Origin of the sequence: Amycolatopsis sp. MJM2582, assembly GCF_000754115.1 — a bacterium.
GTDB classification, from domain to species: Bacteria; Actinomycetota; Actinomycetes; order Mycobacteriales; family Pseudonocardiaceae; genus Amycolatopsis; species Amycolatopsis japonica.
Map to the genome: position 1 here is coordinate 1 of NZ_JPLW01000008.1, position 115343 is coordinate 115343.

General features: G+C 65.3%; 86 protein-coding genes (1 of these 86 running past the window's edge). 35 read left to right on the forward strand and 51 right to left on the reverse strand.

The annotated features are described in order from the left end of the window. Positions 1 to 181 precede the first annotated feature (181 nt). Complete coding sequence (locus ED92_RS37565) at positions 182 to 979, forward strand: leucine-rich repeat domain-containing protein (protein WP_235213483.1); 798 nt, start codon at positions 182 to 184, stop codon at positions 977 to 979. Between the two features lie 516 nt (positions 980 to 1495). On the opposite strand, the gene ED92_RS37570 is transcribed toward ED92_RS37565, so the two are convergent. From ED92_RS37570 to ED92_RS43200, 3 genes are all read right to left on the reverse strand, one after another. Next, entirely contained in the window at positions 1496 to 2254 is a 759-nt protein-coding gene (locus tag ED92_RS37570; RefSeq protein WP_037347078.1) for a hypothetical protein, read from the reverse strand. Positions 2255 to 2906: 652 nt separating this feature from the next. Continuing rightward, positions 2907 to 3776, reverse strand: a complete 870-nt coding sequence (locus tag ED92_RS37575; protein WP_200882797.1) for a S9 family peptidase — start codon at positions 3774 to 3776, stop codon at positions 2907 to 2909. Next, a complete protein-coding gene (locus tag ED92_RS43200; protein ID WP_200882798.1) occupies positions 3733 to 4227 on the reverse strand; it encodes a hypothetical protein in 495 nt (164 codons plus the stop codon). Before ED92_RS43200 ends, ED92_RS37575 begins: the two co-directional genes overlap by 44 nt. Before the next feature lie 212 nt (positions 4228 to 4439). On the opposite strand from ED92_RS43200, the gene ED92_RS37580 reads away from it, so the two are divergent. Genes ED92_RS37580 through ED92_RS37590 form a run of 3 tightly spaced genes read left to right on the forward strand, consistent with a single transcriptional unit; the run spans position 4440 to position 5734 of the window. Further along, positions 4440 to 4913 carry a DNA/RNA non-specific endonuclease gene (locus ED92_RS37580; protein WP_081976028.1) on the forward strand — a complete coding sequence of 158 codons (474 nt, stop codon included), beginning with the start codon at positions 4440 to 4442 and terminating at the stop codon, positions 4911 to 4913. Positions 4914 to 4958: 45 nt separating this feature from the next. Next, entirely contained in the window at positions 4959 to 5417 is a 459-nt protein-coding gene (locus tag ED92_RS37585; RefSeq protein ID WP_037347082.1) for an SMI1/KNR4 family protein, read from the forward strand. A 38-nt stretch (positions 5418 to 5455) separates the two neighbouring features. Next, on the forward strand, positions 5456 to 5734 hold the full coding sequence (locus ED92_RS37590) for a hypothetical protein (RefSeq protein ID WP_037347084.1): 279 nt from the start codon (positions 5456 to 5458) through the stop codon (positions 5732 to 5734). A gap of 541 nt (positions 5735 to 6275) precedes the next feature. Here the strand turns inward: ED92_RS37590 and ED92_RS42205 are convergent. The 3 genes from ED92_RS42205 to ED92_RS41505 form a co-directional block, all read right to left on the reverse strand. Then, complete coding sequence (locus tag ED92_RS42205) at positions 6276 to 6824, reverse strand: YrhB domain-containing protein (RefSeq protein ID WP_152611115.1); 549 nt, start codon at positions 6822 to 6824, stop codon at positions 6276 to 6278. Continuing rightward, on the reverse strand, positions 6791 to 7036 hold the full coding sequence (locus ED92_RS37595) for a hypothetical protein (RefSeq protein WP_037347086.1): 246 nt from the start codon (positions 7034 to 7036) through the stop codon (positions 6791 to 6793). The genes ED92_RS42205 and ED92_RS37595 overlap by 34 nt, the downstream gene beginning before the upstream one ends. A gap of 589 nt (positions 7037 to 7625) precedes the next feature. Next, positions 7626 to 9485 carry a tachylectin-related carbohydrate-binding protein gene (locus ED92_RS41505; protein WP_161791136.1) on the reverse strand — a complete coding sequence of 620 codons (1860 nt, stop codon included), beginning with the start codon at positions 9483 to 9485 and terminating at the stop codon, positions 7626 to 7628. 313 nt (positions 9486 to 9798) lie between these two features. Between ED92_RS41505 and ED92_RS37605 the strand changes: the two genes are divergently transcribed. From ED92_RS37605 to ED92_RS37620, 5 genes are all read left to right on the forward strand, one after another. Beyond that, positions 9799 to 11817 (forward strand): BTAD domain-containing putative transcriptional regulator, encoded by a 2019-nt coding sequence (locus ED92_RS37605; protein WP_081976031.1) that lies wholly within the window; start codon positions 9799 to 9801, stop codon positions 11815 to 11817. A 408-nt stretch (positions 11818 to 12225) separates the two neighbouring features. Then, positions 12226 to 21153, forward strand: coding sequence for an RHS repeat-associated core domain-containing protein (locus ED92_RS37610; protein WP_152611116.1), 8928 nt, complete (start codon positions 12226 to 12228; stop codon positions 21151 to 21153). Positions 21154 to 21542: 389 nt separating this feature from the next. Then, positions 21543 to 21836: a hypothetical protein gene (locus ED92_RS37615; RefSeq protein WP_152611117.1), complete on the forward strand. Its 294-nt coding sequence runs from the start codon at positions 21543 to 21545 to the stop codon at positions 21834 to 21836. Next, entirely contained in the window at positions 21830 to 22114 is a 285-nt protein-coding gene (locus tag ED92_RS43545) for a hypothetical protein (protein WP_235213484.1), read from the forward strand. Before ED92_RS37615 ends, ED92_RS43545 begins: the two co-directional genes overlap by 7 nt. Then, positions 22111 to 22632, forward strand: a complete 522-nt coding sequence (locus ED92_RS37620; RefSeq protein ID WP_235213485.1) for a hypothetical protein — start codon at positions 22111 to 22113, stop codon at positions 22630 to 22632. Before ED92_RS43545 ends, ED92_RS37620 begins: the two co-directional genes overlap by 4 nt. Before the next feature lie 133 nt (positions 22633 to 22765). Here ED92_RS37620 and ED92_RS37625 read toward each other — a convergent pair whose 3' ends face one another. After that, positions 22766 to 23563: a hypothetical protein gene (locus ED92_RS37625; RefSeq protein ID WP_037347089.1), complete on the reverse strand. Its 798-nt coding sequence runs from the start codon at positions 23561 to 23563 to the stop codon at positions 22766 to 22768. A 2257-nt stretch (positions 23564 to 25820) separates the two neighbouring features. Here ED92_RS37625 and ED92_RS37630 point away from each other — a divergent pair. The 4 genes from ED92_RS37630 to ED92_RS42840 all read left to right on the forward strand — a co-directional run bounded on the left by ED92_RS37630 (position 25821) and on the right by ED92_RS42840 (position 30361). After that, entirely contained in the window at positions 25821 to 26036 is a 216-nt protein-coding gene (locus tag ED92_RS37630) for a hypothetical protein (RefSeq protein ID WP_200882799.1), read from the forward strand. 737 nt (positions 26037 to 26773) lie between these two features. Next, positions 26774 to 29542, forward strand: coding sequence for a CHAT domain-containing protein (locus ED92_RS37635; RefSeq protein ID WP_052121145.1), 2769 nt, complete (start codon positions 26774 to 26776; stop codon positions 29540 to 29542). A 19-nt stretch (positions 29543 to 29561) separates the two neighbouring features. After that, positions 29562 to 30188, forward strand: a complete 627-nt coding sequence (locus ED92_RS37640; protein WP_037347090.1) for a DUF6338 family protein — start codon at positions 29562 to 29564, stop codon at positions 30186 to 30188. Then, complete coding sequence (locus tag ED92_RS42840) at positions 30188 to 30361, forward strand: hypothetical protein (RefSeq protein WP_161791137.1); 174 nt, start codon at positions 30188 to 30190, stop codon at positions 30359 to 30361. Before ED92_RS37640 ends, ED92_RS42840 begins: the two co-directional genes overlap by 1 nt. Before the next feature lie 189 nt (positions 30362 to 30550). Here ED92_RS42840 and ED92_RS37645 read toward each other — a convergent pair whose 3' ends face one another. Beyond that, positions 30551 to 30931, reverse strand: a complete 381-nt coding sequence (locus tag ED92_RS37645; protein ID WP_037347092.1) for a hypothetical protein — start codon at positions 30929 to 30931, stop codon at positions 30551 to 30553. Positions 30932 to 31086: 155 nt separating this feature from the next. On the opposite strand from ED92_RS37645, the gene ED92_RS41510 reads away from it, so the two are divergent. Next, positions 31087 to 32487 carry a BTAD domain-containing putative transcriptional regulator gene (locus tag ED92_RS41510; protein WP_081976033.1) on the forward strand — a complete coding sequence of 467 codons (1401 nt, stop codon included), beginning with the start codon at positions 31087 to 31089 and terminating at the stop codon, positions 32485 to 32487. A 301-nt stretch (positions 32488 to 32788) separates the two neighbouring features. On the opposite strand, the gene ED92_RS37655 is transcribed toward ED92_RS41510, so the two are convergent. Both ED92_RS37655 and ED92_RS37660 read right to left on the reverse strand, forming a co-directional pair. After that, entirely contained in the window at positions 32789 to 34633 is a 1845-nt protein-coding gene (locus tag ED92_RS37655; protein ID WP_037347094.1) for a serine/threonine-protein kinase, read from the reverse strand. A gap of 9 nt (positions 34634 to 34642) precedes the next feature. Then, positions 34643 to 36493, reverse strand: a complete 1851-nt coding sequence (locus tag ED92_RS37660; protein ID WP_037347095.1) for a serine/threonine-protein kinase — start codon at positions 36491 to 36493, stop codon at positions 34643 to 34645. A 732-nt stretch (positions 36494 to 37225) separates the two neighbouring features. On the opposite strand from ED92_RS37660, the gene ED92_RS43710 reads away from it, so the two are divergent. Then, positions 37226 to 37360 carry a hypothetical protein gene (locus tag ED92_RS43710; protein ID WP_255355410.1) on the forward strand — a complete coding sequence of 45 codons (135 nt, stop codon included), beginning with the start codon at positions 37226 to 37228 and terminating at the stop codon, positions 37358 to 37360. Positions 37361 to 37490: 130 nt separating this feature from the next. On the opposite strand, the gene ED92_RS37665 is transcribed toward ED92_RS43710, so the two are convergent. Beyond that, complete coding sequence (locus ED92_RS37665) at positions 37491 to 38093, reverse strand: SMI1/KNR4 family protein (protein ID WP_037347426.1); 603 nt, start codon at positions 38091 to 38093, stop codon at positions 37491 to 37493. A gap of 92 nt (positions 38094 to 38185) precedes the next feature. Further along, the gene (locus tag ED92_RS37670) at positions 38186 to 39610 is read right to left on the reverse strand and encodes a hypothetical protein (RefSeq protein ID WP_161791138.1); all 1425 of its coding nucleotides are present in this window, start codon (positions 39608 to 39610) and stop codon (positions 38186 to 38188) included. A 498-nt stretch (positions 39611 to 40108) separates the two neighbouring features. Here ED92_RS37670 and ED92_RS41515 point away from each other — a divergent pair, with 498 nt between their 5' ends. Next, the gene (locus ED92_RS41515) at positions 40109 to 40465 is read left to right on the forward strand and encodes a hypothetical protein (RefSeq protein ID WP_052121149.1); all 357 of its coding nucleotides are present in this window, start codon (positions 40109 to 40111) and stop codon (positions 40463 to 40465) included. Between the two features lie 39 nt (positions 40466 to 40504). Here ED92_RS41515 and ED92_RS43860 read toward each other — a convergent pair whose 3' ends face one another. Continuing rightward, positions 40505 to 40735: a hypothetical protein gene (locus tag ED92_RS43860; protein ID WP_369797479.1), complete on the reverse strand. Its 231-nt coding sequence runs from the start codon at positions 40733 to 40735 to the stop codon at positions 40505 to 40507. Between the two features lie 369 nt (positions 40736 to 41104). Between ED92_RS43860 and ED92_RS37680 the strand changes: the two genes are divergently transcribed. From ED92_RS37680 to ED92_RS37700, 4 genes are all read left to right on the forward strand, one after another. Beyond that, positions 41105 to 42811: a P-loop NTPase fold protein gene (locus ED92_RS37680; RefSeq protein ID WP_037347429.1), complete on the forward strand. Its 1707-nt coding sequence runs from the start codon at positions 41105 to 41107 to the stop codon at positions 42809 to 42811. A 1104-nt stretch (positions 42812 to 43915) separates the two neighbouring features. Beyond that, positions 43916 to 44263 (forward strand): hypothetical protein, encoded by a 348-nt coding sequence (locus ED92_RS37690; protein WP_037347432.1) that lies wholly within the window; start codon positions 43916 to 43918, stop codon positions 44261 to 44263. A gap of 96 nt (positions 44264 to 44359) precedes the next feature. Then, positions 44360 to 46525 carry a tetratricopeptide repeat protein gene (locus ED92_RS37695; RefSeq protein WP_152611119.1) on the forward strand — a complete coding sequence of 722 codons (2166 nt, stop codon included), beginning with the start codon at positions 44360 to 44362 and terminating at the stop codon, positions 46523 to 46525. Next, positions 46522 to 47358, forward strand: a complete 837-nt coding sequence (locus ED92_RS37700; RefSeq protein WP_052121153.1) for a bifunctional 2-polyprenyl-6-hydroxyphenol methylase/3-demethylubiquinol 3-O-methyltransferase UbiG — start codon at positions 46522 to 46524, stop codon at positions 47356 to 47358. Before ED92_RS37695 ends, ED92_RS37700 begins: the two co-directional genes overlap by 4 nt. Here ED92_RS37700 and ED92_RS37705 read toward each other — a convergent pair. Together ED92_RS37705 and ED92_RS37710 are read right to left on the reverse strand one after the other, a co-directional pair. Then, on the reverse strand, positions 47340 to 49322 hold the full coding sequence (locus ED92_RS37705; RefSeq protein ID WP_081976036.1) for a radical SAM protein: 1983 nt from the start codon (positions 49320 to 49322) through the stop codon (positions 47340 to 47342). The genes ED92_RS37700 and ED92_RS37705 overlap by 19 nt on opposite strands. Positions 49323 to 49361: 39 nt before the next feature. Then, positions 49362 to 50096 (reverse strand): SDR family oxidoreductase, encoded by a 735-nt coding sequence (locus ED92_RS37710; protein ID WP_200882800.1) that lies wholly within the window; start codon positions 50094 to 50096, stop codon positions 49362 to 49364. A 436-nt stretch (positions 50097 to 50532) separates the two neighbouring features. On the opposite strand from ED92_RS37710, the gene ED92_RS37715 reads away from it, so the two are divergent. Further along, the gene (locus ED92_RS37715; protein ID WP_152611120.1) at positions 50533 to 51861 is read left to right on the forward strand and encodes a hypothetical protein; all 1329 of its coding nucleotides are present in this window, start codon (positions 50533 to 50535) and stop codon (positions 51859 to 51861) included. Positions 51862 to 52019: 158 nt separating this feature from the next. Here ED92_RS37715 and ED92_RS37720 read toward each other — a convergent pair whose 3' ends face one another. The 3 genes from ED92_RS37720 to ED92_RS37730 all read right to left on the reverse strand — a co-directional run bounded on the left by ED92_RS37720 (position 52020) and on the right by ED92_RS37730 (position 54658). Then, positions 52020 to 52652 (reverse strand): hypothetical protein, encoded by a 633-nt coding sequence (locus ED92_RS37720; protein ID WP_052121155.1) that lies wholly within the window; start codon positions 52650 to 52652, stop codon positions 52020 to 52022. A 91-nt stretch (positions 52653 to 52743) separates the two neighbouring features. Then, on the reverse strand, positions 52744 to 53136 hold the full coding sequence (locus ED92_RS37725; protein WP_037347110.1) for a hypothetical protein: 393 nt from the start codon (positions 53134 to 53136) through the stop codon (positions 52744 to 52746). 202 nt (positions 53137 to 53338) lie between these two features. Further along, entirely contained in the window at positions 53339 to 54658 is a 1320-nt protein-coding gene (locus ED92_RS37730) for a helix-turn-helix domain-containing protein (RefSeq protein WP_037347113.1), read from the reverse strand. Positions 54659 to 55775: 1117 nt separating this feature from the next. On the opposite strand from ED92_RS37730, the gene ED92_RS37735 reads away from it, so the two are divergent. Further along, a complete protein-coding gene (locus ED92_RS37735) occupies positions 55776 to 56483 on the forward strand; it encodes a hypothetical protein (protein WP_037347117.1) in 708 nt (235 codons plus the stop codon). A 21-nt stretch (positions 56484 to 56504) separates the two neighbouring features. On the opposite strand, the gene ED92_RS37740 is transcribed toward ED92_RS37735, so the two are convergent. The 3 genes from ED92_RS37740 to ED92_RS37750 form a co-directional block, all read right to left on the reverse strand. Next, complete coding sequence (locus ED92_RS37740; protein ID WP_235213486.1) at positions 56505 to 56930, reverse strand: hypothetical protein; 426 nt, start codon at positions 56928 to 56930, stop codon at positions 56505 to 56507. A gap of 350 nt (positions 56931 to 57280) precedes the next feature. Continuing rightward, complete coding sequence (locus tag ED92_RS37745; protein WP_152611121.1) at positions 57281 to 57718, reverse strand: hypothetical protein; 438 nt, start codon at positions 57716 to 57718, stop codon at positions 57281 to 57283. A 435-nt stretch (positions 57719 to 58153) separates the two neighbouring features. Then, entirely contained in the window at positions 58154 to 59278 is a 1125-nt protein-coding gene (locus ED92_RS37750; RefSeq protein WP_152611122.1) for a hypothetical protein, read from the reverse strand. A gap of 694 nt (positions 59279 to 59972) precedes the next feature. Here ED92_RS37750 and ED92_RS37755 point away from each other — a divergent pair. Beyond that, positions 59973 to 61046 carry a hypothetical protein gene (locus tag ED92_RS37755; RefSeq protein ID WP_037347125.1) on the forward strand — a complete coding sequence of 358 codons (1074 nt, stop codon included), beginning with the start codon at positions 59973 to 59975 and terminating at the stop codon, positions 61044 to 61046. 601 nt (positions 61047 to 61647) lie between these two features. Here ED92_RS37755 and ED92_RS41520 read toward each other — a convergent pair. The 3 genes from ED92_RS41520 to ED92_RS37770 all read right to left on the reverse strand — a co-directional run bounded on the left by ED92_RS41520 (position 61648) and on the right by ED92_RS37770 (position 64980). Continuing rightward, a complete protein-coding gene (locus ED92_RS41520; protein ID WP_152611123.1) occupies positions 61648 to 62973 on the reverse strand; it encodes a hypothetical protein in 1326 nt (441 codons plus the stop codon). Between the two features lie 186 nt (positions 62974 to 63159). Next, positions 63160 to 64107, reverse strand: a complete 948-nt coding sequence (locus ED92_RS37765) for a PE-PGRS family protein (protein WP_152611124.1) — start codon at positions 64105 to 64107, stop codon at positions 63160 to 63162. Positions 64108 to 64275: 168 nt separating this feature from the next. Beyond that, on the reverse strand, positions 64276 to 64980 hold the full coding sequence (locus ED92_RS37770; RefSeq protein ID WP_037347128.1) for a hypothetical protein: 705 nt from the start codon (positions 64978 to 64980) through the stop codon (positions 64276 to 64278). A 226-nt stretch (positions 64981 to 65206) separates the two neighbouring features. On the opposite strand from ED92_RS37770, the gene ED92_RS42620 reads away from it, so the two are divergent. Continuing rightward, complete coding sequence (locus ED92_RS42620) at positions 65207 to 65776, forward strand: hypothetical protein (protein ID WP_152611125.1); 570 nt, start codon at positions 65207 to 65209, stop codon at positions 65774 to 65776. Positions 65777 to 65809: 33 nt separating this feature from the next. Here ED92_RS42620 and ED92_RS41525 read toward each other — a convergent pair whose 3' ends face one another. The 5 genes from ED92_RS41525 to ED92_RS43555 form a co-directional block, all read right to left on the reverse strand. Continuing rightward, on the reverse strand, positions 65810 to 66385 hold the full coding sequence (locus ED92_RS41525; RefSeq protein WP_052121161.1) for a terminase TerL endonuclease subunit: 576 nt from the start codon (positions 66383 to 66385) through the stop codon (positions 65810 to 65812). Between the two features lie 115 nt (positions 66386 to 66500). Beyond that, positions 66501 to 66863, reverse strand: coding sequence for a terminase large subunit (locus ED92_RS43715; protein ID WP_052121163.1), 363 nt, complete (start codon positions 66861 to 66863; stop codon positions 66501 to 66503). Then, on the reverse strand, positions 66860 to 67234 hold the full coding sequence (locus ED92_RS43720; protein ID WP_255355413.1) for a terminase large subunit domain-containing protein: 375 nt from the start codon (positions 67232 to 67234) through the stop codon (positions 66860 to 66862). Before ED92_RS43720 ends, ED92_RS43715 begins: the two co-directional genes overlap by 4 nt. 211 nt (positions 67235 to 67445) lie before the next feature. Then, the gene (locus tag ED92_RS37780; protein WP_235213487.1) at positions 67446 to 67820 is read right to left on the reverse strand and encodes a P27 family phage terminase small subunit; all 375 of its coding nucleotides are present in this window, start codon (positions 67818 to 67820) and stop codon (positions 67446 to 67448) included. 961 nt (positions 67821 to 68781) lie between these two features. Further along, positions 68782 to 68970 (reverse strand): hypothetical protein, encoded by a 189-nt coding sequence (locus ED92_RS43555; protein ID WP_235213488.1) that lies wholly within the window; start codon positions 68968 to 68970, stop codon positions 68782 to 68784. A gap of 39 nt (positions 68971 to 69009) precedes the next feature. Between ED92_RS43555 and ED92_RS43560 the strand changes: the two genes are divergently transcribed. Both ED92_RS43560 and ED92_RS42625 read left to right on the forward strand, forming a co-directional pair. Next, entirely contained in the window at positions 69010 to 69255 is a 246-nt protein-coding gene (locus ED92_RS43560; protein WP_235213489.1) for a hypothetical protein, read from the forward strand. Between the two features lie 379 nt (positions 69256 to 69634). Further along, the gene (locus ED92_RS42625) at positions 69635 to 70021 is read left to right on the forward strand and encodes a hypothetical protein (RefSeq protein ID WP_152611128.1); all 387 of its coding nucleotides are present in this window, start codon (positions 69635 to 69637) and stop codon (positions 70019 to 70021) included. A gap of 77 nt (positions 70022 to 70098) precedes the next feature. Here the strand turns inward: ED92_RS42625 and ED92_RS43565 are convergent, their stop codons facing one another. From ED92_RS43565 to ED92_RS37840, 9 genes are all read right to left on the reverse strand, one after another. Then, a complete protein-coding gene (locus ED92_RS43565; protein WP_369797487.1) occupies positions 70099 to 70773 on the reverse strand; it encodes a tyrosine-type recombinase/integrase in 675 nt (224 codons plus the stop codon). 1313 nt (positions 70774 to 72086) lie between these two features. After that, positions 72087 to 73340 carry a DUF3322 and DUF2220 domain-containing protein gene (locus ED92_RS41540; RefSeq protein WP_052121169.1) on the reverse strand — a complete coding sequence of 418 codons (1254 nt, stop codon included), beginning with the start codon at positions 73338 to 73340 and terminating at the stop codon, positions 72087 to 72089. A 41-nt stretch (positions 73341 to 73381) separates the two neighbouring features. Next, on the reverse strand, positions 73382 to 76948 hold the full coding sequence (locus ED92_RS37810) for an ATP-binding protein (RefSeq protein WP_052121171.1): 3567 nt from the start codon (positions 76946 to 76948) through the stop codon (positions 73382 to 73384). After that, positions 76941 to 77723, reverse strand: coding sequence for a DUF4194 domain-containing protein (locus tag ED92_RS37815; protein WP_152611129.1), 783 nt, complete (start codon positions 77721 to 77723; stop codon positions 76941 to 76943). Before ED92_RS37815 ends, ED92_RS37810 begins: the two co-directional genes overlap by 8 nt. Beyond that, on the reverse strand, positions 77716 to 79314 hold the full coding sequence (locus ED92_RS37820; protein WP_081976059.1) for a DUF3375 family protein: 1599 nt from the start codon (positions 79312 to 79314) through the stop codon (positions 77716 to 77718). Before ED92_RS37820 ends, ED92_RS37815 begins: the two co-directional genes overlap by 8 nt. Positions 79315 to 79890: 576 nt before the next feature. Then, positions 79891 to 85368 (reverse strand): DEAD/DEAH box helicase, encoded by a 5478-nt coding sequence (locus ED92_RS37825; protein WP_063777648.1) that lies wholly within the window; start codon positions 85366 to 85368, stop codon positions 79891 to 79893. Between the two features lie 20 nt (positions 85369 to 85388). Continuing rightward, the gene (locus ED92_RS37830) at positions 85389 to 86312 is read right to left on the reverse strand and encodes a hypothetical protein (protein WP_152611131.1); all 924 of its coding nucleotides are present in this window, start codon (positions 86310 to 86312) and stop codon (positions 85389 to 85391) included. Beyond that, entirely contained in the window at positions 86302 to 88395 is a 2094-nt protein-coding gene (locus tag ED92_RS37835; protein ID WP_037347146.1) for a hypothetical protein, read from the reverse strand. Before ED92_RS37835 ends, ED92_RS37830 begins: the two co-directional genes overlap by 11 nt. 876 nt (positions 88396 to 89271) lie before the next feature. After that, positions 89272 to 89895, reverse strand: coding sequence for a NaeI family type II restriction endonuclease (locus ED92_RS37840; RefSeq protein WP_037347150.1), 624 nt, complete (start codon positions 89893 to 89895; stop codon positions 89272 to 89274). Positions 89896 to 90231: 336 nt separating this feature from the next. On the opposite strand from ED92_RS37840, the gene ED92_RS37845 reads away from it, so the two are divergent. From ED92_RS37845 to ED92_RS42230, 4 genes are all read left to right on the forward strand, one after another. Continuing rightward, complete coding sequence (locus tag ED92_RS37845; protein WP_037347152.1) at positions 90232 to 91095, forward strand: hypothetical protein; 864 nt, start codon at positions 90232 to 90234, stop codon at positions 91093 to 91095. A 125-nt stretch (positions 91096 to 91220) separates the two neighbouring features. Further along, the gene (locus ED92_RS41545) at positions 91221 to 92474 is read left to right on the forward strand and encodes a hypothetical protein (RefSeq protein ID WP_052121176.1); all 1254 of its coding nucleotides are present in this window, start codon (positions 91221 to 91223) and stop codon (positions 92472 to 92474) included. Positions 92475 to 92670: 196 nt separating this feature from the next. Further along, entirely contained in the window at positions 92671 to 93318 is a 648-nt protein-coding gene (locus tag ED92_RS37855) for a hypothetical protein (RefSeq protein WP_037347158.1), read from the forward strand. A 3-nt stretch (positions 93319 to 93321) separates the two neighbouring features. After that, positions 93322 to 93762: an AIPR family protein gene (locus ED92_RS42230; RefSeq protein WP_081976039.1), complete on the forward strand. Its 441-nt coding sequence runs from the start codon at positions 93322 to 93324 to the stop codon at positions 93760 to 93762. Positions 93763 to 94296: 534 nt separating this feature from the next. On the opposite strand, the gene ED92_RS37860 is transcribed toward ED92_RS42230, so the two are convergent. The 3 genes from ED92_RS37860 to ED92_RS37870 are packed head-to-tail and all read right to left on the reverse strand — an operon-like array spanning position 94297 to position 96152. Continuing rightward, positions 94297 to 94728: a DUF6527 family protein gene (locus tag ED92_RS37860; protein WP_037347160.1), complete on the reverse strand. Its 432-nt coding sequence runs from the start codon at positions 94726 to 94728 to the stop codon at positions 94297 to 94299. Further along, positions 94706 to 95914: a ThiF family adenylyltransferase gene (locus ED92_RS37865; RefSeq protein ID WP_037347162.1), complete on the reverse strand. Its 1209-nt coding sequence runs from the start codon at positions 95912 to 95914 to the stop codon at positions 94706 to 94708. Before ED92_RS37865 ends, ED92_RS37860 begins: the two co-directional genes overlap by 23 nt. Next, positions 95889 to 96152, reverse strand: coding sequence for a multiubiquitin domain-containing protein (locus tag ED92_RS37870; RefSeq protein WP_037347164.1), 264 nt, complete (start codon positions 96150 to 96152; stop codon positions 95889 to 95891). The genes ED92_RS37865 and ED92_RS37870 overlap by 26 nt, the downstream gene beginning before the upstream one ends. A gap of 518 nt (positions 96153 to 96670) precedes the next feature. Between ED92_RS37870 and ED92_RS42235 the strand changes: the two genes are divergently transcribed. Then, positions 96671 to 97738 carry a HigA family addiction module antitoxin gene (locus ED92_RS42235; protein ID WP_081976040.1) on the forward strand — a complete coding sequence of 356 codons (1068 nt, stop codon included), beginning with the start codon at positions 96671 to 96673 and terminating at the stop codon, positions 97736 to 97738. A gap of 54 nt (positions 97739 to 97792) precedes the next feature. Here ED92_RS42235 and ED92_RS37885 read toward each other — a convergent pair whose 3' ends face one another. The 9 genes from ED92_RS37885 to ED92_RS37925 form a co-directional block, all read right to left on the reverse strand. After that, positions 97793 to 99640, reverse strand: a complete 1848-nt coding sequence (locus ED92_RS37885) for a zinc-ribbon domain-containing protein (RefSeq protein ID WP_037347172.1) — start codon at positions 99638 to 99640, stop codon at positions 97793 to 97795. A 293-nt stretch (positions 99641 to 99933) separates the two neighbouring features. After that, positions 99934 to 100947: a site-specific integrase gene (locus ED92_RS37890; RefSeq protein ID WP_037347174.1), complete on the reverse strand. Its 1014-nt coding sequence runs from the start codon at positions 100945 to 100947 to the stop codon at positions 99934 to 99936. Further along, positions 100937 to 101380 (reverse strand): hypothetical protein, encoded by a 444-nt coding sequence (locus ED92_RS37895; RefSeq protein WP_152611133.1) that lies wholly within the window; start codon positions 101378 to 101380, stop codon positions 100937 to 100939. The genes ED92_RS37890 and ED92_RS37895 overlap by 11 nt, the downstream gene beginning before the upstream one ends. Positions 101381 to 101526: 146 nt before the next feature. Then, a complete protein-coding gene (locus tag ED92_RS37900; protein WP_235213490.1) occupies positions 101527 to 102675 on the reverse strand; it encodes a DUF3644 domain-containing protein in 1149 nt (382 codons plus the stop codon). A 199-nt stretch (positions 102676 to 102874) separates the two neighbouring features. Further along, entirely contained in the window at positions 102875 to 103666 is a 792-nt protein-coding gene (locus tag ED92_RS37905) for an N-acyl homoserine lactonase family protein (RefSeq protein WP_037347179.1), read from the reverse strand. A 22-nt stretch (positions 103667 to 103688) separates the two neighbouring features. Beyond that, a complete protein-coding gene (locus ED92_RS37910; protein WP_037347183.1) occupies positions 103689 to 104783 on the reverse strand; it encodes a zinc-binding dehydrogenase in 1095 nt (364 codons plus the stop codon). After that, positions 104776 to 106338 (reverse strand): class I adenylate-forming enzyme family protein, encoded by a 1563-nt coding sequence (locus tag ED92_RS37915; RefSeq protein WP_081976042.1) that lies wholly within the window; start codon positions 106336 to 106338, stop codon positions 104776 to 104778. The genes ED92_RS37910 and ED92_RS37915 overlap by 8 nt, the downstream gene beginning before the upstream one ends. Positions 106339 to 106364: 26 nt before the next feature. Then, on the reverse strand, positions 106365 to 107531 hold the full coding sequence (locus ED92_RS37920) for a CaiB/BaiF CoA-transferase family protein (protein WP_037347188.1): 1167 nt from the start codon (positions 107529 to 107531) through the stop codon (positions 106365 to 106367). Beyond that, positions 107528 to 108979, reverse strand: a complete 1452-nt coding sequence (locus ED92_RS37925) for an aldehyde dehydrogenase family protein (RefSeq protein WP_037347189.1) — start codon at positions 108977 to 108979, stop codon at positions 107528 to 107530. The genes ED92_RS37920 and ED92_RS37925 overlap by 4 nt, the downstream gene beginning before the upstream one ends. A gap of 80 nt (positions 108980 to 109059) precedes the next feature. On the opposite strand from ED92_RS37925, the gene ED92_RS41550 reads away from it, so the two are divergent. From ED92_RS41550 to ED92_RS37940, 3 genes are all read left to right on the forward strand, one after another. Continuing rightward, on the forward strand, positions 109060 to 109650 hold the full coding sequence (locus ED92_RS41550) for a TetR/AcrR family transcriptional regulator (protein ID WP_052121181.1): 591 nt from the start codon (positions 109060 to 109062) through the stop codon (positions 109648 to 109650). Positions 109651 to 109814: 164 nt separating this feature from the next. Then, complete coding sequence (locus tag ED92_RS37935) at positions 109815 to 111617, forward strand: DUF3556 domain-containing protein (RefSeq protein WP_052121184.1); 1803 nt, start codon at positions 109815 to 109817, stop codon at positions 111615 to 111617. Beyond that, complete coding sequence (locus ED92_RS37940; protein WP_037347190.1) at positions 111614 to 113026, forward strand: NAD(P)/FAD-dependent oxidoreductase; 1413 nt, start codon at positions 111614 to 111616, stop codon at positions 113024 to 113026. Before ED92_RS37935 ends, ED92_RS37940 begins: the two co-directional genes overlap by 4 nt. On the opposite strand, the gene ED92_RS37945 is transcribed toward ED92_RS37940, so the two are convergent. Next, positions 113019 to 114281 (reverse strand): CdaR family transcriptional regulator, encoded by a 1263-nt coding sequence (locus ED92_RS37945; protein ID WP_037347193.1) that lies wholly within the window; start codon positions 114279 to 114281, stop codon positions 113019 to 113021. The genes ED92_RS37940 and ED92_RS37945 overlap by 8 nt on opposite strands. 118 nt (positions 114282 to 114399) lie before the next feature. Here ED92_RS37945 and ED92_RS37950 point away from each other — a divergent pair, with 118 nt between their 5' ends. Then, positions 114400 to 115343: the 5' portion of a class I adenylate-forming enzyme family protein gene (locus ED92_RS37950; RefSeq protein WP_037347195.1), read on the forward strand. The gene runs 544 nt beyond the window's last position; 944 of the gene's 1488 nt are visible here — the first part of the coding sequence; the start codon lies at positions 114400 to 114402; the stop codon falls past the right edge of the window.

A 115343-nucleotide genomic window follows, 5' to 3' on the forward strand; every position in this document is an offset into this window, starting at 1 on the left:
CTACCGGACAGGTAGAGGAGGACAAGCAGCATGATCGGTAAGACAACCACCCTCCGCTGAAAATCCACATCTCGAAGAGAACGAGCTCTCCATTCGCACGCTCATGCCGATGGCAGGAGGCTGCGCACTACGGGCCGCAGCGGCGGTAACTGTTACCGGCCATCGTCGATACGCTTCACAGGTGTCGACAGACGAGAACGCGCCGCAGGTGTTCCCCAATCGGTTCGCTGGCGCCGTCGGAGCCCCGCAGAATGGACTCGACCGGGATCACTGCCGGTGCGTCGGCTATTCGAAGACGACTCGACCGGTGACCGTCTCCTTCCATAAGGACACACAAGACCAAGCGGCAGAGGGCTGGCAGCACCTCCTGGCGCTGATCGACGAGGCTGCCGAGGATGGTCGGACGGAGTTCGCCCCCTTCAGGGGGATGAGCGCCGTGGAACGGCGGCAGATCATCACGTTGCCGTCCACGATCGCGAAACTGACCGCGGTCACGCGCCTGGTCCTGTACGGAACGAACCTGGTCCGCCTGCCACCCGAGATCGGAGCGATGACCAGCCTTGAGGTGTTCGAGCCCTATACGTCGCACCGGCTGCACTGGTACCCGTATGAACTCACCAGGTGTGCAAGAGTAATCGACAGCACGGTGAGCACCCGTGTCCTCTACGGCAACGCCAAGTTCCGGCCACCGTTTCCGGCGTTGCGGCCGGTGACCCACGCCGACCAGGCGGACTTCGCCGAGCTCGATCCGGGCGTGTGGGGCACCACGGTCGTACGGACATGCAGCGTCTGCGACAGGCTGATCGATCGAGAACTGCATCAGGTGTGGGTTTCCCGCCGGGTCGGTACCGACGTGCTGCCGCTGCTGGTGAACGCGTGCTCCGCGAACTGCGTGGCGACGCTGCCGACGTCGGCGCAAAGCTACGTTCCGACACCTCATACCGGCGGCCCGGACATCGCCCAGCCCGCTGGCCGCTAAGGACAAACCAGAGGGCCCGGGGCGAACCCAACTGAACTCATGCTCGAGCCGGTCCTCCGGTTGAGTCCTCGGGCGAGGCCTTTACGGACTCCGCCCGCCGCACCCGCCGCGGCGGCACAGGACCGTCGCGTGGCCAACATCCGCTCAAGCCGCGATGAGGACACTTGGGCAGCCTGATGGACCAACCCATGTTGCCCGGCCACCGCACGGCATCTGGCTCGCCGCCGAAGAAATGCCATGAGTTTGAGACTGATAATGGTGACGTCGCCGTGAGGCAGTCGAGAAGGCCCAGGTCGCGCAAGATCGACATGTCACGAGCGGTGGGACCCTACAGCTGCCTGCTGGGCTGTTCTAGCGGGTGCTGTGACGCGCCGAGTCATTCGAAGATGCTGTGGCACAACCGAATCAGCTGCTTCGTTGATGCCGATGTGCGGATGCGCCACGTTGTCGTCAAGGGAACTCGGCCGTTGCGCGGACTGGGCTTGGGTCACGGCGGTCGTAAACGCGGCCGAGTCCTCACGACGGTGGGGTGAGATTCTGGCAGAGGTGGGTGGGAAATGCCGGTTCGGCGGCGAGGATTTCGCCGCAGCCGCCGCCCTTCGCCGAGGCGAAGCTCATCCAGCCGTTGTCAGCCCAGCGGTAGGCGACCCGGGTCGGGGCCTGGCCGCTGTGCCGCTGCAGGTCGTGGATCAGCCAGTTCTGGTCGCACGCCCGTGTTGTGCCCGGATGCTCGGCCTCCGCGCTGAACTCGACCTGCGCCACCCATGCTTCGGCGCAGTGGTCGGTGGGCGGTTCGCAACCGAGGATCTGGTCGCATTTCCTCCAGCCGGTGGAGGTCAGCCCCCAGGTGTCCCCGGCGTTGACGAGCACCGGCCGCTTCCCGATCGGTGCCGCTGTCTTCATCGGGAAGTCGGTCGGGACCTGCTTACAATCCGGGCCGTTGCCGGGCTGGAACAAGACGCTGGCGTCGATCCTGTCTGCGGCTTCGGTGATCTGGGTGCGCGGTTGGACGGCACAGGCAGGCAAGTCGACGCGCAGTACCGCACTGTGGTCGTCCGGGCCAGGACGAATGTCGGTGACCCACGCGGACATGTCCGCCGGAGGAGCCGGCATAGGCGGCGGGGCCGGCGTGGTCGCTGACATGGTGGCCGAGGTGGTGGCCGGCGTAGCGGTGCTTCGGTATGGGATGTTCAGGGCCAAAACCAGCCAGAACACGAGCCCGCCCACCGCGAGCGTCCCCAATGTCCACAGCACGGGTCTCACAAATCTCGACATCGACGTTCCCCCTCAACGTTGTCGGCGGGGAGCCTACCGGACCATTGAACTGTGGTAGGCGAATCGGCGACCGAACGGGCACCACGCTGCTGTAATCCGTCCTCGCCTCGTCATCTGGCCGTCCTCTCGCAGGTCACACGGCTAGGACACGTTGCCGAGCGGGCGTGCACCGCGCAGAGCCATGCCATGCCGATAACCTGATCGCTGCTGGGCCCCTCGTTGGCTCGTCGGCCTGACCGAAGACGAGCTCGAAGCCGTCCTCGGTGGCGCGGAGCAGATCGCGTGGCCAGAACGACAGATCAATCCGGAGCGAGGAATCCAGCAGGAATACTCGCGAGCGAACTCCCTCACGCGACACGACGACGAGAGCGTCGGCAACTCCGAATTTGTCGTCGAGCGATCGCATTCAGTCCGATCGGGCATCGGCCGCTGCGAGTGGAACATGGGTGTGGCCTTTGTGATGGAGTCGGCAGCGGGCTGTGGTCCGATGCTGAACGGACAGATCCCAGGCTGTGGCGCGGACTGCGCGACGTCAGCCGCAGCTGTCAGCCCGCTGGTTTCTATGACCACGCGGCACCACGGCAGGTCCGGACCTGCCGTGGTGCCGCAGACAGTCCGTGGGACCGCACACGATGCTCGAGTTTCTGCTGGGCTAAGCGGATTCGGGTTCGTACTGGCCACCGAGGTGCTCGGCCAGGAACCGCTCCACCCTGGCGTAGAACTTCAGCTTGTTTCCGGGTTTCACCAGTCCATGGCCTTCGTCGTCGAACAGCAGGTACTCGGGAGGTACGCCGTTGGCCCGCAGCTTGGCGACGATCTGGTCGCTCTCGGCTTGCGGGACCCGAACATCGTTGGCTCCCTGCGCGATCAACATCGGGATCGTCATGGTGTCGGCGTTGAAGTACGGCGATCGCGACCGCAGGAATTCGGGCTCGGTGTTCGGGTTGCCCACGGCCTTGTGCATCTCGGCGATCAGCGGGGTGAAGTAGGGAGGTATCGCACGCAGGAGAGTCTCGAGGTTGCTCGGCCCGCACAGGGAGATGGCGCACCGAAATACCTCGGGGGTGAACGCCGCGCCGGCCAGGGCCGCGTACCCGCCGTAGGAGGCGCCGTAGATTCCGATCCTGTCGGGGTCTGCATACCCGGACTCGACGGCGACGTTGATGGCGTCCAGGAGGTCGGTGTGCATCTTGCCACCCCATTCGCGGTTCCCGGCGGCGACGAACGCCTTGCCCTGGCCGGTCGAGCCGCGGAAGTTCACCTGAATGCAGAGGTAGCCACGGTCAGCAAGCCACTGCGCTTCCGGGTCCAGCCGCCACGTGTCCCGCGCACCCGGTCCACCGTGCACCAGGAGCACGGTCGGGAGCTTCTCGGCGGTTCCGGCCGGGAACGTCAGATAACCGTGGATCTCCAGGCCATCGCGAGCAGTGCACGAGAACGGCTTGACCTCCTTCAGCCTGGTGGCGAGACGAGGGCGGTCATGGAACAGGAACCGTGCTCGGCTGGTGGCCCGGTCGTACACGTAGCTGGCGGTCGGTCCGTCGGCATGTACGTAGGAAACGACCCAGGAAGAGGTCGAACAGGCGCTCGGTGATGACACGGACATCCCCGAGCTGACCGCGGAGGACATCGAGCTCCTGCGCGCCGAGCAGGGACAGGCCGGGGTCGACGAGTACAACCGCGCCCGCGCTGATGCGAACAAGCCGCTGCTGGACTTCATCGCCCAAGAAGGCGGGCAGATCATCCTCGACATCATCGGCTACAACGACGCCAAACGCTGCTTCACCGAAGGCGACTTCATCTCCTGTGTCATGACCGTGATCAATGCCCTGCCCATTCTCAAGATCGCCTCCGTGCTCAGCAAGATCCCCGATGCCGTCTCCGCCGTCGTCCGCATCGTCAAAGGCATCCGCACCTTCAAAGACCTCAAAGTCGCCGGCCGGGCGGATCGCCAATAACCTGCGCGACGTCATCCGTCAGCTCCGCAACTGCCGCGGCGCGACCGGCCTCACGACCGGCGCACCCGCCCACACGCAGGGAACGTGCAACGTCCTCGACCGGGAGAAACGCATCAAGGTGGAGATGGACGAGCACAACAAAGCAGCCGCAAGTTGCTCCGAACCCGGGACGTCGCCTGACGCAGGTTGCCAGCAAGACCGACCTGGATGAGTGTTTCCAGGGACGGATGCGGGCCAACGTGCCACAGAACTTCCCCATGGAACCCTTCACCTGGATGGGAGCCCCTGCACAACGAGCCACAGGCGGCACCGTGTGCGCAACACACGCCACCGTGGAATCAGGCACCCGCGCCACGCCCGTCGGGCACCCGCTGGACGGCGAACTGAACGGTGCGAAGGTTGAGAGAGGCCACCTTGTCGCTGCCCGTCTGCACGGAACCAACCTGGTCGACAACATCGTCACCCAATACCGCACCGTCAACCGGTCAGACGTCAAGATCGTCGAAAACGCGGTCGCCAAGATGTTCGACAACAACCCCGCCGGGGTGTCCGTCCTGTACAAGGTGTGGGTGCAATACCCAAGCCCTACAGCGGCGATGCCCGCGTGGATCTTCATCGACGCTGTACGCTCCATTGGATTCACCTGCTCTGCTGAAATCCAGAACACCACGACGGGAAACGCGACAAAAACTCGATGCTGACCGTCGCCAGCCGCCGTGGCCACTTCAACCAGCCAGGGAAAGTCGATGACCCACTCCGAAACCCCGTCCCGCGTCGATGAGATCGCCGCCCTGCTGGGCTGGCAGCGGCAGTTCACGCCCGAGAGGTCCTGGACGATCGTCGAGCAGGATCTGGGCATCGCGTTGCCGTCGGACTACAAGGAACTGCTGACACGGTTCCCGGGCGGGGTGTTCAGGCGGATCGAGATCGACAGCCCAGTCGCAAACGACAAGGCCTGGACGAAGTACAAGCGCGCCCTCGATGAACTCCTCGAGATCCTCGGCGACGAGGACCTCGAGTACCTCGACAAGGTCGACTACACCCTCTACCCCGAACCCGGGGGCCTCCTGCCGTGGGGAGCCGATGGTCAAGGCGGCCCGGTCACCCAGCTTCTCTACGAGATCCTCACCAACACAGGTCAGGGCAACCTACTTCGTTGGGACTTCACAGCCCTGCCCGTGGAGTACATTCCCTATTCCAGCTGAAGGAGCTCAGAATTTCTGAGACTGCCTCGCGTCGTGCGGTGGATGCTATCGCCAGCGCGCTTGATTGGGCCGGCTCGGCGGCTCCCGGAGTGGACTGGGATGTTGTCGAGAGGCATCTGAAAACGCCTCTTCCGGCCGATTACAAGGAATTCATGGCACGGTTTCCGTCGGGAATATTCCGCAATGCGGTCAGGTTCATCAACCCGGTACAGGGTAGTGAGTATCTGGATGCCTTTCAGGCTGACTTCGACCAGGACTTAGCCAATGTGAAGACAGCCTGGGAAAACGAGTACGACACTTATCTTCCGTTTCCGTAACCCGGCGGAGTCGTGCCGTTCGCCTCCGATGACACGGGCGGCACATTCTTCTGGCTTCCCTGGAAGCCCGACCCTGGCAGGTGGCACGTCGTTTACCTGAGTCGACACAGTCCTGACGCTTGGACACGGACGAAACGGTCGATGACCACAGTGATGCTCGAACTCGCGAAGAGCCAAGGCAGGCGAAATATTCTTGGCTGGAACATGGCGCGATATGAGCGTTCATTCAACCCGTTGACTTTGTAACCACCCGCAGTTGTGCGCCTCCGGAAAGGTCTTCCGTGCTTGAACCGCTGCAAGTGGGCGTCGACGACCGCAGTGCGCCAGAGCGATGGTGTAACGAGCGATGGCGTAACGACAGTCGATCCCCTGAACGCTCCGCTAGGCCGTGCTGAGCGTCTCGTGTTGTGCGCGAACCCGCGAGAGGACACATTCCTGGTCGCGGGCCGATGACCCGTTCGCCCTGCTCGGACCGTCGCGCCCGTATTCACCACTGGTGTTCCTTGGGTCTGATTATTCGTGTGCCCGACGTGAGCGTCGTCTAACCGTGCGGGGTATACGTTCCTGGCTCGGGATTTGGCCCAGATAGACGCCAACACACCCTTCGGCCGGTCCGCGTTCGAGGCAGGTGTGGGCGAATGTGCTCGGGTGCTGACATGCGGGCCGCGACAGCCTCGACGTAATCTCGGGCTTCTTGCGGGCTGAGGTCGGGGGCGGATGCTCGCGCGAGCCGGAGCGCGTCGAACCGCCGGCCGCGGTCGGTCAGCTCGATGATGCGTGTTCGCAGCGGATCGTGACGTTCGATCCCGCGGACTTGCTCGGGGTACTCCGCGATCCACTCGCCCTGCTCGAGATCAGCGGTTGCGTGCAGTCCGTGGAGACTGCCGTCCACCGCATCGACAAGGAACGGTCCGTGACCCACCACTGCGTCCGTGATCTCACCGGAGCGCAGGTAGCGCTCGCTCTGGCTATGCACCACCCAGCCAAGCCGGTGCGGGCTGACTTTTATGATCACCATGTCTGGTCCGTGCACCTCCCACCCGGACACATGCCGCTCTACGATCTCGACAGCCCATTCCTTGGACACCACGACACCAGGCTAGTGGACACTGCGCGGTGCGGGTCCCAGGGCCCGTCGGTCTCGATGGTGTCCACTGTGGACCAGCCGCCGAGCAGGGAGACGGCACCGCCCCGGACGGAGAACACCTTGCCGGTGAACGGGCAGTCCGCAGTCGCGAGTGGTGCGATGTTCGCCGGGCTGAACGCGTCGAACTCGCCTTCGCCGACCTCGGCGGCGAACATGGCCCCCAGAAGTCGGCCGTGCTGGCCGCGCAGCTCGCCGCGTTGTTCCCCGGCCGACGCCGAACGTCGTCGGTTGCGCGATCGTCCGCCAGGTATCCCTTTTGCGAACCCAGTTGAAGAAGGACTTGGCCATGCACCTCGGCGTCGACTACTACACCGATCTGCAGCCCGACGATCGCGCTCTCCTGGTCAGCTGTGGTTCGTCTCCCGGCGTCGGCTGTGGCGACCACGTCGGCCGCGCCCCGCGGACCGGCCACAGGTCAACTCATGTGTGTGCGGCGCCTGTCCGGCGAAGGCTTTGCCCGATGCGGGGCAACCTGAGTCCTGAAAACGATCGACCTTTGCGCGGACCGGGTTCTGGTCACGAGGGTCGGGGTAGTCACGATGCCGGTCGCGGTCCACGCGCAGCACTCCATCCGGTCGTAAGCGCGGGCGATCTGTACCGGCGAGGCCAAGGCTGTCATTTGATCGGCTCGGCGGGAACCGGAGACGAGGAACAAGGATTCGGTGTTTGCGGAGTTTCCTGACCTTTGACGAAGTTGGTGGCGGTCCGTTCCCTGTTGCGGGGGAACGGGCCGCCACCACCTTCTCAGCCGATCGTTAGCTTTCCGCCAGCGGCGGCGACGGCGCGGTCGGGCGGGACCACCGCGGTGGGGGTGGCCATCGTCCAGACGTAGGTCTGGTCAGCGGCGTCTCGGGCGATGAACACGAGTTGGTTGGTGGCCTGGTTGGCGTAGCTGAGCACGACAGGATCGGTGGCGATCTGAGTCGGCGCGACCGTGGTCCACGGCCTGAAGTCCGAGCTGGACGGGGCTGTCTGGCCGGTGGAGTGGATGAAGCCCATCGGTCCGCGGGCCGCGATTTCGATCCGGGAGGTGGCCGACATCGTGGCCGAGACGGGGCCAGCCGCGGTGAGGCCGGGGATCGGGTTCCATTGTCCGGTGAACACGCCGTTGGTCTGGCGTGTGGACGCGACGGAGCCGTCGACGGAACGGGCGAACACCTGAACCTGGTTGTCCAGCGCGACCACGGCTGCGGCAGGGCCGGTGGACTTCACACCACCAAGACCGCTCCACGGTCCTAGGGTGCCGTCGGCCGGATTGGCGGCCGGATGGTACGTGGCGGTCTGGTAGAAGCCGTTTTTGTCCAAGACGATCACCTGGAGGTTCACGCCGTTGCGCACGACAGTGGGCGGTGTCGCGGACAGGTTGTTGCCACCGAGCGGCCGCCACGCGGTCAGCGGACCGTTCTGACCGGCACCCGTCCGCACCCACAGTTGCCCTTGGCCGTCGATTGAGAAGGCGTAGAGGACATTGCTCGGCCCGGTGGTCAAGGTCGGGGGAGCGGCAAGGAACCCGCTGAAGGACACGAGCGGTCCCCATACCTGCCCGGCTCGCCGGTCGCCGCGGATCTCGCTGTCGGTGCCGAGCGCGAGCGCCTGGAGACTGCTGTCGGCGTTCTGCGCGGCCGCTGGCCTGCCGGTGAACGCCTGATATCCGGTGAACGTGGTTTTGTTCATCTGCAAGGTTCCGGGGTCGGGCTGATCACCATGGACGAGCCTGTGGTCATTGTCGACCCAGAAATGCTGTAGCCGCCCGTCAGGGGTCTGGAAGACCGTGCTCGCCGCGCCGGTCACGGTCGGCACGGCGGGCCGCTGCGGGGTGACGGAGGTGTCCTGCTTGCAGCTGTCCGGCTGCGCGGTGATGTCGAGCTCGGTGTTCCAGCCCGTTCCCACGATCTTGCCGCCGCCGTCGGGAGCCCCCGGAGCCCAGGTCTCGGTGTCCGGGAAGTACCGGTACCAGCGCAGGACCGGTTGAAACACCCCGGACCCCGGGTCGAGGCCGCTGCCTCCGCGACCGTAGAGGACGTCACCACCCGGAGAGAAGATCTGCTTGAACATCTCCCAGCCGCCACCCACGAACTTGTAACGCTGGGTCCAGCGCTGGGAGGCCGCGTCGTACTGGAACCGGAACAGCTGGCCGTTCGGGGTTCGGGCGTAGAGAACGCCGTCACCGGCGGCGGTGATGGAGTCGAACTTGTCCCAACCGGAATCGATGGTGCGGTGGACCCAGGTCTTCCCGACCGGGTCATAGCGATGCCAGTGCAGGTTGCCGTCGGTTTCGTCGGTGAAGAAGTCGCCGTTCTGGTCGACGGTGATCCGGTTGCGGTAAGCGGGGTCGTGCCAGCCCACCCAGGGCTGGTCCTGGACGGCACCCTGGCCTTCCCACCCGGTTCCGGTCCACCGCCAGCGCACGAGGTCGCCCTCGTTCCACGGAAGGCCATCGCCCGGTACGCGGTGGACGATGGCATAAAGGATGCCGCCAGGGGCCGCCAGGGCCCTGGCGTTCGCCCAGCCATTTCCGACGGCGGCTGACGGCTGCACCCAGTTGTATGTTCCGTTCGCTGGGTCGTTGTGCTGGTACTTCCACAGGTTTCCGTCGTCGCGCACCGACCAGAGAGTGGCAGGGGAACACTGAGCCGCCAGTGGTGCGACCTCGGCGTTCGCGGCCTGTTGCGCCAGCGGCGTGAAGGAGATCACCAACGCTGCGGCCACAAGGGCGCGGGGCACTGTTCTTCGAGCTCCGGAGCTTTGCATAGCGATCCCATTCGTGCCGTTTGCACTGAAAGACAGCGTGGTACCGGGCGGCACCAAACGAACCGAAGCGTGCCCATTACCGCTATCGCAAGGCTATCCGCGCGCTGTCCTCGGCGTTACTCTCGCGATTACTGGATGATCTCCGCGCAGTGATCTGGGGGGACTGGTGTCTGATGCTGCCCGATTCACGATTCTGGGACCGGTCGAAGTGTGGTCGGCAGGAAGGCTTGTTCCGATCCCCGCTGCCAAACAACGGATCCTGCTCGCTGTGTTGGTTCTCCGTGCGGGAAAGGTCGTGTCGGCGGAGGAACTGATCGACCTGCTCTGGGCCGAGTGTCCACCGGCCTCGCCCAGGGTGGGACTGCAGACCAACGTGCTGCGTTTGCGCCGACGCCTGGGCGGTCTCGGGCAACGGATCGTCACCAAGCCGCCGGGATACCTGATCGAGGTCGGGCCCGACGAGGTGGATGTCCATGAGGCGACGCGATTGGCGGCCGAGGCAGAGCATGCGGCCGAACAGGGTGACCTCGACAGCGAAGCACGGTTGCTCGCGCGAGCACTGGGCCTGTGGCGGGGAGAGGCGCTGGCGGATATCGACGTACCGTCCTTGCAAGCGACCGAAGGACAGCTCATCGGCGAGTGGCGGCTCCGCTTGCAACAGCGCCATCTCAGCGCACTGCTGAGCGTCGGGAAGCACGCCGAAACCATCGGTCCGCTGTCTGTCCTGGTGAGCGGTAACCCGCTGCGGGAGGAGTTCATCTCGTTGCTGATGCTGGCCCTGCACCGGACGGGTCGTTCCGCGGAGGCCCTCCAGCATTATGAGCAGACCAGGCGCACTTTGGCGGAGGAATTGGGGGCCGATCCCTCGCCCGAACTCCGGAATCTGCACGAACGGATCCTGGCCGGCGATCCGGGTTTGAACCTGGTGGGTGCGGCCGGGCAGGTCGAGGTGGCCACCACGCCGGGACCGGCGAGACACGGGGAAGTGCGGGTGCCTCGTCAGTTGCCGACCGTGCCCCGCTCGTTCGTCGGTCGCGTCCGCGAACTGAGCGCGCTCGACGCTGCTTTGGCACAGGGGAACGGTTTGGCGGCGATCAGCGGGATCGGCGGTGTCGGCAAGACCTGGCTCGCCCTGCGATGGGCACGGCAGAACGCCGCGCGTTTCCCCGATGGACAACTCTATGTCGATCTCCGTGGCTTCGATCCCTCTGGCCCGCCGCTGCCCTCCGAGTCTGCGCTGCACGGTTTGCTGGAGTCCTTGGGGGTGGAGCGGGCCCGAATCCCGTCCGGTGCCGACACCAGGGCAGCCGTTTATCGGAGCCTGGTCGCGGATCGGCGCATGGTGATCGTGCTGGACAACGCCCGGGATTCCGCCCAGGTCGCGCCCTTGTTGCCAGGCGGCGAATCCTGCGTCGTCCTGATCACCGGCCGACACCGGATGGGAGGCTTGGTCGCCAGGCACGGTGCGGTCCCTCTGGTCGTGGACACGCTGGCTGGCGACGAGGCACGGCAGTTGCTGACCGGCTGTCTCGGCGTACGCCGGGTCTCGGCAGAGCGAGAGTCCGTCGCCGAACTGGTGCGGCGATGCGCGGGGTTGCCGTTCGCCCTGAGTGTCGTCGCCGCACGAGCCACGACCAACCCGGGGTTGCCGCTGAGGTCACTGGCCGAGGAACTCAAGGAAAGATCCACGCGACTGGACGCGATCGACTCCGGTGATACCGCGACGAATCTGCGCGCGGTGTTCTCATGCTCTTATGACGCCTTGAGTGCCACGGCGGTACGGCTGCTCGGCCTACTGAGCCTGGCGCCGGGCCAGGCCAGCTCAGTGCGGGCGGCCCAATGCCTGGCCGGCACCTCCAGCATCCGCAAAGTGTTGCGGGAACTGGAAGACGGGTCTCTGCTCCACCAGGACGGCGCGGGCCGCTACCAGATGCATGGCTTGCTGCGTCTGTACGCCGCCGAGCGTGCCACCGCGGACATCGACGCGGCCGATCGGGTCTCCGCGGTGAACCGGTTGGCGGAGTTCTATCTCAGTGCCGCCTATGCCACGGACGGTCCGTCGTCAGCTGGGCCGGCGGTGGTGGCGTGGCTCGCGACCAGACCGACGGAGGGCGGCGCGGCCGGGCAAGCGCGGCACAACGGGGTGGCCGGGCTGGGAATCAGGTGCAGACCGGTGCCGCGGTGAGTCCGGAGGTCCGGACCTCGGTTTCCGGGACGGCGAGCTAGCGCGAGGACAGCGCGGCGCGAGCGGCGGGCGGCAGGCTTTCGTTCGGCCCGGCTCATCGAGCCGGGCGACGGATCCCGAGGGAAAGAGTCTGCCATGCCTGGGTCGCGTCGTGCCGGCCGTCGTGCGCCCGGCCGGATTTCCACCCCCCGATTGCTGGCGTTGCTGCTGGTGATCGTGCTGTCTTTGGCGACATTCGGGTCCGATGTCGCTCGGGTCACGCCGTACTCGGTCGATGATCAGCAGACTGAGGCGGGCGCGCCGAAACAGCGTTGGGCCAGCGCGCCACCCGGGGGCGTCGATGCAGGCGGCCACGCGCTCAACCGAGCCGAACCCCGCTCGGAGCAGTCAAAGTTCCCGCCGGTAACCATGCCGAAAGCGGAGCAGCCGAAGCAGGAAGGCAAGCGGCTTCCCGCCACACCGGCCGAAAAGCGCGGCTTCGACGCGAAGACCAGTGTGGAGGTCGTCGACCGGCGCGGGGAGCGCGAGCGCACCTATCGCAACGCCGACGGCACGCTGACCACCCAGTACTCCGGCGCCCCGGTGAACTACCGGAGGCCCGACGGGGGCTGGGCCCCGATCGACCCCACGTTCGCGCCGGCCGTCGGCGGGGGCTGGCGCAACACCGCCGACACGGTTGAAGTAACCGTGCCTTCCGCTCTCACCGCGCGGCCGGCGCGGTTGCGGTATGCCGATGGTCCCGAGGTTGCTCTGCACACCAGCGATGTCGGCGCGGTGGCGGGGCGGGCATCCGGCAGCAGGGTCACGTATCCGAACGCGCGCCCGCACGCCGACGTCGTCACCGAGGCGGTGCCGGGCGGGCTGTCCCAGTCACTGGTACTCGACTCGGCACTGGCGGCGGGCACGTGGCTGCTTCCGTTACGGCTGACGGGAATGACGGCCAAGGAGATCGACGGTGCCGCGGCCCTGGTCGACAATAGGGGCACCGAGCGGGCCCGATTGTCCTTCGCAGTCTCGGACGGCGCGGGTGCTCAGCCTGCCGGCACCTCGTTCCAGCTGGTCGAACAGGACGGTGGTCCGGCGATCAGGGTCGAACTGGACCAGAAATGGCTCAGTGATGGCGCTCGACGGTTCCCGGTCACGGCCGCGGTGGCGGTCGGTCCGACGACCAGTAACTCGAACATGGTCGTGACCGACAACCACCGGACCAGGGACACCAACGTCTTGAAGGTCGGCCGCAAGGGCGGGTACTCCTCGACCTACCTGGCCTTCGACCAGCTGACCAACCCGAACAACGCCGGCAACATCCTGGGACACAAGGTCTTCGGTGCGCAGCTGTGGATGGTGAACTACAACGCCGCCTCATGCGCGCCGAAGCCGATCACGGTGCATCCGGTCGTCGAAGCGTGGGGATCGGGTTCCACCGGCGCGCCCGCCTACGGCGACCAAGTGGGTGGCTCCTCCTTCGCACACGGCTACATCGCGCCGTTGCAGACCTCCTCGCGCTGCCCGACGGCGGGGGAGGGGATCGACCTGGGAGTCGGCGGACGGGACGCGGTACAAGGCTGGGCCAACGGTGCGGGCAACTTCGGCCTGACCGTCCGGGCCCCGGACGACCCGGGAGCATGGAAGGTCTTCACCGGCAAAGGGACGGCGAATCCACCGGCCCTGTACGTCACGCACACGCCCTACAACGCGGAGTACCGCGTCGATGACCCCACACCCCGCCCGTATGTCACCGAGGCGACCAGCGGGGTCGTGAAGATCACCGCGGTCAACCGGGGTGCGTCGGCGTGGAACCCGGCCGACTACGCGCTCGCGTACCGCGCGTATCGCACCAGTGACAACGCCTTGGTGGACCAGCGTGAGGCCGCGTCCATCCCGGACGGTGTCTCGGTTCCAGTCGGCGGATCGATCACCTTCGACGCCAAGATCTACTCCGAGCCGTCTCCCGCGTTCCATCTGCCGGCGGACAAGTATTTCTTTGACTTCACGATGATTCGCCGCAACAACGCGGGCTCCCTGGGCACGTACTTCACCGATGAGCAGATTCCGCCCGCGCGGGTAGCGCTGGAGGTCTTCAAGGTTCCGCCGACGATCACGGAACTGTATCCACCCAACGGATACACCACCGAGTTGCTCCGGCCGACGTTGTGGGCCAAGGGCACCCACCTGATTCCCGGCCAGGGCGCGCTGAGCTACAAATTCGCCATTTACGACCATCTTCCGAAGGCCGATGACCCGCCGTTGCTGAGTTCCGGTGAACAGACCGACCAACCGTGGGTGGTTCCCGCCGGGGCGCTGTCGTGGAACCGTGCCTATTGGTGGATGGCGTGGGCGAAGGACAACCAGGGATGGAGTCCCACGCTCAAGGACGGCAATGGCAACCCGATCGCGCCGACATTCCTGACCTCCGTGCCGCAGCCGGAGATCACCTCGCATCTGGGCGCCGCGACCAACAGTGGTCCCGCGCGGGAATTCGACCCGCTGGTCGGCAACTACGTGTCCAGCGCGGTCGATGTGACCGTCCCGGTGGCCGGGCCCCCGCTCACCGTGGCCCGTACCTACAACAGTCTGGATCCGCGCCGCGGCGGGCTTTTCGGCGCGGGCTGGTCCGCCCAGTTCGACATGCGGCTCACCCCGGACGCCGATGGCTCGGGCAACGTCGTCCTCACCTACCCCGACGGGCAACAGGCCCGGTTCGGGCGCAACCCCGACGGCGGCTTCGCCCCGCCGCCCGGCCGGTTCGCGACCTTGGCCACGGTGCCCGCGTCCGGGGGCGGCGGCTGGCAGCTGATCGACAAGCAATTCACCGGCTACAACTTCGACCCCAACGGCCGGCTGACCTACATCGCGGACAACGAGAAACGGCAACTCGCCTTCATCTACGACGTCGCGGGGCGCCTGGCAAGCGTCACGAACAAGGCCTCCAACCGGACCCTCACCTTCACCTGGACCGGCGATCACGTCGGCACCGTCACCACCGACAAGGTCGGTGGCAAGGCACTGACCTGGACCTACTCCTACGACGGGGACAGGCTGACCAAGGTCTGCGATCCGGACAACCACTGCACCGCCTACACCTACGAAGCAGGCTCGCACTATCGCAGCGCGGTGGTCGACTCGCGGCCCGACGGGTATTGGCGGCTGGGTGAAGCGGCGGGCGCGTCGACCGCGGTCAGCCAGGTCGGAGTGAACCTCGGCAAGGACAACGGGACCTACAAGGACGTCGCCCTCGGCGTTCCGGGACCGTTGGGCGGCGCGGCGACCGCCGCGACGTTCAACGGCACCTCGTCCAGGATCACACTGGCCGACGGGCAAGCGACCAAGAGCCGCAATCTGGCCGTGGAACTGTGGTTCCGCACCAGTTCGGGCGGCCCGCTGTTCGGCTCGCAGCGCAGCCCGCTCGACCAGGACTCCGCCGGCGCCGTGCCGAACCTCTACGTCGGAACGGACGGCAAGCTGCGGGGCGAGTTCTGGTACGGGCAGGCCGCCCCGTTGGTGGCCCCCGACTGGGCGCCCAACGGCGGCAAGGTCAATGACGGGCAGTGGCACCACGTGGTGCTGTCCGGGTCGGTGGCCAACCAGAAGCTGTACCTGGACGGACGGCTCGTCGCGTCCCAGGACGGCGAGATCGCCCCGGTCGAGGTGCCCCACACCCAGATCGGCGCCGCTGTCACCACCGGAACCTGGCCTGCTTGGGGGCCGCACCCGCGGTGGTTCTTCACCGGCGACATCGCCGAGGTGGCCTACTACACCCACCCGCTGGGCGACACGGCGGTAGCGGCGCACCACGCCGCCCGGCAGCAGGCCGACCAGCTGAACAAGATCACCATGCCGTCGGGCCGGGTCGCCTCGACGATGACCTACGACACCGGGTCCGACCGTCTGAAGACCCAGGTCGACCGAAACGGCGGGCTCTGGCAGCTGGGCACGCCCACGGTCAGTGGCACCGCCGGCGGGCCCAGCCAGCCGAGCAACCTCATCCGGTCGATCACCCTGACCGATCCGAACAACCGCTGGCACCAGTACGACTTCGACGCGGTGAAGGGCCGCGTTCTGCGCTACATCGCCCCGGTCGCCTCGGATCCCGCCCCGGCCCCGCCCTGCATCCCGGCCCCCGGCCAAATCTGCGGCGGCCCGGTCACCGGCGGCGGTGGCGTCACCACCGGTCAGGGCGTGCGCAGCTACGATTACGACGCCTCCGGCTACCAGAACACCATCACTGACGAGATCGGTGACCAGGTCAAGCTCGTCTACGACGCGCGGGGCAATGTCACCGCCAAGACCACCTGCCGAATCCAGCACACGCCGCCCCGGCCTGGTGATTGCCAGACCAGCCACACCGGCTACCACCTCAACGTCGGCAACCCGATGGATCCGGTCAACGACAAGCCGACCGAGGTCCGGGACGCGCGTTCGGCCGGCGCGACCGACACGACCTACCTGACCCGCCTCACCTATACCCCCTCCGGTGCGATAGCCACCAGCACCGCACCGGACGGCGGTAAGACCACTTACTCCTACACAGATGGATCCGAGGCCGCCTATCCGGTCGGTGGCGGCGGGAACATGCCTGCCGGTCTGCTGAAGTCGATCACCGACGAGCGGGGCAAGGTCACCTCGTACCTGTACTACCGCACCGGTGACCTCGGGCAGATCACCGGCCCGACCGGCGGCGTGGTCCAGTACGGCTACGACGAACTCGGGCGCAAGCTCACCGAGACTCAGGTCGCCGCGGCGCTGCCCGGCGGGAAGGCCACCACGACTTTCACCTACGACGCGCAGTCGCGCGTGGCCACGACGACGTCCCCGCCGACAAAGAACACGGTTACCGGGAAGGTCCACACCGCACGCACCACGACGGGCTACGACGCCGACGGCAATCGGACGAGGATCCAGACCGAGGATCTCAGTGGCGGTGACGCCGGCCGTGACGCGATCTTCGAGTACGACGACCACGGCCGCTTGGCGAAATCCGTTGACGGCGAAGGCAAGGCGACCCACTTCGGCTACGACCGTTCGGGCAACAAGACCTCGATGGTCGACCCGAACGGCAACCAGACGGTGTACGCCTACACCGTTCGCAACCAGCTCTACGAGGTTCGGCTCCGCGGCTGGACCGGCGACCCCGGTGGCGGGGGAGCGGAAGGCACGCCGAATCCCGACCTGGTGTTGCAGTCGCTGACCTACGACTACGCGGGCCGGATCGTCCGGCGCAGCGACGCCATGGGCCGCACGCTGGCCTACACCTACTACGCCGATGACCTACCGCACACCGTCACCGCCAAGGGAGTACTCGGCTCGGACGGCAGCACATGGTCGCTGAACATTCCCTTGGAGGACAACACCTACGATGCCGCCGGTCACCTGACGCGGAAGGTCACCGCCGGCGGCTTCACCACCGCCTACACCATCGACGCGGTCGGCCGGGTCAGTACCGCCACCATCGATCCAGGCGGCCTCGCACGCCAGAGCAGCCACACCTACGATCTGGCCGGAAACGTCCTGCGCACCGTCCACACCGGAAACGCGTCCAACTATCAGGGCGCGACCACCAAACCCGAGACAGTCGACTACACCTACGACGACGCCGGACGGCTGCTCACCACGACCGTCGCCAACGACGGCGGTGGCACCAACAACCTGACCACCAGCCGGGCTTATCACTCCAACGGCCTGCCCAAATCCATCACCAGCGCCCGGGGCAACGCCGCCGGCGCGGACCCCGCCGCGTTCACCACGACTTTCGCCTACGACGAACAAGGCCGGCTTACCGCCACCATTGCGCCACCCGTGCCGACCGAGTCCGGCGGCGCCCCCGCCACGATCACTCGGCCGAGCACGACCACCGGGTACAACGCCTTCGGTGATCCTGCCCAGCTGAAGGACGCCCTGGGCAACGTCAGCGCCACGAGCTACGACCGCAACGGCAGGGCGGTGCGCACCACTCTTCCGGCCTACACCCCGCCCGGCACCACCCAGGTCATCACGCCCGCCTCCAGCACGACCTATGACGACGCTGGCCTGATCACCGCCACCACCGACGGGCGCGGCAATACCACCTCCTACACCTACGACCAACTCGGCCGCCTGACCCAGCGGCAGGACCCCAGCGCTGACGGGGCGACGCCAGGCGGGGTGTGGCGCTACACCTACACCCGCACCGGCGAGCAGCTGTCGGCCACCAACCCGCTCGGCGGCGCCATTCAGTCGACCTACGACGACCTCGGCCGGAAGATCACCCGGACTCAGCTGGACCGCAAGCCGCAGCCGGCCGCTCACACCTCGAGGTTCACCTACGACGACGCCGGACGGGTGCTGACCGCGTCCGATCCCAGCGGTGCGACCACGACCAACCGCTACGACGCCGCCGGTGGACTGATCAAGACCATCAGCCCGGCCAACATCATCACGACTTACGGCTACGACAAGGCCGGCCGCCAGTTGATCACCACCGACGCCGGAGGCCGCGCCCGCAAGACCCTCTACGACTTGGCAGGCCGTCCGACCCTGGGTATCGACGTCGCACCCAACGGCGCCGAGCTGCGCTACCGGTTCACCGGCTTCGACCCCGACGGCAACGTGGTGAGCGACACCGACCCGTTGGGTCACAAGACGACCATCACCTACGACGCGCTCGGCCGTCGCACCGGCCAGGTGGAGCCGGTCGCCGACGGCCAGTCCGTCACCACGTCCTTCGGCTACGACGCCGCCGGTCACCCGACCCGCCGCACCGACGGCAGGGGCAACGCCACGATCACGACCTACAACTCCCTCGGGCTGGCCGAATCCACCATCGAGCCCGCCACCGCCGCTCACCCCGGCGACGGCGACCGGACCTGGACCACCGGCTACAGCCCCACCGGCGAACCGGCCACCCTCACCGAGCCCGGGGGCATCACCCGGCGCCGCACTTTCGACAACCTCGGCCGCCTTGTCAAAGAGACCGGCGTGGGTGCGGAGGCAACCACCGTCGACCGTGTCCATGGCTACGACCTCGTGGGCCGACTGACCACAGTGGACTCACCCGGAGGGCAGAACACCTTCACCTACGACGACCGCGGCAATCTGCTGACAACGGACGGCCCCTCGGGTCGTTCCTCCTTCACCTATAACGCCGACTCGCAGCCGTTGACCCGGACCGACGCCGCTGGTACCGCCACCTACGGTTACGCCAACGGACGGCTGACCACCGTCACGGACGGCATCACCGGTGGCGCCACGCAGATCGGCTACACCCTCGATGGCCAACCCGCGCAACTGTCCTACGCCTCCGGCCACGTCCGCGCCTTCGACTACGACGACCTGGGACGCGTCAAAAGCGACACGGTCAAGAACAACGCGGGCAAGGCGGTCGCCACCATCGGTTACGGCTACGACCTCGCCGACCGTCTCACCACCAAGACCACCACGGGCGTCGACTCCGGCCAGAACACCTACGGCTACGACCATCTCGGCAGACTCACCTCCTGGACCGACCCGACCGGCGCCGTGACCGCCTACGGTTGGGACGCCGCCGGCAACCGCGTTTCCACGGCCGGGAAAACAGCGGTTTACGACGAGCGCAACCGCCTGCAATCCGATGGCGACAACACCTACACCTATACGGCGCGCGGAACCCAAGCCTCGCGAACGCGCAACGGCGGACAGGCAGTAGGCCTGACCTTCGACGCCTTCGGCCGCATGGCCACGCAGGGCGGCGCGAGCTACGCTTACGACGGCCTCGACCGTCTCGTAACCCGTGGCCCACAACGCTTTTCCTACAGCGGGACTGACAACACACCCGCCGGCGACGGCTCCAGCACCTACTCCCGAGGACCGGACGGCTCACTGATCGCCCTCCAACAGGGCGACGACAAGCGACTCACCCTGTCCGACCGGCACGGCGACCTCATCGGCGGTCTCAACCCCGCAGACGGTGCGGGCGGCCCCACCGACTCCGCCGGTTTCACTCCCTTCGGCAAGCCGACCGCGACTACCGGCACGAAACGCGACATCGGTTTCCAAGGCGGCTGGACCGACCCGGACACGGGGCACGTCAACATGGCCGCCCGCTGGTACGACCCGGCCGCCGGTCGCTTCGCCTCCCGTGACGACATTCCGGGACCCGACGGCCCACGGTCACCCGGGCTAAACAGATACGGCTACGCCGCCGGTGACCCGCTGAACCGCACTGACCCGTCGGGACACCTTGCGCCTCCAGTGTGTCTCGTCGCCGGCCCAGCGGCGCCCGAGGCATGCGCGATCCAGTACGGTGCCGAAGCGATCGCTGCGGGGCTGGCCATTCTGGGCTCGTCGCTGGGGGTGGAGATCGCCTTCGGAGAGGGCGAAGCCAGTTTCAAGAAGGGCAACCTCTTTCCTTATTTCCCCCCAAATCCGACGACACCGTGGATAGACCCGCCCGCGAATCCGGTCGGGCCGAATCCGCCCTGGCCGCCGGGACCTACAGGGCCGACGCCAGGCCCCGGCAACCCGGCGTGCCATGCCAAGTGTGTTTCGACGCCACACTGCCTCCCAGGCATGCCCTGTACGCCGCAGAAGCCCAAATGCGATGTGATCTGCCAACTGCAGAAGGCTCATGACGCGGCTGAGAAAGCCAACAAGCGCGATGCCGAGAAGCGCTGGCGCAAGCCGTGGGACAGCTTGCTGGAGGACTTCTTCGCCAACCCCGAGGACCAAATCTCCTGCGGAGCCAGCTGCCCGGCATCTCTCCTGGGGGCCTTTGGCCAGGCCATCGCGGACGGCACCAGCGTATGGGAGGCGTTCCTCAACCTGGCCGTCGACGCTGACACTCCGGTGATCGAACAGGTCTCCGGGCTCGCCGACGCCATGTCCGACCTCGGACCGGGAGGCACTGACGAGGAGAACCGCCGACGTTGCAACTCGAACTGGCAGGACTACGGCGAGAAGGACAAGGGGCGCTCCACCTACGGGGAGGCGTGCGTGGTTTCCACCAACCCCACTAAGCGTCCCGACAAGTTGAAAGTGGAACCGGCAGGCCTCGACACGAGCAAGGGTATGGCCCGCTGCCACCTGATCGGTCACAACCTGAACGGCTCGAACACCGACGAACGTAACTTCGTGCCCTGCTACCAAGACCTGACCAACAACAAGTGGATGTGGCATCGGGTGGAAAAACCCATCAGCCAGCAGGTCGACAAGGGCAACTCGGTGTACATGATCGTCCGTCCAGTCTATCTCGACGGCGGCCCGATGCCAGCAGGCATCGCTGTAGCCGCCGTGGCAGAAAACGGCTGGACATGCAGCACATACATCCCCAACATGACCAAGCCCCAGGCCGGTGCCGCCAACTTCTCGTTCGCCGGCTGTTGAAGCAAAGGTGACGGCGTGGCCGGGCCGGCCACGCGGGCCTGAGCACCGCGTTGCGAAAGGCGTCGAACCTGAGGACCGCGCCGTCGTCGTCGACCAGGGTGATCGGGTAGTTCCCCGGCTGGTCCGACGTCACACCGCCGCGGCGGAACCCTGCGCGGAAGCCATCGCGGGACCAGGTCACCCACGACTGTCCATTGTGGGGCATCTATTCCGCTCCCTCACTGTGACGGGGGACCACGTGCAGACTGGCCGGTTCGTCCGGTACCAGCGGGGCAAGCCGGCAGGGCCGGTTCGGTGTGTTCTCGTGGCCGCACGCGCCGAAGAGCAGGCAGTGGGAGACCTCGTGCGGGGAGACCAAGCGGGCCTGGTCTTCCAGGTCGCGCACCACCGTGGTGAAGATCGGAGCGTGCACCACCCGCTACGGCTCGCCGTCGGACCAGCCCGCCACGCAACCCGGCGACATCGCCTACCTCGCGCGGCACGTGATCGACGACCGCGTGATCATTCACATCGCCGGGATCCACAGCATAGGCTCGCTCGGCGCCGCCCACCGCCTCGCCGACACCCTCGCCGCCCTGCACAAGAAAGCCGGCAAAACGCAGTTCTCCGCGATCATCCGCTGTACCTACGACGGCATGCGCATCACCAGCGCCGACCTGCACGCCGGGCCCTTCACATGGTGACGCCGATCGAGGTCGCCGCCGCCCAGTTCCCGCCACACGACGACAGCGACGACAAGGTCTTCACCACCCGCAGCGCGGTCATCGTGCTCGACGGCGCCAGCGCCTACGCACCCGTCCCGGTCAGCCCCTCCACCTACGCTGACAGCCTTGGTCGGCACCTGCGCGACCACCTCGACCATTACACCGGCGTCGACCTGGCCGACGTCCTCGCCGAGGCGATCACCGCGACCGCCACCCGACTGGAGCTGACCGCGGGTGCATCTCCGTCAGCACGGTGACCATCTTGCGCCGCCAGGACGAGCACGTCGACGTGCTCATGCTCGGCGACAACCTCCTCGTCGCCCCCGGCCGCACGATCACCGATCCCCGGCTCGGCCACCTCGATATCCCCGAACGCCACCTGTACAAGCAGCGCCTCGCGACCGGAACGGGATTCGACGACACCCACCGCGGACTGCTGGTCGCACTCCAACGGAAGCAAGCGGCGCGCCGCAACCGGCCGGGCGGCTACTGGATCGCGGAAACCGACCCGGCCGCGGCCTACCAGGGCATCCGCGCCACCATCCCCGTCGACCAGATCCCGTGGGCGATCGTGGCGACCGACGGCGCCTACACGCCCATGGAACACCTGGGCATCACCGACTGGCCCACCATCAGCTCCGCCTCCGCCGCCGACCTGGACGGGATACTGATGCAGTGCCACGCGTGGGAAAGAGACCATGACCCCGATGCCCGGCATCTCCCACGCGCCAAACGCCACGACGACGAAGCCCTCGCGATCGGCCGCTTCACGTAGCTGCCGAGGCTGCGGCGATACCCGATCTGACTGCCTATCCGGTCCGTGAGTCGCCAGCGGTCTCCTGCGGCCGCAGGAGATGGGGTTCGCCAGAGCCTCGTAGGCGGCCGATGAACGTCCCGGCTGCCCATAGTCACATCACCGCGAAGATCACGATGATGACCGCGATCGCGACCACACCGAGAATGAGCAGCGTCCTCGACAGCGGCCACCGCGGCACGATGGGTGCGACCGGGAGCGTGATTTCGGGGTCGGGCGGAGGATCGACTGCCGGAATGCCGGCAGTGACGACCTCGGGTTGCTCGTAAGACCGGGGTTGCGGCTTCCTCCCATGTCCGCGGAGCCGTCGCCATGTCTGGTAAAGGTGGTCGGCATCAGCCGCGGGGCGTCCCGCGTGCTCGCACAGCGTCTCCACCAGGTTCCGGACGTGGTCTGGTTTGTCCGGCAGGGTCTTCTTCTTGAGGTTCTCGCCTAGCTGTGTCCGTTGCCAGTAGTTCTTTCCGTCGCGGTCACGCATCTTGCGTGACAACTCCGCGACGGGGATTGGACGAGGTGTCTCGCGTAGCCGCCGGATCGTCGCCATGAATTCGCCGTCATCGGTGATAGCGGCGATGTCGCGCGGGGGAGGGGACCAGGTGGGCAGCAGCTCTGCGAGCTTGCTATGGGTGTCGTTGAACCATGTCACGGTGTCGGCGTTCTCGGTGAGGGCCCGGAGGGTGGTCGCGTAGTGGCTCCATGGCGCCACCCGGGATTCGGGGCGGAGGACGACGTTCATGGTGTCGATGTCGAGGTCGATCTCCGGCAGGCTGATCATCAGTGTCGCGAGGTACTCCTCGGTGACCGGGCCTGTGTTGGGATAGCGCTCGTGGTAAAGCGCCTCGAACCGGTGGTAGATCTCCGCGGCGAAGCGGTGGGCATCCGGTCTCGTCATTGCTGCGCCCCGCGAAGTGCAGCGAGTGCGGCGTCGAGCGCCCGACCTATTGCCGAATAGGCCGTATGGCGACGCTAATGCTGCGAGAGCGCCCGCGGCGCCGATGGCCGCGACTAACGACTGATTCAAAACGAGAAGCACGATCACGAAGACCGCCAATAAAAGAAACCACCATGGGCTGCGATCATCGGCGAACGCTCCACAGGTCCATCGCGGTCGAAGGCGAACCTGATATAGCGAGATGAGCACGGCAACTCCTAGTCATAAAGAGGGAATTGGCGCTAGCCGTCGATCTCACAAGTGAAATCGCTGGGGTGGAACGCGCCGGGATGTCTTCCATCATTGCCACAACCGCCACGGCAAGGGAAACCAAAACACACCCCCTTTCGATGTGACCTGGACCACGGTGGTGGCGCTTCGGTGATGGCTTCGCGGCGAGGGCGAGGCCGCGGCCGTGATGGGCCCGGCGGGGCGAGACGATCGGCGACCAGTGAGTCTCATTTTCGCTGGTGAGGGCAGGTTTTCGCGATCATGGGAACGTCTCAAGGCGAGGCAAACCCACGGCAGGAGGCATCCTTTGCTGCAAGTGTGAAACCTGCTCGGACCAGCGACTTTGCCAATCGGCTCAGTTTGACCGAAAACGCGGCCAAACCTCCGTTTCTGAGGCTCCCTGGTTATGGCGAAGCCCTGTCGCGTGCCGTATCTCGGGTGGTGGCTACCGTTTCTGCTGGTCTAGGCCTCTCAGGGCGAACTCGTTGTGGCCAGTTCCTTGGTGAGTCAGCAAGATTCGCCACGTCGTACGCGGAGGCGCTGTGAAACCGCTGCTCAGAAGAGGTACAGAAGCTAGCAGCCGTTTCGTGAGGGTGCGCTGTCGACGACTGAGAAGACCCCTGCCGATCATGGTCAAACACGGCTGGACCAGCGGTTATACGTGCTTGATCTCGTCCCCTGCGAGCGGTCGGGAACACGGCAGAGCCGGACCAAGGCTGCAAAATCGACCAGAGATCACCCTCCAACCGTGACAAACTGCTGCTCAGAGGGGGTGTGCGGATCCTTCGGCGCTCCGACGTGGAGGCGGCCTCGCCCGCCAGCGTTGGGCGACTGACCGTCGCCAAAGGCGTCAAGACCAGCGATTATGCGGATGTCGTCCCCGGCGGTCCGGCGTGCCAGCTGCAGGCTGTCTCACGAACGCGGCATCCCCAAATGACCAAGAAACGGGCGCACAGCGACGAGAAACCGCTGATCAGGCGAGGTTCGTTCCAGCTCTGACGCCCGCTCGCCTGGCCAGACTTCCGCGGCGGCGCCCCCAGGCGATCACGATCAAACAAGTCGCGAACAGCAGTTTTGCTCTCCTGGGTCCCAATACTTCGGTGCAGCGGCCGCTGTACCCGAATCGTTGTCATGCCCGTACAGCCGCTGGCTGCCACCTCGACGAGGGAGAAACCGCTGATCAGGCACGGTTCAGACCGCCAAATGACGCCCAGCTTAATCAACGACGGTTTGACGTTCCAGTGTGCCCGCCGCGGGATTCGAAGGTCTGCTCTTGGGCAGGTCAACGCACATCTGAGGAGGCGTTGCAGGGCTATCCAGGCAAGATCATCACCCGGGGCAGCGTCCGTGCGAGCCGCGGAGAGCGGCCGCTGACGGCGAACGCTCAGGATCTATACCCGCCGAGGTCCCGTCGCCGGGAGGAGTCGACCGCCCGTAGCGGGGCGTTATCGGTGCTCAGGACGTCTCGCGAGCCGACGAGCAGCGCCACTTCGACTACCTCCGCCGGCGTCGGATGTGAGCCGAGTACGGCAACTCGTGAGTCGCGAATCGGGTTCAGGTCAATGTCGGTGAGAATGACAGCCTTGATCGTCAACGCCGTTTTTCGTCTTGGGCTTACCTGAATAACCACGTGTCGTCGAGCGGGCAATGTTCAGGGCCCGCCCAGTTTGGGCATTCAGTCATTCTGGCATCAGGGGAGCAGTCACGAACTGCCTTCTGGTGTATTATTGAATCAAGGTTTGTTGTGGCGATCGGTGACGCTCGCATTCACGCGGGAAGTTTCGCGCCTACCTCGCTGAGGTTGTCGACAGGTACCCCTTCCTCCTGAGCGCACTGATCCCGAAGGCCGACGCTCGCGCGGCGGCAGTGTCGGCGGACGCGGCTGCTGGAGATCCTCACCGAACATAGTCCCGCAGGTCCGGTCACCCGCTGCCTGGCCTACTGCAGCCCGCTGACGCTCGGGGCCAGCGACTTCGAGAATCTCCATGTGCGCGTGGGGAAGCTCGGTGACGCCGCGATCTTGTACGACGATCCTGAGACCGACTTCAGCCCGTCCAACCTGTGGGCTGAGGATCGCTCCTGGTGCCTGTGTACCGACTATGACCTGTGGGCCACCAAGGTCGTCGGCTCGCAGGTGCTGGTCGACGCGTTGGTGAGCGACTTCGAGATCGAAGCGATACGGCTACCCTGGACAACCACCTGAACACCCGGACGCGAAGCGCGCCGTGCAACGTCGGTCACGAAAGTTGCGGCTTTCCAAGGGATGTCCGGAGAACCGGGGCAATATCAGCCTCGCCGTCACAGCGGGGCAGGCTCACAGCCTGCTCAGGTGATTGTGGCCGTGACCGGCCATGCCCCACGGCCCACAAGATCAAGGACGAGTGCGGCGATGTTCCACGCGTCGTCCTCGCCGCGGTGATGGCGTCCTCCAACGGTAGTCCGGCGATTTGCAGAGCGCGATCCATGCCGGGTTTCTTGCGCAGCCCGTAGGCCGCGGCGAACAAAAGTGGTCCTTGGACCTCTGCAGCCGGAAGTGAAGGAACCCATCCCCGCAAGTGGCAGCCCGATCTCCCAAGCGCTCCGGCGACTCGGAGTCGTCGAGGGCGACCACGTCGACGCGATCGGCCTCGGCCGTCACCGAGACACCGACGATTGGCTTCCGGACACGGACTGAACGCGACACGCTGTCGAAAACAAGGATGCTCGTGCCACTCTGTGCTGCGGCGCTGAGCGAGTGATCACCGGCTTGGCGTGGGCTACGGCGTCGCGGCCACGCGGCTACGAGCTGGCGGGATGCCGGGGTGTCCACGGGCCAATGCTCGCCGCAGACGCGACGGGTCCCGGCCACGCGATCGGGGTCTTTCCTTGAGTGCGAGAGATGCGAGAGGCTCGTGACGGAGGGCTAGGGTTCCAGTGCTGCGGAGTGGAGGGGGCGGGACAATGCGTCGAGCGTTTCGAGCAGGCTACGTCAACACCCGAACCGCAGTCGAGTACCAGAAATTCGAGAACACCGGCCGGTTGGAAGACCTGCGAAAGATGATCGCTCATGGCGAGGAAATGGTGGGTGCTTTTTCGCCGGACGACGAGGATGTCAGTGTCGCACGACATCATCTCGCCACCGCCTATTTGACGCTTTTTGAGCAGACCGGTGATTCCGCCGCCCTGGATACCGCGATCCGGTACGAAAAGTCGGCCATTGCTTCCACGGCCATCAGCTACGCCGGCCGTGGAAGCATGCTGACGAACCTGGGCATCGCCTACCTGCGCCGCTTCGAATTCGGGAGCCTGGATGTCGATCTGGCTTCCGCCGTGGAATGGAGTGAGCAGGCTGTCGCGGCCGCCCGGGAACTCAAGCCGACCCGTGCACGGTCCCGGCAACTCCTGGCCATGACCCTGTCGAACCTCACGCTGACCTACTTCGCACGGTTTGAGCGATATGGCACGGTCGCCGATGTGTGGACCGCGATCGACTGCGCCAAACAAGCCCTGGAGATCCACCCGGCCAGAAGCCCCTCTGATCTGGCGGAAATCCTGACCAATCTTTGCAACGGTCAGCTGCGACTTTACCTACTCTACGGCACATCGTCCGACCTTCAACGAGCCATCGAATGGGGTGAACAGGCAAAATGGACGACGCCATCGGAGCATCCCGATCTCGGCGGTACCCTGTCCAACCTTTCCCTCGCCTATCTCTGGCGATACGACCGTCACGGTGATCCGGCGGACCTCGAGACCTCGATCGAACACGGTGAGCGGGCAGCGAAAGCGTTCCCCGCCGAGATGCCGGCCCGGGGCGGCGCGTTGTCGAATCTCGGCTCCACTTACCTGAGCCGCTTCGAGCGAACCGGAGATCTGAGCGATCTGGACGCCAGTGTCGACCGGGGAAGGCAAGCGATCGCCATCACCGCCTCGGACGACCGTGACCTGGGTAATCGCCTGACGACCGTCGCCATTGCCTGCCAGCGACGCTTCGAACGGAATCACGAGCACGCCGACCTGCGCGTTGCCGTCGAGTCGGCGGAGCGAGCCTTGGCCGCGACCCCGACCGAGAGCCCCGAGAGCGCCCGACGGCTGGGGATCCTGGCCAGCGCCTATCTGGTCAGCGTCCGAGCAGGGTTCCAGCCGCCGGACCGGTCGGAAGTCGTGCAGCTTGTCGAGAAGTTCTCCAAGGCCCTCGATTCACCACCGACGCACCGTGCGTACGGCGCCTATTCCTTGGGTTTGCTGCTCAGTGAGCTCGATCTGCGGCAGCCGGCGAGAAAGATGCTGCGCGAGGCGATACAGGTCTTGCCCGCCGTCGCACTTCGTCAGCTGACCTGGGGTGATCAGGAATACCTCCTGGGCCGTTTCTCCGGCCTTGTCGCCGAGTGTGTCTCGGCGGAACTCGACGACGGGGATATCGTCGGAGCGGTCGAACACGCCGAACTCGGCCGCACCGTTCTCTTGTCGGCTCAGCTGGACACCCGTACCGACCTCACCGACCTCGAGGACGTGTCGCCCTCGCTCGCGTCCCGGTTCCGCGAACTCGGCGCCGAGCTCAGCCACCTCGCACCGGCGGCTCGCCGCTCGGACGTAGCTTCCGTGGGTCCGCGGCGGCGCGCGCTGAGCGCCGAATGGGACGAGGTCGTCCGGCGGATCCGCCAGGTGGACGGATTCGAACATTTCCTGGCGCGACCCTCGTTGACCGAGCTCCGGCAATCGGTGAACGACGGCACGGCGGTCCTCGTCAACGCGGGAAACCTTCGCGGCGACGCCGTTCTCGTGCGGGCAGGCACCACCGAATCGGTCCGGCTGCGCGCGCTGAAGCTCTCGGACGTGAACCACTACGCGGAGTCGCTCGCGGAGGCGACCGGGCAACGAACCCGAAGTACCGCTTCGGACCGCCGGCGGCTGCTGACCGAGATTCTCGAGTGGCTCTGGGTATCCGTGACCGAGCCGGTCCTGAACGCGCTCGGCGAGGGCGCGGCTCACCGGGTGTGGTGGATGCCGACGGGGCGCCTCGGTCTTTTGCCTCTGCACGCCGCCGGGCTACCCGGAGGACCCTCGGTGATGGATCTTGTCGTCTCCTCGTACACCCCGACCCTTCGTGCCCTCCTGCACAGCCGGCGTCAGCAACCGGCTGACCTACGAAGGCAGCTCACTGTCGCTCTCGAACACACGCCGGGCCAAAACGAACTCCCCGGTGCCGTCGCGGAGGCATCATACTTGTCCGGGGGTGCTTTCGCGTCACGCTCGCTGGTGGACAGCGTCGCGACGAAAGACGCAGTGCTCTCCGCCCTCCGAACGACCACGTGGGCACATTTCGCCTGCCATGCGTTCAACGACCCCGCCACACCCTCACAGAGTGGATTGGCCCTGCACGACGGGCTCCTCCGCGTCTCCGCCATCGGCGCCCTGCGACTCGAAAAGGCCGAACTCGCGTACCTGTCGGCCTGCTCCACGGCGAAAACGGGCTGGGACCACACCGACGAGGCCATCCACCTCGCGTCGGTGTTCCAGCTCGCCGGGTATCGGCACGTAGTGGGCGTTCTCTGGCCGTTCGAGGACGGTTCGGCTCAGGTCGCCGCTCGCCTCTTCTACGATCAGCTGGCGGATAAGCCTCGGGCGGACCAAGCTCCTTTCGCGCTGCACCAAGTCTGTCGAACCCTCCGCTCGGAGTTCCCGGACCGGCCCGATCTCTGGGCCGGTCTGGTGCACAGCGGTCCGTGACATCGAGGAGAAATTCCGCATGGGGCAGACGCCTTCCACCGTCATCCAGATAGCGTTGCTCATCGTTTTCGTCCTCCCCGGGATCGTGTACCAATTCCTCCGGGAGCGGTGGCGGGGGCCGGTTCCCGGCGAACGTGAGGTAGGGGAACGGGTCCTTCGCGCGGTCACGGCTTCCGTCGTTCTCGACGTCGTCTACGCGATCGCGCTGGGTCCGCAGCTGATCCGGCTCTACGGTACGAACGGCGACGGCCTGGCCAAGAACGCGCGGCTCGCCGGAGCGGCGGCGCTGGTCTTGTTGTTCGTGATCCCCGCGGCGGCCGCCGCGTTGACTTCCTGGCTCCGACGTCGTCGGCTGCGCAGCCGTTACCGGACCACGCCGACCGCTTGGGACCACGCATTCCGCGATCGCAAACCGTCCTTCGTCCGCGTCCGGTTGAGCGATGGAACCTGGGTCGGCGGATGGTACGGGACCCGTTCTTTCGCCAGTTCCTATCCGCATCCCCGAGAGCTCTACCTCCAGTCCTCCTGGCGCATGCGAACGGACGGTGGTTTCGTGGAACGGGTCGATCACACCGATGGCCTCTATCTTCGCGCCGACAGCGTGGAAGTGCTGGAAATACTCGAATCACCGGATCAGGAGCGCTGATGCCCGAGCTCACTCCCGCGGAGCGGGACCTGCTGGCCGGCTCGACCGGCCGACGCGGATACGCGCCGACCGGGCCGGAAGTCGAACCCGAACACGCGCCACCCGGCGCGGCGGGCCCGTCCATGCCGCCGGACGAGCCAAGTACACCGGAAACCGACGCTCACGAGAGCTGATCGGCTTCGCGGCGACGAGGGGCGTGCCGCGCGTCGGTGCCGGCGTCGGACAGGATCTCGGCGAGATCGGCGGTGCTGAGCCTCGGCGGCCTCGGTGGAGGCGGAGGTTTTAGGGCGAACGACAGCCCGAGCGGGATGTCGGCTCCGCACGGGCTGTCCTTTCGCTCGGTGGTGGTCGAGTCTGGGTGGTCAGCAGCGCACGGCCGAGCCGTTGCCCTTCAGGTTGTTGTCCCAGACCCAGCCGGCGATGTTCTCGCCGACTACTCGGACCCACGTCCAGGTGTTGCCGTGGTCGTTGGTCGTGTAGCAGTGGTAGTGCAGTCGAGTGCTGTCATCGATGTAGCCGTCGATCCGGCAGTCGGCGTACGGCCCGGCCGAACGGACGGGGACGCTGCCCTTGGACGGGTAGCCGTTGTTGAAAGGGTCCTTCGCCGAGTGCGCGTGCTGCCGGCATGCCGCGGCGGCTGGCACCTCTTTCCCGGCTGGCTCGGCGACCGCGGCCGGCGGGTTCATCCAGGTCAGGACGGCGGCGACGGTACCCAGTGCGGCGAATATCCTGCTCGATTCCATGTTTCTCCTCCTTATGGGTGGGTCGATCGACCCGTCCGCGAGCTTCTCCTGCCGCAGGCCAAGAACCCGTTGCGCGTTCGTTGAATGGCCTGGTCCGGCGCTTGTCGCCCGAACAGGCGCCTGCAGTCGTCGCCCGCACGCGGTAATCAGGTGGGGTGAGTGTCGAACGGGAGACAGTGACGCTGGGTGTCCTGGGGGACGTCGAGGTATGGGTGAACGGCGAGCGCGTCGACATAGGGCACAGCCGGCAGCGCGGCGTTCTGGGCGTCCTGCTGGTCGATGCCAACCAAGCTGTCTCTGCCGATCGCCTCATCGACCGGGTCTGGGGTGAGCAGCCGCCTCACGCTGCTCGCTCGGCGCTGCGCACCTACCTGTCACACTTGCGGCGGGCGCTCGCGCCGACCGGGGTGACGGTGACCCGCCGCGGCAACGGGTACGTCCTGGCCAGCGCGGCCGACACCGTCGACCTGCACCGCTTCCGGGAGCTGCTCAGGTCGGCACGCGGACAATCGGAGCCGCGCCGCGCTCTCGCGCTCGCCGAGGACGCTCTGGCGCTGTGGCGTGGGGAACCGCTGGCAGAGCTGGATACCCCGTGGGCGCAATCACTGCGGCGAACACTGCACCAGGAACGCTTCGTTGCCCAGCTCGACCGCGCCGACTGGGCGTTGCAGGATGGTCGGCACACGGACCTACTGGGTGAACTGACCGCGCTGGCCGCCGACCACCCGCTGGACGAACGCCTCACAGGCCTTCTCATGCTCGCCTCGTACCGCAGCGGCCGCCAGGCCGCGGCGCTACGCCACTACGACAGGCTGCGACGGCAACTGGCTGAGGAACTTGGCACCGACCCCAGCCCACCTGTCCGTGAGCTGCACGAACGGATCCTCCGCGCGGACACCGGGTTGCTTCCGCCGCCCGCAACCGCGCCGATGCCGAGCCGATACGCCACATCGACGACGAGAAGGAATGCCTCGCCGACACCGCAGAAGGGCCGTGCTCCGGCCTGCCTCGCGGTCCTGGCATGCGCAGCCGGGGCGAGCATGCTGATCGCCGCGGATTCGCCGCCCGATCGCGTGTCTACCGCACTTCACGCGGCCGTCTCGCCAGAAACCCTGCCTCCTGCCGGTGGCTACCGGATCAAGCTCGCGCACTCGACGCTGTGCCTGTCCGAGGACCCGACCGATGACAGCGGTCGGGTCTACCAGCGCGACTGTGCCCGCGCCATGCCGACGATGGCGCTGCGCCTGGTCCGCGACGATGTCTATCGGATACTCACTCACCATCCACGGTTCGGCGGCGGCTGCATGGGCGTGCCGAAGGCATCAGCCGAGGCCGGCGCGGCGGTGTACGACGGCTTCTGTGACACCGGAGCCGCCGAGGACTTCCAGCTGGTCCCTAGTGAGAGCACATCGACGGGCTTTCGACTTCGGGCGGTGCACAGCAACCTCTGTCTGGGCGTGCTCGACGTGTCGATGGCCGACTGGGCACCGGTGTTCCAACTGCCGTGCGACTCGTCCGGGGCTGGCCAGACCTTCACCTTCGAACCCCGCACCTGACAGCGCTGGCTCGCCCCGCGCACGCCGTCACAGAGGCGCACAGGAACATCTCAGCCGTGGAGTGGCCACGGCGCCAGGTCGCCTTCCACGCCGAAGCGGCCCGGCGCGCGGATGTCCTTGCCCGGCACGGGCGCGGTGCCGCTGCATGGCCCCGCGCTGTGGCCCGGTCAGCGATCCGGAAGTCCGCGACGAGGGGTGCTGGTCAGAGGTGACGTGGCCGCCGTTCTCGCGCCTCGTTATTCGAGGCGAGGAGCATCAACCGGCCCGGCACGCCACGTTTGGGCGAGGGGGTGCAAGGTCGCTAGCGCTTCGGAAGCCGGTTCAGCACGGAGGCGGCGACGGCGCGTACCCGTTCGCAGGCCCGTTCGCCGCTGTATCCCTGCAGCCACACGGAAATGTACTCGGCGTCACCGTCCGGGAGGGTGCGGTGCGGCCAGGAGAGCTGACAGGAGGACTCGGAGTCACCGGTTACGTAACCGGTGACTCCGTTGCCGAGATCGACGGGGTCACCGTTGTCGTCGTCGATGTACAGGCTCCGCTGGACTCTCAGGTCCAGCCGTTCGTCTTCCCGCTGCCAACGGCAGTTCCGCAGGCCCGCGGTGACCGCCCGGACGTCGGTCATGGTTTGGGCGACCACGGTGGCGTCGGGGAGAGCGCAAGGGTTGAGGGGGAGCACACCGGCCGCGTCGTCCTGACGATCGACTTCGTGGGTGCGCAGGCGGGCGAGCACGACGGTGAGCGCGCTGTCCGCGATCGCGCATTTGTCGCCCACGTTCGTGTCGTTGTAGAGCATCACGTAGAGCGCCGGCTCGTCGGTGATCGGAATCAGCGAGTGGCAGCCGCCGCTGAAGGAAGCGCGCAACAGCGGTAGTCCTTCGGCGGTGCGGTTCGTCGTGCCGATGCCGCCGTTGACCACGGGTTCTCCGAGCCGGAGATCGAAATAGAGGCCCTTAGGTCCCTTGTAGGTGCACCTGTCCGGTGATATCGGGTTCGAGTCCGGCTCCAGCGAGCCGAGGTCCTCGGTGTATCGGCCGTCGAGCACCTTGCACGTGTCGACACGGCGGAGCCGGTCCAGGGTCAGCGCCTCGGCCACCGGCATGGCCGGGGTGCCAGGATCCGGTGGTGAGGTGATCGCGTGGATGACGAGGATCAGGGTGCCGATCAGGGCCGCGACCACCACCAGCGCCACGGTGATGGGCAATTCCGGCCGGCGTTTCTTGACCGGCGAAGATTTCGGGGGTGGCTGCCACGCGGGAATCGGCAACGAGAGCACCGAGCGCACTTCGGCTTCTTGATACCGGATACGGGCGTGTACGGCCTCGGGCCAGGGTTCGGTGACCGACGGAACAGGCCCGAGGAAGTCCTGTAGCTGTCCGGGGGTGGGCCGCCGGGCCGGGTCCTTGGCGAGGCACGGTTCGGCGATGCGCCGGATTTCTGTTGGCACGGTGGAAAGATCGGGTTCTGTGTGGACCACGTCGTAGAGCGTCTGTGGTGCCGACGCACCGCTGAAGGGGCCACGTCCGGTGGCTGCCATGACCAGGATGGAGCCGAGGGAGAACATGTCGGTGGCGGGGGTGATCGGGCCGCCTCCGGCTTGTTCGGGTGACATGAACGCGGGCGAGCCGATGATGGCACCCGTGTGGGTGAGGTTCTGCGCTTCTTCGGCGGCGCGGGCGATGCCGAAGTCGATGACGCGGAGCCCGTCGCTGGAGAGGATGACGTTGCTGGGCTTGAGATCGCGATGGATCAGTCCGGCACGGTGAATGTCTGTGAGTGCGGCGGCGAGTCCGGAGGCGAGGCGGCGGACGGCTTCCACGGGGAGCGGGCCGGTCGCGTCCACGGCCGTGCGCAGATCGGGTCCGGTGACGAAGATCGAGGCGAGCCAAGGGGATTCGGCTTCGTGGTCGGCGTCCATGACGGCGGCGGTGTAGGCGCCGGAGACCAGGCGTGAGGCGGCGATCTCCCGGCGGAAACGTTCCCTGAAGCCGGAGTCGTGGGCGAATTCGGCGTGGATCTGTTTGACGGCCACGAGCCGGCCGTCGGGGGCGAGTCCGAGTACGACCCTGCCCATGCCCCCTTCGCCGAGTTCGGCGATGATCCGGTGGGGACCGACCTGCCGGGATTCACTGGCACGCAAGGGTTTCACAGACTGGTCCTAGGGTTTCGGCAACCAGGTGAGCAGCGCACTGACGACCTCCTCGGTCTTGGCGCACGCCTGTTGCATGGTCTTGCGGCTTCCACGCTCGTACGTCACTTTGACGTTCTCACCGAGGCGCTCGCTCATCGGCCGGTGCTGCCAGGTCAGGACACAGGCCGGAGGCCCCTGCGATGGACGCTCGTCGCGGTACACCGTCCTACCGCCGACCTCGACCGGCACGACGCCACCGGCGGCGGCCTGCTCCGGTCCGTGTGGCGGATAACCCTGCTCCACGGTCAGCCGGAACGTGTCGTCGCCGTGGTAGATGCACTGGTGCAGATCCTCGAGGACGGTGGCCCGCACGGGGCCGATCAGCCGGGCGATCCTTTCGGGCGGGAGTAGCGTGCAGGGGTCCAGCCCGATCAGCGACTGGGCGGCCATATCGCGTCCGTGACCACCCGCGCGGATCCGCCGCACCGCCTCGCCGAGTCCGGCCTTCACCACGGTGCACTTCTCGTCCGAGGAGAGAGAGCCGCGGATCTCGGTGAGGAGCACGACGCTCTGGAGGCCGGCGACCGGTACGGCGGCCGCGCACGAGTCGCCGAAGGTGCTGGTGTACATCGGCAGCCCTTCCAGTTCCCCGGCTGGAACCCCCTCGAGCAGCCTGGGGCCGATATCGAGGTTCAGGGCACCGTACAGGCAGTCCAGTCTTCGCCCCGGCGAAGACGCCGTCAGCGCACCGAGCACGGGCGCCTCCCAGCCCGCCAGCACCTTGCACAGGTCGACCCGGCGCAGGTTGTCCGGACCGAGCGGATCCGGGTTGACCGGCGTGGTCACCGCCGTTCCGGGCGCCGGCGCGGCCGTGGGTGCCGTCCCGGGCCGTTGCGGCAGGTTCACCGCCACGACGACGGAGGCAACCACCAGCACCGCGGCGGCCGCGGCCAAGGTGGTGTAGAGCCCGCGGCGGGAGCGCTTCGGTGCGGGCGGGTTCAGCAGTTCCCGCACCTCGGCCTGCTGCGTGTCGATCAGCTGGGGCACCGGCGGTGGCCACGGGGCAGCCGCCGGCGCGATGGGGCCGAGCTGACGCAGGACCCAGGCCGGGTCCGGCCGGTCACCGGGACTCTTCGCCAGACAGGGTTCGACGATCCGGCGCAGGTCCTCCGGCACCCGGCTCAGATCGGGCCGGGTGTGCACGACGTTGTAGAGGGTGTGCGGAGTGGACGATCCGGTGAACGGGCCCTGCCCGGTCGCGGCCATCACCAGCAGGGACCCGAAGGAGAAAAGGTCGCTCGCGGGGCCGATCTCCTGTCCGCGTGCCTGCTCCGGCGACATGAACCCGGGCGAGCCGATGATCGCTCCGGTATGGGTGAGTTCGGAGTCGCCCTCGATGGCACGGGCGATGCCGAAGTCGATCACCCGCGGACCGTCTCCGGTGAGAATGACGTTACCGGGCTTGAGATCGCGGTGGACCAGCCCGGCACGGTGGATCTCCCCTAGCGCCAGCGCCAGCCCCGCGGCCAGGTACCGCAGCGAAGACGGCGGCAACGGCCCACCAGCGGCCACCGCCTCCGCGAGCGAGGGACCGGGTACGAACATCGACGCCAGCCAGGGTGTCGGCGCGTCGGGATCGGCGTCCATCACCGCGGCGGTGAAGGCGCCGGACACCATTCTCGAAGCAGCGACCTCCCGGCGGAACCGCTCACGGAAACCGGGATCGTGGGCGAAGCCCGGATGTATCTGTTTGACGGCGACCAGCCGCCCGTCGGGCGAACGGCCCAGCAGCACCCGGCCCATTCCGCCCTGGCCGAGCACGGCGAACACCCGGTGCCGACCCACTTCGGTGGGTTCCCCGGCGTTCAGAGATCTCACGACGCCCCCTCGATAGAGGGCGATGATACAAAAGTCGACGTGCTCATCGATGGCAACCATGGAAAGGCACGGCGCGTTCGTCTCGGTATTCACCTCAACGGGTTTGAACTGAATCGCGGCGTTTTGCGGAGCCTGGCCAGGGAGGCAGGTTCGAGGATCAAAGTGGTAACGCCTCGAGCGACCCGGCTGGTGGCGACGCCGCCGAGTGTCACGGATTCAGCCGGTGTCGATTCAGTTGGCATGCATCGCCGATGCCCCGCCTGTCCTGGCTCGAACTGTTGAAGGTGCTAGGGGGCACGGGGTTGTTGCAACACCGTCTGCGGGAAGGGGCGGTGTTGTGGTGGGTTGGGTTTGTCGGTGGTTGCCGCGGGCGGTGCGGGTGGGGTTTTGGGATCAGGTTCGTGCGGAGGTGGCGAAGCCGGCGGCCCGGGCGGTGGGGTTGTCCCCGACGACGGGGGTGCGGTTGTTCCGGCAGGCTGGCGGGGTGATCGGTAACGCACCTTGTCGGCCTGGGCCGGTCCGGTTGAGCCTTGCCGAGCGGCGTGGTGATGTCACACGGTGCGCGGTCGGGGACAATCGATGGCAACTGCCAGGGAGGTAAAGGCGAGATCGTCGACGCTTACAGCTACTGGGGATGCGAGAAAAACAGCACCAAAGAATTGATGTGCTCGTGGGACGAGCACTTTGTCGTGGCCCCGGCCGTTCCATCTGGCACGTCTGGCCGGATAGCGGATGCCGAACCACGGCGCGGCGGACAACACGTCCGAGTGCTACCGCAACGGCAACGGCCAGCGCCAGGTAGAGGTCAGCGTCGGGTTCCGCATCTACTACGACGGTGCCTGGCGTGGCTGGTACCAACACCCCTGACACTGACGTCCATGAACAGGGCTTGCTGCGATACGGCGGGATGTCCCTGAAACTGGACGGCTGAGCGACCAGGCGCCGATGGTGACCGGTCCGCTGCAGCGTGCGGGGCGCCCGTGTCCGCGCGCGGCGTTTACGCCCAGGCCAGTGCTCCGTCGTCGCGTACGGTCGGGTCGCCCGGCCGCGGCGGGGTTTCGGTTGTGGTGTGGCTGTCGAGTCGTTGGGCGGTGTCGGTGAGCAGGGCGCTGACGCTGGTCCAGGTGGTGCGGTGGGCGCCTGCTTGCGCCATCCAGTCCATCACACAACCGTGTTGGCTGCCGGGGCGCAGGTCGATGGCGAGGACAGCGCCGTCGAGGGCGCGGCAGACGGGCAACAGTGCAGTGCAGTATCCGAAGGTGGCGTCGCCGGCCGCGCGCTGGTGTAGTCCATCGGTTTGGCAGCAGTCCTGGTCGGGGTAGGCGCTGAGGCTGGTCCACTCCTCCCGCACGCGCGCTACCGATAGCGGCATGTACCCGCCGGGGACGGTGAAGGCGGTGCGGTAGTCGGCATCGTCGTCGACCCCGTCCATCAGCCGCCACCACGCCAGCAGGTCGTCCGGGAACGGCAGTCCCACGGCGTCCTGTACCGCGCGAATGTCGTCGGCGGGTGCTGGAGGCCGGAGCGTGGCCGCGGTGATCGGCGTGTGTCTGTGCAGCCAGGCCATGATCCGTTGCCAGGCTGCGTCGACGTCGTTCACCGTCACAGGCTCCACCTGCCATCCTTGCCAGCAGTGGTCTGCCGGAGACGGACGTCTCCGGCAGACCACATGGTTATCGCTGCCGGTCCTCGTCAGGGGTTGATCTGGATGAAGAACCGTTCCTGATCGTGCGGGTCAAGTTCGGGGTCTTTGCCCAGATCCAGGATGCGGTCGTTCTCGTACCAGCCGAACAGCCGGCGGCCTGCCTCCTGGTTCTGGGACCGGTTGACCCACCGTACCGTGTAGTCCAGCGCGTACTGGGCGCCCTCGTACTCGTTGCGCGCGGAGCCTTCGTAGGTGGAGGCGAAGGCGTACTCGTCGCAGTCGAACGGCCCACCGGTCGGTGGCCGCGGCGGCATCCCCACGGTGGCGCAGAAGTTCGTCGACACGGTGCGGTTGCGAGCCGCGCGAGTGCTCGAGGCCTCGCTGCGGCCGGACGCCAGCCGGTGCAGCGTGTCCCCGGGTGCCGGCGAGCCACCGAGGAGCCGTTTGCCCTGCTTCGGCGGCACGGTCGCATCGGGATTGGCGCGGGCCTCCTCGACGTGCATGGCATGTCCTGCCACGGCCGGGTCGCTCTTGCCGTAGGACATGCCCGGCACGGCGCGGTCGAAGATACTGCCCTGCTTGTCGCGCAGGTAGAACGCGCTGTCGAACCGCAGCCCGCCCTCGGGGCTGACCGATTTCAGGTCGATGTCGCGTTTCGGGGTGAACTCGTACTCGAACTTGAACACACCCTGGGCGAGCTGTTCACCGAACTCCGCGCCAGGCTGGTATCCGTCGGACAGCAGGTCGAGGTAGGAGTTCGGATCGAGGCGCCATTGCGGGATGGTCGCCTTGCGGGTGGAGAACTTGCCCGGGTGGCACGCGCGGTCGTTGGGGATCCCGAAATCGACCCGGTACTCGCCCGCGCACTGGATGGTCACCTGCATCGTGGCGTTGGGCTGGCTGAACGCGCCTTGTGTGTAGAGGATCGTGGTTTCCAGCCGGAAGTCGGCGAAGCGCTGCGTGGCGTTCTCCGGGTGCGGCCCGATCTTCCCATAGCCGACCACGACACTCGTCGCGCCGATCGCGCCGATGACCTGGCAGCCCCGCGGCCCGCACTTGAGGTCCACCGCCCAGACCAGATCGATCTGGCAGTAGGAGAACCGGTTCTTGATCCACCCCGCGTCCTGCCCCGCGGTGCCGGCCTTGGCCAGGCAGTCCGCGTGGGTCATGTATTCATACGGATCGGCTGGTTTGCTGCTACCCGGGAATCGGGAGCTGTCCACGACATACGGCGGGTCGGCCGCCGCGATCCGCGGTTTCCGCTGCGGCGGTGCTTGTCCCGCCGCGGCGCTCGGCTGGATGCCGAGCGCGTCCAGGTTTCCGTCACGCTCCAGCGTTTTCCTGACGATATCCGGATTCCGTACCAGCGCCGGATCGCGGATGACATACATTTCCGAACGGTAGGTCACCGCCTCGATCGCCTGCGCGGGCACCGCCCCCATCATCAGCGCGACCACAGCCCCTAAGGGCAAGAGCACATGTCTGAGACGTATCACAATCGTTGATCCTCCCCTGGAATCACCGTTTGGCAGCCACCTATGGACTGCCGGGATAGAGGCTGCCGAACCGTCCATGTGTTCGACGACCGCCAATCGAGTGACAACAATTTCAGAAAATTCGTAGATCGCGGGTTTCGGATTCGGCGCACTGCGACGCTGTCGTGAAACCGGCGGGCGATCGCGGGTGCGGAATTCGGTGCAGCATGGCGTTTGGTGTCCGAAACGGCAGGATGAGGAGATATCTTCAGGGAGCCTGTTTTCCGGTGAAAAACCCGGAAGTTGCGGAAAACTTCCCAGTCTGCCGTCGCGCGGGAAACGAATTCAGCTGGTATCCCAGTCGAAGGAACGTAACTGTGTGGCGAAGGAATTTTTACGCACACTACGAGTGATTACCACGATATCCGTGACCCAACCCGCTTCCGCTCTCACTAACGATTCGTCAGCGAGATCGATGGCTGAGCTGCTGCAACCATGACCGAGCAGGCCCTCGACGACCACCTCACCCGCTACCTCGGCCACGGCAGGCGGGAGACCCAGGTCGACGGTATCGAGATCTGGCGGCACGAACGCCCAGAGTTCGTCTCCTTCGTCAGCCACGGCTTCTCCAGCCAGCCCGTCACCGCGGTGTACTCGCCGGAAATCGTGTGCTACGTCGAGCACGGGCAGGATGGCGCGGCCGCTCCACTTGAGCTCGGCGGCCCTGTGTCCGAGCACCACTGCGACCTCGCCGATGGCGCGGCAGTTGCGGTACTTCTTGACGAGCAGGACGCCGGACAGGAGTTCATCACGGATCTCAAGACACCATGGCAATCGACCGTCGCCGCGTGACGCCCGATGCAGGTCGCCTTGGCCAGGCGAAAACTCTACTCAGCGTGCACGGAACGACTTTGCTGCGGCTCTGACCGGGACCTGTGCGAGTAGGTCGAGTGCCGTGCGCATCAGCTGGTACTCCAGAATGTCCTCGTCGTGTGATTGGTAGGTCACCGCGGTCGGGAGGTCACGTCCCGGGGACACTCGCAGTTGTTCGGCGAAGTCGATGCGACCGCGACGGTGTGGAGTCGCTCTCGATGGTCGCGGTATCTGCGGAGAAAGCCGCACCGGCGTCGGTCATGCCCAAGTGGCTGACCGCCGAGTACACGTCCATGGCCCCGCAGGCTCGCGTCGATACTTCGGCCCAGGCCAGCCGGCCGCGCAGCGTCGACGCCGCGACAATGGCGGGCCGGGGAGTGCAGCCGAAGGGGGGCAATAGGTGGTGTCGTCAGGCGGCATATGCCAGCGGCCGCCGCCGACGGAGGGATTGTCGGCGCTTTCGGACACGGTAGTGCCGGTCAGGTCGGGTTCGTCCACAGCACCTCTCGGAAGGTGGCTCTCCGGATTCACTAATCGGTTGCCGGCGGGTGTAGCGCTCCGGCCTTCGCGAGCGACTATGGCGGGTACGCGAACCAGCCGAAGCAACCCGGGGTGTTCATGAAGATCAGCCTTATCGCCGACCAGGCGATCGGCGAAACGCAAGGGCGAGATGTCGACGGGCTGGGTTTCGACACCTATGCCCGCATCCTGGCCGGGGCGGCGACCGATACCCGTGGGCCGTTCACGATTGGGGTCTTCGGCGAATGGGGGACCGGTAAGACGAGTCTCATGCGTCTGATCGAGAAGCGGCTCGGCGACGAAGGGAACGTCGTCACCGTCTGGTTCAACGCGTGGCGCTATGAGCAGGAGGACCATCCGATCGTTCCGCTCGTCGGCACGATCGTCCAAGCCTTGGAGAAACACAAGACTTTCCGGAACCGCTTCGGGACGGGCGCCGAGAGGCTCATCCGGTCGCTCCGGGCCGTCGCGTACGGGTTCTCCGCGAAGTCGAAGGTGAAGATACCCGGTTTCGCCGAGGTCGAGGCTTCCTTCGTGGCGAAGGACATGATCGAACGAAACGCCGCTCTGACTCCGGACCCCTTGTTGGATCGGAGCCTGTACTTCAACGCCTTCACTGCCCTCGACGAGGTGAAGCTGAGCGAAGACGTGCGGGTCGTCGTGTTGATCGACGACCTCGACAGGTGCTTCCCCGATCAAGCCATCAGACTGCTGGAGAGCATCAAGCTGGTGCTCGCCCAGCAGGGCTTCATCTTCGTCCTCGGTGTGGCCCGCAAAGTCATCGAGGGGTATCTCCAGCACCGCTATGCCTCCGACTTCGGGATCGCGGACTTCAAGGGGGAGCTGTACCTGGACAAGATCGTGCAGTTGCCGTTCCACATCCCGCCGTCGACCGATCGCATGGACGGGTTCTGCCGCGAAATCCTCGCCGGGCAACCAAAGGAGCTGGTGGCCGAGCTGCAGCCCGTGCTGCCGACGGTGGCCGACGCCCTCGGTGGAAACCCGCGTGCGGTGATCCGGTTCATCAACAACATCCTGATCGACCACGCGATCGGCAGGGGGCTGTCCGATGGGCGTGAGGGCGGGATACCGATTCGTTTCTTCGCCGTCTCACGGTGTCTGGAGCACCGCTGGCCAGAGGTTTTCGGTGCGCTGACCACTTCTGACGGGCTGGCGGAGGACGTCGCGACCTGGACTCCGGACACCTATGCCTCCAGGGCGAGTGGCACCGGGGGCGAGAGCCTAATCGCCACGAGGCTGCTCTCGGAGCCCGAGCTGCGGCAGCTTCTCGCCGGCCCGCAGGGTCAGGACTGGCTGACCGATCACACGCTCAGGCGCGCGAGCGTGAGCTTCCTGATCACTCGTCAGCGCCTATCCCGGCTGGACACTTCCGAGGTCACGGTCCGCTACGACGCGTTCGTCTCGTTCGCGAACGAGGATCGCCCAATAGTCATCGATCTCGTCGAAGCACTTTCCCATGCCGGTGTCCGGGTGTTCTTCGACGGGCACATCGCGCCCGGTGAACGGTGGCAGGAGGTGCTCGACGACCGGCTCGGCGTCGCGGACTGCCTGCTCTACTGCGTGGGCGAGACGACCCCGAGAGCGACCGGACAGCTCAGAGAGTACGAGATGGTGTCACGACGCTCGGAGGTCACGGTGATCCCCATTCTCCTGCCCGGTGCGGACGCCTCGCTCTTGCCGGAGTTCATCCTGGCCCGCCAATGGCTCGACTTTCGGGCCGGCGTGTCCGCCGAGGGCATTGCTGATCTGGTGTCGACGTTGAGATCGAAGAGCCGGCGCGCTTGACGGCAAAGGTCTAGGGTCGTGAGAGCCACAGCCGCAGCAGCTCCGATGGTGGTGAGAAGCACCAGCGCGATGAGGGTGATCAACGGGGCCCGCATGCGGGGTGTTCTGTTCTCCGAGGTTGGGAGCCCGGCCTGCCGAAAGTTCCCTGTGTTCCTGATCAGCCCCAGCACCTGGGCAGGGCCCGGCGCCGTGTCCGGATGGGCCCGGACAACGCGCGCACAGACGGGCATAGTTGGGCTAACCGGTAACGGCCTGGTGTCGTCGGAGACTGAGCGGCGTCCGGTGGCCCCTGTCGGACAGACCACCGCCGTGGCGAAGGAAGGTCGTCAGCATGGAGCTGGAAGAGATCGTCACTCTGGACCAGCTCGTCGCGGCGCTTGATCAGCTACGCCTCGACCGTGGTTTCTCGTTGAGAGACCTCGCTGCCGCGGCGAGGAAGCTTCCGCCGCAGGGCGGACGGCAGCGAACTCTTCCCAGTTCGACGGCCAGCGATGTGATCCACGCCAGGTCGGTACCCAAGCACGAGACTGTGGTGACGTGGAGAGGATCTCGATGGTAAGCCATGTACCGAGCCCAGGAAGAGCGAGCATGATGCCGCCGTAGCCGAGAGTCAATCCGAGATCGCGTAGCGCCGTGCGTGGCCGCAGGTCCCGCAGAATAGGCGAAACCGGACCACGGCGGTCGGCGGTAGCCTGCAGCACGAGGCCGACGACCGCGAAGAAAATCCCCAGCAAGACCGCGGGCTCAAGGTTGCTGAACGGATAGCTCATGTGCCACCCACAAGGGCAGCGGACTGCAGTTTCCTTTGACTCCCCATGGCTGGACCCTATCGTCGGCTGAAGGATGACCAGCAGAACTCTTTGAAATTCGAGCAGTCGCCCCCAGGCGTGCCGAGTTTCGAAAGAATCGGAAAGTCACAGTAACCGCAGTTCATTCATCCTTACGTGCTTTCCTCTCGCGGTGGCGAGTATGTAACAGGAGCGGAGAGCGCTGGTCCGGACGGGTCGCCTTGCGCCGGATGTAACGCAGGCCCCGTCGAAGCCGTCTTCAGGCTGATAGCGTGGCGAGCTGGCCGCGAACGCCGATAGGACGGGAGTGCCGTCGATGCCCGAGCCGGTTCTCATTTCCCTTGCCGCCGCGCTTGCCGGCCGGACGGTGGTCGGCTTGTACGAGCTGGTGAAGAAGAAGTTCTCGGAGGATCCGGAGGCGACAGCGGCACTCGAGGCCGCGGAGGGGGCGGCGGAGGACTCGGCCGAAGTCGAAAATCTGCGGGATCGGCTCGCCGTGGCCGAAGCCGATGATCCTGACTTCGCGCAGCGCTTACGGTCTGAATGGGAGAAGATCGGCAACGTGCACCAGGCCGAAACAGGTGGCGTTGTCAACACCGTGACGGGCGATGTCTCCGGCAAGGTCGTCCAAGCGCGTGACGTCCAGGGCGGTATTTCCTTCTGAGGTGCAGCTTCGCGTGTTTCCACCAGTTGCGTGATGCGGTGCTTGTCCGCGTGAAGGCGACCGTATCCCGCCGAGTCGGAAGAAGGACCACGAGCGGTGAGTGCCGATCAACCAGCAGACATCCTCGACGGAGACCGTGACGGAGCGCGGAACGTGGTCGTCGGCGACGTCGACGGGGTTCTTGTGCAAGCGAGGGTCATCGAGGGCGATGTCACCATCAAAGTGCCCGAGCGCAAGGCCGTCGTTCCGCGCCAGCTACCGGTCGCGGTGCGGGATTTCATCGGCAGGCAAGCCGAACTGGACGCGCTGACCGCGATGCTGGACGAGGCGGCCGTCACTGGCATGGTGGTGGTGTCGGCCGTGGAGGGCTCCGCGGGAATCGGGAAGACCACCTTGGCGATCTATTGGGCGCATCGAGCGAGGGACCGCTTTCCGGACGGTCAGCTCTATGCGAACCTGTTCGGTTTCGACCCCGCGGGCGAGCCGCTGGATCCAGCGGTCGTGGTGCGTGGATTTCTCGACGCCTTCGAGGTGCCGCCCTCGCGCATTCCCGCGAACCTCGACGCACAGGCGGCGCTCTACCGCAGCCTGGTGGCCGGACGGCGAATGCTGGTCGTGCTGGACAACTGCCGCGACAGTGGCCAGGTGCGGCCGCTCTTGCCCGGCGGCACGTCCTGCATGGTGATCGTGACCAGCCGGAGCCGGCTGGACGGTCTCGTCGCACGGGAGGGGGCACGGAGGCTGGTTTTGGGACTGCTCACTCTCGAGGAGGCGCGGGCTCTGCTCGCGGCGAGGATCGGCGAGGAACGAGTGGCGGCGGAACCCGAAGAGACCGACGCGCTGATCGAGCTGTGCGCGCGCCTGCCACTGGCGTTGAGCATCGCGGCGGCGCGGGCCGCTGCGAACGCCCCGGTCACGCTCGCCGGTCTGGTCGCCGAGCTGCGTGATCGGCGGGCCCGACTAGAGGAATTCGATCTCGGCGAGGTCGAGGTGAATCTGCAGGCCGTGTTCTCCTGGTCCTACCTGGCGCTCACACCGGAGGCGTCGAGGCTCTTCCGGCTGATCGGCCTGCATCCTGGGCCGGACATCGGCGTGCCGGCGGCCGCCGCCCTGGGCGGGGCGTCCCTCCGCGAAACCCGCGCGCTGCTCAAGCAATTGGTCAACGCTCACCTACTGGAAGAGTTCGAGCCGGGCCGCTACCAGTTTCATGACCTGCTGCGGGTGTATGCGCGCGATCGGGTTTCGGCGGAGGGGAGCCGACCGGACAGCGAGCGGGCTGTCGCACGAGTGCTGGACTTCTATCTGCATTCCGCGGTCGCCGCCGACCGGCAGTTGTATCCGCACCGCGAGCCCATCGTGCTGTCACCGCACGACGAGCGGGTAGATCCGCGACAGTTCCGGGACTACGACGAAGCGATGGCGTGGCTCACCACCGAATACCCTTGTCTTCTCGCGGCTGCCGACCACGCCGCCGAGGAGAAGCTGGACCGCTACACGTGGCAGTTGTCGTGGTCGCTCGCCACTTTCATGGACCGGCAAGTGCACTGGCACGACTGGATCGCGATCACCGAGAAGGCGATCGTGGCGGCTCGGCGACTGAACGATCGTGCCGGAGAGGCCCGGATGAGGTACAACCTCGGGCACGCCTACGCCCAACGTGAGCGAAACGCCGAAGCCTACGACCAGATCGAGCGGGCACTCGCGGTGTTCCAAGAACTCGGGGACCAGGTATGTGAAGCCCATGCCTTCCACTCGATGAGCTGGATGCTGGCCAGGCAAGGACGGTACGCCGAGGGGCTGGTGAAAGGCAGGCAAGCGCTGGAGATCCATCAAAGCTGTCGTAATCGCTTCGGCGAGGCTGAGGCTCTCAACACCGTGGGATGGCTACATGGCCTCGTCGGCGACCACGAACAGAACCTCACCTGCTGCAAGGCCGCCCTCACCGTGCTCGAGGGGCTGGGCCAGCGGCATAGTGTGGCCTTCACTCTCGACCATATCGGCGACGCGTACCGCAACCTCGGCAAGGCCGCCGAAGCGATGAAGTACCACCGCGGGGCGGTCGAGCTGTTCCACGAAGTCGGCATGGCCTTCGAAGAAGCCACCGCGGTAGCCCACCTCGGTGACGCCGCCTTCGCCGCCGACGATCATGCCGCGGCGCTCGCCGCATGGCAGCGCGGTCGCACCATCTTCGTGCAGCTGGAAAGATCTGAGGCCACGACGCTGGCGGAGAAGATCAGCGCGATCCAGGGAACGGACTCATGATCGACCGGCAGCCCATGGTGGCGTCGAGTGCCTACGCGTATCCGGACGACGAGGATCGCATTACTCGTCGTTTCATCGAGCAGGCGGAGCCGCACCCCGGCTACTGGGACCATAGTGACGAACGTGCCATGGCGCGCGCGGCGGAGAAGCTGAAAGAGCTGCTCGGCCCGAAAGACAGCGTGCGGGCCCTGGACGTGGGCTGCGGGCCGGGCAGGATGTTGCCGTGGCTCTCCGAGCTGGCCGGACGGGTCACCGCGATCGACCCGGATCCGGGCCGGCTGGCCAAGGCGGCCCAAGTGGCACGCGAGCTGGGTGATTCAGCCGAGATCGTCACCCAGGTGGGAAACCTTCACGAGCTGCGGGCAGGCCCTTTCGATCTGGTGTTGTGCAGTCACGTCATCCAACACATCCCGACCGCCGACCTGGTGCCGCTGCTGAACTCGATCCGCGAGCTCATCACACCGGACGGTGTGCTGATGCTGTCCTGCACCCGAGCCCCTGTCGGCGACGAAAAGTTCAGCCTGGACCGCATGACCGAGCACGGCGTCGAGTCGCATCGGGTCGATCGGGCCCGGTTCGACGAGGTCGCGCGCGCCGCCACGGGGAAGGAAGGGCTGCCGATCCACCACCGCGACCCGATCAGGCTGGCCGAGCTGGGACGTTCGCTGGGCTGGGCGCAAGTCTGGACCTGGTCGTTCCACGTCCTCGAGCCCTTGCCGGAGTTCGACATATCCGGCGACCGGGACGAGTGGGTGAACGGCTCACCGGAACTACTCCGGCGGTTCGGCCGTGATGCTGTCGTGCTGTGGCGGCTTCAGACCTCGACCGGCTGATCGAGCAGCGCTCTGAGCTCGTGCACGTAGGCCGCGTGCACGGCTCGCGCCGCCGCGGCTCCACCCGTCCGGATGTCGAACGAGCACAACCGCCCGGGGTCACGAACTGCGGAGGAGACCTGGTAAGCCGACAGAGGACGGCCGTGATGAAGCCCTGCCGCGGCGGCGACGATGTCGCCGCTGCAGGCGCAGAAGTCGGCAGGGCCGCCGCCCTCGGTCAGTTCACGTACCTTCTGCAGACGGCAGAAGCAGCCGGATTCGGTCAGTTCGACCGTGCTGCCCACCACTCGTCCCGGCGCGGCGAGGAGTTCGAACCGATCCGCTCTGCTGGACTGCTTCGAGTGCCAAGCCGACAGTCCGCTCAGCGTGGTCTCGATCGACGCCTCAGCCTCATGTTCCGGACGGCCGACGCCTTCGAGGACATAGCCCGGCCAAAACGACAGCGCTTGGGCGTACACCCACGCCCAATAGACGTCTTCAGGTGAGAGCAGGTCGCTGCCGACCGCGAAGTTGAAGCCCTCGAACAAGCCCAGTTCCGTGTCGTGCGCGATGATCCCGTGCCGGAGGCAGTTCTCGTAATCGGTCGAACCCGGAATCGGGTAGAACGGATTCGAGCCGAACCCGAGCCCCGCCGTCGCCAGGCGGGCGGCGTCCTGCGCGGCACGGGTGAGGTCTTGTCCGAGCAGGCCGACGATCAGTGACGCGCTGACTTCCACACCCTGATCGAGGAACCATCCTGCTCCGGCTCGAACCTTCTCCACCGAGGTGAATCCTTTGCGCAGCTTGCGTAACCTCGCCGGCTCGGTGGTCTCCAGGCCAAGGAACAAACTCCTGAAACCGGCATCGACCATATCCCGGACCAGTTCGGGCGAGAGCTTCACGACGGTCATGCCATTGGGCAGGTGCAGGTCGATGTCCAGACCGGCGGCCTTGATCGCCCGGCACAACCCCCGCACTCGGTCCGTGTCGAACGTGAAGTTGTCGTCCTCGATGCGGAATTCACGGATACCGTGGTCGAAGACGTAGTGCCGGATCTCCGCGACCACGCATTCCGGTGACCGGTACCGGAACGCCTTGCCCACCGTGGCGTGCACGGTGCAGAAAGTGCAGGAGAACGGGCAGCCGCGGCTGGTGATGAGCGTCGTCGCGCGCTCGTAGCGATCGAAGTCGAGCAGGTCGGTCGCCGGCAGTGGTAACGCGTCGAGGTCGGGGACCTGTGGCGCGGCGGGCGTGACGTGCACGCCGGGACCGGCGAGGTCGCAACCGCAGAACCGTGGCTGACAGCGGAATACCAGGCCACGAATGCCGGTCAACGGCGCTCCGGTGCCAACGGCGTCAAGGACGCTGGGCAAGGTGAACTCGGCTTCGCCGCGTACGAATACGTCGAAAGACGGCTCCTGCAACGCGTGGTGGTGTGCCACGGTCGGATGTTGGCCGCCGAAGATCACCAACGCGTCCGGAGCCATTTTCCGTACCAGCCTCGCGGTCTCGTAAGCCGACTCGTAGTACGGAGTGAACATGCAGGAGATGCCCACGACGTCCGGCTCGGCGTCTTGGATCGCTCGTCCGACGCGTTCCCAGCTCGCGCCCCAATGCACCAGATGTCGCCACCGTGGGTGCCGGGCGATCTTCAGCCGGTCGACCTCGGTGTAGGCCTCGGGATCGACGATGTGATTGTCCTCGGTGAACGACAGCGCGTCGAACAGAACGACCTCGTGTCCGCGATCGCGCAGGCACGACGCCAGATAGGCGGGCCCGATCGGAATATGCCTGCCGATTTCGACCCGGCATCCACGAACGGAAGGTTTTACCAGAAGAACGCGCACCGCTCGACCTCCTGCGAAGAATGAAAACCCAGTACCCCACGAGGCCCACCCCGAGTCAATCGACTGTTCGGCGTCTTCGCATACACCGGCATCGAGTATGTCAATGAAGGATTCGGTCCGAACTTGCAGGCGGTTCAAAGGCGGGTGTGCTTGTCGAGTGGTCCGCTCAGTCGGAAGTCAGCGCCGCCTTGCTGTTACGTCGGTATCGCGCAGGGCAGGAATTTTGTCGTCTGTTCGGAGCCTTCCGGGCAGACTCCAGGCCGCCGACACGGAATTCGCCGGGGACTTCCAGATTGCCGTCAAATACCGCACTTCCTTGCCTCGTCGGCTGCCCAGTCTCAAACCCGATGGATTTCTTCGTGCAATTTCCGCCGCCTGACAGCGCCAGGGCCGGCCTAGCTCGCCGGTCCGCAGACGAGGACGGACCAGCCGCCGTCGACGCGGAGCACTGTCACGGTGGCCGGGCGGAGCGCTGGATCGGCGGCCAGCACCACCGCGGCGGCGACGTCCTCGGGTTCGAGGATTCCTGCCGAGCACCGATTCCCTGGCGAGGACCTCGCCACGGACGCCTGCGAGAATTCCCGCTGTCGCCGGGGTTCGGACCGCCCCGGGCACGACTACCAGGACACTGACACCGTCGCGTCCGCTCTCCGCGGCCACGTGACGGGCGAACGTCGTCAGTGCGGATTCCGCGGTGCCGTGGGCGAGGAGGCCTTCTCCGACGTAGTCCGGCGCGGTACTGCCGATATACACGATCCAGCCACGCAGGGACAGAATTCCGGTCACGAGAGCGTCGGCCGCCTCGGGGTCGGTGACGTCGGCGCGGGCGCTCGACGCCGTGCCGCCCGCGGCCTCGATGTCGTCGACGACGCCAATGGCGCCGTCGGAGTCGGTGCGGTAGTTGACGATCACGTGGTGCCCGCGGCACCCAGCTGCCGGGCGATCGCGGCGCCCCGCCCGAAGTCACGCAAAATGCCTAGATCGGGCGCCGTAATCTCGAAATGTGACCTTTATCGATAGTGCAGTGGTGTCAGGCTCTGTAGCGAGCCCGCTCATGCCGCCAGCTCCAGCACGCCACCTTTATCTTACCTCACAGCAACCCTCTCTATCACTCACAACCCCCTGGTATATGCCACTTGCCCCGGTGAAGTCTGAAGCTTGACGCCCAATCGCTGAGATTGTCAGTGACCGGCGTCCCTTATTCAATCGGCAATGGGGCAAGCTGTCATCGCGGGCCTCAACAGGCGAATTCGACTGCCCTCTTGGGCAGGCTCCGAGCGTGCTGATTGCCTTGCCCCTCGGCGCTGTGGTGAACTGGAGAGCAGTCCTGTCGGCGATGGGAGGATCCATGTCACGGCAGCAGCACGACACGCCCGTCCTGTCTCCAAACCCAAAGGGTGACGTGACGCGGCGCGGCAGGTCACCCGAAAGCGTTGCCGGTGTCGCTGGGGCACATCTGAATCCGTCGGCCATCAGCAGGCTGCAAAGTTCAGCCGGGAACCAAGCCGCGTGCCAATTGCTGGCGGTACAACGAGAGCCGCTTGTCGCGGGACCGTCACTCGACGAGCGTTATCGTGCCGCTCTCCGGACCGCGACGGAGACTGGGGATTTCAGAAACACTGCCGAGCTGCTCAACGGATTCAACAGGCAGGACATCCTGCGCAAGCTCGCCGAACTGACCGACGAACAGGTCAACTACATGCACGTCGGCGCGACAAGCAATCCGGCGGTCGGGCCCGGGTCTCAGATCGCCGAGCTGACAAGGCCCGGCGCCCCTCGCGCGTCCACGGCCGGTCCGAACAGCAGTCAAGCGCCGAGGCCGCGGGCGCCCGTCGCGCAAGGGCCGGATCTGTCCGGCGAACAGATTGCTGCCATGACGCCGACCGAACGACTGGTGGAAGCGTTCCACCGGGCTGACATCAACGCGGCGGTCCGGGAGAAGATCCTCACCGTCCTGACGCCGGAGGCCTTGGTCGCCGCGGTCATCACGTTCGCTGCGGTATTCATCGCCTCGCAGTTCACCCCAGTCGGCTGGGCGGCCGATATCGCGCTCGGGTTGACCGCCGTCTTCATCGGGACAGGTCTGTTCCGGGCGGCAAACCATCTGATCAATTTCGCGGATGCACGCAACGCGACCACACAGGCCGAGATCAACGCCGCAGGCAACGAGTTCGCCCGCGCGGTGGCGGAAGTCGAAGTCGACGCCATCCTGTTCTTGATCATGCGAACCGCCGGTGGCGGTCCGCGTGGCGGCAGTCCGTTACCAGGCCCACCTCCGCCTGGGGCGGGCGTGGTGCTGGCGACATCGCGAGGGCAATTGGTGATCGTGGCGGTCGACACGATTCCAGCCGCGGTCGCCAGCGACCCTGGGATCACTGCGGGCGCGTCCGCGATGGCCATGTCCGGGGGGCCTCGTGACAAGGACTACTACGAGGAGAAGTACGGCGAGGGCGACGAGAACGACATGCTCCGTCGGCAGCGAATCAGCGACGGGAACAAGCAGGAACTCGAGAACTCAGGATGGCTGAGGCGGCGGATGCCAAGCGAGGAACGCCGTCGCGAGTTCATGGAGTGGTTGCAGAGGGGTCATGAGCAGGGGGAGGCGCACACACATCTGCGACCGGGCTCAAGGGAGGCCGAGGCCGCGGTCCGCGAGTTCGAAGCGGAAAACCCCTGACCCCTGAGACCTAGTGAGCGTCGTCGAACCGAGCGGAACCGATACGGCGCCCTCGCAGGTCCAGGTCGATGAGCACAGCCCGCGGAGGTCCAGTGGGTAGCACCACCACGAGGTCGGGTCGTCGCCATCTGGTGCGACCAGTTCCAGGTAATCGATGATTATGCGTTGCGCGCTGAGTCGGACCTCGGTGCGGCGTCGCCGCGCCGCCAGATGGCGTTGTCAAGCTCCCATCGGCTGCAGCCGAATGCGGCAGCGGCGTCGGTGAGCAGTTGTCGTGCGCTGGGGACGCCGACCTCATGGTCGAGGGTACGACGCAGCCAGCGAAGTACCTTCCGGTCCGGTTTCACCTGTTCGTCGGCGCCGAAGAGCATCCAGAGGTAGCCGATCCGGATGTCGTGATGGCCGTTCCCTGGGACCTTGCGGAGTCGGCTTTCGACGGCGTTAAGTATGGGCAGGTCGGCTAGGAGCAGGGTGACGTCGTCGAGTGTGTGCACGTCGGAGGTGGCGAGGATTTCGGCGTAGCGCACGGCGGCGGCTGCCTTGTGCACGCCGCCGCGTGCGCTGGTGCGGCCGCGGTTGTGCAGGATGTCGGTGGCGAGCCGGGCTGGCCCGAGCAGGTTCCCCAGATCCGCCAGCGCGTCGACGGGCTGCTCGGCGGCAGTACCGGCGGCTGTTGCGAGGTCGGCTACGTCGACGAGGTGGGGCAGGAGGCCTTGGTGTTTCGCGTAGCGGTCGCAGACCGCGATGGTGCTGGTGTAGCGGGCGTTGATTGAGAAGACTGCGTCGAGCACGCAGAGCGGCAGGTGCGCCCACCGGCGGGCGGGGGCTGGATGTCGAGCCCGGTGGCGGTGTCGACCAGTTTCTGCACGGCCGGTGCGGTGGTCATGGCTGGCGGTCGTGGGGGCGGATACGGAACATCGTCAGCGGGAAGCCACTGTCGATGAGGCTGCTGGCATGCTGACCGCCGCGGGCATCGACGAATTCCATGGCTGTCACGTGGTCACAGGACAGGAAGGCGCCTTCGACCGCGCTCGTGTCGCCGTCGCGAGCGATATGCGACGACAGCTGCTGAGCCAGGTACTGCGCGAGGCTGTTGCGCCGCCCGGTTTCGGCGCCACCGATCTCGAAGCCCAGCCCACGGGCGACCTCGGGATACTTCGTGTCGAGCGCGATGGCCAGCTGGTAGGCCGTCGCGTAAGGGCGGCCGAGGTGGTGGCCCGGCGGCTCAGGGGTCACCTGCTGGAGAACGTCGACGACCTTCTCCAGCACCGACATTCGATCCCAGACACTCGTCACAGCCGTCCCTTTCGTGCGCCGATCGGACGTCGGCAAGTCGCCCATCGCGGCTGCAGCGTTACTCACGCGGCGTCGTCCACGTCGGCGCTCCCCGCGAGGCAGTGCGCGGGCATCGTTACGCGAGTGCACTCCGACCCCGCCACTCACCAACTGCTCGGAAACGGCGTTTCCTGGGCCCGGCCTAGCCGGGAATGGTGGAGGCGCGTATGCCGAACTGTTGGTCAATATCGTCGGCGAGCTGGCAGGCTACGGCGCGCAGGGCGGCGACATCATCGTCTGCCGAGAATTCGGCTTCTACGGCGACGGGTTTGCGTAACGATCGCGACCCTTCTACGCGTTGGAAGTACGAGGTCGTCCACCCGCCTGAACGACCGTCGATCGCAATCAGGGGCGCCTGGTCGCTTTCCGCTCTCAGCAAAGCTGCCCGTGTCAAGATCGTACCGACTCCACCGAGGCCGCGGACGTGTGTCGATGCGAGCGCGATCGCCTCGACGATCACAGCGTCGACGATCCTCACAGGTACGTGCCAGACCCCGGTGTCCTCGTCCAACATGTTGTCACTGGGCAAGAATGCCCGCAGCTCGATCGCTAGGGCGATGGAGCCGTCGTGGTGAAGTTCCACCCAGGCCCAGTCGCTCAGTTCGTGAGGATCCGGCGCGTAGGGAGTTGACCGGATGACCCAGCGTCGCAGGCCGGTCCGCGGATTGTTCACCGATTCAGCAGAGAGTTGGTTGAGCGTCGCGACCCGGCCCTGCTCGGTCCCGAACAGCTCGGACGCAAGGTGCAGCGTCCTCTTCATGGTGGCGGTGGCCTGCGCGCGGTCTGGAGAACCGCTCAGCAGCGGCAAGGGGGCAACGGGCCGGGCCGCCAGCGCTATCCAGGCTCCCGTGGTCAAGTCGATCTCGGGAAGCACGCCATCGATCAAGGCGCCCAACGTTGTCCGGTCGTCAGCGCGACGCGAGAAGCGCTCACGATAGGCTCGTTCGAGCTGACCCTCCGACATCCAGTTGGTGTCAGTTCCATAGCGGTACGGAACGCCCATTTCGTTCTTCTCACCGACCAGATGAGGAGCATCCGGGCTGGGAGGCACATACACGGCGATCAGCCCCTCCTGCCCCTCGTCTGCACCGAGTGCTTCGATGAGCAGGCCTTCGATCAACGGTCTCACCTGCCAGGCCAGGGCCCGCAGAGACTGACGAGTACGTTCGCCGTTTTCCACACCCGTCAGTTCGGCGGCTTCCTCGTTCTCGTCTCGGACGCCGAAAACGATCAGCCCGCCTCGCGTGTTGGCCATTGCGGCAACGTCCTTGGCAAACTCAGCCTTCTTCTTCGCCTTGACGTCAGGCGGAAGGTCCTTCTTCCATGCGAGGTCCTGCTTCCAGTCCAGGTCCTCATTCTCACGAAGCCGATGGGTGACAGCCTGCGCCACCATGTCGTAGGTCAAGGGTGTCGGAGCTGTCAGCCCGAGCTCGACATGGATTCGTGACCACATGATCGCCATCGCGTGAGACTATCCATACTGCACTCTGCGGTCTTCTGCCACACAGAAGGCCGCTTGGGAACTGCACGCGTTAGCAGAACGTTCGGTGGCTTGTCGGCCGAGGACGCCAGAAGTCACGGCAAACACACTTCCCGCCCGTGCAGTGGGCGGGGTCGATGGCCCGCTCCTGCGGGAAGCGGAGCTAATCGCAAGTCTGCGGTGTCGACGAAGCTCTCGGAACCTCGCAGTCGGTGTTGCGGTCCACTGGGCGCGCCGGTTCGACGAGAGCCGACCATATCGCGCCAGGGTGGCGGCCGCCGAAGTCGCCAGCGGCATCATGCGGCTGGTGGGGCCGGCCACCGCTTGCCGCGGCAGAGGTGTGAGAAGTGGTCGGTACGTCCAGAACCTGCAGGTCCGAGCATGCTGCGAAGCATCGCGTGACAACGGCCGGAAGGGCAGTCTTCGTGCTCGTCGCTTCAGACCAGGATGGCAGCGCTGCCGCTACCCAGTTCGATCCGACTCCTGACATGGTCAGGAGTGCAACGCTCATGAAAAGCGTCATGTGACAACCTCCTCGACGCTCACTGTCCGCCCGCTTGGCGCTGATGTAGGAGGCGACGTGAGTGAAAAGCAGGATGATCGCTACCGCGATCAGGTACGCATAGATAGAACCCAGCCCGAGGGAACCCTCGCCTCAAGCGCCGAACACCCTCATCGTACCGACCGCCACCGACAGATTCGGCCGGACTGCAGCTCGGCGCCAGCGCGCCGCCTCAGTCCGGTCATGATTGGACACCCTCGGATCGGAGCCGGGACGAGTGCGAGTAAGCCGCGAACATCCAAGGCATGACCGTCGTGGTCCAACCTGAACCGAACGTAACGACCGGTCCGTTGTCCACGACGTTTCGTCGACAAGGGTGGGTGAGGTGGGTGGTTCGGTGGGCGAGAGTGGGTTTGGACAGGGCTCTGGAGGCGGCCGTCCCAACGGTGACGCTAGCGTTTTGGCTGCGTCCGGTGTGTGGGCTACCAATGTGACGTCTATGTCGGAGACCGTGAAGCTGCTTGTCCCCGCGAGGGGCGAGAACGTCGGCTCGCCTCCTTCGAACGCCTTGCTCTGCCGCCGGGGAGCCGTTACGCCATGACCGTCGCGACGATGCAACTGCGCGACCCCGGCCCGGCGCAGTCCAACCAGATCTATCACTTCTGCGGTAGGCCACCGGGCACCGGCATTTCCGCGCAGCTGGACCCCAGCATCGCTTCCATGTCGGTGCCGGACCGGCTGGCGAATATGCTGTGGGAGGAGCGGCTACGAGGGTCGGTGCCGTTCGGCGCCTCAAACCGGATGGTGTGTTTCTCCGAAAGCCCCATTCAACACCTGCACTGGCTGCTCACCGACCGTGGGTTCCCGCCATGGGCGCTGCTGTTCGACCGGCAGCGTCTTTACGATGTCGGCGGCGGACCGGTCTGGTATACCCGCGAAGCTCAGCACCGGACCTTGACACCGGAACAACGGGACTGGGCGGTGAAGTTCGATGCGTTCACCAACGACTGGCTGCACGAGCGGGAATGGCGAGTTCCACTCCCACCGGGCTACACGGCGTTGAGGCTCAGCGCCGACGTGATCGTTGCTGTCATCATCGGCGAGCCGAACTGGGCTCCGTGGAGGCAGGTACTCGAGCCGACCGGGTACCTGATCGGTGTGGGTGGCACTCCTGGCCTCAACGGTGTAGCCCCGCAGATGGCGCCACAGTGGCGGTTACCTACGTTGTGGAACCAGATCCACGCGTTCTGGTGGGATAGTTCGAATCGCCGGTTCGTTCCGGTCCACGTACCAACACTGAGCTGAGCCCCCACGCTATCCGGTCGACTACGCCGATGCGACGGCGTGGAACCGCGTCGTAACGTCCAGGCCTAGTCGAGCGCCGCGGGAGATCGTGATCCGATGCCCGTTGACGTGTGGGTCGTGGCGGACGGCGGCTTTGATTTCCCCTGCTGTCACCTCGCGTGCCCAGCGCAGTGCATAGGTGGCGCTCTCGAACGTGATCAGCACGGCGATCTCGAAATCGAAGGATCGGAAGACCGAAAAGATGGCGCTGGCCCTGGTGTTGGGGCCGACGGCTCTGGCCTTGACCTGGACCCGGCGACCGTCGGCGGCGAGGAGGTCGTAGGACTTGCCCGAGTTCGCCGCCAGTTCGCCGCCGTAGACCTGAGCGGTGAGGTACTCGGCATAGTCGCCCAGCGGAGCGTTCCTCGTCCTGACGACACCCCGGTCGTGCAGCTCCTGCAAGATCATCGCGTACCTGCCCAACAAGTCCGGAACCGATGCTCCGCTGAAGTCACTATGACCTGACTCCATTTGCTCGACCTCCGCAACATCGAAACTCGCTCGCGACCTGACATCCCGCCGCAGCCAAGCACTGATCGTGACACGGCACGTCCTTGGCGAGGGTGACGGTCCACATCTCCGGAACGAGAAGTGAGCCGGACGGATCGATTGCCTACCTGAGATCAGATCCACGTCGCGCGGTGCCTAGCTTCCAGGCCGACGTCACCAACTATCGCCCAGTCCGTCAAGGAAGAACCGGTTGGCGGGCTCTATGACGCGATGACCACGAACCTAAGCCACGACTAACGGCTCAGCGTTCAGCAGCGTTCGATTCTTGCCAACAGCGCCCGGAACGACGGGTCGTTGCCCCCTGCAGCTTCCAGCCGGTCATACAAGGCCCCTTCCAGCCAGCCTTGGTCCACGCCCATGACCAGCACTCGCGCCATGAAGGCGGTCTCGAGTTCGGCCTGCGTGCACACGCCGATGGCGACAAGGTGATGTGCCAGCTTCGCATACGGATCAGTAGCCGAACCCGTTGTCGTGATCTGCTGCCGGGACAGCTCCATCAAGGTCGATGCCAGCAGCTGTCCGCGCCAAGTCGTCACGAGCCCGCGGTTCACCATCTGATCGGCGATGTCGATTGCTGCGGTGGTGTCGCCGCCGGGCGCTGCGGCGACACCAGGGCCGCCTCCAGCTGAGTGCCCGCCCGCATCCTTGCGTGATCGGGGCCGGGAAGCTCCACTGCCTACCTCCATAAACTGGCTGCTCTGACGAGTAGCCTCGCATCAAACGGGCGCGCGCAGTCACGGGGGCACTGCGATACACCCTGCCGCCGGCCGAGAACATCGGTTGGGGCGACTTCGCCGACCAGCCGCCGGTGCCATCGGCCCCCGTCGGCCCGGCGGGGAGCCGATGGCGCGGGAACGCGGCAGTTGGCGACGGCGTCCTGTGACAGGCTTTCGCTTAGGAAGCACACGTCGTCGCCGGGGACCCGGTACAGCGCGATGGCGATGTGATCACTGGCCAGGACATCGCCGCGGTCGATGAGACGGCTGGCCAGGGAGACGATGTCGAGGAATGACCGGGATGCCGTAGGCGGTGTCCTGTTCGTCCGGTTATTCCGCGGTGTCGTTGACGGGACGCTGCCGGTCGGGCGTTGATGCTCTCGCCTGGTGGGTGGTGCGTGCAGATCACGTAGGCCGGGTGAGCTCCGCTTCGACCTCCGGGTAGCGGAAGTTCCATGTTTCCGGGTCGTCCCGGAGGACTCGGAACCGGGCGAAGTCGAATGTGCGCTGATCGAGGAGGTACGTGGTCAACTGCAGGAGCGGCCGGTTGCCCACAAACCGGTCGAAGCTGGTGATCGCGGGGGCTGGGCGATTCCCCACTGCGCACATGTAGCGCAGCGCCTCCGAGGTCGTGGTCACCTTCTCGTCGTACTCCTCGGGATCCGCGTAGGCGGCGGTGTCGTGCTCGATCAGGACACGTCGTATGGCCGGCTCATAGGTAACCACGTGCGGGGCGGGCGCTGGACCAAAACCCAACTTTCCCTCCCACCTCCAGCCAGCCATCGTCTGGCCGGACTCCACGAGGTCCTGCAGAACGCGGGCCAGGCCTTCCGCGTTCGACATGTTCAAACGAGCGTTGATCATTCTTCGCATGCCGGTTGCGTGCCTATGGTCAGCCCAGGCGACGAACTCCCGGTGGTGACTCCACATCGAGTAGACCGGAAATGATTGTCCCTCCTCACCGCGCGATCCCACGGACAATACGAAGACGAACCGTGCCGGCTCGTTCCCGAACGTTTGGATCACCGACTCCACCAACAACGAAACGAAGTACCGCCTGGCAGCGTCACTGTCCGCAAGCACGGGGAACAATCCGTTCTCCAGCGGGTACCAATGGTGCCGCGAGGCTCCGGAGGGTTCCTGGTGTAGCAGTGCCTTGAGTTGCGCGACGAGGTCATCGTTGTCTTCGGTGGTATCCGGGCCGCGCTCAGGCACCGGCTGTGCGTTATCGACCAGATGCCGCCAGGTCCTCTCCTCCTGACGCCCTGGTCCCTCTCCCGCCCACGCGGACCAGACTTGCACCAGCGCCCATACCTGATCCGGGTCTCGCGGCGCCCGACCAGCTTCCCGTAGCCATTCCCCGACTCGCCGGGCATCCAGCTTCCCGCCGCCGTGGTCACGTTTAGCCTCTTTCACAGCTTCCCTGTGTGACCAGGGCTTTCCCTGCCGTTTACGGGCCTCGACCGCACGAGCCTCGAGCGAACGCAGTTCCTCCTGCAGCCTTCGCAACCCCGCCCTGCTCTTGGCCATGCGCGTCCTCCGACAGTCGGCGGTGCCCTCATCGCCCGCATCCAACACAACGGTCATGGCTTCGACCAGCAGCGTAGCCCGATGTTGCCCGCAGCCGCCGCATTCCCTCGCTCACCGGCAGCGTCCTCTCCACCCTCCTTGGCGACAAACAACAACCACTGCCAGGAGGACATCATGTCGATGCCGGACAAGCCGACCCGCCACGCGCGCGTCACCCTGATCGCCGCTGCGCTGAAAGGCGTGCTCACCGGGGTGGCTCACGCGATCGTGAACTGGCTACTGGATTCTGACTAGCACCGGACACGACAGCAGTGGCCGACCATGACCGGCGGGGCCACTGCTGTCTACTGCCCTCACGACGTGTTGTCCAAGGCGACCCTCGTGCGCACACCGAGGTCGTGCTCTGGGCCCGGGACGCGACGGAATGAGCCGGTGTCGCCAGCGTGTCCAACGAACCTGGCGATGTACAACCTGCCTGCGTGACGCGGCGGCCTGCCTGGATTGTCGGTGCTGGATGCGACGATCCAGGCGCCCGAGACTCGCTTGGGCTGGGTGGGTATCCAGCTGGGTGGCGGCGCCGAACCAGCACCGCTACCCAGCGCCCGCTGGACAGCCTGAATCTCGGAGTCGTTCGGATATACCGGGCGTCGAGGTCGCCTCACGTCGGGCCATCACACGACAGGCAGAATGAGTCATGCGCGACCTGGCTGAGAGACCGGTGACGTTCAACTATGACTACAACATGGCGTGCTCGGCCTGCCCGGCGCTTACCCCGCTGACCAGCACCGACTACCACCAGCAAATCAACCAGGCGCACATCGCGTGCCACGGGTGTGGCGCCAGCATCCACTTCGGGCGAGCCGTGATGGCCCTGCGCGACGCCGCCGACCCGGCCCTCGACGACGGCTACCTCACCGGTGTTGCCTGGTATCACACCAGCACGTACTCCGACTGGCCCGTGGGGAGCCGCACGATGCCCGCCGCGACCCTCGATGCACACCGGGAACACATGTCCTCGGAAGCGGCCGAGAACGCCAGGGCCCGTCATGAGAACCAGGCCCTGCATGTTGGCACCTACGAAGCGGCGATCGAGTCGATGCTGCGCCGAATGAGCGACCAGGACGACGGCGGCGCCCAATTCTTCCTGTACCGCGTGGCACTCCGCGTTTTAGACCTGGTGGTGGAGCGGGGTTGGCGAGACGAGAACACCGAGCACGCCGCGCGCCTGAGCCAAGACGACCTCGGCGACGCCGACGTCGTCCGATACCTCAACCTCTTCGAGTCACCCGGTTCGATCTCCCTGGCCATCCGTCCGTCGGCGATCGCAGCGACCCAGCAGATTGCGCTACCGGTCGACACCCTGCGCGACGGTGTCGAGCCGAGCTTACTCGCTGAGGTCGGCGCAGTTCGGATCGAGCACGAACGCCGCGAAGCAGAGCGTTTGCGCCATGGACCAAGCCCGCTCGACCTGTTGCGCCGCAAGGTCGAAGCCCGCCGCGACGCCATTGCTGGACTGATACCCACTGTGCGGCAGAAGAACCTGCCGCAGCCGCTCCATCAGCTGCTCGTCGACCGGTACCTGCCGGGCGTATCGGAGCCGGTACGGGAACGGTTCACGAGCGCGATGAGGGCCTGGCACGGTGCGCAGGAAACGCTGGTCGGCGACGCCGACTACGTGACACGATTCGCGAGTATGGCTCCGATACTTACGCGCCATCAGGAGGTTCGACAGCTCATTGCCGCAGATAGCGTAACCACATTCAGGTAGGCGCGAGAAGGCCGCCTCGGTGATCGGCCTGGGCGAGTGGAAGCTGTTGTTCGGCTGCGCTCAGCGTCATGACGGAGCTGGTGCTGCGCGCGGAACTGTGAGTACGTAAGGGTAGGTATTACGGGCAGCGGCGTGTTGGATCTCGGCGGCTTGATGTTGCAACGAGGATTGAAGTTCGGTTGAGGAGCCAATTTTCTACCGTTGGTTTGGCGTCGGTCGTGTGCGACGGGAACGGTCCATTGATCGAGGGGATTCCAGCCCACTACGTAGACGCCTGCTGTGGTGTTCATGTGGGTGAGATAGCGCTGGGCGAGTTGGGTGTCCTGGGCAGTGAGGACGGCATCGTGCCAGGAGCCTTTGATTTCCAGGGGAACGCTGATGATCGGTGCTTCTGCGGTGCGGTCGTCGGGTGCGTGTGTGTCGATGACGATGTCGGGGCGTTCGCCGGAGTCGCTGGTGTCAGTGCGGCCGCGATTCGCGCCTGGTCGTCGAGGCGTACCACGCGAAGGTCGAGCACACACACGCAGCGATCGCCCTTCGAGGGAATCCGTTCAAATTCTGTCGAGGGGCGATCGCGTGTGGCCTTGTACTTTGCAAGTTGTCAGGATGCGATGCTGATGGCTGCTGCTCCTTGGTCGAGCCATCCGCCTGGAGCGGTGGTGTCCTTCGCATAGACCTGGTTGGCTGAGTTCCGCAGTACCAGTCGACCTTGGTCGCTGATGGCGACCTGCACGGCGGCAGCGCCCTGGTCGATCCAGCCACCGGCGCCGAGGTGGTCTTTGGCGTAGACGTGGCCGTCCGGTGTCAGGATTAGGAGCCGGTTCGCGCCGAGCTTCAGCTGAGCGGCGGCGGCGTTCTGATCGAGCCATCCGCCGGGGCCGGTGATGGTGTCCTTGGCGAAGACGGCACCGTCGGTACGGATGAACGCGACACGTCCTGTTGAGCTCACCTCGACGTCGGTGGCGGTGTAGCAGTCGCTTTGCTGGATCCACCCACCGTTGTCGAGGTTGCTCTTGGCGTAGATCGCGCCGCACGGTGTCACGATGGCGACCCGGTCCACGCCGACGGCGACATCGACAGCCTGGGCGCCCTGATTGAGCCAGCCTCCAACGCTGCTGATGTCGTCCTTGCCGTACACCCAGCCGTCTGGAGTGATGATGTACATGCGACCACCGAACCCGACGACCACTTTCACGGCGGCGGCGCCTTGGTCGAGCCAGCCGCCTGCGCCGAGGTGGTCCTTGGCGTAGACGCGGCCCGCTGGGTTGATGAGCGCGACGCGGCGGCCGCCGACGTCGATCGCCGGTGCCGCGGTGTTCTGATCGAGCCAGTTGCCGCCGGCCAGATCGTCCTTGGCGAAGATCCGGCTGTCGGGGGTGAGCAGAGCAACCCGGTTCGGGACGAGTCCACTGTGCACAGTCCCGAACCGCCAGACACGCGATACCCAGCCCGCCGCTGGAGCGGGGACCATGTTGTCGGCGCGGGTCACGAGCCCTGAGCCCGCCGGCGAGTTCGATTGGACAACGTCGAAACGTCCATTGCCGTGATTGGTGATCACGACCATGGTGTGGGCGTGCGACCAATCCTGGTCGTTGCCGGTGCCGTTGGTGTACTGGATGACGTCGCCCTTGACCGCGGAACCGAGCGCCACTTCCTGTGCGCCGGAATTGCTGTAACCGCTGATAATGCCACCACCGCCGAAGTAGCCTCCGGCCGCCGCCACCCAGCGCTGCACGCTTTTGATGCACTCGCCCGGCTGGTTCCAGCCAGTTGGACGGGACGTCCCCAGTTCTGCCAGGCCCGCGTCCGCCACATCGGCGTTGGTGAATGGCTGGACCGCGTGAGCGGCGTTCGTGACCATGATGCTGCTCAGTGCCAGCAGTACGGTGACGAGGATTGCGCCGAGACGTGCTCGCGCATTGTTCAAAATCTGCCCCCTTCGATCCGCGAAGCAGACCTCGCTTCGTCTGTCAGCCAGGTGGCTGTCGCCAGAGGTCCGCTCGTTGTTACAGACCTATGTCCGTGCGTAGGCTGCGCTGGACCTGAGGTGACCGACAACGGAATGACGGACTTCGTTCACCAGTACAGGACATGAGGCCGTTCACTCTTGACGTCAGAGGAACGCCTCGGCAAGCGCAGGGAGCGCGTCGGCGATGTTGCGGAGTTGCACGCGGGCGGCGTGTTCGGTAACGAAGTCGCGCAGTGGGATGTCGCTGTTCCCGTAGCGGGCTTCGTAGCGGGCCCGTTGTCGGCGGGAGGCTCGTGAGAAAAGGCTGCCTACTGGGCTGGTGCTGGTCTGGAGGAACCGGATCGGGTCGGTGCCGGCGACCCAGAGTTCCGGACGGCGTTGGTCTTCGTGCAGGGCGAGGTGGACGAGGTCTTGGGTGATGCCGCGTTTGCGCATCATGTCGCCGCCGGACCAGACGGCGACCTTGAACTCGGCGACTCGTTTGTTGGTCTCGAGGTCGAAGGGTCGTGACTGGTCGTTTCCTGGTCCTAAGGAGGGCCGGTTGGACACGACTTCGCCGTCCTCGAGGATGTGGGGCAGGGCGAGGGTGATGACGGTGGCGTGGATGACGTCGCTGACTCTGCCGACGTCGCGGCGGACAGTGAGAGCGGCGTGTAGCAGTTCTTCGGTCAGGCCGGCGGCGGCGGTGATGTCGCCTGCGGTGGTGCGGTCGGCGTTGAGCAGGTTGTGTTCGAGGGTGCTGATTCCGGTGGTGAGTGGGCCGGTGCGGAGGAATGCGACCAGGGTTGCGAATGCGCGCGCCGCCTCATCGACCGTCGACCGGTAATCCGGCACGGCCGGTTCGATGGCTGCAGAGGGGCGGGTTTGCTTGGTGGTCGGGTTGGAGGAGGCGGTGCTGGTGGTGAATCCGAGCCTGTCGAATTGGTGGCGGGCGGTGTGGGAGGTGAAGGTGGTGCGGCTGATCCCGAGGACGGTTTCGAGGGCTTGCTTGACGGGAAAGCGGGTTGCTTCGATCTCGACCCAGTGCGGTGTATGTCCTCGGAGCCTGCTTGTCACGGTGGCGTGGTCGAGCTCGAAGTGGTCCCCGTTCACTGTCAGCCTCATGTTGACCTCCTACTGGGCGTCACGCCGACGAGCACACCACCACGGGGCTTCCGAGCGCCGGGCTTCGCCCTACGCCGCGACGATGACGGGTCGTCCGACTGTCCTCGGTCGTTACGGGGTGACAGGCATTGGTACGTAAACGTGTTGATGTTCGGCCTAGCCCTCCGACCCCGTGTCTGTGGATGTCGTGAGCGTTTCGGTGATCGAGCCGAGCGCTTGGATGATGTTGCGGCAGAGGTACTCGAAGATCTCGGCGGGTGTGTTTCGTCCCGGTGCTATCGCGGCGATCTCCAGCTCGACGGCTCCGCCTGCGTAATGGGCGAAACCGCCCTTCGATCGCAGACGTTGAAGGTCTCGGAGCGGCTTGACGGCGTCCGGCGTTCCGCCGCGCTCGGCGAGGTAGAGCTGGAGCAACCCCAGGCTCCGTGTCTGGGGATCGGGCGGTGGTGTCTTCAGCGCGCGTTTGATCTGGATCTCGTCGAGACTGTCGACCAGGACCTTCGTCAGGGTCAGCAGCGGGCTCAGGAGAGCATTCATGTCGTTGACGACCGGTGCGTGCAGGGCTTGCCACTCGGTGGCCGCGGGTTCGGCGAGTGGCCGCCATAGCGGCCAGCCCTGATGGCGTTGAGCCGCGTCGTTGGCGCATGTGACCGCGGTTCGCAGATCGCGGACGGTGTCGGGGCTCGCGGCGATCTTGTTGAGGCGCTCCCGTTCGAGTTTTCCGGAGTCGGGTTCGCCACCTGTGGGCGCGACGTTGTGGCTTTTCCAGTGGTTCCACTCCGGCGACGGCAGTCGCGAGAGGTCGTAGAGGTCGACCTCGACGAGGCCGTCGGAGGTTCGGCCGATCGAGAGGCCCCACACGTCTAGGCAGGTGATGCGGCTCGCGGTGACGGTGTAGCGGCGCGGTTCGTGGAGGTAAAAGTCGAGGACCTTGGGTTGGAATTACACCCAGGTCCAGAAGTGCGGGCCGGTGCGCATCGAGGATTCCAACCCCGGGATCTGCGCGTCGTGTTGTCGAGTGATCCACTGCTCCGGGCTCAGTTCGGCGAAGTCAACTGCCGTCCATGACCACCACTATCATTCATACATGCCGAACAGTCAGACGCCGCTTTGGGTATCGATGCTACTCGCCGGAATCGCGCTCATTGGACCATTGGGTGCGGCCTGTATTACAACAAAAAGGGACGACAAACGCTGGTCTCGGGAACTGGCAAGAGAGCGTGAGCGCTGGCAAAGGGAAGACAGTAAGAGGCATCAAGACCTTAGTCATGAGTCTCGCATGAACTGGCGAGATCGCCGGGTGGAGGCATACTCGGAACTTCACGATGCCCTGATGCTCTGGCTAGAAGGTGCCGTGAAGGCCATAGATGTGACCGATGCGGAATTCGCCGACGAGATCGACAGCATGAACGAGCGTGCCGCCAGTGTGCGCAGGCTCGTCTCGCGAATTCGAGTAGTGGGCAGCCGCGAGACTGAGGGTGCTGCAGACCGACTGCTCGGACTTGTATATAAGCACTATTCCAGAATCAAGAAGAAGCAAACTGTTGAGGAAATCAGTGAGGTAGCACAGGAAATATATACTGGACGCCAGGCATTGAAGATCTGTTTCAGAATGGACCTGGGATTAGCCGGTGTCGAATCTCAAGTGTACTCGTAACCTCACATTCTTCGGCTTCTGACCACGCAGTCGTCAGCCCGAGACCGCCATAGCGGCGGTGGGTACGGCGTCGATGCGCTTGCCGGTCTTTCCGCGTGGGGGGGGTTTGTCGGGTCGGATGAGGTCGGGTTCTCCGGGTGGATGGCGCACCTTCACCCAGTCGAAGCAGAACGCCGCCACGGGGTTGCCGTGGTGTGACCATGAGCGGGCGCGGGTGAGCGTCATGAGTTCGGCCATGCCGTGAGTCATTCCGCGGAACGTCTGTGGCACTGGGTACATTGGCACTCGCGTGACGCGTTCGAGGCGGTGGCGGACGGGTTCGCCGCTCCACTCGTCGTAGTTGATATCGGCGGCCCGCAGTGCGGCGCAGCCGGCGGCGACGTCGGCCTCGATGACCTCGTAGTCGATGACCTCACCTGGAGTGGTGGTGATCCATCCTTGATCGACCCATTGGGAGATGCGGTGGTCGGTGTGCTCGTCGAGGAAGTCCACTCCGGCCTCGGGCAGCCAGAAACGCCACAGTGCCGAGACATGACCGCCGATGCCGTCTCGCACGATCAGGTACCTGGCCGTCAGGTCCAGTTTGGACGCGAGGTCCAGGCCGCCCACGCTGGCCGGCGAGCGACCAGCTCCCGCAGGCGTGCGGGTTCGGCGAAGTCGGTTCCGGTGCACGCGGCGTAGAGGTGCATGGGCATCCACCGCGGAAACCTCGAGACCCACTGATTCAGCCGTACTGGCGGAAGCTGGTCTCCCGTCCCGGATCGTTGCGCGCTTCGAGCGCCTCTTCCCGTAGCGCGGCCAGCGAGAGGAAGTCGCCCAAGGCCGGGTTCGCGCAGTACCAGTTCAATTCGTCCCGGGGGGCCGCCTCGGCAGGCAGGTTGCGCAGGTATACGAACCGGTGCGGGGCGCGGGAGGGGTTTTCGGCGATCTTCACGCACTCGTCGTGCTCGGACTTGGCGAAGCTGGTGGGGTCGTTGCCCGCCGTCGTGGCGGCGAGCAGCAGTGGCTGCACGCGGGTGCCCATGCCGGTGCACAGCGCGGCCCACAGGTCGCCGTTCGGTTGGGTCAGGACCTCGTCGAAGATCACGCACGATGGGTTCGACCCGAGGTTGCCCAGCGCGTCGGCCGGATGACCTGATACACGCTGTTGGTCTCGTCCACGATCCGGGCGGCGTGCTCGACCACCCGCAGCCGCTTGGACAGCACCGGGGACAGCGCGACCATGTGGGCGGCGACGTTGAACACCAGCCGCGCCTGGTCCTTGTCGCTGGCAGCGCCGTAGACCTCGGCGGACTCGACTCCGTCCCCGACGAGCATGTAGAGCGCGACGAACGCCAGCAGTTCGAACTTGCCGTTCTTGCGGGCGAGCTCGATCCAGCCGGACCGGTAGCGGCGGACGTAGGTCTGCCACTCCGGACCTCGCCGAACAGCGGCCGGACGATGTCGTCGCGCTGCCAGTTAGCGAGGATGAACGGGGTCCTTGCCCACCGGTCTTTGGTGTGCACGCAGATCTCTTCGGCAAATGCCTGCGCATGATCGGCGCGCTGCTGGCAAGGTGGTCGCCGCGTTGGCGCAGGCACGTCCGTCGAAGGACCAGCCGCACACCGGAGGTCGCGGGGACTTCGGCGTGCCGGTCTTGGAACTGGGTTTGGTCGTGAGGGAACGAGGTTTAGGAGTGGAGGCGGCCCGCGTCGCCCGAGGTCCCGCCATCGGCGCTCACCTCGGCCTTGATCGCCTGCCGGTCCGACGGCGTCAGCCCGAACCGTGCCGCGAACGTCAGGAACGTGCGCTCGGAATCGGCCTGCTCCTTCAACGCCGGATTCGGCACCAAGCCGCCGCCACCGGGAACCAGTAGCGCGGAGCCGTTCACCAGGGCAGTAGCCACGGCGTAGCAGGCCAACGCCTCGCACAAGACGCCGAACGCGTCGACGTCCCACGCGGTCAGCACCTTGCGGGTGATCATGCTCGGCGCGAGCCGGTGCCAGATTGCCCGCCCCTTCTCCGACGGCCACTCCGGCGGCACGACCTCCACGACAGGCGGCACTGGCTCTGCATCGTTGATCCGGTCCTTGCGGTCACCGTGCAAGATCCGCAGCGAGGTTGGCTTCCCCGCAGGTCCGCGCCTTCCCATGAGGCGACCACCACCAGCGGGACGTGTAGCGAGCAACGCTTTAGTCTTACGAAAGACTAGTCAAAGACTAGTTCTGAACTAGTTTTGGAGACGCGTAATAATCCAGGTTTAAACCCGAAGAGTAGGCAGACTTAAGATTCCAATGCGGCTGTAACTTATAGATTACAAGCCGACTTAGTTGTCAACTAAAAGTTACACCGACCTTAGTGTCAACCAAATCTAACATCGCAGCAAGCAAAGTTGTTGCGCTGCAACAACTTTGCTCCACGACAAACGACCCCGACTTACCGGCCCGTGTGGGGTCGGTTATTCTCGTGCACGGCGTCACTTGCTACGTGGTCTCCTCGTTCTCGATCGTCCGGGGTAGGCGATCGCAAGACCGGCAGATCGCCGGAAAGGAGAACACGAATGGGTGAAAGTCGACGGGATGGAGATGGCTCCGGTGAACCACCGCCGGACAAGTGTCACGGATCGTCGCCCGAGAAATCTGGTGATGGACCGTTGGATCGCGTCCCCAGCCGGGAAAAGAACCTCGACTGGAGACGCAACCTCATCACGGTGATCCAGCTCCTCACGGCGCTGGCTGCCCTAGCTCACGAGTTTGGCTACCTGCTGAGCTAGGCAGGGGTGGGCGTCCGACTCGGGCGCCCACCCATTCACATCGTTACGTACCCTGAGTACTTGACTCTCACCCAGGGTACGAGTCAAGTATCGCATCGCCGTCACGCAACGGAGCGTCGGGGGACTTCGTGATTGCTTAGCTAGAGCCGCTCGACGCCTTGCCGCGTCCCTTCGCTTAGGGGGCGGTGGTGGCCTTCTTGCGGGCGGCGCCGCGTCGCTTGGCTGCGGCGGTCTGTCGCTTGCGTGGAGGCATTCAGTTCACCCCCCTCTCGGTGTCGTCGGGTTCGGGCATGGTGACGCCGAGCAGTTCCGCGGTGGCGTAGCCGTCGAGGTACTTGTCCCCGATGACGACGAGACCGGCGGGGGCGAGGAAGGTGTCCTTGTCGTCCTGGCTCTTGAAGCAGACGCAGAACCAGTACTCGCTTTCGGTCGCGAGCCGCATCCGTTCCAACTCGCGGGCAGTGCGTTCGCAGAAGCCGTGGTGAAGCACGTTGAGCTCGGCGCGCGCGTCGTCCTCTTCATCGCCCGTGTACTCGACGCGGCGAGCGGGTCGGCTTCCGGCTCGGCCGTGAGCAGGGCCAGCACGTCATCGTTGGGCTTCATGCCGGACACGGACTACGCCATTTTGAGCTGCGCGAGCAGCGCGGTACTGGGGTCCTCAGCGGGCGAGGTCATGGCCCAGCACTCCAGCTCGCCGAGGGAGAACCAGTCCAGGACGCGGGCGTAGTCTTCAGGTGCGTGACGGCTCAGCGGTTAGATGAGCCGGTCGTCCAGGGTCTGTCGTGTTGGCAGAGCGCGACGGGCGCAAAGACACGCATTGGCTTGATGGGTGTGAACGATCTTGGACGTTGATTGCGATTGCTGTCAGGTTTCGGCAGTCTTGGTGTGGTTAGTTGCGCCCTCCCTGCGTGAAGGATCAGGGACGTGCCATGACTACAACTTGTTCAAGCAACTCCGGTGGCCAGCGGGATGATGGTATGGCTGGGGGAAGTTCGTCGGGTCCTCTGGGGCGAGATGCTGAGGCTGTTCCGGTGGCTGACAGGATCGTTGCGTCGTTGCTGATGCCTGTCGGAGGTTCAACGACGAGGGGTATGGTTCCTCCGCCGTTGGCTGAGCTCGGTGCGTTGGTCAAGGGCGGCTCGGTAGGTTTCAGTCTTGTTCGGATCGATGAGACCGGCACTGTAGCCGCCAAGGTCGCTCTTTCTCAGCTGGATTGGTGCGCGGGGCAGTCGATTCGGTTCGATGTGTCCGCTGGTCTTCTTGTCGTAGGTCGGACGAGTGAACGTATGACCGCGCGCATCCCATCGAAGATGGGTGTGGCGCTGCCCTCGAGATTTCGGTCGCGGTGCCGGATGCGGGTGGGGGAGCAGGTGTTGCTGGCGTCGTTGCTCGAGCATGATCTGCTGGTGGTGTATCCCCAGCACGTTTTGCATGCGATGGTCACCGGCTTTCACGCATCGCTGCTCGACCGTGGCGACCCGCGAGAGGGCTGACAGGAGCCGGAGGTGGTGCTCGCGGGGAGACCGCGAGCACCACCTCCGGCATACAGGGCTGTTTTGGCGCCCTGGGGTCAGGCCGCGAGCGGGTGTGGTTCGCCGGTGAGTGCGGCGAGCGCGGCGGCGACTTCGGTGATGTCGGCTTTGACGTAGCTGGTGGTGGTGAGGTCGCTGCCGGTGTCGGAGTGTCCGGCGTAGGCGCGGGCCACACCGATGCCGAAATTGCGCTCGACCCAGGTCAGGGTGGTGTGCCGCAGCCAGTGGGCAGTGACCTGCAAGGCCCGGGCCCACTCGAGCTCAGCGCTGACCCGGCGGAAGATGTAGTCGTAACGGCGTTTGGTGATGGGGTTGCCGTTGGCGTAGCGCAGGAGCTGCTCCTTTCGGTCGCCGTTGCCGCGTTCCTCCCCGTGTGCGATGAGGTGGCGCATCAGGGTGGGAGAGACGGGTTGCCAGCGTTCGGTTTCACCTTTCTCCCGGAGCAGGACGGTGCATTGCCGTCGATCAAGGTCCCTCGGGCGGAGGGCGAGGGCACCGCCGCGGCGGCAGGCGGTCTCCTCATGCAGGCGGCAGAGGAGGGCGTCGAGTTCGGGGTCGTTGCCGGTGCTGGCGACGACGTCGTTGAGCTCGGACAGCTGCCCGTTGGGCAGGGCCCGGCGGGTGGAGGGATTGCGCCGTGGTTTGGTGACCCGGCGGGCGGGATTGCGGTGCTGGTCGAGCCGGCCGTCGTTCTCCAGTGCTTGTAGAGGCAGCGGACGGCGGCGATGAAGTTCTCGGCCGCGTTGCGGCCGCCGCGAGAGTTGCGGCGGACCACGGCCGTGGCGCGCGCGATCTCAGATTGGGCTTTGATCTCGGTGGCGGTGATCGTGTCCATGGGCCGGTCACCCCACACCGCCTCGGCTTTCGCCCAGTACGACCCGTAGGAGGCTGCGGTGCTGCGGGACAGCAGCGCGGCGACGACGGGAATCCATTCCCGGATGGTCGGCATGGGCCGGCGCCGCGACGACTCGTTCTCCTGTGCGGTGGTCGTGAGGAGTTCGGCGGGGTCGACGCCGAGACGGTCCAGAAGAAGACGAGCGGTTTCGAGGTCCTGCGGGCTGGCGGAGTTGCTCATGATGCCTCCTCAGTGGTGGCGAGCGAGGCGTGGAAGGCGCGCAGCATCGCCTGCACGGCGGGTTCGGGGTGGACGACGAGGACGTCGTGCTCGGCGTCGGCGACCAGGAGCATGCGGGCGCCCGCATCGACGCCGCAGGCCCTGCGGACCGTGGCGGGGAGGCAGACGTAGGGCTTGCGGGCATGACGAAGACGCCGTCGGCGCGCCGGTGGATCACCACCGACGTCTGGATGAGCGTGATCAGCAGCCGGTCGCCCGCGCTCCAGTCCAGAGCCGCTACCGCACCCCGGTCCTGCAGGCGCCCCCCGGCGTCGAGCACCGCGATCGACAATCGCGGCCCGCTGGCGGCGCCTGGCGTGTGCAGGGACGGAAGCTCCAGCGGAACGGGGGATGACAACGGCGACCGGACCCGCGCGGACGCGGGGACAGCGGTGGGCAGGGACACCGATGAGATCGGACGGGTCATGACACACCTCCCCGGACTGCCGTACGCGGGGAGGGCGCGACCAGGATCAGTCTAGACGACCAGGTCGTACCGGTAACGCAAGAAAGACCCGCCGAAGCGGGCCGATTACTCTGTGCTGTGGGAGATCCACCATGAATTTGTGTCCGAGGGGGGAGTTGCTCACTAACCACAACACTTAGGTTCGCCTGATCAGGCGTAGTAGCTGCCTAGGACTCCGTCAGATCGGGCTCCTTGTCCAGTAGCTACGTACCAGACTCGTGCAGTCTCGACCTCGCGGCCAAGCTCGACATGACGGCGTGCCCTCGGTGCTGTGGCGGTTCTGGCTCCCCACGGCAGCAGTACGGTCGTCCTCGACGGCCGGACATGCTGGGTAAACCGATGGGCTCCTATTTGGTTCGCTGAACCGCAGTTGACTAACCCGCCGGACGAATAGAACGAACAGGCGAGAGGCAAGCGCAGAACTCCAAGTTTCCGTGCTTGTGGCCTCAGCCAATGGATACGGCTTCTCGTGCGATGTGCAGCGGAATGCGTTCCTGCTCTACGCGTCGGTGTCGAGTCCATGACGGCGAGCAGAGGTTCTCGTAAAGGGCGCGCTCAGACTGAGTGAGATGCGGAGTTTCACGCGGGGTACGAGCTTGTAGCGGCTTGCCGTGACGGTCGATGTTCGTGCCGTATCTTTCCCACTTTTCGTACGCGACATGGTCCATGAGTAGCGACTGCGCCTTCACACCTGCGGCGCGAAACTCGTTAAGGATCTCGAATCCGTCTGCGTCGATGTCACCCCAGTAGAACACTGTGTTTGCGTTGGTGATCCATCTGAAGGATGCTGCCGTGGCTCCGCCGCGGCCGTTGCCTTCGACGGCGACGCCGGCGGTCAAGGGCGGGAAGTGGATCGCGGTGTCCTTGTTTTCGCTGATGATGACGATGCGGGGGATGTAGGGAAGTGCGGCAGGGTCTCCGACCGTGGCACAGTCGTGTCTGCGGCCGTCGGCAGTGAGGTGTCCTGGGTCGAGGTAGGTGAAGTGTAGTCGGGGAGGGTGGGGTGGCAGCAGGCCCAGGTCGTCGATTCCGGCGAGGTTCTGCACCAGACCCTGCCGGGTGCTCAGCCATTTCGCGTGCATGCCCTCGATGGGGACCTGCCGAGGTGTGAGCGGTTCGAGGGTGCCGGCTGCGGCGCGGGCTGCGAACCAACGGGCGGCGCGGTTGAGTAGCTCGAAGTCCACTTCACTGTAGTCGAGAATCTTGCGTAGCACGTTGGGCGCGGCTTGCATGTGCGGGTGCTGTTCGATCAAGATGCGAGCGCGGGTCCGGGCAGTGGCGAGCAGTGGTCGCCAGCCGGTGATGCGAGCGGCTGAATCGATGTCGTTCACGACGAGGTGGGTTGGCAACTGCTGTTCCGTGCCGTGGACACGTCGTTGCCGCCAGGTCAGCGACAGGCTCGCCTTCCTGGCCTGCTCGCGCCAGATATTGACCAGATTGACGACATCGCCGAAGACTGAGGCCAGTTCTTCGGCGTTGGGTTGCCCTAAGGGGAACGAGTGCGGCCAGGGGTAGGCGCGGCCTTGCGGCGAGTCTTGACCTTGATCGCGGACGGTGCAGGCCCGTTGGCCTGGGGCGAGGCTGGGGCCCCGCCATCCCTGCTCGTAGAGTACCGTGTCAGGCCAGGTGCGTAACAGTCTGTTCCTCACGTCTGCTGTGACGGTGATCGGGGTCTTGATCCCGGCGATGAGACGGTCCATGTTCGTGTTCCGATTCACGTCCGTTGTCTGAGCGTGGCTTGTCAGCTGGCGTTGTCCTGGCGTGCCAGGTTTCCGGGCGGGTCAAGGATTGCTGCCGCAGGTTGATCGGTCGTGTCTGTAAGGCTGGCTAAGGTTGCGCGGAACGCCTGGCGATCCTTCACCGGATGCAAGAACGAGTAGTGCGTGCGCGTGTTCTTAGTTATTGCGAGCAATTCGTTCATGTGTGGTTCGAGACCGGTGACCTTATCCAGCGGTGCACCGATGATCAGTTGGAAGCCTAGGCCTCGCCATGCTCGGACTGCTCTTCCGGCGAATTCGGCATCGGATTTGATGAAGCCTTCGTCGAGAAATACCGGCGCGAATCGTGGCCGCTCCCGCAGCTGGTCGCCGAGCCGGAACCGGAGTGCGGCACCGACGATGAAAGCAATGAGTTCCTGCGACTCACCTCCTGACTTTCCGCCGAGCGACGAGTGGGTCGAGATAAGTTGGTTGGTCTCCAGGTCATAACACTCGGCGGTTATCGTGACGTGCTTGCGGACGTCGAGCAGGCGGTCTCGGTCACGCTCGACGGCCCCGGGCAGGGCGCCGCCGCGGCCGCGTGCGACCGGGAGTCCACGTTCGTCGTCCCTTGTTCGGATCTGGTTCATGAAGGCCTGAAGGTCCTTGAAACGCGTTTCGAGTTCGTCGTCGCTCAGCTGCTTGGTCGCCAGTGATGACAGGCGGGCCAGCTCTCGACGGAACGTTATGACGTGATCGAACACCTGCCGCTTCATCCGGATGCGTAGCCGGTTGGCGTTGGCGCCGAACGGCAGGTCACGGAGGATGCTGTTGATCGGATCGAGGCGTTTCTCAATCTCGTCGATCGCATCGCCCATGGAGTGAGCAAGCGGCACGAGGTCCTGGCCGGACCACTTGGCGAGCTTGCTGCGCCATTCGTCGCGGCGCTTGTGCAGGCCGATTGTTTCGATGTCGTCGTAGATGCGCGAGTAGTCGGCGTAGGAGGAGAGCTTCGTGCCTAGGTTGGGGTCTTCCCATAACCGTTGGAACTGTATGAAACGGTCTTCTATATGCCGGGTGAGGTCTGCGACCGCACGTTTGGCGTTGTCCAAGCCGGACCTGAGCTGTCCGTGCATGGTGGCGAGATTCTCCGAGAAGTCACTCAAGTTTGGTGCTCGATCACCAGCGGCGGCCGCGAACTCCTCGTCGAGGCGGCGCTTTTGGTCGTTGGTGAGCAGGACCCGTTGTTCCCGATCGATGCGGTCGAGCTCGTTGACCGCGTTGTCCTGCCGGTCAACAAGGGTGGCATGTTCTTCGTTTAGCTTTTTTTCCTGTTGTTCGTGAGAGTAAACCGTGCGCCGCGCTTCTTCGAGTTCGCCGTGGAGAAATCTAATGTGTACTTGCATTGCCTGAAGCCGGTCATTGCTGGCGAGTAGTTTTTCCCGCCGGGCCTCGAGCTCGGAGATGTGTCGATCCGACCCAGGCACGTCGATATCGTCCCATCGGATTTGCCCCACGGCTTGACAGGCGCTGACCTGTGCTCGCAGCGTGGATTGCTCTCCTTCGACACGCTGGATCCGTGCCGTCAGACTACCCAGCTCAGTGTCGATCTCGTCGAGTTCAGAGTCGATCGAGTGGAGCACGTCGGTGTTGGAGAACCCGATCATGTTGTGGCGGTCCGCGCGTCCGTGCGCGCCGCGTCGGCCCTGTCGGGTCTGCCCGGCTAGGGTCACTCGATACCCTGGCCCGTTGAGGTCGTCAGGACTGCGGACGCACAGTGCGTTGCGGGCCTCCTGCGTGACATGGTGGAACACCCACGAGGTGAACAGCGTGTCCTTAAACTGTAGTTTGCCGGCGATTCGGCTGGGGTCGGCCGTTGCGGGCAGTGTCGGGTCCCATTCGCTGAGCGGTACTCCGACGAACGTGATTCGGCCGGTGAGGCGTAACGGGTCGATGCGGTGGGAGAAGTCCTCGAGCCGATCTGCGGGGACCAGGAGTTGCCGTGCGCTGGCGCCGAGGACGGTCTCGATGGCAGTGCGCCATTCCTGGTGCCCCCCGGCGACGTCGATGAGTTCGGCCAGGAACGGCAGTTCGTCTGGAGTGAACCCGGCCGCATGGGCGACCTGCTGGCGTAGCCCGTCGAGCCATGGGGGGATGCTCCCACTCCGGCCTTCGTAGGACGCACGCTCGTTGCGGAGGTCTCGACGGCGATCGAGGAGGCGGACCTCGTCTCCCTTCAGATCGTCCCGTCTCATTTGCACCTCGTCGGCGGCGGCGTCCGCGTTCCGCAAGAACTTGGCGGCTGCCTCGCACAGGAGATCGTAGTCGTCCTTCGACCCCAAGCCACCCGCAAAATGACCGACCAGAGCTACGGTCTTTCCCGCGAGATCGGCTCGCCGCGCGTCACGGCCGAGCCGACGATTGGACTCGTTCTGAATCTCCGTGGCGATCTGCCGTAGTGTTCCGCCGCCTGCGGCGTCGTGTTCGGCCTCTGCCCGCTGTACCGCTTCCTCTGCTTCTCCCCGGGCCCGCTGGGCCCTCACGAGATCGTCCTTGTTTTGGCGGCGCCGCTCGCGATTGGTGTCGGCCGCGACGGTGAGCAGTTGATCCTCTGTGCGCAGCGCCCACAGCCCGATGGGTGAGTCGGCTCCGAGGGCCAGCCCGAAGGTGTCGATGACTTCTATCTCGGTTTCCGCGGCACGCAGGTCCTTGTTCCAGGACTTTATCGGCGCAAGCAGCTCAGCTTTGTCCTGTTCATCGCGCATCTTCAGGTAGGAGTCCTCGAGGGCGTTGAAGTGCTTGACGGCGCGGTCTGCGTCGTCGTAAGTGGCCGGCCGTTCGAGGACCATCTCCTTGTAGAGTTCGTCGACGGTACGGATCTGGTGGCCGGCCTGGACTCGTGCCAGCAGGCGCAAGGCCTTGAGACCGTCACCGTTGGCACCGATGCCCAGGCGCGTGAACAGAGTCTGGGAGAACGACTGATACGTCTCGTGGTGCCGTAGCCCAGGAACTGCCGCTTTGACCTGTGCCGGAGCGAACGGCGCCGGGCGAGTGGTGGTCAGGGGCGCAAGTTCCGCCAGGTCGAGATTCCCGTCGAAGGTGAACATGCGACTGACCACGTCGGCAGAGCGGGTGGTCCTGGCGCTCGCATAGTAGAGGCGGAACGCGGTCAGACGACGTCCGTGATCGCCGATGAACGTCGCGCCGACCGCGCCCCAGGTGTCGGTGGCGTCCCCCCGCAGGACCTTGGCTTTGTGCTGGCCGTCCGCACCTTCGGTGGTGTCGACCTGGCCACGCAGGTACGACAGCAAGTTTCGCTGCTCGGCTGAGCGCGCCCGACCGCCGACGGCGTCGTTGGAGGCACCGTTGAACGGGGTGTCAGACGGTTGGAGCAAAGCTAGCCAGGCATCCTGGATCGTTGATTTCCCACTGCCCGACGATCCGGACATTAGCGTCGAGTCGTGATCGAGCTCGACGATCGTGTGGCCCTCGAAGCCACCCCAGTTCACGAGCTGGATTGTTTCCAGGCGATGCTGCACCGTGGCAGCGACCTGTTGGACCTCGGCTAACGGTTGCGGCGAGGCGCGATCAAGAACCTGTTCTTCAGTCACCAGACACTCCCTCGTCGGTATTAGGAATCGGGGCATCGAGAACCCCGCTGACCGGCGAATCGACCGCGACGTCCGAGGAGCGCTGCTCGCTTCCGTTTTGCTGCCGCAGCCATGTGAGAAGTTCGTTCAACTTCGCTAGGGGCATGACGACTTCGATCGCGCGAGCAATCTCGAAGCGCGCAGCGGTCTTGCGTCCGATGAGTAGCCCTGTCTTGTACACGTTGTCAATCGCGCGCTCGACTCGACCGCGGTCAGCGGCCTTGTCCGTCGCGTGGGCGGGCCTGAAGCGAGCAAGGTAGTCATGGATGTCGTCGCGATCGGCGAAGGCGCGGCCGTTCCCCGCCGCCTGCTCAGTGTGAAACCGCGTACGGAGGAAGAGCAGTACGATGGTCTCCTCCCGGGGCCACGCGCGGTCGTAGAACAGTGTGGGGAACCGCCGGCCACCGCCCTCAGGCACAGCCTGCCTCTTGAAGGCCACCTCGCGCTGGGTATCCAGTTCGAGGACCATGAACAGGTCATTCAAGCGCGATCTGATGGGACGTGGGTTGCCGAGGAGGGCTCGCCACTCCCGCGGATGCGTCTGAGCGCTGATGAACGGCTCTTTGACCAGCTGGACCAGCGCTTGCCGCTGCGCAAACATGAGTCCACCGTCATCACCCTCGAACAGCGACAACGTCGACGTCCTATCCAGCTCGTCATCGAACTCCTCGAGGTCGGGGAACTCCTCGCCGACTCGCCCCCGATCGCTCGTGGCCGCGTCGCCGTTTTCAGTCATGCGGCCGCCCGTCAAGTCGGTCGCCTTCTGTGCTGCCCACCTCGTCAAAGTCGTTGCGGTCGGTGAGTCTTGTTACAACTGGTTCTGCTGTCGCGCGGCCTGCAGGAGGACCCCCATCGCCCTTCCTGGTCGAGCTGACCACCTCGGGCGCGAACAGCGTCCGTCGGGTGCCATCCGGACGTACTGTCTCATAGGCCTCGGCTTTGCCGGTGACATCCAGGTCATCGGTATTGGCCGCAAGGTGGAGCACGCCGAAGATCTCCACCGGGCGACGCAGCGGGTCGGGCAATTCGGTGAACAAGGCACCACCCGAGGGCGGGCCGCCGGGTACTGCCAGGCGCTTCAGCCACGACGTCATCGCGCCGAGCGAGGGGCCGCCTTGGGTCATCAGATCTCGCATAGACATTTCGACGGGCTGATGGTCGGACACATCGGCAAGGGGTGGCGGCGGGACGCTCACGTCGGCGTCGTGGAACCGTTCCCGGAGCACAGCGACGTCGATGTCCGACGGCAACAAGGGCACCAGTACCCTGGCCTTCGGGCCGGCTGACTCCATCCAAGTCGCTGTCTCAGCCTCCAGCGCCCTCAGCATCGCGTCAAGTTCACGATCGCGCGTCAGGTCGTGCGTGATGATGAATTCGCGGAGGGCCGATGTTGCCCGCGCTCGCTCCGCAATCACCCGACTCATACCTTGTCGGATGAGGGACACAGTGCCCCGTAGTTCGCTGCGGTCGGAGGTCGTGAGGATTTCTTCAGCCAAAGGGTGGGCAAGCAGGGCAGCGATGTCTTCGCGCAGCTGCTCGACCAAAGCTTGGTCGCGCAGCAGGTCGAAGGCACCCATGAACGCGCGGCCCTCCTGGGTGGACTCCTCGAGGGTGTCCGCACGCTGCAAGTACTCGTCAATGACTTCGCCTGCCGGACGATCCTCAGCGCGTAGTGATGCGAAGATCTGATCCCGCAGTGCGGTAAACGACTCCGAGACACGTGCGAAATCCGACGGCAGGCCAGAGACGAGTTCGGTCAGCTCGGCGAAGCCCTGCAGCATGTAGTCCCCGCTGACCGTCGGCATGTCCCCACCGGCCAATAGCCGATCACGTTCCTGGGTCAAACGGGAGATCTCGGCATCCAGGATGCTGACTCGCGCAGCGCGATCGGGATTCGCCACCCGGTTGAACCGCCGGGCCTGGTCGAGGATCGTCGCGATCCGATGTTCGGACAGCGTGGCCCGTTCCCGCATCAACTGCTCGACCAGCCGCAGTGCGTCCTGGGCATGTGAAGTGAGCGAATACTGCTCGGCACCGTCCTCGGCGAGAGAGCGGATAAGCCACTGACCGGAGACCCACTTGCGACAGAGATCCCTACCAGAGCCGGACGGGATCCGCCTGTCGGCCACCCCGGCCAACCTCAGTTCATCAACGAACGTCTCGACCATGCTGTGCAAGCGGACGGCCGTAACCACCGGCACATCGCGGGTGAAAGCCGACCGGAACACTGCGATGACCGCCGCCGCGTGAGCTTGGTGCAGGAGCGACAACGTCGGTTCCTCGAACGCAGCCACCACCCGCGCGCGATCCGCGACGACATTCGACAACTTACGCACCTCCTGCCCAGCACGCCCTGCCCATATAGCAACAGGCTAGCGACCAGCACCGACACTTTGGCCGCCTCGAGACTCACGAGCGATGGTCCATCTGGATTGATAGTGATCAGAGTCGGCGTAGCCTGCGATCGGTCAGTCGCAGCACCTCAGTGCCATCTGGTTCCGGTCGGCACCGTGGCTTCTTGTTGCGTGGCTCCTGGTGCTCGCGGGCCGCGGATCCGTCCCGAGATGATCGTGGCGTTGTCGGCTCTGAGTGCTTCGGCCAGTATTGGCGCACTCGCCATGGGGCGCTGACCTGAAAACGTCCAGCCCGAGGCCACCGCGGGGCTGACTTCGGACACCATCTGCTCGATCGGACCTTAATCGCCGTGCACACGTCTATCGCTCTAAAGCCGCGTACCCAAACCCAGAGACCGACCGCCTGGTGGGCCGGCGATCCCGTGCCCTGAGACAGTCCGTCAGCCTGTATGACGGTGGGTGTTCCGGGTCGTGCGGAGGCCGAATACTGCGCCAACCTCCACCCACGAGTCGGCGACAGCCATCGGGCGTCACCCGCAGCGGGAGAGTTCATGATTGGCCTGCGACATCGTCACAGAGTTGGAATACTCGGCCTGGATCACGATCGAGTGTGAACGCATCGACGAAGAATGTCTGTTTGGCGCAGCCGACCTCAGTCTCCGCGAAGGCGGCCGCCGCAGCCAGCCGTTCGTTCAGGAACGTGCCTTCCGCTGCTTCGAGAGGATGCCGGACGACCAAGATGTAGTCGCCGAGCTGCGGGTGCGTGAACTGGGCCGCGCCGGGCACAGCGGGAATCAGTGTCGCGTCATAGCCGTTTGACCAGTTATTCAGCGCCCGTTGCTGGGCGGCGAGATCAACTGTGAGATGACCGGTTCGCAGTACCTCAAGCAGGTCACGGGCGAGACGCCAGTCAAGCAGCGCGTGGTACGACATGTTCCCATAATCACGGAGGCATCGGTAACACGACGCGGGGCAGAGGTCCGCATGCGCAGATTCTGCCAAGTGGGCCAGGTAGGTGTCGACATCATCAAGCAGCGAAGGCAAGACAGCTGGGTCCCCAAGGTGGGTACAGAAACCTGCACCGTTCTCAAGCGTGTCGGCAATAAACGCGAAAGGTGCCGGCTGGCCGTTCGCCCTGCCGGCGAAGATTCCTGCCACGAGTTCGAGAGGCTCGATGTCCAGTTTCGCTGCGGCCACCTTCCGCAGCAGGAATGCCAGTGAATACCAGGCAGCACGCCTTCCGTCGGATGGGTCGGCGGCTCCGCTCGGTTGGACTCGCGACGCGAAATTGAGGCGCAGGCCTTCAGCCTGCAGAGTGCCGTATTCGGGGCCAAAGAAAAGAAAGTCGGTCGGTTGTACCGCGCCTAGAGCGACGTCGAACGGGTCGCCGGTCACATCGTCCCGTCGGATCAGGTCCTTCTCGACCGCGTCGACCGAGACATACCCGCCCCATGCGGCCCGTCCAGTTTGCGGCGGCGCAGCGGGCCGGAAGCGGAAGAGCTGGCCACCATTATCATTGATTACGTAGCGCTGGCCAGGCCCAGAGTAGGCCGTCGCGGCGCCATACGATTCATGACTCAGCGCTGACAGATCGGCCCGAGCCCGTGCTGCCATCGCCCGCGGCGACCAGCTGAAGTTGCCGTCGAAGTCCCTCGGCCGTGCACCGGCACGGAATCCCAGCGGTTCGCGCAAGGTAAATCGCGCGAATGCGTCCGATGAGTCGCACTGCGGGCAGATCGTAATGTCACCAAGGTTGTCCGAAGAAAGGAATGAGCACAACCGGCAGAGGTAGATGTCACGACTAACGCCGAGCGGGTCGTCGGTCGACAACCGTGGTGGACGCCCAATTCCTTCGAAGGCAGCGATACCGACGGAGGTATAGACACGCCCATCCCGGACGACCTCACTCATCGGCGCAAACTGGCTGACGGCCATAGCGAGATCACGATCGATGGTCATGGGGGGTGGCCACGGGTATGACGAGTTTGGGCGGCGGAGGTACAAGTACCGCACGCTAGTCGGGAACCCGAACATCGGCAGCACCCCGCGCTCAGCCAGCCGCTGGCTCAGCTCATCATCTCCCACCGTCGCCACTGCGTCGTCGATCAACCCAGGGAGCTCCTCGATACACCGATCGGTCAGCTCGGCAGTGTGTGCTGCCAGCGGCGTTCGGTCAGCGACCGCGACGGCTGCACGCTCGACCGCCGCGCGGTTGCGGGTGAGCCAGTCAACGAGGCGAGGGCGGACGGCCGGCCAATCCACGACAGTGCCGAATGCCCCGTGCGCGTTGGTGGTCCGGTCGAACGGCACGCCGGCTGCATCGATTGCGTCCGCGACTTGCGGCATTGCCAGTCGCAAGGTCTCGCCACGTAACGAACGCAAGAGGATCTCGACCCGGCTCATCGCTAGGTATGGCTCAGGCGTCGGGTCGTTTGTGATCCGATCGGGCGCGTCGAAGTAGTATTCGTCGTGGCTGCGTCCGCGGCAGACCGTCAGGGCCACCGCAACCGGCGTCCCACGCCGGCCAGCCCGACCGACCCGCTGCTGGTAGTTGAAGCGGGTCGGTGGCATGTTGCCAAGCACCACGGCGGACAACGCGCCAATGTCCACACCTGCCTCCATCGTCGTCGTGACGCTCAGCATGTCGATGCCGTCCGCGACTGGTACCTCCGGGTTCGCTCCCGATTCCAGGAACACTTCTTGGAAGCGGGACTGGCGCTGTTGCGCGTCGATCCTGTCGGTCTGACCAGTCAGCTCTGCGCTGTTGAGGCGGAAGCGGCCTGAGCCGGTAGTGGCTCGCCAGCCGTAGTAGTCCTCCTCGACGACGTACGTCGCCGGGTTTTCAGGCAGCACCGTCCCGCAATAGGTGCAATACGCGCAGCCCCGCGTGAGATGGCGCCGACGGCAGTTTGGGCACTCCCAGGCGAGCCCGTTGCCATGACGCAGTACAACACGTCCAGGATCAATCAGATAGTCGCGGACCGCGGTGCCGCACTGTTCGGCGAAGATCCGCGTCAAGTCGGCGACGGTTGGGCCGCCGATCTGCTCGATCTTGCGCCAGAAGCGGTTCAGCTGGCGGGGCGGACTGCCGGGCCGTGGGTCGCGCATGCCATCAAAGCGGCGCGTGTCAGCTAGTACGCGCAGGCTTGCACGCGCGTACGCAAGGTCGGTGCTTACCGGCTCTTCAATTGGTTTCGTGTCCGTTGCCAGTGCCAGCCAGCCCAGGCCAAGCGATTCGAAGTCGCGCCCTGCGCCTGAGAAGAGGCCGTTCAGAATCTCAGTCATGAGGGACTGGTTGATCTCGGCGCGCAGGTCGCCCTGCTCCGGCGAGATGCCCGCCCGCGGGGTGACGGGAGTGGCGTCCCAGTCATACAGCGTCGTCCAACGCCGTTTCGGTTGACGGTCCGCTTTAGTTTCTTGGAGGCTGGCGTGCGGTCCCCCTGGGTTCAACCCGAGGCTCAGCAGCTCTTGAGCGATGGCCCCAGCGGTTACCTCGAGCGTCGATCCGGTGGATAGGCGAGTGATCAGCGTTGGCTCGGCCGAGAGGTCCGTGCCCGGCCGACCTTCCCAGATGTTGCGGAGCTGGCCTAATACGTTCGCGTCACCGCGTTCCAGACGATCGATAGCTGCCCACGATTCGGCAGTCTTGTTGCCATCGACGATGTGCGCGCGTGCGAGAGACAGATCAGCCGACGGGTCACTGGCGGCACCCAGGTGCTCGACCAATAACAAGCGCAACAGGTCCTGGTAATGACGAAGTCCGAGGCCGGAGGACAACTTCGCCGCGTCCTGTCGGCTATCGGTGAACAAGATGACCTTCCGGTCCTGCGCAGCTAGATCCGCTGCCAGCTCGGTCGTCAGTACCTGGTTGATCTTCTCGAACCCGGAACGCATGCCGCGGATCGGTGACCGTTGCGTTGCCGGGTCGGTGTGCGGGAGACGGCGCCCACCTTGCCCGTACTCGATCGCCCAGTCGTCTCCACAGTTGGGGCAGCACGTCGGGAATGGGCTAACCGTTGCGATGTCGCGTGTCGACCGGACCACCGCGTGGAACGTCCAACCGGTATGGCCACCTGCTGTGCCGATGTTCCGTACCTCGCCATTGGCCGAGTTGAGCGCACTGCGGCGGAAGCTATAGGTGACGTTGCCACTGTCGCGGGTCCACCGTGACGCTTCTGGACCATCGAGATTCTCGGTCGTGTTCGGCCAATACACGAGGTAGTTCGCGGCCGTCCGCTCGAGGCGTACTTGGTCTGGCAGCTTGGCCAACTCGGGGACATCGCCGAGCAGCAAGGTGCGGACCTTCGGCCGCTGGGTGGCGCCTTCCGGCGTGAATCCACCGAGCAGGACATCGCCGCAGTTCTGGCAGTAAAGCAGTTCAAGGGCGCGCGCGCCGCAGCTGCACCGCGTAACCGGTTCGCTGAACAGTCGGCCCACTGCGCGGTGCTCGGCTCGGTCTGGTGCATCTGGACAATTGGGGTCAGTGCACGCCCACACACCGGGAACGTTGCGGAAGAAATAGTGAGCCCGAACTTTGGGGTCTGCTTCGACCGGCAGCTCCGCCATCCCGCGCAGTAGCTTCGTCAGGGCTTCGCCTTGATCGTCTTGAGGTGTGTCCGGGAAGACACGTGCCGCTAGCACTGGCAAGGTCTTCGCCGACGCAACGTCTTTGCCGTCCTCTCCGGTGTCAATGAAGGCGCGACGTACCGAGTCCATCAGGCCACGCTCCCGGGCGTAAGTGGCTCCCTCTGCAGGCTCGGCGGCACGGATGGCAGTGGCATCGGCCGTGGTTCCGGACGGAGCAGTCGATGGCATTGCGACGCTACCGCGGACGAATTCAAACGATGCCGCATCAACGCCGAAGAACTCTTCGAGGTATTGCTGATCACGCTTCGCATCGATTGACGCGGAAGCCGCCAGGATGCGCAGCTTTTCCGGGCGATCTGTAAGGCCGAGCCGCTCTTTCAGGTTGCGCAGCAGGTAGGCGACCTCGGTGCCAGCGGTGCCGCGGTACATGTGCAGTTCATCGATCACTAACGTAAACCGGTGAGACGGGTCAGCGTCTAGCCAAGCCCGGGTCGAATCGAAGAAATGCCCATCCCTTTCGCGGAGCAACATCACGTTGAGCATCGAGTAGTTAGTGACAAGGATGTCCGGCGGCGCTTCCGCCATGTCCCAGCGTGAACGCATCTCGGCACCATCGAGCCGCGGTACAAAGTAGCGAACGTCGTCCTTCCCCGTCGATTCTGCAATGGCGGCCGCTCGAGCGGCCCGTTGCTCAGTATCGTTCAGAATTTTCTGTAGCCGCTTGACCGCCACATCGCTGGTTCGGGCCCCGGTGACGGGCGTCGTGCCAGTGTAGCGGCCAAAGAAGAAGCGATGGCCGCGGCGATTTGCGTCAAGCCAGGTACGGACGGTGTCACTGTCGAGCGCTCGCCGCATGCGCATGAGCTGGTCATCAACCAGGGCATTCATTGGGTAGAGAATGAGCGCTCGGACCGCGGCATGACGTCCGGCTTCCCCCTGGCGCTGCGGCCGGAAACTGACACCGGGCGTGCGCCACCACGGGATGAGCTCCGCCGGACCTCCCGTCCAGTTGCGGGACTCTTCGAGCAGCGATGCGAGGATGGGCAGCAAGAAGGACTCCGTTTTGCCGGAGCCGGTACCGGCGGTGATCACCATGTTGCGGCCAGGTGTCAGGCCAGCGTCTAGTGCCTCCTCTTGGTGCCGATAGAGCGGACGCCCGGGGGGAATCAGTCCGGCGCCGGCGAAGGCACTGAGTTCGCCGGTGCCGTTACAGAACGTGACGGACTCAGCAAGTGTGCGGGGCGCAGTTACGTATTCGGGCCTGAGCTCGATGAGCGGATGGCGGTAGACTCCGTTGTCGCGGTCCAACAGTCCGCGCCGTTCCTTCTGCAGACGTTCGTCAGCGAGCCCGAACGGAGTTTCGTAGTAGCGAAAGTAAGCCTCACGCAGCCGTTCAAACGTGCCGGTGACATCTAAGCTACGGGGTGTCGACGTTGCCATTTGCCCTCCAGAGCACGCATTTAATCGATGACCGAGACGAACTGGCGGACTGATTGCGCCACCAGATCGGCCACCGACCAAGGGATGTTCGTGTAAATCGCCGTTCGAGCAGTATTTCCGAACTGTGTCGGCACTCCGCTGCACAGGACTAGCGCCCGAGCCTGCAAGGGCGGCAATGGCGCACCTTGGTCGACGAACAGGGTGCCGATGTCGTCACCGTTTGCTTCGCGCACACGCCGCCAGCGGATGGCCTGTTCCTTCTGTTCAGCTAAGGCCCACCAGATGCCTAGTGCGTGGTCGGTACGGAGCCAGTCACCACCAGCCCGGTAGCGGTACTGCTGCCGCCCGTTCACGGCGAAGCGGCAGAGCCCGTCACCATCAGGTGCGCCTCGGACGAAGCCGATGCCATGCTCGGTCCCGGCCACAAGGTGCTCGACAGGTGTGCCCCAGGCAGGTGGGCCGGCTGGTTCGCCGAGTCGCATCTGTGGCAAGCGTCCGGCGATCCCCTGGGCCGCGCACCCGACGTAGGTCACGCCGATCGTATTCAGAGCCGAGCCAAGCTCAGCTAGCGATTCGGTCTGGATGTAAACCGTCGCCGGAGTGGGCAGCCTAGCCGGATCCTTTATTGGGGGTTCGACGATGGAAACTGCGAACTCAGCCTCGAGCTGGTCGACGAAGTCGAGCGGGCGCCGCCCAGCGAGCACAACAGTGCCGTCACCAGCTGGAATGAGCGTCGCTACGGCAGGTGCTATCGCCCAGCGGCCTCTCTCCCAGTCTACTTCGGCATGACCGAGTGCTGATACGTCGCGCAGCCAATGGGCCGACGCTGACTTGCCTGGGTTGCGATTGGCAGTCCGCGCCAGCCAAGCAATGTGATTCCTCAGATCCCGGATACGGCCAGAACCGATCTCACTCATCCAGGCCAACATCGTGTCAGCGCGCATGATATCGCTCCCAGGCACGTACGAAGAAGGGCCATAGCGGGCTCGGCGGTTGCGCACTGCGGCTTAGCTCTTTCCACAGCGCACGATCGGCATCCGTCAACCCGCGGAAAGCCGGCTCCGCGCCCCTGAGCTTGATGACCGACCAACCGGAAGCCCGTTTCTGCGCCAGCCACACGGACTTGTTTAGAGGCACCTCGAAGCAGGAGAAGGCTAGCCCCGGTAGATCGGGCGCCGGCGGATCAACGATTTCGGTCATCCGGCCGTCTGCGCCAATGAGCACGGTCATCGCTGCGCCGCGCCGCGCCAGCACGGGACGATCGACTTCCATGTCTCGGACCGAAGCGCCGCATATCTCTGCTGTATCCGCCGCTCCCTCCCGTAGCACGCCGTCAACCCAGCCGATGCTGCCGATATCAGGAAGTACACGGTCATCCATCGATTCGCGTTCGACGACGAAGGCCAAAGTCTCCTCGTCGACTTCGACGGTGTGTTCGTCGGATGCCATGCCGCCGCAAAATCGTGAAAACGGGATCGGGAACAGTGAAGGGCGGAGGACACTAGATATCCCATCCAAACTGACGCCGACAGAGTGCACGTCGTCGCTCATCGGAAGTATGAGGTCAGGCTCACCTCCCGCCAGGTAGATGTTGGACGCGATCCTTCGATCGATAGGCAGTCCGTTGACGAGGCGGGGGCGCACGGCTGTCCCGCGGCGAAACCTTGCCGCGAGCGCACCTGGCATCGCCGCAAGTGCGCCGTCGAGGCGCCTCTGATCGGAGAACACTACGCGGGAGTAGATGCTAAATCCGCTGCCAAGCAGCTTCTCCGTGAACGCCGGATCGAGCAGGCGCCACCCGTCGTCCGCTGCGGCGCGAAGCACCTGGCTCACCGCAGGGGCCGCGTCAGCAGTCGTAACGAGAACCTGTTCTTCGAACGGTTGGACCGAGTCAACCGACATCCAGCCACCAGCGTCGGCGTTACCAGTAAGTACGATCACCTTGGCTGGCTGGAATTCGGCGACGCATCGCTCGCCGCGAACGAGGAGTCCGGATGTCAGGTCTGTGGTTTCCACCGATGGCATGCCCTCCAGGGAGTACATGCTGCTGTGAGGATCGATCGTGATGAGGGCCTCGAATTGTTGCCCGTCTCGGATGCCTTTCAGTGCCTCGCCCGTGATATCGCTTACGGCAGGAATGACCCACCACGCGCACGCTTCGTCCAGATCGATTGTCAGCCTAAGACTGAGGTGTCGGAGTCCCTCCGCCGTTATGATTCTGCCGTCCCAGGCGGTGGCCAAATCCTTGAGGAGTGGCCCGAGGAGCGGAAGCACCTTGTTGTCGTGCAGCGATTCGACAAACCGTTCGGTCAGGCCGTGGCCGCGGTGGGTGACCCAGCGACACAGCATCCGCAGCAGCGATTCGATGCTGGGTACACCTGCGGTCTTCAGGCGCGCAGCTGAAAAGAAGCGCGTCAGCGCCGCCAGGTCGCTTCGGCGAACTAGCGTCTGGGACAGTGGAAATCCGATACGCGACTCGTTGGCCGCACCGGCCCGGATAGTTGACGTGCCGAACGTTCCCTTCTGTTCGTTCAGCCAGCTATCAAGCTGTTCCCACATCTCAGCCACGTGAAGGAACGCGCCACCGTTGCGGAGTGCTTTCAGGATGCGGCTCGCGGCGGCCTCATCGCTCGCATCTAGCAACAGAATGTCGGCAAACCGCTTGTAGTAGGCGTTACGCCGAGCGCTCGCGTCCGTCCGCATCTCGGATGCGGCCAGGACGCTCAGAGCGAGGATCGGAAGCGTAGGCGGTGGCTGGTTGCGCGGCCCGTGGCGCCACACTGCTTCAAGCTGCTGAGCGCGAGTGAACATGCCCGAGCCGCGCGCGATGTCCGTGACCTCGCGTATCGCTGCGGACAAGGACCGTGCACCGTCCTCACCTGGCTCGGCCAACCGCTGTAATTCGCCCCGATTGACAAACAATACGACTGGTTTGTGCGCTCGGCCCGCGAAAAACAAGTGCGCCAGTCGCTCCTGCCAACGGACATAGGTCTCCGGCAACGTGAGCTGCGAACTTGTGATGGTCACACGAGCAACAGCTGTGGTGCAGCGAGAAGGCTCGTCACCGCTCTAGGGCCGCGCTGCCAAATCCGGTTCCTAGGGGCTGTCGAGCATCTATCCAACCGGCTGAGAGTCGTTGTTGCCGAAAGTCGGCAGGTACACACCGTTAGTCCTCCTATCCAAGCGCTTGCGCCATGCTAAGGCTTCAGGGAAGAAGATCGATTGCAATCACTCTCCGGTTACAGGCTCCCTTGTATCGATCTGGTCTCGATCCGGTTGACGTACCGGCGCCTTCACGGCTCAACGCGCAGTGACGCTGTCCGGGAATCGTGGAGAACTCGAGTTGCACCGAGTTTGCAGTGTTCGGCAGGCGAACAAGCAAGACCTCTGATCGATCAGGACGACGTGACTGCCGGGAAGCGACTCGCTGAGGTCCGGAACCCCGTCGGACCTACATCGCCTGTGGGTAGGTGCGTCGCGGGGATGTGTCATCGCCTGATGCAGAGTACGGCCGTGCGGCAGGGTCCGCACCACCCTGGTGTGGCACGGACATTGGTGGCGGGCTTGGAGCTCCTGAAGGTGCATCCGTGCCACGTCAATCTGCGGGAGAACGCGCTCGTAGCTCACTCGACCTGACGGCTGGCAGGGTTGTTCGATCAGAAGCACCGGGGACGAGACCCACAGCTCGCTGTGGTGGCTTTGACCGTTCGGATGGCTAGCGCTCGAAGTCGGCTGGCGTATACCCGTGCTGCGCGAGCTTGAGACGTGGAACTGAGACCCAGGCGCCGCCGCTGAGGTCGTAACCGAGCTTGCGAGCTGCGGCAAGCTCCTTATCCCACGTTCCGACGAGTATGACGAGGTCGTGCGCTTTCAGGACATGTGGCTTGGCTTCGCGCGCTCGTCTTAGGGGTCATTGCGGCGGGCACCGACCGTGGCGATGCTTGAGCGAGGAACCACTACCTCGGGCAGGTAGCCGAACAACGCGGTGGCGCGTCTGGTGATGCCGAGAGAGCCGAACACCACTCGGAGCTGCTCAAGGGCCAGCAAGCGCAGCGGCTCCGGCGGGAGGGGCGTCCATGCCACGATCTCATCGGCGTACTGGCGAACGGCTTCAGCGCGGGGTGATCTTTTCAGGTCCCGGTTGCCCTTCTGCCCAGTGAGCCACGCCCGGTGGGCACGCATGAGAAGCGCCCGGAAGCGGTGCTGTCTGGCGTCGATCTGCAGCATCAGCGTGATCTCGCACTGGCCCTCGCGAGGAATCATCCAGGACTTTCTGACGGTGCCCTTGATCTCGACTGGGATGTCCTTGATCTTCGTGTCCAGTGGAGGCTCCTTGCGGAGTTTGAGCTGCTCGATGACGTGGTATTGCAGCTTGGTCCCGACCGAGGAGCGTTCGTCGGAATCAACCTCGTCGCTGGTGAGATCGAATCGGAACGTGCGTGCCCCATCTAGCACGTATCGGACCGCGTCGTCGACCGCGGTGCGCAGCAAGTCGCCGATCGGGCGCGTCTGCAGCCATATCTTCACTGCTTGGAGATCGGCGTCTTGCGCGGGGGCGATGATCGCGTGTGCTGGGCCGTGGACCGGCTTTGCGCGGGTCGGGCTGGCACGAGTCGCTGGGGCGCGGCAGAGGCGGACGCTTCGTCACCCTGTTGTTCTTAGCCGGCCAGGGCTCCGCCGTGAGTGGCAGGGCGAGCGTCGTGCGGTGTGAGTATTAGCGAAGTCACCCGAGAGGCGGCACCTTGAGGACGCCTAGCTGCGGTTATTCCGCTGCGGTTCGTCGCGGCCGCGTAATCCGAGAGTGTTTCTCGTCGGGACACGCTAGGTTGCCTTGACCAGATCGCATGGTGAGGGGAAGTAGCGATGGAAACCACTGCTGACGAAGTACGCAGCACCTTCCTGGCAAGTCCGGAGGCGCGGCATGAGTACTTCGGTAAGTGGGAGAACAATCCGAGGCGGATCGAGCATGGTGTGGTCTCGACCATGCGCAACCACGTGACGAAGGCGATCTACAGCTGCACCCTTGATACCTTCGAGTGGATCAAAGACAACCATGAGCATCCGCTCAAGGACATCAAGAAGAAGGACATAGCGCACATCAGTTTGGCGGCCAACTGGAATCCCGATTTCGCCTTCGTGCACCTGTTCCACCTGCTAATGGAGGACCTCGGCCGACCGCCTTTGTGGAGCGAGTTCGACCGGTTCGCCTACGGAACCGGTGAGGGTATGAAAATGTTCGGCGCCGAAAGGGCGGTCCGTGAGAACAAGATCTTCGACCAGGAACTTGCGCGTATCACGGCGAAGAGCCCGACCGCAAAGAACCCGGAAAACCGGGCGAAGCTTCTGGCGAACGGATCTCTTGACTGGCGCATCGGGAACGCTTACTACGGCTTCATGCGCGACATGTACACCGCGGTTGCATTGCGAGAGAGAGGGCTTGACGTCCGCGTGCACCCGCTGGCTGACGCCAACTTCCGGATCGACGGATGGATAGGGCATAACATCCTCAGCGTGTTCGTCGTCAACCCGAGGTACAAGATCGCAGACCAGCAACGGGCTGACTACCATCACATGGGCCGGAAACGACACGTTGAGGAGCTTTTCCCTCGGAGCGAGTTCGACTTCGTCGCTCTCACGATGGAAGGTGCTCACGAGCACGGGAAGTTTCACTTCCCGAGCAAAGCTGCAATCGACGAAGTCGAGCAGCTCCTGTGCCACAAAGGTTGACCCCCCGGCACACTCCACCTGGCCGGGCTACAGCTCGAGGGGCCCATGCTCGAGGGACCCCGCAGCAACTTATCTTCGGTGGTTCGTGCAACGCTGGTCTCGTGCGACTTCGTGATGGTCATGGTGTGGAACTGAACGCGGACTTCGGTGTCGAGGTCGATGACGGCCGCTTGAGCCTTGTGCTAGAGAGCGCTGGGGGGAGGACGGCTGGAGCGGACCGTCCGCGTAACGACCAGTACGTTCCCGTGTTGAGATTGCTGCTGGAGCGTCTGCGTGACCGGGAAGCAGTCCTGCTCTCCGCGCTGGTCGCTTCTGCGAGGGTTTCCAGGCTGTCCGAGGACGAGCGAACCCTGGTCGAGGGACCATTGAAGCTCGCCGACGTGGCCGATGTCGAGCAGCTAAGGCTCGACATCACCAGCGCACAGGGCCGCGTTGGCCTACCAGCGGGGGCACGGAAGGAAGGCAACAACCGCAAACGTATCCGGCTTCGGCTCGATGTACCTGGGTACGGCCTCGAAGACGCGACACAACTCGCCGCAGACCTCGCCAACCCGCGCACCGATCCTGTTGACCAGTTGGCCGCGTCGAGGGAGCTGCCCAAAGCGAAAGAGCTGCCCAAAGCGAAAGAGCTGCTCGACGCCCTGACCATGGTTGAGATTCAGACCGCAACCGGCCGCCCGAATACCGTGCTTAAGGTTCGTGGCGATGTCGCACTCGTGCGGACCGAACGCTCTCCTGACGGCCAGCCGGTCGATATCAGCGAGGTGCAGAAAGGCTTGGACAAGCTCGCCGAGCACGGATACGTGCAGGTGACGGTCAGCGAGCTGGGACACCGGAGCGGGTTTGTTGGCGCAGTGCTGGCGACGCTTCCCGGAGCGCAGTTCGCCGGCACGCTCGCGGAGGTCCTCCTCCGCGAGCCGACAGGTGACGAGGTAGCGAGCGATCTTCACTTCGGCGAGCTCGACGCAGTCACCAGCGTCAAGGTCCGGACAGAGCAGAGGAAGCTACGCAAGCTCCTGGCCGGAGGCGCGACATCCGCAGAGTGCGCACTCTGCGGCGACCGTTACCCGATCAGCTTCCTCATTGCCGCGCACATCAAGAAGCGCGCGGTCTGCACAGACCAAGAGCGCCGCGATCTGACCCACGTCGCGATGCTGGCTTGCTCTTTTGGCTGTGACACGCTGTACGAATCAGGCTGTGCGACTGTCGATCAACACGGCATCGTGCACACCAGACCGGAAGGTGACCTGCCCGAAGGCCACCTCCGAAATCGGCTCTTGCACCTGCAAGGGCGACGCTGCGTAGCCCACACTACCAACTCGGAACCCTACTTCGCCTGGCATCGGACGAACATGTTCGTGCCGAACGAACTTCCGTAAGAACCCATCGGGTTAGTGGAAGCTGACGTGTAACGAGCCGTTGAGTGGCCAGATTGTTGCTCAATGCTCCGACATCCGCTGAACGGCACGCCTCTGCACGCTCGTGACCGCGGTAGGGTACACGTCTGATACGCCTCGTCCCCTGCCGAGTGGTTCGAATCGAACCACTCCCAGTCGCTTTTAAGGAAGAGAGTAGATGCACACCCTCACCAGTAAGCGCGTCGCGAAATTCTCGCGCGACTTTGGCTTCGGCGGAACCGAGGCTGACCAGTTTGAGCGATACGTTGCGGCGAACTACCTGTTCCAGTACGTGGGTGACAATGTGGATCTGATTGAACACGCGGTTCTCGGCGGCGGCAGCGATGAGGGTATCGACATTGCTGCAGTCGTTGTCAACGGCAAGATCGTGTTCGAGCCGGTGGAAATTGACGAACTTATCGCGGAGCAGGGAACAAATTCCGCAAAGGTGGTCTTTATTCAAGCGAAGACGAGTGAGTCATATGATTCAAAGCTAATTGCTAAGTTTCTCCACGGCGTGGAGTCGGTGACAAAGTATGCAATGAAGCCGCAGAGTGTTGCCCTGCCTCCACGCCTCGTGGACTTGGCAAGCCTGATTGACAGGATCGCAGAGAGTGGCGACAAGTTTCAGGACAGTCGAATACCTTGTGAGCTTTACTACGTCACGACGAGTTCCAATGACGGAAGAGATGCGCAGGCTGAACTCCAGGTCACGGAGACAATGGCGCGCATCCGGGAGATTGGCGCCTACTCCGAAGGATTTAGACTTCGTACTCATGGACACGAGGAGCTCGCTGCCAAGCAAAAGGAGCGTCACGGGCCGTAGAACGTGCAGTTCAACTTTGAAAAGCGTCAGACGATACCTGCGACAGACAGGGTGAGTGAAGCCTACATAGGTCTAATATCGGCAATCGAGCTCCTGAAACTTTTAAAAGATGACTCCGGTGAAGTGCGCGTCGGCATATTTGACGACAATGTTCGCCTTGACCTTGGAGCTCAGAACCCGGTCAATAGCCGAATTATGGGAACTCTCCAGTCGGCGGAACGCGAGCACTTTCCCTTCTTGAATAACGGCCTGACTATAATTGCGACCGACCTTCGTGGGCTTGGAGACAGGTTTTTCATTTCAGGATATCAGATTGTTAACGGCGGACAGACAAGCCATCAGCTCATTCGGTGGGCATCCGTCGTGCGCCCGCCGTCTACTCCGGTCGAATCGCCAAAGAGCGGTGGTGGATCCCCAGAAAATGAAGAAACCTTCACTCGGTAGTGTTGAGTGAAGGTTCTCGTAACTGGTGAGATCTCACCTAAAGCGGTGTCCGAGGGGGGAGCGGTCACGAATCCTTGGCAGATCTCCTAATTTCTGGGAGGTCATGTATGGAAGATACATGACCTCGAGACCGTTGCGCCACCCAGTAGCGTCGGAGGGCCTGTCACTGCTTGTCTGCGCTGACAGCGGGCGTCTTGCGCCGTTGTTGAAACGCAGTGAATTTTGCGATCAGCTCAAACATGTAGTCCAATAGTGCCTCCCAGAGATCTGACGCGTCCTCGGCATCTTCGCGCGACGGCGCGCGGGCTGGATGCTCTGCTGGTGAACAGCGTGGGCGGTATGGACTTTCTAGGTACTGTGGGAATGCTCAGAGGTTGTTCGAATGGCGTCTTGAAGCGGTCGACATGTGTAGACCAGGAAGTTCCCGCCGGTTCTCATCACGACCCTGCTTTGATGGACCGGTAGTCTGAGCACCCACTTCGGACATCGATCCCGTCCCGCGTCCGAACCACCTAGCTACGTGTGGACGCAGTGTCATGGGCGGCGCAGGCGTTGGAACCATGCCTTGATGCCGCCCCGCCATTTAAGACTGGACTCGGTCGGGTCGTCGGATGGCTTCTGCGGTGGGTGAGCGTAGTGCTGATCGAGCAGGGCTTGGTCATCAGCGCGTAGGTGTGTGATCTCTGCGCGGGTGAACGTGCGGGCGGTATGGATGTGTCCAGCGCGTATCCAGTAGTGGGACCTGCAGGCGAAGCTCCAGTTGCCGATGGATGGCGATAGTGAGATCGCCTCGCCGTTGAAGGTGATCGACCATTGCTTGGGGTGCAGGGGGGTGACGACTTCGTGGCCGCATCCGCAACAGCAGCGGTGGACCGCGGTGGCGTACGTGAGGCTGACGTAGACGATGCCGTCCTCGACATGGTCGGGGACCGTCTCGACGAATTTATGTGTGATCGTGGTCCGCATCGGCTTCCCCGGTGTCGTTGATCATGGTGTTGCCGTCCAGCACGTATACGCTGTTGAACTCGCGGTCCAGATCGAGATAGATCCCGTTGAGCTTCTTCCACTTGAGTACAGCCATCACGGCGTTGAGGCAGTTCACCTCGGCGATTTGGACGTTCTGGTCGTACTCGTCCGGTTCGCCGTCGGAGAAAGGAATATGTTGGCGGGCGACGTCTCGATGATCGGGAGCGCTGGTCGTGGTCCTGACCTGGCCAGCCAGAGCGTCGTCGACTCGGTAGAGGCCGACGCCGCAGTCGATGAAGGGTATTTCGGTCGCTTCGAGCGCGGCGACGATCGCCTTCTTTGCTGCGCCGTCGGTCAAGGCGAGGAACACGAAATCCATGTCGGTGAGTTCGTGGACGTTGGTCTCAGTGATGGGGTACTCGTGCTTGATGATGCCGGTCCGCAGTTTCGAGTAGGTGGCGGCGAGGAAGCTGACCTTCGTCTTGACCTCTTCGAGGTCTTCCTTCGCTAGCGCCCCGGGGGTGCGGAACGCGTTGTGCTGCTGGAGTTCGTCGCCGTCGAACAGGTGGATCTCCCTGATCCAGGTCTTCGCGACCAGGTCGAGGATGTAGGAGCCGGTACCGCCGAGTCCGACGATGGCGACTCGCTGGCCGCTGACCTTGCCGCTGATTGCGTTGATGCCGGAGCGACTGGACGCAGTGTCGATGTAGTGGAAGACGGAGTCCTCCGTGCCGTCGTTCAGGCACGGGCGGAAGGCCTTCGCGGTCGCGGTCGGGTCGAGCGAGTGCGCCTCAGTGCCGAGGATGGCTGTGTAGGTCGTTACCTTCTCGTAGAAGTCGGTGTATTGACCGGACTGTGGCTTGCTGGAGAACGAATAGCGCGCCACAAGTTCCGGTGTGATCGTTTCGGTGAAGTTGCCGTCGCTGTTGATGATCTTCGCGAGGGGTGATCCGTCGCTCGTGGACGGCTGCTCACCGACGAACCTCATCGTGTGGTCTTGTGGCGGCAGGACCTGGTCGCCGGCGACGTTGATCGGGCACGCGAGTGTGCCGAAGGAGACCTCGCGCCGAGGTGTCACGTAGGGCACATGGTCGATGACCAGGTAGCCGGCGGTGATCGCGATGGAGTATCCCTCGTCGCGCAGACGCTTCAGTGCGGGGTCACGACTTATCAGTCGCTGTGACATTGAAGATCATCCCCTTCTTGACCTTCACGCTCTCGCCGGGCTTGAGCGTGCCTTCCGGCTTGTGACCGTGACCCCGGCGGTAGGTGACGGTGAAGACCCAGTTCGGTCCGCTGGGCACAGGGTTGAACGCCAGGTGGACCAGCTGCTCGAACGTGACTTCGTCGGTGTCGACAACCTTCTCGCGGCCGTTGACGACGATCTCGTAGTGCTTCCGGCTTGCTGCGGTGTCCGCGGTCATCGTGGCCTCCTTTGACTCTGAAGAATTTGACCTGATCGGCGGTACCATAAGCTGACTGGCGCTCTTCAGTCAAGGGGTGAAGGCGTGAATACAGATCACCGATTATGATCGACGTCGCGCGTGTCCACGGTATGCCCGCCGTGATCACCCGCTACGCTCCGACGTGCGTACAGGCCATCGGCCTATAGGTGATGGGTGGAGGTCGTCATGCGAGTGCGTTACGCCGACGTGACGCTCCGACTCCTCGTGTTCGACCCGGCCTACCGGTCAGCTGAATGGTCGGCGTCGGTGGTGATGGCCGTCCGGCGGCGACATCAGACCTTGGTGGCCGCAGGAGGCCGCAGTGAAATCGAGGCGCTGCGGTCTCTCGAGTTTCGAGTCCATGCGTCTGGAGTCGGGGAACGATGCTCAATCAAGCTTGCGGATGGGGCGAGACTGTTGCTGGATTTCGACTCGACTATGGCTGACTGTGTGTCAGTGGTGGAGATCATGTCGTCTGAAGCTCGGAAGGCAGTGCGATGACAGTGAGGCCGGTTGAAGTGTTCCCGGTCGGTGTTCACCTCTTAGAAGAGCTTGAGGCTTGGGGATGGTCTCAAGCGGAGTTCGCCGAGATCATCGACCGTCCAGCGCAGGTCGTTTCGGAGATTATTTCAGGTAAGAAAGAGATTACTCGGGAGTCGGCCGCTCAAATCGCGGCCGCCATGGGGCAAAACCCTGCGTACTGGCTGCGCCTTCAGGATGAATACCATTTGTGGAGGCAAGCGCAAGACAGTGAGATTCAACAGCAGCTGGGTGATGTGCGACTCCGTGCCTTGCTCAACCAAAGGGCGCCGCTTGCTGCCTTGCGTAAGCGTGGAATCATCTCCGCGGCCGCATTGCATGAACAAGCGAAGCAGCTGTGCGAACTGCTGGAAATCGACCATTTGGAGCAAGCTCCAGAGCTCCCGATGGCAGCCCGGCGAAGCAACGCCGCCGAGCAAGTGTCCCCGACTCAAGTCACCTGGCTGGCTTGCGTGCGACGCCTGGCCAGAACCCGTACCGTGAATTCGTACTCTAGTAGTGCACTTGCGACTTTGGCTGAGCACTTGAGCCGGGAGGTGCGAGAGCCTGCTGCCTTTGCCCGATTGCCGTCGCGTTTTGCTGAGGTCGGAGTGCGCCTGGTCTATGTAGAGGCCTTCCCGGGAAGCAAAATCGATGGTGCATCGTTCGATCTAGGCGGGACTCCAGTCATTGGACTGTCCGGCCGCGGGCATAGGCTCGACAAAGTACTCTTCACGCTCCTGCACGAGACCGCTCATGTTCTATTGAAGCACATCGACGCTGGCGTCATTCTTGATGACGAACATCCTCGTGGTCGGAAGATTGAAGAAGAAGCAGACCGGCTTGCTGCTGAGTGGATACTGCCTGGACAGTTGCCGCAGCTGCCAGAGCGTCCAGGGCAGAGTTGGCTTTCTCGGGCTGCGGACTTGCTTGGTGTGCATCCCATCGTGATCGTAGGCAGGCTGCAGAACGCCGGGTCACTCAGTTGGCGTAGTGCCCTAGCAAAAGATGCGCCTTCGGCAGTCAGCTACTTGCAAAAGTGGTGAGTATCGACGCCACATTACAAGCCTGTCGGGCTCTAGTAACTGATGCTGTTTGATCTACTGCGCAGTGCCATCGGTTAGCACCAGATGCAGCCATTCCTGGATCTGGTGCATGACCTCTGCTGGCCGCGGCGCGGTCGAAAGAACGCCGAACTCCCGGTACTCCGGATGATTGACGGGCAAGGGCGGGAGCCCGTCCTCACGCAGGCGGACGACCGGGAAGCCGGCGTCAAGAAAGTCGCGGCTCTTGCGCTCGTCGACCTCTGACTTGTCAGCATGCCAGTACGCCCCGTCATACTCGATCACCACTGTGCGCCCCGCGACCTCGACGCTGATGTCGGCAGTCCAGGAGCGGGCCGCGGGCCCGGTAGTACGCAAGATCGCACCGGATCGTGCCTGGCCGAACGTGTCGACAGCCGCCTCATAGTGGGCCAGTTCGACGCGCGACTTCCCGGCCTCGCGACATTCGGGACAGTCGCCGCCGCTCGAACGCGAGCTCAGAGGCATCTGCCATGCGTGCCTTGGATTGTTAGGGCAGGCCCACTCCGGTGTAAAGGCGAGCGTAGCGTGCGGGCGTACATGCCAGGCACTGACTGGGTTCGCGGGGCTCCAGGTGGAAGCGAGTTCGGGCTTCTGCCAGGCGAGCGAGCCAAGGATGGTGCGGCAGTTCGGACAGCGGAGGCGCTGGTACTTGTCGCGGTCGCGCACCGACTCCTGCCATTCGTGTCCGCAGCATTTTGCAAGCCACCACACTGTCCGCTTTGAGTCCCAGACCACATTCTGTGGAGTCAGCTTGCCGTTTCGGGTCGGATGCCACTGACCGGCGATTTCGGGAAGGGTGTCAGCGAGCCACTTCTTGTTTGCGGCGGTCTTCTTGCCACGGCAGTGTGGACAGCCCGAGTCGAGAAGGCGCCTTGGCGCAATCCGCGGATAGTGCCCGCTGTCACAGCGGAACCGTCGAAGCCTCGAGTCCCCGACCATCACCTCGCGAGGAGACCCTTCATCTGCCCACATTGCCAGCAGCTCTGGGACCTCGGAGACAGGGGTGACATCCCAGCGCGCCAGTGTTTCTCGCCATTCGCTCTGCTCCCGGCTCCTGCAATCTGGGCAAGAGGGTGCCAGGGCCATCTCCCTGACCTTCGCCGTGAAACGAAGGGAACACTGCGGACAAATCCAGTGACACAAACGAGTTGCCCGGACAGTCACTGCCTTGAGTGTCGTTTCATCGTTCCGATCGTGATCCCACCACTCGAGGGCTGGTGACTCAGAGTCGGTAAGGAAGGTCTTTGCGGCGGCGGGAGTACTGGGGACCGAGGCTCGGGTGTTGCGCGAGCACGTGCATCCCCACCCAGTGTCGGAGACGCGGTCGACGGCGAGCTTCTGGCAGGCCCGGCATTTCGTCACCATTACAGTGCTGGATGTGATGACTTCGTCGAAGACCCTTACGAGGTCGAAGTTGTGGGCGTCGAGATGAGCCATGAGCCGTTCCATCGGCCACTGTCTGGAACTCAGGGAGTCGCGGACTGTGTCGGTCGGGACTGCTTCGAGGATCTGCTCTGGTGTGTGTTGCAGGAGATCGCTGATCGCTCGTTCAAAGGCGCTGAGTAGGCTTGTGTCGTTGCGTGTACCCCAGCGCCGAAAAAAGCAAGCGCGGCAGGCCTTCTCGCCGGATCGGTTCTTGTCGAGGATGTGCTCGAGCCGATAGTGCGCCTGCACACCGCAGGTCAAGCATGTCGTGAGCCACCACGCTCGAAGCCCGGGGAATGGTTCGTCGGCACGAAGTCCAGCGTTGTAGATGAACTCGCCGATGCAGTCGCGGCACCACGCCGGCTTTGTTCGCGTCGAGAACGCGGCCGAGTTCGAACACGTGCTGGTTGAGCACTCCTGCGTGGCAGCGCGGGTCATCGCACCTCCTGTCGTCGACCGTTCATCGTCCCCAAGGTCATCTTTGTGACCGACGTGAGCAAATCGTGACGTCAGGACCGATGTCGCAAGGCGTGCCGGAATCGGGAAATTCCAGGGGTAGCTGAGGTGAACGCCTGCCGCATGTTGATGTTGACGCGGGGCGGCCTGAGCACTGAGCGTGAAGTTCGTCCAGGCAGTCCTACGGAGACAGGGTTGCCCAGGCAGAGTCAAGAGGCCACCAGCGATTGTCTGTTATAGGCCGAACTCGTCTACGAAGCCACGACGAATGATTGCTATGGCTGGGCTAGTGGGTGGGGTTGTCCGGTCATTGCTGCTAGTGCGGTGGCGACGGTTTGGAGGTCGGCTTTGATGTAGGTGGTGGTGGCGGGGCCGGTGTTGTCGGTGTGGCCTGCGTAGGCGCGGGCGATGCCGTAGCCGTAGTGGCGTTCGACCCAGGTGAGGGTGGTGTGGCGGAGCCAGTGGGTGGAGATGCCTTGGTTGGTGATCCAGGGGAGTTGTTGGCCGAGGCGTTTCCAGAGGTGGTCGTAGCGTCGGGTGGTGAGTGCCCGGCCGTCTCGGTAGCGCAGCAGGCGCTCGCCTGGTTCGTGTGCGGCGCGGGCGGTGGCGTGGTCGGCGAGGCGGCTGGCGAGCAGTGGGCTGATGGGTTGCCAGCGGAGTGTGCCGCCTTTTTCTTCGAGGCGGACGAGGCATTGGGTGGTGTCGAGGTCTGTGAGGCGGAGGGCGAGGGCTCCGCCGCGGCGGCAGGCGGTTTCGGTGTGTAGGCGGAGCAGGAGTGCGTCGAGGACGGGGTCGTTGCCACTGCAACGGGCGGCGGTGTTGATGTGGTCGAGTTCGGTGGCGGTGAGTGCGCGGCGTGGGCTGGGGAGTCGGCGGGGTTTGGCGACGCGGTGGGCGGGGCTCGCCGCGGCGGGGATGAGGTCGTCGGCGATGGCCCGGTTGAAGATCGCACGGGCGGCCGCGACGACGTGTTCGCTGGCATGACGGCCGTTGCGGGTGTTGCGGCGGGTCCGGGCGTGGGTGGCGGCGTCGTGTTGCATCGCCTCGATGTCGGTGGCGGTGATCTGGTCGAGGCGCTGGTCGCCCCAGGCTGTGGCCATGCGTGTCCAGTAGTTGCCGTAGGTGCGGGCGGCTCCGGGGCCTGCGGCGGCGATGACCTGGGGGAGGTAGTCGGCGAGTGTGGGGATGCCGGGGGCTTCGGCTGGTTCGTCCTGGAGGTCGGCGAGGGTGACGCCTAGTTCGGCGAGTGCCTGGCGGGCGGCGAGGATCTGGGCGGGGTCAGGCGTCATGATCCAGTCCGGTTATGTCGCGGTAGTGCTCGGTCAGGAGGCGGGCGACGGTCGTGCCGGGGTGGACGATGAGTAGTCGTTCGTGGATCGAGGCGGCGAGGACGAGGGGCCGGTCGGGTTCGATCCCACACATGTGGCGGGCCGCTGCGGGAAGGGTGAGAGCTCCGCGGGCATCGATGACGTGCTGGCCGGACGGGTCGGGTGCGATCACGATCAGCCCGTGCAGCGTGTCCAGTGAAAGTCGCCGGCCTGGGTGCCAGCCGAGTGCGCGGAACAGGAGGCGTTCGTTGACGCGGCCGGTCCGGTCGATGCGCACGGCGCCAATCAGCAGGTCAGGGCCTGATTCCACCGGCAGACGCGGTTCGGGCAAGGCCGGTAGCCGGGCAGGTTGGGGGTGGCGCTGGGTGCTGTCGGGCACCAGTGCCGCGATCAACTGCTCCCGGGGCCGGACTGCACGTGCGGTCCCGGGGACGCGTTGTCCCACCTTGCCATGGTCTCGCCTGGTTCGGTCGGCGCAAGCCCTGCGATGTCTGAATCACCCGTCCGTGACGGTGCAGCACGAGCTTGTCGTCGGAGATGTCAGGCTGACTGCATCGTGTCCATGCCCGGAGGTTCCTGTGCTGCGGACGGAGCTGATCGTCTCCAGGGTGGCGTCGCGCTGAGTGGTGGCCCTCCCACCCAGTCACCGGTTACTTTGTCTCTCGGGGCAGTCCCGAGTAACGCGCGGAAGCCGGCTTCGGTGGCGCACTCGCGGGCAAGCCTGGCGATGTAGGCCTCGGTGTAGCCGTAGTCGCGGTGTGGCTCGTCGTAGAGGCAGTACTTTTCGTCGGTCCTCTCGGGATGTGGGTCTCCGACCTTCGGCCGCACACCGATCTTTTTCCAGGCGGTTGTGAAGTGGTTGGTGTTGAACACGAATGGGATCCGGTCTTGAACCGCTTGCGCTGCCTGTGCTGGCCGGAGCAACCCGTGTCCGACGACGGGTCGTTTCTGTTCGCGGACGACGACGTAGCCTTTTCTGCCGATCGCCTCGACAGCGGCCCGCTGTTCGTCGGTCAGGTCGTCATAGCGGGTGAACTGGATCGCGAGCGCGTCCGGGTCCTTGGGCGCGAGTTCCTGGAGTACTCGTAACCGGAAGTCGTATCGCGGGTCTCGGGCGACGGATGCGTCGAGGCCGGCGTCGTAGTCGGCGATGAAGGTTCGCAGCGGTACGGGTAGCTGTGAGCGCAGCCGTCGCAGGGTGCGTTCGCCCTCGTCGGTGAAGCTTCCGACGAAGACCGGGAACCGCAGGCGGGTGGCGAGGGACGATCCGGTTCCGAATTGGTCAGTGAGTTCCTGCTCGTAGTTGAGCAGGAGTGCCTGGCTCTGGCCGCTCACGGCGACGGCGAGTGCTTGCTGCTCGCGGGCGTACCGGTGTTCGATCTTGTTGCGCAGCGCAACGAAGAATTCGAGGTTCGCCCGCGCCGGGGCGGCCTTGTCGGGCCAGCGGTGCCGCACACAGGTGGCCAGGTCCCAGCGCTTCGGTTCACCGTCGATCCGTTCCAGCCGCCGTGCTCGTCCCCGAGTGCGCCAGTACCGGAAGTCGATGCTGTCCCGAGTGAGTTCGGCGTGCAGGAGGTAAAGCCAGGCAAGGTGCATGTGGACTACGAAGCCCTCGAAGGACCGAAGCTCCGACGAGTCGTTGTACAAGCGCACGGCAAGCTGCGCTTCATCGCGAGAAGCGCCGACCATGTGCATAAATCGTGGTCGCGGTGGCATGAGATGAAGGTCGGGATCTTGTCACCGACTGTTACTGGCCCGCCCTGCTCGTGGCAGATGCCAAAGGCGGGGCGAGACCACGGTCTCGCGGCGACGCTGGGCGGGGCAACCGTGGGTGGGACATTCGAAGTGCTCAAGCCGAACGCCTGAGCGTCCTGCAGAGGCGCTGGAGTCAGGCGACCTGGCGTCCGTTGGGTCGGTTGAGTTTCCAGTCATCAGGGTCGTGGTTGACCCAGACCGTGGTGTCCGGTCGGCTGGCGAGCAGTTTCAGCTTGCGCAGCCCGTTCTCCTTGTCGGGGTTGGAGACGTCCAGCGGCATGCCAGTGGTCTGGTCGATGTTGCTGCGCAGGTGGGCGGCGTCGCTGCTGAGGACGATCTGCTTGCCGTTGGGCAACCGCACCTGGAGTCCGAGTGTGCCGAGGGTGTGTCCGGGCAGGGACAGGATCGTCACGCTGCCGTCGCCGAAGACGTCGTGGTCGTAGCCGCGGGGGACTTCGAGCCAGTCGATCCGGCTCGCCGCGTCGAGGTCGTGTTCTCGGAACATGGCGGCGTCGAGTGCGCGTGGGGTGCGGGCGTAGCGCAGTTCGTCGGCGCCGATGAAGCCTTGTGCGCCGGGGAACAGGTCGAGGCCGCCGGTGTGGTCGAAGTGGAGGTGCGAGATGACGATCTGCCGCACGTCCGTGGAGGTGAAGCCGATCGACTCCAGCTGAGTGTCGAGCCGGTGGTCCTCGGGGAATCGGATGTCGAAGGCTTCGGCGAGGGGGCCGTACGCCCGGGCTGGGTCGCCGGCGGCGTTGCTGTCGAGTCCGGAGTCGAACATGAGCAGGCCGAGGTCGTGCTCGATCAGGAACGTCGGAATCGGCACGGCGAGTTGAGTGCCGCCGGTACCGAGTTGGAACAGGCCGCAGTCAGTGGCGATGGTGGGGGCGTCGAGCGCCCAGAGGTGCTTGATGGTGCCGGACATGGAGGTCTCCTTCGGGCGAGGGTCAGGCGAGGACGACGGCGCGGGCGCCTTGTTCCGCGGCGCAGTAGTCGACGGCTTTGGCGATGTCGCTGAAGGGGAAGGTCTCGGTGACCAGCTGGTCGAGGTGCAGGGTGCCGCTCCGGTACAGCTCGACCAGGCGCGGGATGTCGCGCCTGATGTGGGCCGACCCGTACAGGCAGCCCTTCACCGTCTTGCCTGCCATGACGACGTTGCCGAAGACCTCGTCGATGCCGACGCCCGGGGCGGCGCCGACGAGGACCGTCGTGCCGCCACGGCGTGCCATGGCGATCGCCTGCTGCACGGTTTCCTGTCGTCCGGCCACCTCGATCACGACGTCCGCGCCTCGGCGGCCGGTGAGTGCTTGCACCTGCTTGACGACGTCGGGGCTCGCGGTCAGGGTGTGGGTGGCGCCGAGTTCGGAGGCCAACGCCAGGCGGTCGTCGTGCACGTCGATCGCGATGATGGTGGTGGCTCCGGCGATCCGGGCGCCTTGCACGGCGTTGAGTCCGACGCCGCCACAGCCGACGACGGCGACGGTGTCGCCCACGCGCACGTCGCCGGTGTGCACGGCGGCACCGAATCCGGTGAGGACACCGCAGCCGAGCAGGGCGGCGGAGGCGATCGGGATGTCGTCGGGGATCTTGATCGCCGCTCCGGCGGGAACGACGGTCCGCTGCGAGAAGCTACCCAGTCCGCAGAACTGGCGGACGGGGGCGCCGTCCAGGCTCATCCGGGTGCTTCCATCGGACATGGTGTGCGCCCCGAGCATGGTCCGCGGGCGGCCGCACAGGTGCTGCTCGGCTCGCTGGCAGTAGAAACAGCTGCCGCAGCTGGCCAGCCAGGACAACACCACGTGGTCACCGGGTTGCAGGTCCTCGACGTCGTCCCCGACTTCGACGACCACGCCGGCGCCCTCGTGCCCGAGAACCAGCGGTACCGGCGCGGGGAGTTTCCCGGTGAAGACGCCGACATCGGACTGGCACACGCCGGTGGCGCGCACTTCGACGACGACCTCGCCAGGACGCGGATCGGCCAGTGTGATCTCGGTGATCCGGAGCGCGGAGCCCGCCCTTTCGAGCAGCGCGGCTTCAGTCATTTCGTTCGCCTCCATAGGTTTTGCGCAGAACGCTCTTGAGGACCTTGCCGCTGGCATTGCGCGGTAGGTCGCCCACGAAGTGGAAGTGTTGGGGCACCTTGTATTTGGCGAGGCGTTCCGTCAGCCACCGGCGCACTTGATCGGTGTCGACCGTGTGGCCTTCGGCGGGCACGATGATCGCGGCGCCGGTTTCGACGTACTTGTCGTCGGGCACGCCGATCACCGCGGCGTCGGCGACGTCTTCGTGTCCGGTGAGGACCATTTCGACTTCGGCCGGGTACACGTTTTCGCCGCCACTGCGGTACATGTCCTTGACTCGCCCGGCGATCGTCAGGAAGCCATCTTCGTCGACACGGCCCAGATCGCCGGAGTGACACCATCCGTCGACGAAGGTCGCCTTGGTGGCGTCGGGGAGGTTCCAGTAGCCGATGCTCACCCCGCCGCTGCGGACGCAGATCTCGCCGACTTCTCCGGCGTCGGTGGGTGTGCCGTCCGGCCGGATCACCTTCACTTCGGTCATGGCCTGCGGGCGGCCGATGCTGCTTTCGCGACCTCGTGCCACCGCGAATTCCAGGCTGGTGCTGACGGCACCGCCTTCGGTGAGGCTGTAGGACTGCACCAATTCGACTCCGGGCAGGCGTCGTTCCATCTCGTCGTAGATCCACGGCATGACGACGTCGCCGCCGGTGACGATCCGGCGCAGCGTGGTGGGGACGAGGGTTTCGACAGCGTCCTTGTGCAGCAGGTCGGCGAGCATGAACGGGTAGAGCAGCATGGACGTCGTGCCGTTGTGGCGGGCGACTTCGAGGAAGCGTTCGCAGGAGAAGTTGCCGGACGGGAAAGTGACCGCCGTGCCGTGCGCGAGCAGGGCGGGCAGAAGCAGGACTTCGAAGCCGCCGGCGTGGAAGAGCGGTCCGCTGGTCTGAGCGACGGTGTGTTCGTCGATCCGCCACCGCTGCGCCTGGATGGCGCCGATCCAGAACGCGTTGCCGTGCGAGAACAGTACGCCTTTCGGCCGTCCGGTCGTGCCGGAGGAGTACATCAGCGACACCGGGTCGTCGGCGCTCACGTCGGGGAAGCCCGTGGCGTCGGATTCCTGGGCGGCGAACACCGGCAGGGGAGTGGCCCAATCCGGGGAGACGTCGGTGGAGGAGCGAGAGACGTAGGTCGTGACCGCGATGTCGTCACGGATGCCTTCGATGGTCTCCGCGAACTCGGCGTCGAACAGCAGCAGGCTCGCTCCCGAGTCGCTGAGGGCGAACTGGAGTTCCGGCGCGGTCAATCGCCAGTTGAGGCGAACGGCGATGCCGCCTACCCGGCCGACGGCCAGGTAGAGCGCGATGTAGTCGACGCAGTTGCGCAGCAGGATTGCGACCCGGTCGCCTTTCCGGATGCCCGCTCGCTGCAGGGCACGCGCGTAGCGCAGTTCCCGGGCACGAAGCTCCGTCCAGGACACGGCGGGCTCACCGCCCAGGACGACGGCCGGACGGCTGGGGTCCACGACCGGCATCTGTCCGGCGATCGCATCGGTGACGTAGTTGAGGCTCATCCTCATTGATGACTCCCGTGTTTCGTGTCGGCCTAGACGATCGCTCCGGACGTTCGCAACGCGGTTACTTCGTCCTCGGAGAGGCCCCAGTCGTGCAGCGCGGTGTCCGTGTCGGCCCCGGCAGGGACCGCGGGGCCTTGGATGGCGCCGGGAGTCCGGCTGAAACGCGGCGCGGGCGCGGGCTGCAGCACGCCGTCGACGGGCACGAAACTCGCCCTCGCCGTGGCGTGTTCGTGGTGCAGTGCCTCGTCGAGGTCGAGGACGGGTGTCGTGCATGCTTCCCGCCCGTCGAACCGGCTCTCCCACTCGCTCCGCGGGCGAGTGCGGAAGGCGTCGGCGATCTTCGCGTGCAGCGACGGCCACTCGGCTCGGTTCCACTGGACCGCGGCGAGTTCCGGTGACAGTTCGAGGACGTCGAGCAGTTCGCCGAAGAACTTCGCTTCGATCGCGGCGACGGCCATCCAGCCGCCGTCGGAGGTCTCGTAGACGGTGTAGAAGGGCGCGCCGCCGTCGAGGGTGTTGCCGCCTCGTTCGAGACCGAGCATCCCGGCTTGGCGTTGTCCGTAGAAGACGCCGCCGAGCAGGGCGATGCCGTCGAGCATCGACGCGTCGACGACCTGGCCGGGGCCGCCGTTCCGGGCTTCCCACAGGGCCGCCACCAGTCCCATGGCGAGCATCAGGCCACCACCGGCGTAATCGCCGAGCAGGTTGAGCGGGATCGCCGGAGCCCCGCCGGCGGGGCCCATCGCCGCGAGCAGGCCGGACGTTGCGAGGTAGTTGAGGTCGTGTCCGGCGGTCTGGCTCAGCGGGCCGTCCTGGCCCCAGCCCGTCGCCCTTCCGTAAACCAGGCCGGGGTTGCGTGCGAAGCAGTCTTCGGGCCCTACACCGAGCCGTTCGGCGACCCCCGGCCGGTTGCCTTCGATGAGGACGTCGGCCTGTTCGACCAGCCGCAGTACTACTTCGGCGCCACGCGGATGTTTCAGGTCGACCGCGATCGAGCGCCGTCCCCGGTCGTTCACGAAAGCGGGCTGTCTGCCGTTGGCGGCACCGAGGTCGGTGCGCATGGTGCCGACGGCGCTCGGCCGGTCCACTCGCAGCACTTCGGCGCCGAGGTCGCTGAGCAGCATGCCGCACCAGGGCCCTGGCCCGATCCCGGCGAGTTCGACGACTTTCAGTCCCGCCAGTGGTCCGGCGTTCATGCGGCACCGACGAGGATCTGCTTGAGTTCGGTGAAACCGAGAATCCCTTCCGGCCCGGACTCGCGGCCCCAGCCCGACGCCCCGATCCCGCCGAAGGGGGCGCTCATCGCCGGGCCGAACGAGTTGACCGCCACCGCACCGGCGCGGATCCGGCCTGCCACCTCCAGCCCCGCCTCGACATCGGCGGTGTAGACGGCACCCGACAACCCGAAGTCGGTGGCGTTGGCCAGCCGGACGGCGTCGTCGACGTCGCGATACACCTGCACCGCGGTCACCGGCCCGAACACCTCACGGCGAATCAGTTCGGCGTCCTCGGCGACGTCGGTGAAGAGCGTCGGCCGGTGAAACCAGCCGTTCTCCAGACCCGCCGGTCGTTCTCCGCCGGTGACCAGCCGTGCGCCGTCATCGCGTGCCCTGGCGACAAAACCTTCGGTGCGACGCAGGGCGGCCTCGTTGATCATGGGGCCGATGTGCGTCGCAGGGTCCAGCGGATCGCCGATCACCAGACGTTCCCAGGTTGTCTTCAACCGGTCGACGACCTCGTCGTGCCGCCGCTCCGAAACGAGGATCCGCGACAACAGCGCACACACCTGCCCCGCACCGTTGGTGGCGCCGGGAACCAACGCCCGCAACACTTTGTCGAGCGGCGCGTCGTCCAAAATCACCGCAGGCGATTTTCCGCCGAGCTCCAGTTGAGTGCGCGCGTACCGGCCGTGCGTCGCCGCGAGGACGTCCTGCGCCGCCGCGTGGCCGCCGGTCAGCGACACCAGATCCACCCGGGAATCCCGGGTCAGTGCCTGCCCGACGACGACCGGTCCCGACACGAAGTTCACCACTCCGGCGGGGAAACCGGCCTGCCGGGCGCAGTCTGCCACCAACGCCATCGTCAGTGAGGATTCCGGTGCCGCCTTGACGACCAGAGGGCATCCAGCGAGCAACGCCGGGACGACCTTCGACGCCACCGTCACGACCGGACCGTTGTAGGGGAGCATCGCCGCCACCACGCCGGCAGGTTCCCGGCGCAGCAGGACGTCACCGAGTTCCGAGGATCGGCGCCGCTCCCGCAGCATCTCCTCGGCGCCGTCGAGCGCCGACCGCCACGCGGCGACGGTGCCGAACCGGTGCAGTGCCCTGCCGTGCCGCACCGGCATTCCCGCCTCGACGGCCCACACCACGTCCAGATCGGCCGCACGCCGGTCCACCGACTCCAGCCAGCGGGTGCACAGCGCGACCCGATCGGCCAGGGGAGTGGCGGCCCACGCGTCGCGGGCGGAGACGGCGGCATCCACCGCGGCGGTCGCGTCCGTTTCGGACGCCTGCCGAGCCGTTCCGACCGGTTTCGCGTCCGAAGGGGAGACGATGGTGTGCACGTCTCCTGTCGCCGGACGCCATTCGCCACCGACGAAGACGTCGTCGGTGTGCGGTACCTGTACGCCTGCCGCTTCCACGATTCTCCTGGTCGCTAGATTCCCTACGGGCGAATAGATAATATATTGTGCACTTAGCTTGGGCAAGTGAGGAGGTCGTGGTGGTCGAGACGCGGGCGATGCGGAAACGAGCCGAGCGGATCCGGCTCATCGAGCACACCGCTGCCCGGCTCTTCGCCGAGCGCGGCTACGAGGCGACGAACTTCGAAGACATCGGCGCGGCTTTGGACCTGCGCGGTCCCAGCCTTTACCACTACTTCTCGTCGAAGGAAGAGCTGTTCCTCAGGTGCATGGAGCACGCGGCCGCGGAGGTGTTCCCCCGGCTCGCCGGGATCGCGGAGTCGGCGCACCCGCCACGGGAGAGGCTGCGGCTGATGTTCCGAGAGGAAGCCGCGATCACTCTTCGCGAGTACCCCGAGTTCATCCCGCTGTTCCTCAAAGTGAGGGTCCCGGTCGCGGCCTTGGAGGCCCGTCGTGACGAACTCCGTCGTGAGCAGACCCTGATCTTCCGTAGCGTGGTGGATGAGCTGGCCACGGACCGGCGGAAGGCCGACGAACTGCACAGGACCCTGAACCTGGCGCTGGGAGGGCTCGCGCTCATCGGCGAATGGTTCGACCCGGCGGACCGCCTCGGCGTGGACGACTTCGCCGAGTCGGTGTCGCACACCCTTGTCAGGCTCTTCGAGTACTGAAGGCGAACCCCGGGTTTGTGCGCGGCGACCAAGCGCGCCTCGGTCTTTGTCGCCTTGGGACGAACGCCTCCGGGATCTTTGGTCGATCGAGCTGTGACCTCGACCTCACTCCCGGACCTACGTTCGGTCGGCAATCACCGCCGTGTGGCCCGAGGAGTCGAATCATGGGATTCAAGACCGGGGACTTCCCGCCTGTTGACCCTGCCAGGTTGTTCGAGCTGCCCTATCTCGAACGGATCAAAGTGTTGTCCCGGCACTGGGTCGAGTACGGCTTCGGAACGCCGAAGATGACCCACGTCATCTACCTCGCGAAGCTTCTCGTGGTCTACGTCGTCGGTGGGCTGCTGATCTCCGCGCTCACGTCGGGGCTCAATCCCCTGGAGTTCTCGTCCTGGTGGACCGAGCCGATCTTCTATCAGAAGCTGATTCTCTGGACGGTGTTCCTCGAGGCCCTCGGCGCAGGCGGTTCCTGGGGGCCGCTCGCCGGCCACTTCAAGCCGTTCACTTGCGGTTGGCGCACCTACCTGAAGGTCGACACGATCCGGCAGGCACCGTGGAAGCGCGTCCCCCTGACCGGTGGTGACCGCCGCACGGGCGTGGATGTCCTGCTTTACGCCGCGGTCATCGCCGTCCTGCTCGCCGGGCTCCTGCTTCCCGGCACTGCGGACGCGGACCTCACACGGGTCGGCTTCGACGCGGGCCGGGTGATGCCCGCGGTCGCGGCCGTGCTCGCCGTGCTCATGGTGACGTTGGGACTGCGCGACAAGGTCTTCTTCCTGCAGGCCCGTGGCGAGCAGTACCTGCCCGCGATCATCTTCTTCGCGGCCTTCCCGGTCGTGGACATGATCGTCGCGCTCAAGGTGCTGATCGTGGCCGTGTGGTTCGGCGCCGGTTTTTCCAAGTTCGGCAAGCATTTCTCGATGGTGGTCCCGCCGATGGTCAGCAACACGCCGTGGCTCCCGTCCAAGGCGGTCAAACGTATGCACTACAAGGACTTTCCCCGTGATCTGCGCCCGTCGTACCGAGGTTCGCTGCTCGCGCACGTCGGCGGCACTTTCGTCGAAATCGTGACGCCGCTGGTGCTGTTGTTCACCGTCAACGCCACCGTGGCCCTGCTCGCCGCCGGGGTGATGGTGTGCTTCCACCTGTTCATCACCTCGACGTTCCCGCTCGCGGTGCCGCTCGAATGGAACATCCTGTTCGCCTTCGCCGCGGTCTTCCTCTTTCTCGGCCACCCGAACTGGGCAGGCTACGGCCTCGGTGACATGGACGCGGCCCTGCTCGCGCTGACCGTGGTGGGCGTCCTGTTCTTCCCGGTCTTGGGCAATCTCCGGCCCGATCTGGTGTCGTTCCTGCCTTCGATGCGGCAGTACGCCGGAAACTGGGCATCGGCGATGTGGGCGTTCGCTCCCGGCGCCGAGGATCGTCTCGACCAGCATCTGGTGAAGCCCTCCGAGATGACCGTCAAGCAGCTCTCCGCCCTTTACGGTCCCGAAGCGGCCGAAGTCGTGATGCACCAGCTGCTGGGCTGGCGGGCCATGCACAGCCAAGGCCGAGCGCTCAACTCGATCATGATCAACCAGCTCGGCGCCGACATCGATCACTACACCCTGCGGGAAGCGGAGTTCAGCACGAACTGCATCATCGGGTTCAACTTCGGCGACGGCCACATGCACGACGCCCGGTTCATCGAGTCCCTGCAGCGCCGCTGCGGGTTCCGGCCGGGGGAGTTCGTGGTGGTGTGGATCGAGTCGCAGCCGGTGCACCGGAACCACCTCCGCTACCAGGTGATCGATGCCGCTCTGGGCGTCGTCGAGCGCGGCGTCTACCGTGCCGAGGACGCCGTCGCCGAGCAGCCCTGGCTGCCGAACGGGCCCATCGCGGTCGACGTGCAATGGCGCATGCGGGGTTACGAACGCGTGCGGTACCCGAAGCCGGCGACCGATCGCGAGGAGGTTCAGCGATGACCACGGCAGTCGTCGTCGGCAGCGGGCCCAACGGCCTCGCCGCCGCGGTCACACTGGCCAAGGCCGGTCTGCAGGTGACGGTGATCGAGGCCGCGCACGTCGCCGGGGGAGGCACCCGCAGCAGCGAACTCACCCTGCCGGGATTGATCCACGACGAGTGCTCGGGTTTCCACCCGCTCGCGGTCGACACGCCGTTCTCGCGCGAGGCCGACCTGCACAGCCACGGTCTGCGCTGGCTGTGGCCGGAGGTGCAGTACTCCCACCCGCTCGACGGCGGCCGTGGAGCGGCAGCGCTCCGCTCGGTCGGCGACACCGCGGCCGGGCTGGGTGACGACGCTCGCCGCTGGCGGCACGTGTTCGGGCCGCTCACGGAGAACTTCGAACGGATCACCGAGGACTTCCTCCGCCCGATGCTGCACGTGCCCGCTCATCCACTGGCACTCGCGCGGTTCGGGCTCCTGTCGAGCCTGCCCGCGTCGGTGCTCGCGTCCCGCTGGTCCACGCCGGAGGCACGCGCTCTCTACGCCGGGGTCGCCGCCCACGCGATGCGGCCGTTGTCCTCGCCGATGTCCTCCGCGATCGGGGTCGCCCTAGGGACCGCCGCCCACGCCTACGGGTGGCCGGTCGCCGAAGGCGGGTCCGCGGCGATCAGCGCCGCGATGGTCGCCGCCCTGGAAAGCCATGGCGGCAAGGTTCTCACCGGCACGACAGTGCGGACCCTCGCCGAACTCGGCGAGCCGGACGTGGTGATGCTCGACGTCGCGCCGTCGGCAGCGGTGTCGATCGTGGGCGAACGGATGCCGAGCCGGGTCCGTCGTGCCCTGAGCCGCTATCGGCACGGACCCGGGGTCTTCAAGGTCGAGTTCGCCATGGACGGCGAGGTGCCCTGGAAACACGAGAACTCCCGCCGGGCCGGGACCGTCCACATCGGAGGGTCTGTCGAGGAGATCGCCGCCGCGGAGCGGGAGGTCGCCCGGGGCGGTATGCCCGAGCGGCCCTTCGTGCTGGTGGGTCAGCAGTATCTCGCCGATCCCAGCAGGTCGAAAGACGGTAAGAACCCGCTCTACGCCTACGCGCACGTGCCCGCCGGGTACACGGGCGACGCGACCGCGGCGATCGAGCGGCAGATCGAGCGGTTCGCCCCGGGGTTCAAGGATCGCGTCCTCGCCCGCCATGTCCGCTCCGCCGTCCAGATGGAGGAGCACAACCCGAACTACATCGGCGGCGACGTCGTGACCGGGGCGAATTCCCCGCTGCAGCTGGTGTTCCGGCCTCGGGTCACGCTCAATCCGTACGCGGTCGGCGTGCCCGGTGTCTACCTGTGCTCGGCGGCCACACCGCCGGGCGCGGGTGCGCACGGGATGTGCGGGTACAACGCGGCCAAGACGGCTCTCGCCGGGCTCAGCTGATCAGCATGGTCCGGCCCAGCCAGTGGCAGGCCGTGACGGCGAGCTCGATCGCCTGACGGTCGTCCCGGATCGCCCGTCCGAGTACCTTTTCGGCGCCGGCGATCCGGTACTTCACCGAGTTCTTGTGCATGAGCATCGCCTCCGCCGTCGCGGTGTAACTGCTGTCGTGGCGGAAGAAGATCAGCAACGTCTCGCGCAAGCGTTCGTACTGCTCGTCGATGCGGGCGAGATCGCCCAGGATCTCGTGCACCCACCGTCGTGTCACGTCGAGATCGAGCGCAAAGAGCGCGGCCACATTGAGGCCGGGCTCGTGGAACCCGGTCACCGGATGGGTCGGATCGTCGCGGACCATGGCGACCCGCTGCGCCTGGATCGCCTCCAGATGTGTCCGGCGGAAGCCGTCGAGCCCGGAGTGCACCGCGCCGAGCGCGACCTGGGGAAGCGGCGGTCCGGCGGCGTCGTCGAGCAGGGGCCGCACGGTGGCGATGTCGGGTGTGAAGCCGTCGGCGACCGGGATCCAAGCCCACGCGCTGGCCCGGTCTCGCGGGATGACCAGCGGGCTCCGTCCGGAGCCGAGCTTCTCCGCCATCGTCGTCACCGTACGGGTGAACCGGGACAGCTGATCCTGCTGCGCGCCCGTCTCGTGCACCCACAGGACCACGCCGAGGTGGGGGACCCGCAGCCGGTAGCCGATCACCGCCTCGACCGCGTCGATATCGCTGGTCAAGCCGCTGATCAGGTCCTCGACCCGGCCCACGCGGGCGGTGTTGCGCTCGGTCAGCCAGCGCTCGCGTTCACTCTCGTAGACGGTGACGATGCGCTGCGAGATCCAATCGATGTAGTCGAAGGTGACGGTCACGAAGCGCTGGTAGCTGGCCGCCTGCATCAGCGGGTCGGCGTGCCGGTCCCGGCATTCGCGGAAGGCGGATTCGAGAAGGTTCTGCTGCGCCAGCCGGTAGGCCCGCACCAGTGCACTGACCGGGACGCCGCGCTGGGCCAGCCGTCGCGCGTACTCGAAGGCGGCGGACGGCGGCTCGAGGTTCTCGACGCTGATCGAGTGCCGCAACGCGTGCAGGATGTTCTCGAGGTTTCCCTCGATGCTCGATCCCAGCAGGTCCAGGATCGCGGCGTCGCCGGCGAGCTCCTCGATCCGGGTGGACAAGAGGTCTCGCAGACCGGCTGTGAGGGTCGCGGTGTTGTCGTTGAGCGCCGCGGCCACCGTCTCCACCTGCTTGCGGAGCTCGTCGTCTACCACGTGTGCAGTCTCCCACTTCCTGTGACGGCCGCCACTGGTCTTCGGGGACGAAGGAGCAGGCCGGGTCTTGTCCACGCGGGCCAGTGTCGTTTCCGCGAGCGGGATTTAGCGTCGTTCCATGGACATTCCCAGCGAACCAGCACGGATTCCGTTCCTCCGTGAGGAGCTCGATCCGCACGGCCCGTGCATCGCTGACCAGGCAGACACCCTCGACAACACGGCCTTCGCCGATTCTGTCCGCCGCCTTGCGCACCGGTTCGAGACGATGGGCGTCGCCGCCGGCGACACCGTGGCGGTCATGCTGCCGAACTGCTCGGAGATCGCGACGACGATGTTCGCCGCGTGGTGCCGAGGGGCCGCACTGACACCGGTCAACCCGGCGCTCACCGACGACGAGGTGCGCTACCAACTGCAGGACTCGACGGCCGCCGTCCTCGTGGGCGACGAGCGCGCCGGCGCGTTGGCGGAGTCGACCGGGATCGCGTGGATCGAGGCGCGCTCCGTCCACGCGGCGGGCGATGTTCCCGACGTGGCCCCGGTCGCGGATCGGTCCGACTTCGCGTTGATCATCTACACCAGCGGTACGACCGGCAAACCCAAGGGCGTGCTCCTGGATCACGCGAACCTCGACGCGATGAGTACGTCCCTCATCGAGCATTTCGGCCTCACCGCCGCCGACACCAGTCTCCTCGTGCTTCCGCTGTTCCACGTCAACGGACTGGTCGCCAGTGTCCTTTCGGCACTGCGCGCGGGAGGGAACGTGGTCATCGCGCCGCGCTTCTCCCCGGCGGACTTCTGGGACCAGGTCGAAACCCACCGGCCGACCTACTTCTCGGCGGTGCCGACGATGTACGCGCTCCTGGACGCCAAGACCGAACGCGAGGTGGACACGTCTTCGCTGCGGTTCGTCATCTGCGGCGCCGCGCCGATGCCCGCCGAGCTCATCACCCGGTTCGAGGACAGGTTCAAGGTCCCGGTCGTGGAGGGATACGGGCTCTCGGAAGGCAGCGTGGCCTCGACCATCAATCCGGTCGACGGGCCCCGCAAGGCCGGAACGGTCGG

What these genes read in the sequence shown, in the direction of transcription:
- ED92_RS37640 (WP_037347090.1), top strand. Translation starts at nt 29,562, where the DNA reads ATGGGGCAGACGCCTTCCACCGTCATCCAGATAGCGTTGCTCATCGTT.
- ED92_RS37910 (WP_037347183.1), bottom strand. Translation starts at nt 104,783, where the DNA reads ATGACTGAAGCCGCGCTGCTCGAAAGGGCGGGCTCCGCGCTCCGGATC.
- ED92_RS37740 (WP_235213486.1), bottom strand. Translation starts at nt 56,930, where the DNA reads ATGATCTTGCAGGAGCTGCACGACCGGGGTGTCGTCAGGACGAGGAAC.
- ED92_RS37570 (WP_037347078.1), bottom strand. Translation starts at nt 2,254, where the DNA reads ATGTCGAGATTTGTGAGACCCGTGCTGTGGACATTGGGGACGCTCGCG.
- ED92_RS37830 (WP_152611131.1), bottom strand. Translation starts at nt 86,312, where the DNA reads ATGCGCGCTGACACGATGTTGGCCTGGATGAGTGAGATCGGTTCTGGC.
- ED92_RS37755 (WP_037347125.1), top strand. Translation starts at nt 59,973, where the DNA reads ATGCGCGACCTGGCTGAGAGACCGGTGACGTTCAACTATGACTACAAC.
- ED92_RS37700 (WP_052121153.1), top strand. Translation starts at nt 46,522, where the DNA reads ATGATCGACCGGCAGCCCATGGTGGCGTCGAGTGCCTACGCGTATCCG.
- ED92_RS41540 (WP_052121169.1), bottom strand. Translation starts at nt 73,340, where the DNA reads ATGGACCGTCTCATCGCCGGGATCAAGACCCCGATCACCGTCACAGCA.
- ED92_RS37580 (WP_081976028.1), top strand. Translation starts at nt 4,440, where the DNA reads ATGCGGGCCAACGTGCCACAGAACTTCCCCATGGAACCCTTCACCTGG.
- ED92_RS37610 (WP_152611116.1), top strand. Translation starts at nt 12,226, where the DNA reads ATGCCGAAAGCGGAGCAGCCGAAGCAGGAAGGCAAGCGGCTTCCCGCC.
- ED92_RS37595 (WP_037347086.1), bottom strand. Translation starts at nt 7,036, where the DNA reads ATGTTCGCCGCCGAGGTCGGCGAAGGCGAGTTCGACGCGTTCAGCCCG.
- ED92_RS37885 (WP_037347172.1), bottom strand. Translation starts at nt 99,640, where the DNA reads ATGACCCGCGCTGCCACGCAGGAGTGCTCAACCAGCACGTGTTCGAAC.
- ED92_RS37905 (WP_037347179.1), bottom strand. Translation starts at nt 103,666, where the DNA reads ATGTCCGGCACCATCAAGCACCTCTGGGCGCTCGACGCCCCCACCATC.
- ED92_RS37725 (WP_037347110.1), bottom strand. Translation starts at nt 53,136, where the DNA reads ATGTCGGTGCTGGAGAAGGTCGTCGACGTTCTCCAGCAGGTGACCCCT.
- ED92_RS42620 (WP_152611125.1), top strand. Translation starts at nt 65,207, where the DNA reads ATGCCGAACAGTCAGACGCCGCTTTGGGTATCGATGCTACTCGCCGGA.
- ED92_RS37625 (WP_037347089.1), bottom strand. Translation starts at nt 23,563, where the DNA reads ATGACGAGACCGGATGCCCACCGCTTCGCCGCGGAGATCTACCACCGG.
- ED92_RS43710 (WP_255355410.1), top strand. Translation starts at nt 37,226, where the DNA reads ATGCCGAACCACGGCGCGGCGGACAACACGTCCGAGTGCTACCGCAAC.
- ED92_RS43545 (WP_235213484.1), top strand. Translation starts at nt 21,830, where the DNA reads ATGGTGACGCCGATCGAGGTCGCCGCCGCCCAGTTCCCGCCACACGAC.
- ED92_RS43200 (WP_200882798.1), bottom strand. Translation starts at nt 4,227, where the DNA reads ATGACGTCGCGCAGGTTATTGGCGATCCGCCCGGCCGGCGACTTTGAG.
- ED92_RS37845 (WP_037347152.1), top strand. Translation starts at nt 90,232, where the DNA reads ATGGAAACCACTGCTGACGAAGTACGCAGCACCTTCCTGGCAAGTCCG.
- ED92_RS37690 (WP_037347432.1), top strand. Translation starts at nt 43,916, where the DNA reads ATGCCCGAGCCGGTTCTCATTTCCCTTGCCGCCGCGCTTGCCGGCCGG.
- ED92_RS42840 (WP_161791137.1), top strand. Translation starts at nt 30,188, where the DNA reads ATGCCCGAGCTCACTCCCGCGGAGCGGGACCTGCTGGCCGGCTCGACC.
- ED92_RS37680 (WP_037347429.1), top strand. Translation starts at nt 41,105, where the DNA reads ATGAAGATCAGCCTTATCGCCGACCAGGCGATCGGCGAAACGCAAGGG.
- ED92_RS37745 (WP_152611121.1), bottom strand. Translation starts at nt 57,718, where the DNA reads ATGGAGGTAGGCAGTGGAGCTTCCCGGCCCCGATCACGCAAGGATGCG.
- ED92_RS41515 (WP_052121149.1), top strand. Translation starts at nt 40,109, where the DNA reads ATGACCGAGCAGGCCCTCGACGACCACCTCACCCGCTACCTCGGCCAC.
- ED92_RS37715 (WP_152611120.1), top strand. Translation starts at nt 50,533, where the DNA reads ATGTCACGGCAGCAGCACGACACGCCCGTCCTGTCTCCAAACCCAAAG.
- ED92_RS43555 (WP_235213488.1), bottom strand. Translation starts at nt 68,970, where the DNA reads ATGCGGCTCGCGACCGAAAGCGAGTACTGGTTCTGCGTCTGCTTCAAG.
- ED92_RS42235 (WP_081976040.1), top strand. Translation starts at nt 96,671, where the DNA reads ATGACAGTGAGGCCGGTTGAAGTGTTCCCGGTCGGTGTTCACCTCTTA.
- ED92_RS37860 (WP_037347160.1), bottom strand. Translation starts at nt 94,728, where the DNA reads ATGCGGACCACGATCACACATAAATTCGTCGAGACGGTCCCCGACCAT.
- ED92_RS37935 (WP_052121184.1), top strand. Translation starts at nt 109,815, where the DNA reads ATGGGATTCAAGACCGGGGACTTCCCGCCTGTTGACCCTGCCAGGTTG.
- ED92_RS37915 (WP_081976042.1), bottom strand. Translation starts at nt 106,338, where the DNA reads ATGAGGATGAGCCTCAACTACGTCACCGATGCGATCGCCGGACAGATG.
- ED92_RS37900 (WP_235213490.1), bottom strand. Translation starts at nt 102,675, where the DNA reads ATGGTCGGCGCTTCTCGCGATGAAGCGCAGCTTGCCGTGCGCTTGTAC.
- ED92_RS37865 (WP_037347162.1), bottom strand. Translation starts at nt 95,914, where the DNA reads ATGTCACAGCGACTGATAAGTCGTGACCCCGCACTGAAGCGTCTGCGC.
- ED92_RS37735 (WP_037347117.1), top strand. Translation starts at nt 55,776, where the DNA reads ATGACCGTCGCGACGATGCAACTGCGCGACCCCGGCCCGGCGCAGTCC.
- ED92_RS37750 (WP_152611122.1), bottom strand. Translation starts at nt 59,278, where the DNA reads ATGGCCAAGAGCAGGGCGGGGTTGCGAAGGCTGCAGGAGGAACTGCGT.
- ED92_RS37645 (WP_037347092.1), bottom strand. Translation starts at nt 30,931, where the DNA reads ATGGAATCGAGCAGGATATTCGCCGCACTGGGTACCGTCGCCGCCGTC.
- ED92_RS37815 (WP_152611129.1), bottom strand. Translation starts at nt 77,723, where the DNA reads ATGACTGAAAACGGCGACGCGGCCACGAGCGATCGGGGGCGAGTCGGC.
- ED92_RS37730 (WP_037347113.1), bottom strand. Translation starts at nt 54,658, where the DNA reads ATGGCGATCATGTGGTCACGAATCCATGTCGAGCTCGGGCTGACAGCT.
- ED92_RS37855 (WP_037347158.1), top strand. Translation starts at nt 92,671, where the DNA reads ATGCACACCCTCACCAGTAAGCGCGTCGCGAAATTCTCGCGCGACTTT.
- ED92_RS37920 (WP_037347188.1), bottom strand. Translation starts at nt 107,531, where the DNA reads ATGAACGCCGGACCACTGGCGGGACTGAAAGTCGTCGAACTCGCCGGG.
- ED92_RS37825 (WP_063777648.1), bottom strand. Translation starts at nt 85,368, where the DNA reads ATGGCAACGTCGACACCCCGTAGCTTAGATGTCACCGGCACGTTTGAA.
- ED92_RS37635 (WP_052121145.1), top strand. Translation starts at nt 26,774, where the DNA reads ATGCGTCGAGCGTTTCGAGCAGGCTACGTCAACACCCGAACCGCAGTC.
- ED92_RS37890 (WP_037347174.1), bottom strand. Translation starts at nt 100,947, where the DNA reads ATGACGCCTGACCCCGCCCAGATCCTCGCCGCCCGCCAGGCACTCGCC.
- ED92_RS37870 (WP_037347164.1), bottom strand. Translation starts at nt 96,152, where the DNA reads ATGACCGCGGACACCGCAGCAAGCCGGAAGCACTACGAGATCGTCGTC.
- ED92_RS37585 (WP_037347082.1), top strand. Translation starts at nt 4,959, where the DNA reads ATGACCCACTCCGAAACCCCGTCCCGCGTCGATGAGATCGCCGCCCTG.
- ED92_RS37940 (WP_037347190.1), top strand. Translation starts at nt 111,614, where the DNA reads ATGACCACGGCAGTCGTCGTCGGCAGCGGGCCCAACGGCCTCGCCGCC.